We start from the raw sequence: 110,124 nt of genomic DNA on the forward strand, positions 1-110,124 counted from the left end.
TCGCGGGCAACGGGATGGAGGGCGAGCGGTACCGGGACCGGATGCGGGCCGACCCCGATCTGCACTGGAAGGCGATGCTGCGCCACCACCGCCCCCGCAAGCCGGTCATCGCCGCCGTCGAGGGCTACTGCGTGGCCGGCGGCACGGAGATCCTGCAAGGCACGGACATCCGGGTGGCGGGGGAGTCGGCGACCTTCGGCCTCTTCGAGGTGCGGCGCGGGCTCTTCCCCATCGGGGGATCGACCGTGCGGCTCCCGCGCCAGATCCCCCGTACGCACGCCCTGGAAATGCTGCTCACCGGGCGGCCCTACTCGGCGGCCGAGGCCGCCGCCATCGGCCTCGTCGGACATGTCGTGCCGGACGGCGCCGCACTGGAGAAGGCTCTCGTCATCGCCGAGCAGATCAACGCGTGCGGGCCGCTCGCCGTGGAGGCGGTCAAGGCCTCCGTGTACGAGGCCGCTTCGCTCTCCGAGGCGGACGGTCTCGCGGCCGAGCTGAAGCGGGGGTGGCCCGTGTTCGACACCGCCGATGCGAAGGAGGGCTCCAGAGCCTTCGCGGAGAAGCGGTCCCCGGAGTTCCGGCGAGCCTAGGCCGGCCGAATGCCACCTGCGGGCCGGTGGGGGCTGGTCGCGCAGTTCCCCGCGCCCCTTCGGGGCGCCCTTGCTGCGAAGGAGGGCTCCAGAGCCTTTGCGGGGAAGCGGTCCCCGGAGTTCCGGCGAGCCTAGGCCGGCGGAATGCCACCTGCGGGCCGGTGGGGGCTGGTCGCGCAGTTCCCCGCGCCCCTTCGGGGCGCCCTTGCACGGGGCGGTCCTCCGCCCCATCGTCGAGAATCGGAGTTGGTCATGACATCCGCCCCCGTGCCCGAAGTGCTGCGTGCGCCTCTCGTCGTCGAATTTCCCTTCACCCGGTCCCTCGGACCCGTGCAGAGCGCGTTTCTGACCGGGCTGCGGGAGCGCACCGTGCTCGGCGTGAAGACCGGGGACGGGCGCACGCTCGTGCCGCCCGTCGAGTACGACCCCGCGACCGCCGAAGAGATACGTGACCTCGTCGAGGTCGCCGACACAGGGACCGTCACCACCTGGGCCTGGAACCACGAGCCCCGCCGCGCCCAGCCCCTGGCCACCCCCTTCGCCTGGGTCCTGGTGAAGCTGGACGGCGCCGACACGGCCCTGCTCCACGCCCTCGACGCGCCGGGGCCCGACGCCGTACGCACCGGCATGCGCGTCCGCGTCCGCTGGGCCGCCGAACGTGTCGGCGCCATCACGGACATCGCCTGCTTCGAGCCGTACGACGGGGATGACGCCCCCCAGCAGAGCGCGCCCCACAGCGGGGAGTTCACCGACCCCGTCACCGGGATCGTCGCGGCCGCGCGGCTCGACTACACCTACTCGCCGGGCCGCGCCCAGAGCGCCTACATCAACGCCCTCTCCGAACAACGGACCGTCGGCGAACGCTGCCCCGTCTGCCGCAAGGTGTACGTCCCGCCCCGGGGCGCCTGCCCCACCTGCGGCATCGCCACGGCCGAGCGGGTCGAGGTCGGGCCGCGCGGCACCGTCACGACGTACTGCGTCGTCAACATCAAGGCGAAGAACCTCGACATCGAAGTCCCCTACGTCTACGCGCACATAGCCCTCGACGGCGCCGACCTCGCGCTGCACGCCCGCATCGCCGGGATCCCCTACGACGAGGTGCGGATGGGGCTGCGCGTCGAACCGGTGTGGACCGAGGGCGGCCGCTTCCCCGACCACTACCGGCCGACGGGCGAGCCCGACGCCGACTACGACACGTACAAGGAGCTGATCTAGATGGCGCCCGGTAAACCGTCCGTGATGCGCCCGGCCCGCGGCGTCGCCGTCGTCGCCTTCGGGCAGACCGACCATCTGCGCACCACCGACGAGATCTCCGAAGTCGAGATGCTCATGCCGGTACTGCACCACGTCCTCGCCGCCACCGGCCTGCGGACCAGCGACATCGGGTTCACCTGCTCCGGCTCCTGCGACTACCTCGCGGGCCGCGCCTTCTCCTTCACGATGGCGCTCGACGGAGTGGGCGCCTGGCCGCCGATATCCGAGTCGCACGTCGAGATGGACGGCGCCTGGGCGCTGTACGAGGCGTGGGTGAAGCTCCAGACCGGCGAGGCGGACACCGCGCTCGTCTACTCCTACGGCAAGTCCTCGCCAGGCTCCGTCCGCGACGTGCTGACCCGGCAGCTCGACCCGTACTACCTCGCCCCGCTGTGGCCCGACTCCGTGGCGCTCGCCGCGCTCCAGGCGCAGGCACTCATCGACGCGGGCGAGACCGACGAGCCCGCGCTGGCCGGCGTCGCCCGGCGCAGCCGCGCCGACGCCGCCGCCAACTCCCACGCGCAGCTCAGCGGTTCGGTCGCGCAGGGCGAGTACGTCGTACGCCCGCTGCGTACCGGAGACTGTCCGCCGGTCGGCGACGGGGCCGCGGCCGTGATCCTCGCGGTGGGGGAGCGGGCCCGCGATCTGTGCGAGCGGCCCGCCTGGATCCGGGGCATCGACCACCGTGTCGAGGCGCACGGCCTCGGGGTGCGCGACCTCACTGACTCACCGTCCACCCGCCTCGCCGCCGAGCGCGCCGGCGTCTTCGAACGTCCCGTGGACACCGCTGAACTGCACGTGCCCTTCACCTCCCAGGAAGTCGTGCTGCGCAAGGCCCTGCGAATCGGCGACGACGTCACCGTCAACCCCTCCGGGGGCGCGCTCGCCGCCAACCCCATGATGGCCGCGGGGCTCATCCGGATCGGCGAGGCGGCCGCCCGCATCCACCGGGGCGCGTCGCACCGCGCCGTCGCACACGCCACCTCGGGGCCCTGCCTCCAGCAGAACCTGGTCGCCCTCCTGGAAGGAGACGCCCGATGAGTAGCCAGGTGAGCGGTCGGACGGGCAAGGAACCCGTGGCCGTCGTCGGGATCGGGCAGACCAAGCACGTGGCCACCCGACGTGACGTGTCGATCGCGGGCCTGGTCCGCGAGGCCGCCCAACGCGCTCTCGCGGACGCCGAGTTGTCGTGGGCGGACATCGACGCCGTCGTCATCGGCAAGGCCCCGGACTTCTTCGAGGGCGTCATGATGCCCGAGCTGTACCTCGCCGACGCGCTCGGAGCCGTCGGGAAACCCATGCTCCGCGTGCACACGGCGGGCTCGGTCGGCGGCTCCACGGCCCTGGTCGCCGCCAACCTCGTCGCGGGCCGCGTCCACGGCACCGTCCTGACCCTCGCCTTCGAAAAGCAGTCGGAATCCAACGCGATGTGGGGCCTGTCGCTGCCCATCCCCTTCCAGCAGCCACTGCTCGCGGGGGCGGGCGGCTTCTTCGCCCCGCACGTGCGCGCGTACATGCGGCGCACCGGCGCGCCCGAGACGGTCGGCTCCCTCGTCGCGTACAAAGACCGGCGCAACGCCCTGAAAAACCCCTACGCGCACCTCCACGAGCACGACATCACCCTGGAGAAGGTGCAGGCCTCGCCGATGCTCTGGGACCCGATCCGCTACTCCGAGACCTGCCCCTCCTCCGACGGGGCGTGCGCGATGGTCCTCACCGACCGTGCGGGAGCGGCCCGTTCACCGCGGCCGCCCGCCTGGATGCACGGCGGCGCGATGCGCAGTGAGCCGACGCTCTTCGCGGGCAAGGACTTCGTCTCCCCGCAGGCGGGCAAGGACTGCGCCGCCGACGTCTACCGGCAGGCGGGCATCGCGGAGCCCCGCCGGGAGATCGACGCCGTCGAGATGTACGTGCCGTTCTCCTGGTACGAGCCGATGTGGCTGGAGAACCTCGGCTTCGCGGCGGAGGGCGAGGGCTGGAAGCTCACCGAGTCCGGTGTGACGGAACTCGACGGCGACCTGCCCGTCAACATGTCCGGCGGCGTCCTGTCGACCAACCCCATCGGCGCCTCCGGGATGATCCGCTTCGCGGAGGCGGCACTTCAGGTGCGGGGACAGGCGGGGGAGCACCAGGTGGAGGGGGCGCGCAGAGCGCTCGGGCACGCCTACGGAGGAGGCGCGCAGTTCTTCGCCATGTGGCTCGTCGGCGCCGAACCACCCGCCACCTGACGCCACCCGGCACCTCACCCGGCAGCCGACGGATCGTGGCCGGACTCCGCGGCCTGTCCGGCGCCCCGAGCGAAAGCTAGGCTGGCGCCGGACGACGCATCGGGAGGAGCACGGACGTGGCCGAAAGCACCACTCAGCAGCATCCGCTCGCGGGCTGGGACAAGCCGGAGCTGGACCTCAGTACCGCCGACTGGCGATCCAGCAGCGAAGGGCGCGGGGACGTGGAGATCGCCTTCGTCGAAGGCTTCGTGGCGATGCGCAACGGCGGCCGGCCGGAAAGCCCATCCTTGATCTTCACACCCGCGGAGTGGGGTGCTTTCGTCCACGGCGCGCGCGAGGGCGAGTTCGACCTGACCTAGGGCCTGTCCGGCGGATCAGGCCGTACTTGGGTGGCGGTGACCTTTCTGTGCAGATCGGCGTGCCAGGCCCCGCGGCCCGCGGCATGATCCGCCGGACAGGCCCTAGCGCCGCAGGATCCCCGGGAAGGGGCCGGTCCCGGCGCCGGGACCGGCCCCTTCCCGGTGCCGGGGCGACTCAGCCCTCGCGGGGCTTGAGGAACTCCTCGATCAGCACGGGATACTGCTCGCCGCCGTGTCCCGCGGCGATCGACCGGTCCGCCATCGCCTTGAACAGCTTGGGAAGTTCGGCGTTGACGCCCACCGCCTCGCTCTCCTCGATGAGGTGCTCCATCGACCGCGCGTCGCTCTCCAGGGCCGAAATCTCGGCCGGGTAGGACCCCTTGTCGATCTGCTCGGCGTACCCGGGCAGCCACTCGGCGACGCCGGCCGCCATCTGCCGTGCGAACGGCGCGTACGTCGCGGCGTCGACACCGGCCGTCCTGAGCAGCGCGGTGCCCTGGAGCCAGGCGTTGAGGACACTCCACATCATGGCGAGGCCGGCCACGTCGTACAGGGCCGCGAGCCCGTGGTCCGCGCCGAGGTAGGACAGGGTGCCGAGCGCTTCGAGCGTCGCCCTGTGCGCCTCGAAGTCCGACTCCGGTCCGCTGTGCAGGATCAGTGCGTCGGCGGTCCCTATCACCGGGGGGACGGCCATGATGGCGCCGTCCAGGTAGCGGGCGCCGCGCTGCGCGGCCCATCGGGCGGCTTCCCGCGCCTGGCCCGAGTCACCCGACGTGAGGTTGATCAATGTCGTGCCGTCGAGGTCGATGTCGTTCGCATCGAGCAGTTCGCGCAGGGCCGGATAGTCGGTGAGGCAGATGACCGTCAGGGGGCTCGCCTTGAGCGCGTCGCCGACCGTCGGCGCGAGCCGCGCCCCCTCGGCGACCAGCGGGTCGGCCTTGGCGGTCGTGCGGTTCCATACGGTGGTGGAGTGCCCGGCCTTGAGGAAGGCACGGGCGAGCGCCTGGCCCATCAGGCCGAGTCCGATGACGGTCACATGTGTGTCGGTTGCGTTGTTCATGGCAACATCGTCAACGTTGATACCGGTGTGAAGGTCAAGCGGGGGAATCGATGTTGATCGGGGAACTGGGTCGCCGGACGGGCGTCAACACCCATCAGTTGCGCTACTACGAGGCCCAGGGGTTGCTGGAGGCGGGCCGCGGCGCGAACGGCTACCGCGAGTACGACGAGGGTGCCGTGCTGCGGGTGAGGCAGATCCGGCACCTGCTCGGCGCGGGGCTGTCCTCCGAGGACATCGCCTACGTGCTGCCGTGCGCGGTCGGAGAGACCCCCGAGCTGCCCGGGTGTCCCGAGCTGCTGGCCGCGATGCGGGCACGGCTGCGGCGACTGGACGAGCAGATGGAGCAGCTCGCCAGCTCCCGCGCCGCTCTCGCCACGTACGTGGACACGGCCGAGCGCATGGGTGGCGAGAACTATCCGCCCCTCGACGGCAGCGCCCAGGAGCCCGTCCCCGCCTGAATGACCTGAGCGGTCAGCGCAGGACCACGCAGCCCCGGGCATCCAGGGCCCGCAGTAGCCGGTCGCTGACGTGTACGCCGTTCCAGCGCAGGTCCAGCTTCTCCAGCGCCGGCAACTCCGCCACCCAGCCGGGCAGTTCCGTGAGGCGGTTGGCGCGCAGGTCGACGCGGCGCAGGAGAGGAAGACCGCGCAGGGCCTCCGGGACGGCCGTGAACGCGTTCTCGCGCAGCTCCAGTTCACGCAACGCCGTCAAGTCGCCTATGGAGGCGGGCAGTTCCCGCAGGCGGTTGCCGCGCAGCCACAGCTCGCGCAGCGCGGTGAGGGCGCCGATCGTCTCCGGCAGCCGGGTCAACGCGTTGTGCTGGGCGCGCAGTTCCACCAGTCCCGCCAGGCCGCCCAGCGTTTCGGGAAGTGCGGTCAGACGGTTCTCGCCGACGTTCAGATACGCGAGCCGGGTGAGGCGGCCGAGGGACGCGGGCAGCTCGGTGAGCGCGTTGTCGTGCAGATAGAGGCAGCGGCTGAGCGATGACAGGTCGCCGAGCCCGGCCGGGACCGTACGCAGCTTGTTGTGCCCGAGGTCGAGGGTGTGCAGCGCCTTGAGCGTGCCGATACGGGCGGGCAGCCGCGTGAGCGCGTTGTCGGCCAGGATCAGGACCTCCAGACGCTCCCGCCGCCAGACCTCGTCCGGTACGTCGCTCAGGCCCGCGCGCCAGTAGTCCAGCACGGATACGTCCGTCATGTGGGGGACTCCGCTGTCGAGGGGGCGCCATTATGCCGGGGTCGCCCCGCGTGGCAATTCCCGGGTCGCCCCGGGGCAGCCCGGCGCCCACCCCCGTGCCCCCGCGAGGCTCGCGCCCCCGGGCCGGAACGCCCGGCGGGCCACGTACCATGGGTGCATGTCCTTCCTCCGCCGCCGCAGCTCCGCCACCCCCGCGGGCCCGGACTTCGATGTCCTGGCCATGGATCCCGGTGACTGGCCCGGCAATCTCGGCGCGGGCCTGCTGCCCGCCCCCGACGGCAGCTGCCAGGGCGTGTTCCTGCGCTACGACCTCTTCGGCGGCCGCGGCCCCGCGATGATCATCGGCAACCTCCCGGAGGGCGCCCCCGCGCGGGACACCGCCGAGGGCGAGGTCCCCTTCGAGGTGGCCCAGCTGCTCATCGCCCTGGAGAACGAGGAGGACGTCACGGTCGTCTCCGCGGAGGACATGCCCGTGATGCAGGGCGACAACCTCCTCATCGTGCGCCGCCTGAAGCTGTCGGAGAGCCGCATCTCGTGCGTGCAGTTCGACCGCAGCGACAACGTCCTGGTGACCATCGCCGCCTGGGACCGGCCGATCACCGACGATCTGTACGCGCTTTTGAAGCCACTGCCCGCGGAACTCTTCCAGCAGGTCTGACCGCCCCCGCCGACCCCGCGCGCCCGGCCACCCCGCACCTCCGTACAAGCACCGCCCCGTTCCGGCCGAGGAACGGGGCAGCGCCATGTCCCGGCCTCACGAACCCGACCGCACCACCCGCACATCCGCGGCCCGCACATACCCGATGCGGTGCCCGTACTGGATCACGTAGTACATGTCCTTGCCGCGCACCACCGTGTGCCGCGCGGTGTCGAACGTCGGCGCGTAGAAGTACTCGCCCGGCACCTTGTCGCCGATCACATACTTCTGGCCCGCCGGGATGCGGTACGGCAGCGGGGTGACCGGCTGGACGGGTACGCCCGCCGGGTACGCCTCCTTCTCCGGGTACGCGCGCCCGTACACCGGGATCTCGCTCGCGCCCTCCTTGGGCGTCACCACGAACCCCTTCGCGTCGACCGCGGTGGGCTGCTTCCCGGGGTTCTTGAACCACGCCTTCTGACCCAGGTACCAGACGGCGGTCCAGTCGCCCTGACGGTCCGCGACCGCGTACTGCTGGCCGGTGGAGAGCCGCGCCCCGACGTCGTTGACATCGATCGTGGAGGGCTGGCCACCCGGCCGCTTGCCGATGTCCTTGATCAGCGGCGCGTCGTCCCGCGGCTCGGTGTGGACCCGCACCGCCGCCGAACCGTGCGGCACGCACTTCTCGCCCGGCTTGGCGCAGCCCGTGTACTCCGGCCGGTTCGCGGAGTACTGGGGAGCGATCGTCACCAGACCGCCGTTCGGGCCCGCCGTGCGGTGGAACGGCTTGCCGAGCAGAGTGAAGTAGTGCTGCCAGTCCCAGTACGGGCCCGGGTCGGTGTGCATCCCCGGGATCGTGGCGGGGACCGTGCCCTGGACGTTGTCGTGGCCGAGGATGTGCTGCCGGTCCAGCGGAATGCCGTACTTCTTGGCGAGGTACTTCACCAGCCGGGCCGACGTGCGGTACATCGCCTCCGTGTACCACGTGTCGGGAGCGGTCAGGAAGCCCTCGTGCTCCAGGCCGATCGACTTGGCGTTCACGTACCAGTTCCCCGCGTGCCAGGCGACGTCCTTCGCCTTCACGTGCTGGGCGATGTGGCCGTCGGTGGAGCGCAGGGTGTACTGCCACGACACATAGGTCGGGTCCTGCACCATGTTCAGGACGCCCTCCCACCGCCCCTCGGTGTCATGGACGATGATCGAGTCGATGCTCTGGCTCTTGGGCCGGTTCGACTTGTCGTGGTTGCCGTAGTCCGGATTGCCGTTGGGGTCCTTGAACTCCTCGTACGGGGCCGGGATCCACTCGCACGCCACCGTCCGCGGGCACTCCGTCTCACCCGGGGCCGCCTCGCGCAGCCCCATCCGCTTCAGCTGCGCCGCGTCGGGCCGCAGACCGGGCTCCGCGGGGAGCGCCACACGCTGGCCCGCGTCCGTGGTGCGCCGCTCGCCGTCGCGGATGACGGCGAACACATCATTGGCGTACGCCGCCGCCGTCGCCTCGTCGTCCGCCCCGGAGAAGCGGGCGATCGCGCCGTACCAGTCGGCCGGATCGGCACTCAGCGGCCTGCCGAGCTTCTTCTGCGCCGCAGCGAGCAGGGCGGCGCCGCCCTCCACATTCGCGGCGGCGTCGGTACGCAGCTCCTCGGCCGGCATGCCGGTCAGCTCGGCCGCGCGAGGCAACGTCGTCAGCCGCGCCGGAAGATCGGACTCCGCGGGCACTTCCGCCCGCGGCGGCGGCATCGGACGCGAGGTGTCGCCGCGCGGGTCCTCGTCGCCCTCGCTGTGGTGAGGGGCCGAGGCCAGGGCGGTGCGCGCGTCGGTGAGGTGCATGGGGCCGTAGCCGCCGGTGACGCTGGCCGCGCCGCCATGCGCGTCCCAGCGGGACTGGAGGTAGGAGACGCCGAGCAGCACGCTCTGAGGGACGCGGTACTCGGCGGCGGCGGACGCGAAGGCGCCCTGGAGATCGGTGGCGGACGCCTGTCGCGGAGCGCCGGACGACGGGGCCGCACCGAGGAGCGGCACCAGCAGCCCGGCCGACGCGAGGGCGCCCGCCGTCCTGATGGTGCGTCTGCGCGCCGACGAGGTACGGGCGGTGGTTCCTCGCAATGCAGCCTCCTGGGACTTCAGGGCCGATGAAGCGTGACGGGGCGTGCGGGGCCGGGCGTGCGTCAGTGGTACCGGCTCTCCGACGATCCGTCAATCATGCCCAGGACAACTGATTTCCCATGTCAGCGTCGGTCCCGGCGGGTCAGCGGCGGACTTTCGCCGGGGCAGGCCCTACCGCCTGCGACGCGTCAGTGGCATGGACCAATGAGCCGCGAGGGGATCCACCTGTTCGGAGGAGCCGGAATCAAGGCACCAGGGAAGCAGGGGAGCGGGGCAGGCGCAGGCATAGGCCGGTGTGCCATTCCCGAGGACATAGACCAGAGGCATACAAAAGTCCGCGGTGCGCCCGTGCCCTGGGCGCACCGCGGACCTCCGCCCCCGTCAGCGCGTGCCGACCGCCGCCCGCACGGCCCGGCGGGCCATCTGGCAGTCGTCGTGCAGCCGCCTCAGCAGCAGCCGCTGTTCCTCACCGGACGGCACGGCACCGGGGTGGACGGGGCCCGATGCCGCCGCCGGGGCCGACTCGTGCATCGAACGCTGCACGGCCGTTTCGTACGTACGGATCTCGCGGGTCAGTACCAGCATCAGATTCACCAGGAACGCGTCCCGCGCCGCGGGACCCGCCGACTGCGCCAGCTGACTGATCTCGCGCCGCGCCACCGGCGCGTCACCGAGCACCGCCCACAACGTCGCCAGGTCGTACCCCGGCAGATACCAGCCCGCGTGCTCCCAGTCGACCAGCACGGGCCCGGCGGGCGAGAGCAGGATGTTCGAGAGCAGGGCGTCGCCGTGGGAGAACTGCCACATGGACTCGGGCCCGTCACCCTGGTGGACGGCCGAGTGCGCGATGCCGTGCAGCAGCTTCTGTAGGTCTCCCATGTCACGGTCCGTCAGCAGCCCCAGCTCGTGGAAGCGGGAGATCCGCCGGCCGTAGTCCATCGGCCTGCCGAACATCTCCGCCGGCGGCCGCCACTGGTTCAGGCGCAGGACGGAGCCGAGCGCCGCCCGGATGTCCGCGCGCGGCGGGGCCTCGATGGGGTGCCGCTGGAGTGCCGCCACCCGCCCCGGCATCCGCTCGATCACCAGCGTGCAGTCCTCGGGATCGGCGGCGATCAGACGAGGCGCCCGCACGGGCGGGCGGTGCCGGACGAACGAGCGGTATGCCGCTATTTCGTGCCGGATCCGGTCGGCCCACAGGGGGGAGTGGTCCAGTAAGCACTTGGCGACGGCCGCACCCCGTCCCGCCGTACCGACGAGCAGGACGCTGCGCCCGCTCCGGCGGAGCACCTGCACGGGATTGAACTCCGGGCAGATGCGGTGCACCGAAGCAATAGCGGTGCGCAGTTGCGCCCCCTGGGGGCCGGACAAGTCGAGTCTCCCGCTGAGCGGTTGAGTACCGGATCCCGGCACGCGACGCGTCCGGCCGGCGCCGAGCTGTGCGGCGCCGGGCCGCAGAGGCTCCAAATAGGGGCCGCTCCCCGGGGAAGGGGGCACCTCCCGGCCCCGGGGGGCCGGGGGGCGCGGGTGGAGCGGCCGGGGCGGGGCGGACACGGAGGACGATGCTGCGTACATAGGCGATACAGATCCCTTCGTGTGCCTGTGAATTGCGTGCGCCTCCCGCCCCGATCGCGTCGGGAGCACCCTGGGGAGTGCCTGGCGGCGACCGGGTCGGGGTGGCGCACTCCTACCTGACACCCGGCCTCCCCTGGCACACCATCTGGCGCACCCTGGCGAACCCTGGCGAATAGTCGCTCAGCAACTGACAGAGGGTTACTGTCAACTCAGCCGAGAACCTGGGGGCTTGACGTGAACGGACAACCCAACACCCGCCTTTCGGATCTGTTCGGCCTGGCCGGCTGGTCCAAGGGTGAGCTGGCGAGACTGGTGAACCGGCAGGCGGCGGCGATGGGCCACCTCCAGCTGGCCACCGACACCTCGCGGGTGCGGCGGTGGATCGACATGGGGGAGATCCCGCGCGATCCGGTGCCGAGGGTGCTGGCTGTTCTGTTCACCGAGCGTCTCGGCCGTGTCGTGACCACTGAGGATCTAGGTCTGGTCCGGCACGGGCGCCCAGGGAAGCGGCGCGGCGACGGGAGTGTGGAGCACCCCGACGGCGTGCCGTGGGCGCCCGAGCGGACAGCCGCGGTCCTCACCGAATTCACGGGAATGGACCTCATGCTCAACCGACGCGGCTTGGTGGGCGCGGGCGCTGCGCTTGCCGCAGGCTCCGCACTCAGCAGCGCCATGCACGACTGGCTGCACGCCGATCCGGCCCTCGCGGCCGACGCCCCCCGTCTCATCGATCCCCTGCACGCCGACCCCGCCGGATTCGACCGCTATGAGGCCGCGCCCATCGGGTCGCAGGAGATCGAGGAGCTGGAGCGCTCGGTCGAGGTGTTCCGCGCCTGGGACGCGGCCCGCGGTGGCGGGTTGCAGCGCAAGGCCGTCGTGGGCCAGCTCAATGAGGTGGGCGGCATGCTCGCCTACCGCCACCCCGACCATCTCCAGCGCCGCCTGTGGGGCGTCGCCGCCAACCTCGCCGTCCTCGCGGGCTGGATGTCGCACGACGTCGGCCTGGAGCCCACGGCCCAAAAGTACTTCGTCATCGCGGCGCACGCGGCGCGCGAGGGCGGCGACCGCCCGCGCGCGGGGGAGGCCCTGTCGCGGGCCGCGCGCCAGATGGTGCACCTCGGCAAGCCGGACGACGCGCTGGACCTGATGAAGCTCGCCAAGTCGGGGGCCGGGGAGGAGGCGCTGCCCCGCACCCGGGCCATGCTGTACACCATCGAGGCCTGGGCGCAGGCGTCGATGGGGCACGGTCAGGCGATGCGGCGCACGCTCGGTCTCGCAGAGGACCTCTTCGTCTCCGACAAGGGGGACGTGCCGCCGCCGAGCTGGATGCAGATGTTCGACGAGGCGGACCTGCACGGCATGCAGGCCCTCGCCTACCGCACGCTCGCCGACCACGAACCGGCCGCGGCGAACATCGCGCAGCGGCATGCCAGGGCGGCCATCGAGCTGCGGGCCAAGGGGCACGACCGGTCGCAGATCTTCGACTACATCTCGCTGGCGTCGGCCTGCTTCATCGCCGACGACCCCGAGCAGGCCGACCGGTACGCGCGGCTGGCGCTGGTGTCGATGAGCGCCAACTCCTCCCACCGCACCTGGGACCGGCTGCGCGAGATGTACCGCCTGACGGCGCACTACGCCGGATACCCGAAGATCAAGGACCTGCGCGAGGAGATCAAACACGCGCTGCCGAGGGGCGCGAAGGGAGTCGGCGCGAAGGGAGTCAGGGGGGCGGGGAGGACAGCGAGGGTGTAACCACGCACTCAGCAGCGAGCGATCAACAGGCAGGCGTCGTCCTCGCGCGCGGCCTCGCCGAACTCCTCGACGAGGGTCCGCACGCCGTCCCGCGCGGTGCGCGCCTCGGTGAGCCGGGGGGCGAGGGAGAGCAGCAGGTCCGTCGCCGCGTCCCTGTCATGCCGCGGCACAAGACCGTCGGTGTGCAGCAGTAACAGGTCTCCGGGCAGCAGTTGCTCTTCGGCCTGTTCGTACGCCACTCCGCGGGCGGCGCCGAGCGGCACGCCGGACGGTGGCGTCAGCGCGCGCCCCCTCCCGCCGCGGAACAGCAGCGGTGCGGGGTGTCCGGCCTGCGCCCACGCGAGCCGGTGGGTGGCGGGGTCGTAGCGGCAGCAGATCGCGCTGCCGAGGGCGGGCTGGGCCGTGGCGTCCAGCAGGTCGTTGAGCCAGCCCATGAGGCGGCCGGGTGGGGCGCCCGCGACCGCCATGCCGCGCAGCGCGCCGAGCAGCATCGCCATGCCGGAGGTCGCGGTGACGCCGTTCCCTGTGAGGGCGCCGACGCTCAACAGGGCCTGGCCGTCGGGCAGTTCCATCGCGTCGAACCAGTCGCCTCCGATGAGTGAGCCGACCGAGGAGGGGAGGTAGTGGGCGGCGAGGTCGAGCCGGGCGGGGCCGTCGTGCGGTAGGCGCAGCGCGCCCCGCCACGGCGGCAGGACCGCCTCCTGGAGTTCGACCGCGAGCCGGTGCTCGGTCTGCTCGATCTCGCGGCGGCGCCGCAGGGATTCCTGGGTCTCGCGCAGGACGCGCTGGCTGCGCCGCAGTTCGCTGACGTCCCGCAGGACCGCCCACATGGAGGCGGTGGAGCCGTCGGCGGCGAGGACGGGCTCGCCCATCATGTGCACCTGGCGCACGTCCCCGCCGGGCCGCACGATTCGGAACTCGCCGTCGATGGGCTTTCCGTCGACCAGGCAGTCCGTGACCATCGCGGTCAGCAGGGGCTGGTCGTCGGCGTGCACGAGGGAGGGGAGTTCGTCGAGGGAGAGCGGGGGAGCGGCCGGGTCGCGGCCGAGGATGTCGTACAGCTCGCAGGACCAGCTGGCCTCGTCGGTGAGGAGGTTCCACTCGGCGCTGCCCACCCGGCTCAGGAGCGATCCGCGGCGCGGATCGGTGGGCCGCTGCGCTGCCGGCGCCGCGGGCTCTCCCTCGGCCCGCGGCGGGCCGTCCCGCAGCTGGGCGAGATGGTCGTCGAGGTCGTCGAGTTGGTGGACGGCCAGATCGCAGAGGGCTCGCTGCCAGCGCCCCGCCGGGTCCCCCTGGTCGGCCACGGCCTCGCGTCGTACGGCGTCGACGTCGCCGCGGAGCCGGCGCGTCTGCGAGATCAGCGCGTCGACCGCGCCGCGCTCCGGCGGCTGGGCGGCGGCGTGGTCCGCGAAGACATGGGACGGCATGGGTGCTCCGGTGGAGGTGCGGTGCGACCGATTTGGCGGGTGGTGGACCGCTAACGACTTTCGCACAGCGGGAGGGGGCTCGTAAGGGATTTGGCAACACCCGATGCGGTGTTGCTTTTGGCATATGCCTTTGTCCTGCCGGGGTGATCAGGCGTAGGGACCGCGCGGAATGCGACGTACGTACGACGCCCTCACGGCCTCAGATACCGGGCGACCGCGAGGACCCGGCGGTTGTGGTCGTGCGACGGGGGCAGGCCGAGCTTGTCGAAGACCGCCGCCACGTGCTTCTCCACCGTGCCGGACGAGACGAAGAGGGCTTCGGCGATCGCCGCGTTGGAGCGGCCCTGCGCCATCAGGGAGAGCACCTCGCGCTCCCGGCCGGTGAGCGGCGCCAGGTCGGCCGCGCGGTGGCTCGCGCCGGCCAGCTGTGTGACGACCTCGGGGTCGAGCGCGGTGCCGCCCGCCGCCACCCGCTCCAGCGCGTCCGTGAACTCCGCGACGTTCGCCACCCGGTCCTTCAGCAGATAGCCGACGCCCGCCGAGCCTGCCGCGAGCAGCCGAGTGGCGTACTTCGTCTCGACGTACTGCGAGAACAGCAGCACACCCGTGCCGGGGTGCGTGCCGCGGATGTCGATGGCCGCGCGCAGCCCCTCGTCCGTGTGGGTCGGCGGCATCCGGATGTCGACCACCGTGACGTCGGGGCGGTGTGCGGCCACCGCCTCGCGCAGCGCTTGCGCGTCGCCCACGGCGGCACAGATCTCGTGCCCGCGGTCGGCGAGCATCTGGGCCAGCAGCTCCCGCAGTACGGCGGCGTCCTCGGCGATCACGACACGCATGGCCCGCATGCTCTCACGCGTGCAGCGGCAGTTCGACGGTGATGGCCGTCGGCCCGCCCTCGGGGCTGCGGACGTCGATGCGGCCGTCGACCGTACGGACGCGCTGCGCCAGCCCGGTCAGCCCGCTGCCCGCGCCGAACGCGGCGCCGCCCCGCCCATCGTCGCCGACGCGCAGCCGCAGCAGCCCGTCCCGCTGGGTCACGTCGAGCGTCGCCCGGCGCGCGTGGCTGTGCTTGATGACGTTGGCCAGGAGTTCGGCGGCGCAGAAGTACGCGATGGTCTCGATCGCGGGAGTGGGCCGCACCGGCAGGTCCACCGTCAGTTCCACGGGCACCGTGCCGCGCGCGGTGAGCGTGGCGAGCGCGTCGGGCAGGCCGTCGTCGAGGGCGGGCGGGTGGATGCCGCGGGCCAGATCACGGAGTTCGGTGAGGGCCCGGGTGGCGTTCTGGTGCGCGCCCTCGACGAGCTGCCGGACGCGCCCCACGTCCAGGGGCCGCTCGTCGTCCAGGCGCTCCTTGACCATGTCGAGGCCCATCGCCACCGCGACCAGCCGGACCTGCGCCCCGTCGTGCAAATCGCGCTCGACCCGGCGCAGCAGCGCCGCCGCGTCGTCGACGGCCAGCGCCCGCTTCTCCTCCAAGTCCCTTACCCGGTCGGCGAGTCGGCCGGGACCGAGAAGCGCCCGGATCAGCCAGCGGTCGCCCGCGACGACGAGCCGGGTCACCCAGGGCGCGCACAGCAGCGTGCCGACGCCGATCACGACCGCGAGCCAGGTCCCGGCGAAGGTGACCGCTTCCAGGCCCCCGAACGGCACCGGGGTGAGCACCGGCATGCCCTGCGGAGCACCGGGGCGCAGGTGCTGCCCGAAGGCCGCCCACCGAAGCGGCGCGGTGACGTTCACCAGGCCCGTGACCCACCAGAGGACGGCGTACGCGCCGAGGACGCCGACCGGCAGCTTGGCCAGTACGTACGCCGCCGCCCGCCAGCCGGCCCCGTCCCGCAGCCGTGCGTCGAGCCGCCCCGCGACGCCCTCGCCCGGCCGGAACGGCGCCGGCGCGGGCACCCGCTCGCCCTCGCCGAGCAGCGCCGCGGCCAGCCCCCGGTGGACGCCGCCCAGCGCTCGGGCGAGGCGCAGTCCAGCGATGAGCAGCAGTACTCCGATGACCGCGAGCACCAGGGAGAGCGTCAGCCCCGCGCCGAGGGCGAGCAGGACCGCGAGGACCACCCCGCCCGCGAGCCCCAGCGGGAACCCGACGAGGCAGTAGGCCGCCTCGCGCCATGCCCGCCGGGTGAGGAAGGCGCCGATCGTTGCTCGCATGAGCATGAGGCTAGGCCGCCGAGCCCCGCCCGCGGAACGTGGTTCTCCCCCTTCTGGGCTGGGGGTTTCCCCCCAGTTCGGAACGGGGCGTGGCGGGTGTCAGTGGGCGATGCCGTCGATCAGCTCCCGGGCGCCCTGGCGCAGCAGGGCGACGGCCACGGAGGTGCCGAGCGTCGCCGGGTCGAGGGGGCCCGCCCACTCGTGCGCGTTGAGCACCGTCTTGCCGTCGGGCGTGAAGACGCAGGCGCGCAGGGACAGGTCACCGCTGCGCTCCGAACGCGCGTACCCGGCGATCGGGGAGTTGCAGTGGCCTTGCAGGACGTGCAGGAACATCCGTTCGGCGGTCGCCTCCCGCCAGGCGTCCTTGTCGCCGAGGCCCGACACCGCGTCGATGGTGGTCGTGTCGTCCTCGCGGCACTGGAGGGCGAGGATCCCCGCCCCGATCGGCGGGCACATCGTCTCCACCGACAGGATCTCGCTGGCCAGGTCGGGGCGGCCGATGCGCTCGAGGCCGGACTGGGCGAGCAGCAGCGCGTCGGCGTCGCCCGCGGCGAGCTTCTCCAGGCGGCGCCCCGCGTTGCCGCGCATCGGTACGCACTCCAACTCGGGGTGCGATGCGGCGAGTTGAGCGCGGCGGCGCACCGATGACGTACCGATGCGGGTGCCCGCCGGCAGCTCGTCCAGGGTGAGCCCGCCGGGGTGGATGAGCGCGTCCCTGATGTCGTCCCGCTTGAGGAACGCGGCGAACGTCGTCCCCGCGGGCAGCGGCCGGTCCGCGGGCACGTCCTTGACGCAGTGCACCGCCAGATCCGCCTCACCGGCGAGCAGCGCGGCGTCGACCTCCTTGGTGAAGGCCCCCTTGCCGCCCAGGCGTGCCAGATCGCCCATCCAGCGGTCCCCGGAGGTCGTCACCGGCACGACCTCGGTACGGATGCCGGGGTGGTGCGCGGCGAGTTCGGCACGGACGCGCTCCACCTGGGCCAGGGCCATGGGGGAGGAGCGGGAGACGATGCGGATCAGCTCAGGAACGGACATGCGGTCCACGATAGAGGCTGCCGAGCGGTGCCCAGGACGGCCGTCCAACTGATCAAAGGACTGTCCGCACGGGCGAGTTGCCCCCGGGTAGGCCGTCCGTGTCCGCGCCTCCGCCCCCTGCCGCCGGGCGCGGCCCGCCCCCTTCGCGTACCCCCGCCACGTCACCCTCGGCATGCGTGACCAGGGGGTGCCTCATAGCGTGAGGTGGACGAAGCCGCGGCCGAGCGCCGCACCCGCCCCCTGGGAGGCCCCATGTCCACCCCCGCCGCCCCCGAGCGCCCGGTGATCGGTCTCGCGCCGATGACGGCCACCCATCTGGCCGACGTGCTCGCGCTGGGCCGGAGGGTCTACGACACCTCCGCGAAGCCCTATACGTCCTGGTCGCTCTCGGCGATCGCGGGCCACCTCGACAGCGAGGCGTCCGCCTGTTGGGTGGCGCTCGACGGAGAGCGGCTCGCCGGGTTCGTACTCGGCTCGATGGGTTTCGACCAGCGTGCCGACTGGGGCAACCTGGAGTGGATCGCGAGCGCCCCCGAGTACCAGGGCCAGGGCATCGCGAGCCGCCTGGTGAAGGCCTGCTGCGCGACGCTCACGGAAGCGGGCGCGAGTGCCGTGGTGACCGACGTGGAGTCCCGCAACACCGCGTCGGCCGCGCTGATGCGGAGCAACGGCTTCGAGGCGAGCGTGTCGGTCACCCTGTTCGTACGCGAGACGCCCCGGTAGCGGGGCTGGAGAGGCGGCGCCGGGTAGCCGCAGGCCCCCGTGCCCGGCGCCCCCCCCCGCGCCGTCGGGCGGCACGCCGTCCAAAGCGCGCCGCCCGACCGCGGTCACTAGACCGCGTTGGCGAAGCGCTTGAACGCGGCCTTCGTCCCCGCCCCGGCGACGCCGTCGATCGCGCCCGTGTAGCCCCAGCTGTGCTTCAGCAGACGCTGCAACGCCTTGATGGTGTTCTTTCCGGGGATGCCGTCGATCGCGCCGGTGTAGCCCCAGTTCGCCTTCAGGCAGCGCTGGAACGCCTTCCAGCTGTTGGTGCCCAGCTGCCCGTCGATGGCGCCGGTGTAGCCCCAGTACGCCTTCAGCCAGCGCTGGACGTTCTTCGCCTGGGCGGCGCTCAGGCCCAGGTTGTTCACCGCGGCCGGGGTGACGGCCTCGGCGCTGACCGCGGGCTTGGCGGCCGTCTCGCTCGCCGCGAAGCTGGTGGCCGCCCCCGCCAGGCTGCCGGCGGCGATGCCGACGACGGCGGTGGCGCTGATCAGTGTCCTCGCCAGAATGTTCGAACGCATGGCTCCCCCTTGGGGTCGAGGGCGGCACCTGACGCGGCACACGCGCTCATCGCGCCGCGCGTGCCGGTCCTTCGGTCGTCGTCGATCCCGCCCACTGTCGGTTGTCGTGCGCCGAAGCGGCCCGGACCCTGCTGGACCCGACCGCCCCGGCGCACGGACAGAAGCTACTTCGCGGCGAATTCGCATTCGTCAACCCGGGAGTTGAGGTTTCGATCAACCAGCGGTTGACGGGCGTCTCCATCCGCCGCGGTAGCGCCGCGGGGTGTACAACTTCCGCGGTACTCACTGCCCGCCGGCCGCTCAGGCCGCCCGGTCCGCCTCGACCAGCAGCGCGGTCACCCGCTCGCGGGCCCGCGCCACCCGCGAGCGCACCGTGCCGACCGGGCACCCCGCGGCGGCCGCGGCGTCCGCGTACGGCAGCCCGGCGAGCTGGGTCAGCACGAACGCCTCGCGGCGCGGCGCGTCGAGCGTCCGCAGGAGGTCGAGCAGTGCCACTCCTTCCTCGAACCCGGGCAGTCCGCGCGGCTGCGCGCGCTCCGCCGCCAGCTGCCAGTCGGCTGTGTCCGCCACCCGGGGCCGGGCCGCCGCCGAGCGGAAACGGTCGGCGACGGTCCGGCGCGCGATCGCGAGCAGCCAGGTGCGGGCGCAGGAGCGGGCCGCGTATCCGCGCAGCGCGGTCAGAGCGCGCAGATACGTCTCCTGGGTCAGGTCGTCGGCGCCGTGCAGGTCGCCGCTGAGGTGGGCCACGAAACGCCAGACGTCGAGCCGGGTGGCCCGCACGAACCGCTCGAACGCCGCGGCGTCACCGTCGCGGGCGGCGAGCGCCCACTCGGTGATCAGGTCGTCCCGGGCCTGGTCGCGGCGGCGCCCAGGGTGCAAAAGGGTAGGAGTCATCGCAAAAGGTCCTTCGGTCAGGAGAGTTCGAGGAACGGCGCGCGAACGCCGAAGATCCGCCCGGCACCAGGAGGGTGCGGGCGGTTTCAGGAACTGGCCGGAAGGACCGGTGGGCCTCTGCGGGAGACGTCGTAGGGGAGCAGGGCCCCGCGCAGCCGCGGTACGGGCACGAGCGTGCCGACGTGGGGCGGCGATGGAGGGAGGGCGGCGACGAGGACCGTGAGGACGAGTCGCAGCGGTACGAAGGCGGCAGCGGCGAGCGCGCGTCCGGTACGGAACGCGGCGGCCTCGCCGCGCCACAGCCACAGGGCGCTGATCAGCGCGGCGAAGAGGTGGGCCAGGAACATGCCGGAGCCGCTGTGCCCGAACAGGGCCATCACCCAGTGGGCCGCGCCCACGTCCGGCATGGCCCCCGCGGCGGCGGGGTCGGCGGCCGGCATCGGATGGTTCATGTGGTTCATGCCGTCACCGGCCCGTACCGGTGGCGGGCCCATCCGCTGCGCTACGCCGAACAGCTCGTGCAGAGCCAGCTGCGCCCCGACGGTGGCGCCGATGACCGCCGGCGCCCCGCGCTCGCGCCCGGTCAGCCACCACGCGGCGGCCGACGTGGCGGCGAACGCGTAGCCCACCGCCCACCAGGGCAGCGAGGCGCCGGACATCAGCGCGTGACCGAAGGCCGTCGTCACGACGCACACGGCCGCGAACACGGCGGCTCGTGCGAGGCGGAACGCGGGCCCTGAGGTCATGAGGAGCATCATGCCAGGCGGCGGGAGGGCGGGGGGAGCCGAGTCCCGGACTTGCCCGAAGTGCACCCCGGCGCCCCGGATGGGCGGGCCGGGCTGTGTCACCAGGGGCTCGTCACCGCTGTGACCCGCCCTTGCCCGAGCAGGTCACAGCGGTATCTCGCACCCGGCGTCCTCAGGACCGGTCCGGCACGTCCTGACCGTCCAGGGACTCGACCGGCCCCCGAGGTCCTGGCACCAGCGCCGTTTCGGCCGCGGTCTCGCGGCGGCGGGTGAGGAGACCGGCCACGGAACCCGCGATGGGCTGCGTGTATCGGGCGGTCAGCGGGCCCACGATCACGAGGATCAGGACGTACGCCGTGGCCAGCGGTCCGAGCGAGGGTTCGATGCCGGCGGCGACCGCGAGGCCCGCGATGACGATGGAGAACTCACCCCGTGCCACCAGGGCGCCGCCCGCCCGCCAACGGCCCTTCACGGAGATGCCCGCGCGGCGGGCCGCCCAGTACCCCGTGGCGATCTTCGTCAGGGCGGTGACGACGGCGAGCGCGAGCGCCGGGAGCAGTACGGGCGGGATGCTCGCCGGATCGGTGTGCAGTCCGAAGAAGACGAAGAAGACGGCCGCGAAGAGGTCCCGCAGCGGCGCGAGCAGCGAGTGCGCGCCCTCGGCGACCTCACCGGACAGCGCGATGCCGACCAGGAAGGCGCCGACGGCGGCGGACACCTGGAGCTGCTGCGCGATCCCCGCGACGAGGATGGTCAGACCGAGCACCACCAGGAGCAGCTTCTCCGGGTCGTCGCTGGAGACGAAGCGGGAGATGAGCCGTCCGTAGCGCACCGCGAGGAAGAGGACGAGCCCGGCCGCGCCGAGCGCGATGGCGAGCGTGAGGCTGCCCGCCGCCCAGCCGACGCCCGCGAGCAGGGCGGTGATGATGGGCAGGTAGACGGCCATCGCCAGGTCTTCGAGGACGAGGATGCTGAGGATGACCGGCGTCTCGCGGTTGCCGAGCCGCCCGAGGTCCCCGAGGACCTTCGCGATGACGCCGGACGACGAGATCCACGTGACTCCGGCGAGTACGACGGCGGCGACCGGACCCCACCCCATGAGCAGCGCGGCGACCGCGCCCGGCAGGGCGTTCAGCGTGCAGTCGACGAGACCGGCCGGATACTGCGTCTTGAGGTTGCTGACGAGGTCACTGGCCGTGTATTCGAGCCCGAGCATCAACAGCAGCAGGATGACGCCGATCTCGGCGCCGATGGCGACGAACTCCTCGCTCGCGCCGAGCGGCAGGAGACCGCCCTCGCCGAACGCGAGCCCCGCGAGGAGGTAGAGCGGGATCGGCGAGAACTGGAAGCGCCCCGCGAAGCGGCCGAGCAGCCCGAGGGCCAGAATGATCGCGCCGAACTCGATGAGGAAGACAGCGGAGTGCATGTGATCACTCCCGCCCGAGTATCGTCGCGGCGGTCTCCACGCCTTCGCGGGTGCCGATCACGATGAGGGTGTCACCGCCCGCCAGGCGGAAGTCGGGGGCCGGCGAGGGAATGGCGTCGGCCCGCCGCAGGACCGCCACGATCGACACCCCCGTCTCGGTGCGCATCCGGGTCTCGCCGAGGAGCCGCCCGTTCCAGTACGAGGTGGCCGACAGCAGAACCCGCTCCGCGACCAGGCCGAGGTCCGTGGTGTGCAGCAAAGTGGGGCTGTGGTGGGAGGGCATCAACGCGTCGATCAGCGCTTCCGCCTCACCCGAACTCAGTCGCAGCGACAGCGCGCACTCGTCCGGATCGTCGGAGCGGTACGCGCTGAGCGTCCGCGCCCCGTCCCGGTGCGCGACCACCGACAGGCGCCGGTGTTCTCGGGTCGTCAGGTCGTACCGGATGCCGATGCCTGGAAGCGGCGTACGGCCGAGGCGTGATGCGGGCACAGCTTTCCCCTTGTGCGATAGGTGATCATCCCGTGGTGTCACCCTATCGGGGTTAAGTGTTGGCAAAATTATGCAAGAGCCGCCCTGGTGCCGGATCGGGTCGAACGGGGTCGGAACGGTTACGGGGTCCGGCGGGCCAGCACCGTTTCGACGGAGTCCGCCTGCTCCGGAGGCTTGTCCTCGCGGTAGCGCAGCACGCGCGCGAAACGGAGGGTGACGCCGGCCGGGTAGCGCGTGGAGCGTTGCAGGCCGTCGTAGGCGATCTCGACGACCAGCTCGGGACGTACCTCCACGACGTGGCCGTTGTCGCTGACCGCCAGCTCCTGGAGGCGCTCGGTCTGCCAGGCGAGCATCGCGTCCGTCATGCCCTTGAACGTCTTGCCGAGCATCGCGTACGTCCCGTCGGGTCGCCGCGCGCCCAGATGGAGGTTGGAGAGCTTGCCGGTGCGGCGGCCGTGGCCCCACTCGGCGGCCAGCACCACGAGGTCCAGGGTGTGCACCGGCTTGACCTTCAGCCAGGAGGCGCCCCGGCGGCCCGCGCTGTACGGGGCGTCGAGCGACTTCAGTACGACCCCCTCGTGACCGCGCCCCAGCGTCGCCTCGAAGAACTCCTGGGCCTCTCCGCGCTGCCCTTCGTCCTGGGGGGCGTCCACCACCGTGCGCCGTACCCGCATCGGCTCGGGCACCAGGGCGGCCAGTTCCGCGTGCCGCTCCGCGAACGGCAGGCCGAGCAGGTCCCGGCCCGCCACGGACAGGGCGTCGAAGAAGACGGGGGACAGGGGCAGCCCGGCCGCCGCGGCCTCGACGTCCACGCGCGACCCGACGCGCCCCGCGATGTCCTGGAAGGGCCGCGGGCGCCCGTGGCCGTCCAGGGCGATGACCTCGCCGTCCAGGATGAAGTGCTCGCCCTTCAGCTCACGTGCGGCAGCCGTCAGTTCGGGCAGCCGGTCCGTGATGTCGTCCAGGGTGCGGGTGTAGACGCGTACGTCGTCTCCGCTGCGGTGGACCTGCACCCGGATGCCGTCCAGCTTCTCCTCGACCGCGCACGCGCCGAGCTTGTCGATGCCCTCGGCGACCGACGTGGCGCCGTGCGCGAGCATCGGCAGGACGGGGCGGCCCACGGTCAGCCGGAACTCGTCCAGCGCCTCCGGTCCGCGCGCCAGCAGCGCCTGCGCCACGGGGCTCACCGCGCCGGCGAGCATGACCGAGCGGCGCACGGCGTCCGCCGGGGTCTCCGTGGCCACCGCGAGGCCCTCCACGGCGACGGCGTCCAGGGCGCCCTGCCGGACCTCGCCCGTGAGCAGTCCGACCAGGAACCGCTGCTCGTCCGCGGTGGCCGCGCCCATCAAGGCGCCCACCAAACGCTTGCGTTCCGCCTGGGAGCCTGCACCGGACACCGCGCCGATCGCCGTGAGCGCCTCGTCGACGCCGCGCACGGTGAGCGTCGGTTCGTCGGCGGGCGCTCCCGCGTCCTTGAGCGTGCTCCATCCGATGCCGAGCCGCCCCTGGGGCAGCCGCCCCGCCAGATAGGGGATGACGACCGGCACGTCCTCCGGTTCCGCCGCCCGGAACAACTCGGCGAGCAGAGCGATCTTCCGGGACCGCGCGGAGGTGGCGGCCACTTCCTTGGACACGTGTGCGAGCCGGGCGAGCAGCATGGGGCCATCCTGCAACGGGAGGGGGCGCGGCGCACGGCCGCCTGGGACTGCTGTTCCTCGAATCCACGTGTGCACTCCGCTGTGACGGGCACACGGACGGACACATGGACAGGCGAGGAGAACGACTCGACCGCATCGGCAGGCGGGTCGGATGTGCATGTGTGACTGATGCGGTGCGAGTGACGCAGGTCACATGGATCTCTTGGTGTGTTGCCGTAATGCCACCCCTCCTCACGGGGTCGTACGGGCACGGGAATCCCCCGAGCGGATCCCGAGAACTGGAAAAAACGCAGAAGTGGAGCTCGATCATGGCCGTCACCCTCCAGCAGCCCACCCGCGCCCGCCTCATCGCCCCGGACGGACGTGAGTACGGCCTGCCCGTGGTCCTGCGCTACTCGGCCGAGGACCCCCTGGCGGTCCGGATCACGTTCCCCTCCGAGGCCTCCCTCGACGGCATGGAGGTCACCTGGATCTTCGCGCGCCAGCTCCTGGAGGACGGGCTCGGTGCCCCGTCGGGCGGCGGTGACGTGCACATCTGGCCGTGCGGCCGGGCGCGGACGGTGATGGAGTTCCACTCCCACGAGGGGCTGGCCCTCGTGCAGTTCGACAAGATCGACCTGCGCCGCTTCCTCACCCGGTCGTACGCCGCGGTGCCCGCGGGCCGCGAGGAGCCGGCCCTGGACCTCGACCAGGACCTCTCACGTCTGCTCGGGGGTGTCTGACAGGGGTCCGCGCACCCCTGCCGTACCGCACACGGCCTCCCCGCGTGCCCCGCGCCCGGCGCCCCTCGCTCACTCGACGAACCTCCTCCTCTCGCTCCTGTGCCGGGCCATCGCGACCGCCCGCCGCCGCAGCGCCACGACCACGCCCGCGAGCACGACCACCGAGCCCGCCGCGACCATCAGCACCGCGGGCCAGTCGGAACCGTCCGGCTCCACCGACAGGGCGGTGGCCTGCGCGGCGGCATGCGAGGGCCCCGACGCGGTACGGGGCGCCTTCGGCGGCGGCAGCAGCGAACCCACGGGCCGCACCTTCCCGGCCGCCGCGAACCCCCAGTCGAGCAGCGACCTCGCCTCCTCGTACACGGCACGCGCGCCGCCCGTCCGAGGGTTCATCACCGTCACGACGAGGGTGCGCCCGCCGCGCTGGGCCGCGCTGATCAGCGTGGAACCCGCGTGGCTCGTGTAGCCGTTCTTGATGCCGAGCAGGCCGGGGTAGGGCGCGACGCCGTCGGCACCGGTCAGCAGCCGGTTGGTGTTGTGGATGCGGTACGACCATCCGCCCGCCGGGAAGGTGGCCACAGGCGTGGAGCAGTAGCGGGAGAAGTCCGGGTCGGCGAGCCCCGCCCTGCCGAAGACCGCCAGGTCGTACGCCGATGAGACCTGCCCCGCGGCGTCATAACCGTCGGGCGACACCACGTGGGTGTCCCGGGCGCCCAGCTCGCGGGCCTTGGCGCGCATCTGCTCAACGGTCCTGTGCAGCCCGCCGTTGAGCCCCGCGAGGACGTGCACGGCGTCGTTGCCGGAGCTGAGGAAGACCCCGCGCCACAGGTCGGCGACGCGGTAGGCGCGGCCGGGTGCCACGCCCACCAGGCTGCTCCCGTCGCCGACGTGGTCCAGCTCCTGCTCGGTGACGACGTGCCGCCTGTCCGCGTCGAGACGGGGGAGCGCCGCCAGGGCGAAGAGCGACTTGAGCGTGGAGGCGGGCGGCAGCGGCCGGTGCGCGTTCTTGGCCGCCAGCACCTCGCCCGTACGGGCGTCGGCCACCAGCCACGCGAGCGCGGTGACGTCACCGGGCAGCCCGGGCGCGGCGGGTCCCGGCCGGACCTGGACGCCCGGCCGGTCGAGGAGGACGGACGTGTACACGGGAAGTGGCCGCGGCGGCGCGGGCTCGGCCGGGACGTCGGTGGCCGAAACCGGTGTGGACAGGAGGACCAGAGCGCCGAGCGCGAGCGCCGCGGTGCTTACGGAGGAGGAGCGCGAAAGGTACCTGATGGCCATTCAGCCACCGTAGGAGCGCGGCTGCGAGTCCGCAGATCAGCTTCGCCCGGCTGGAGGTATCACCCCGTTACTTCGCTTGCGGCGCAGGTGTTCAGCCCTGGGTGGCGGCCGTCCCGGGCGCGTACGGCCACGGCGCTGCGCACCGAGTAGCCGCGCACCGGTAGCGGAGCGCGCGCCGCGGGGCGCCTCCGCCGGGCCCGCGAAGCCGGGCCGCCCGAACGGGCACGGGTGCCGAAGGGCGGACCGGCGTCGCGAGGACAAGGGCCTTCAGGAGGCCCGCGCGTCAGGCGGGGAGGTGCTTCTCCAGGGCGGCGATGACCTCGGGCGCGTCCGGCTCGACCCGCGGGCCGAAGCGGGCGACGACCTCACCCGAGCCGTTGACCAGGAACTTCTCGAAGTTCCAGCGGATATCACCCGTGTGTCCCTCGGCGTCCGCCGTGTCGACCAGGCGCGCGTACAGCGGGTGCCTGTCCGCGCCGTTGACATCCACCTTCTCCGTCATCGGGAAGGTCACGCCGTACGTCGCCGAGCAGAACTCGGCGATCTCCTCGGACGTGCCGGGCTCCTGGCCCATGAACTGGTTGCAGGGCACGCCGAGCACGCTGAAGCCGCGCGGCCCGTACTGCTCGTGCAGCCGCTCAAGGCCCGCGTACTGCGGGGTGAGCCCGCACTTGGAGGCGACGTTGACGACGAGGACGGTCTTGCCCTCGAACTGGCGCAGGTCGGCCGAGCCGCCCCGCAGGGCGCCGATTTCTTCTTCGTAGACAGACATAGTGGCCGAGCCTACGCCCGACCCCGCACCCGTGGCGACGGGCCCGGCTCCGCGCGGTGCAGGCGCCCCCGGGCGACCAGTTCGACGGTGAGGGCGACGGCCAGCGCCTGGACGGCCATCAGGGCGATCAGGACGAAGAGCTGTACGGCGCCCGCGAGCACCGGGGACGCCCCGCCCAGGAGCATGCCGACGAAGGCGCCGGGGAGGGTGACGAGCCCGACCGTGCGGGTCTGGTCGAGGCCGGGCAGGAGGGCGTCCGAGGCGGCCGGGCGGATCAGCTCCAGGCGGGCGTCGCGCTCGGCGAGGCCGAGGGCCAGGCCTGCCTCGAACTCGCCGTGCCGGGTGCGCAGTTCATCGAGGCAGCGGCGCCCGGCGAGCACCGTGGCCGTCAGCGCGCCGCCGATGAGGATGCCCGTCACGGGGATCATGGCGATGCCCCGTACGGGAAGCAGCCCGGCCAGGGTCAGACAGGCCACGACCGGCACGACAGGGCCCGCGACCGGCAGCGCCGCCCACCACCACGTGCCGTTCGGCGTGATGCGCCGCCCGGCGGTGCGCGCGGCCACCGCGAACATGAGCAGCAGGAAGGCGAAGAGCGCCGCCGTGTGGTGCACCACCCAGCCGATCGCCAGGGAGACCGCGGCCAGTTGCGCCGTCGCGCGGACCCCGGCGACCAGGATCTCGCGGGCCCTGCCGCGCGACGCGTCGGGCGCGAGCCGAAAGACGGCCGCCGTCGCCGCGGCGACGAGCAGCAGCACGAGCAGGGCCACGGCGAGCGCCGTGTCGACCGGCAGGAGGGCCTGGGCAGCGAGATCACGCACGCGATCACCCTAGGTGGCGCAGCGGCGGCCCGCGTTCTGGTGCCGCTCGGGACACCGCGCGTACGACCTGTAACGATGGGCGGGAAAGACGCGGAGACGAAGAAGGGCTGAAGTCATGGCGCAGCAGGTGCAGGGCGTGATCGCCCGCGCGAAGGGCGAGCCGGTGCGGATCGAGACGATCACCGTCCCGGATCCGGGCCCGGGGGAAGCCGTGGTGAAGGTCCAGGCGTGCGGGGTCTGCCACACCGATCTGCACTACCGCGAGGGTGCCATCAATGACGACTTCCCCTTCCTGCTCGGGCACGAGGCGGCGGGCGTGGTCGAGTCGGTCGGCGAGGGCGTCACCGAGGTCGCGCCGGGCGACTTCGTGATCCTCAACTGGCGTGCCGTGTGCGGCCAGTGCCGTGCCTGTCTGCGCGGCCGCCCCCAGTACTGCTTCAACACGCACAACGCGCGGCAGAAGATGACACTGGCCGACGGCACGGAACTGTCGCCCGCCCTCGGCATCGGCGCCTTCGCTGAGAAGACCCTCGTCGCCGCCGGGCAGTGCACGAAGGTCGATCCGGACGCCTCGCCCGCCGCGGCCGGCCTCCTGGGCTGTGGCGTGATGGCCGGCTTCGGCGCCGCCCTCAACACCGGGAACGTCAGCCGCGGTGACTCCGTCGCCGTCATCGGCTGCGGCGGGGTCGGCAACGCCGCGGTCATGGGCGCCCGCCTCGCCGGGGCCGCGAGGATCATCGCCGTGGACATCGACGACAAGAAGCTGGCGACGGCCAAGGGCCTGGGTGCCACCCACACCGTCAACTCCCGCTCCACCGACCCGGTCGAGGCCGTGCGCGAGCTGACCGGCGGCCACGGCGCCGACATCGTCATCGAGGCGGTCGGCCGACCGGAGACGTACGAACAGGCTTTCTACGCCCGTGATCTGGCGGGCACGGTCGTCCTGGTCGGGGTCCCGACTCCGGACATGAGGATCGAGCTGCCGCTCCTGGACGTCTTCGGCCGCGGCGGCGCGCTGAAGTCGAGCTGGTACGGGGACTGCCTGCCCTCGCGGGACTTCCCGATGCTCATCGACCTCTACCGTCAGGGGCGCCTCGACCTGGACGCGTTCGTCACGGAGACCATCGCTCTGGACGACGTGGAGAAGGCCTTCGAGCGGATGCGACACGGCGACGTCCTGCGTTCGGTGGTGATGTTCTGATGGCGGCCGATCCCCGGGCACAGGCGTCGGGCGCGCGCGTCGACCACCTCGTCACCTCCGGGACCTTCTCCCTCGACGGCGGCACCTGGGAGGTCGACAACAACGTATGGATCGTGGGTGACGACAGCGAGTGCGTCGTCATCGACGCCGCGCACGACGCGGACGCCATCGCGGAGGCGGTGGGGGAGCGGCGGCTCGTCGCGATCGTCTGCACTCACGCGCACGACGACCACATCGACGCGGCCCCGGCGCTGGCCGCCCGCACCGGCGCGCCGATCCTGTTGCACCCGGCCGACACCGAGCTGTGGAAGCAGAGGCATCCCGATCGCGCCCCGGACGGCGAGCTGGCCGACGGGCAGGAACTGACCGTCGCGGGCACGGTCTTGAAGGTGCTGCACACACCGGGCCACTGCCACGGCGCGGTCAGTCTGTACGCCCCGGCTCTCCGCACCGTCTTCACCGGCGACACGCTCTTCGCGGGCGGCCCCGGTGCCACGGGCCGCTCCTTCAGCGACTTCCCGACGATCGTGGAGTCCATCAGGGAGCGCCTGCTGACGCTGCCGCCCGAGACGGTGGTGCGCACCGGGCACGGGGACAGCACCACGATCGGCGCCGAGGCGCCGCAGCTGGCGGAGTGGATCGCCCGAGGGCACTGACGCGTTCGGCACCGGTACGGCCCCGCGTGGTTCGCCACGCGGGGCCGTTGTCATGCCTGGGGGCCGGCGCGCGTGCCCTGCCGTGAGGGACCGGCGCGCGGACTCGTACGCGTACTGGCCCCGCCCCACGATCTCCGATAAGTTAGGCAAGGCTTACCTAATGGAGGTTGGAAATGGGTGTCCGTCACAGCAGCACGACCGTGCCCACAGCGGCGGCACGCGCTCGATCAGTGCTCGCCACCGCATGGTCCTGCGCGGTGACCACGGAGATCGGCAGGGACGAACTCGTGGGCGCCCACAGCGTCACCGACGACGGCAGGCTGCGGCTGCGCCCGCCAGAGGACAGCGCGCTCGCCGCCGCCCTCATCTGCGCGCCGCACGGCGAGCCGTCCACGCTGGTCGAGTTCGCCGATGTCGCCCCCGTACCGCTCAGGGACCGGATCCGCGCGCGCCTGTGGCTCTCGGGATCGCTGGCCTACGACGACGAGCACCTCGTCTTCGAACCGACATGCGCGGTGCTGCACGACTCGAACGGCGAACGCGAGGGCATCGAACTCGACGAACTCGCCCTGACCATGCCCGATCCGCTCGCCGAGGCCGAGTCGCGGCTGCTCACCCACCTCGCCGACGCCCACCCGGACGCCGTCGAACAGCTCACCCGCCTCATCAGCCCGGACAGCCTCCAGGGCGTCGTGCGGGTCCGCCCGCTCGCCATCGACCGGCACGGGATCTCCCTGCGCCTCGAACGCGCCCGCAGCCAGGCCGACGTACGCCTGTCGTTCCACCAGACCGTCGAGGACGTCTCCCAGGTGACGGAGTGCATGCACGCCCTGCTGGCGAGGGCCCGCCTGTCAACGGCCCGGCGCGGGCGGCCCGTCGGCGGCTGACCGTGCCGGCCGTGTCGGTCGCGCCGACCGCATCGACCGCAGCGCGAGGAGCAGCACCCCGATGTCGTCCAGGTAGACGGGGTCGGGCAGCAGATCCGCGGGCAGGACGAGATAGGCCACCGCGCCCCAGAAGACCCACTGCCGCTCGACGGGAAGCCCGGCTCTGCGCAGGGCGCGCCGGGTGCGGACGAGGCGTATGAGCAACACGACCGCGACAGCGAGCGTCGCGGCGGCCAGCACGGCCGCGCAGACGAGGAGAACGGTCAGTTCCGTGCTCATACGCCCGTACGTTACCGACGGCGGCGCCCCCCGTCGCGGTGTCGGGGCATGATGGCGGGGTGAATGCGCAGCCGAAGTCCCACGCGCCCGTCCAGGCGCTGATCGTCATAGACATGCAGTCCGCCTTCGTCAGCGGCCACGAGGCGGTGCCCGAGGCGGGCCGCCTGCTCGACGTGGTCGGCGACCTCATGGCCCGGGCCCGCGAGAGCGGCGCGCTCGTCGTCCAGGTGCAGAACGACGGGGAGCCCGGTGCCAGTGATGAACCGGGCACCCCGGGCTGGCGCGTCCACCTGCCCGTGGACGCCGGCCGCGGCGAGGTCGTCCTGCGCAAGACGGTGGACGACGGTTTCGAGGAGACCCGCCTGGAGGAGCTGCTCCGGGAGGCCGGGGCCACGGACTTGGCCCTCTGCGGCGTCATGTCCGAGATGTGTGTGAGCGCCACCGCGCGCACTGCCCTGGACCTCGGCTTCCGTGTCGTCCTGCCGCACGACGCCCACGCGACGTACGACATTCCGGCCGCCGAGGGCATCAGCGACCTGGTGCCCGCCGCGGTCGTCTCGCGCGTCGCGGAGTGGGCCCTCGGCGACGAGGTCGAGGTCGTCGCCCGGGGCCGCGACGTCGGCTTCACGAAGCCCTGACCCGACCGGCAGGCGGTCCGGGCAGCGCGCACACCGCGGCCGGTGCCGCGAACGGCTCGCCCGCCGGGCGCAGTCCACCGCCGCGCCGGTCGACATGGAAGACGGACACCGAGTCCGACTTCTGGTTCGCGGTGAACAGCAGTCGCTCGGAGGGGGAGAGGGCCAGGTGCCGGGGGAAGTCCCCGCGCACCGGCACCGTGTCCAGGAGCCGCAGCCGGGCGCCGCCGCCCTCGATCGCGTACCGCGCGAGGCTGTTGTGGCCCCGGTTGGCGAGGAAGGCGAAGCGCCCCTCGCGCGTCACCACGAACTGCGCCGGGTAGTTGGTGCCCCCGTCCGAACCCGTCGACTGCGGTTCGCCCGGTGTGAGGCGGCCGGTGCCGGGATCGTAGGCGCAGACGACGACCGTGTCGTCCACCTCGTTGGCGAGGTAGGCGAACCGCCCCGAGGGGTGGAAGGCGAGATGGCGTGGCCCCGCGCCGGGCCGCAGGACCGCCTGGGACACCCGGCGGAGCGTGCCCGCGTCGCCGTCGAGCCGATAGGTGTAGACGGTGTCGTTGCCGAGGTCGACGGCGAGGATGTGGCGGCCGTCGGGGGACGTGACGATCTGGTGCGCGTGCGGCCCCTCCTGGCCCGGCCCCGGCGGCGGCGAGGTGTGCCTGACGACGTCCGTACGCTCGCCCAGCGCACCGGACGCGGCGATGGGGTGCACGGCCACACTGCCGGAACGGTAGTTCGCGCTGAGCAGCCAGCGGCCGCTCGGGTGCACCGAGAGGTGACAGGGGCCCGCGCCGCCGGTGCCGCGCGCCCCGAGGACCTCGTGCCTGCCGGCGGGGGAGAGCGCGACCGCGGTCACTTGGCCCTCGTCCCGCTCGCTGACGGCGTAGAGCGTGCGGCCCGAGGGGTGCAGTGCCAGGTAGGAGGGGTCGGGCACCCCGCCGAGCGTCCCGGTGCCGGTGACGCGGCCCGTGGTCTCGTCGTACGTCGCCAGACCGATGCCCGACCCGCCGCCCTCCTGGGAGGTGTACGTCCCCACGAACAACTGCCGCTCACGGCCCGGGGGGTGAGCCGCCGACGGATCGGGGTCCTTGCGCGGCGAGCCCTTGCGCGTGCTGTCCGCGCTGTCGTGGTCCGGTGGCTCCGGGGAGGCGCAGGCCGCGGCGGAGGACAGCGCGCCTGCCGCGGCCACCCCCGCCAGCGCCCCGATGAACCGCCGACGCCCCGGCCGGCTGCCCCCGGCCCCGGCCGACGCTGTTCCCCTGTTCATGGCTGCGCTCCCTGTTCATCGCCGCACCTCGTGGGCCGGTGGTGACGGATGTGCCAGCCACAGTGCCCCCTCCTGGATCGGGCCGACAAGTGACGCACCGCCGTGTGCCGCGACCGACCCCCACAGGGTGAGCCGCGGCTCCCGGGGTCCGCCGCCCGGCGGAGGCGGCCGGTCCCACAGGGCGACGCGACGGCGCCGCTCACGCGCAAGCCTCGGCGGGTACGGCGATCTCCGGCCCCGGGAGGAAACAGTGACGGCCCCCTCGAACACCCCCGACACCAGGCGCGCGTGGCGAAGCAGCGACGGCCCGTCCGTGCGAAGAACGGGCGGCCCGCCCGTGCGGAGAGCCGGTGGCCCGCCCGCTCCCCGGCGCCGCCCCTGGCCCGACTGGGCTCCCCTCGCCGCGCAGGTCTGGGGCGCTCTGTACGCCGCGGTCATCGGCGGCTGGGCCGTGACGGGCACCGCCGTGCCGCTCAGGGCACACACGTACCAACCGGTGGCCCTCCTGCTCGCCCAGGCGGCTCTCGCGGTGCTGGCGGCGGGAGTCTGCGCGGTGGCGGCGACCGGGGACCGCTCCCGAAGGGGCCGGAAGGCGGCAGGGGGGTTGCTCGCGCTCCTGATCCCCGCCTTCGGCTGGGGCGCGATCGGACTGCCGATACATTTCGTGACGCTCGCGTCGGGCTCGGGAGTGGAGAGCGCGACAGGGCTCGTCCATACGCTTCTGAACACGTGTGGCGCCGGACTCCTCTCCATGGTCGCCGTGGCACATCGCCGCAGGCTGCGCGGCCGGTGCGCCCGCTGCGGGCAGGCGCACGACGGGCCGGGCGAAGGCAGGTGGACCGCGCTGACCCACCCGCCCGCCTCCACCGCGTCGGCACGGACCCGCGTGACGGCGTACGTCCTCCTGTGCGGGCTGCTGCCCTGGGCCGTGGTCAAGACGGTCTGGCTCTTCGGCGGCGACGCCATCGGTGTGAGCGGTGCGGCCTGGCGGCACGACGTCGAGACCGAGGCGACAGGTGCCTCGCGCGCCCTGGCCTCGGTCGGCGTCGACGTGTCCGTGCTCGCGGCGCTGCTCGGCGTCTTCCTGCTGGCCGGCCTCATGTACCGCTGGGGGCAGGTGTTCCCGCGCTGGACGCCGCTGCTCGCCGGTCGGCGCGTGCCGCGGCTGCTGCCGCTGATCCCCGCCTGGCTCACCGGCGGAGCCCTCTCCGTCTACGGCACCGGACTCCTCGTATACGCCCTGCTGAGCGCGGTCGGTGTGGTGCCGGGACTCGAACCGGTCGGGGTGTTCACCACCACCGAGGGGATGGCCTGGATGGTGGCCTTCGGCGGCATGTCCTTCGGCGGCCTGGGCGCGGGCCTGCTCGTGGCGGCCCGTTCGTACGCGACGCGCAGCCGGCCGGTGTGCGCGGACGCCGACTGCCGCGAAACTGGCGGGAGTTGACCACTGAGCGGCATCGCTCCGATTAGATGTGCGAGCCGTTTGGCGTCCGCCGCGAGTCGCCATGTACGCGAGGCGGCTCCCTCAGCCCTGTGGGTGCAGCAGGCCGCGCTCGTACGCCTTGAGCAGCCGCTGCGGGACCATGTGCCGCTCGCCGTCCACGGTGACGGGCACCAGCTGCGGGGTGCTGGCCTTCCATTGGGCCCGGCGGTGGCGGGTGTTGCTGCGGGACATCTTGCGCTTGGGTACGGCCATGGGGTCCTCCTGAGGTGTGGGGGCGGGGTGGCGCACCCGACGCTATATGAAAATGGATCCCATTAGCAACTGGCGGTCGCGACCACCCCCGCCCAGACGAGATACGCGGCGTTCACGACGATCCGCGCCGCCACGCCCGGCCGCGTGTCGAGGAACCGCACAGCGGTACGGGTGTGCCGCGCCGCGTCCAGATGCGAGACCTGAAAGGAGGCGAGCAGCACGACGGCGGCCCAGCCTCCAGCGCCCCGCGTGGCGGGGAAGAACAGCAGCCCCGCGACCGCCAGTTCGGCGACGGCGCTGACGGCGACGATGATGGAGGGCGCCGGTATCCAGGCCGGGACCAGGGTGCGGAAGTACGCGGGGAGCACGACGTGGGCGACAGCCGTGCAGGACAGGAAGACGGCGAGGGCAAGGGCGGCGAAGATGTGCATGCGGCGATGGTCGCGGTGGGGCCCCAGCCGCGTATTGAACAGAACGCTTGGGGGCGCGGCGGCGCTCCCGGGCGGGGCCGGGCGACGGCGTGGCTGCCCGGCCGGGACCCGGCCGCGTGGCGGGACGCGCTCGCGTCGCGGGACTCAGCCACGTCGCGGGACCCGGCTGTGCCGCGGGACTCAGCCACGTCGCGGGGCCCGGCCGTGTGGCGGGGCCCGGTCGCGTGGCAGGACGCGCTCGCGTCGCGGGACCCGGTCGCGTCGCGGGGCCCGGTCGCGTCGGTCAGGCCGACCGCGCCGCCGGTGCTCGCTCTCGCCGGTGACCTCGCAGTCTTCGCTGAATCGCGTGCCTACGAAGTGGCCTGGCACCGGCACCCGGCCTGGAAACTCGTCCTGCCGCTGGGTGGTCATGCCGTGGTGGGGGAGTCGGTGGGGGCGGGCGTGCTGGTGCCACCGCAGTACGCGCACGTCTGCGCCACCTCGTCCGCGTTCGTCGCCGTCTTCGTCGAGGCCTGGTGTCTGCGGGCCGACCCCGCCTCCCCGACGTGGCTGGACGGGCGGGCCGTGCGGCGGCTCCTCGACGCCGCGAGCAGCGGTACGGGCGGAGGTCTGGACGCGGAGGCGCTGAGGGCGGAAGCGGCCGCGTTCGCCGGGGCGCGGCGGGCTGTCGATCCGCGCGCCCTCCACGCCGTACGGGCATCGGCGCGCGCCACCCGCATCGACGCCGTCGCCGCCGAGCTGGGCCTCTCCCCGGCCCGGCTGCGTGCCCTGGTCGCGGCGGAGATCGGCGTTCCGCTGGCCACCATGCGCCAGTGGCGTCGGCTGCGGAAAGCGTTCGGCTCGCTTGTCGGGGCGGGAGGTGCAAGAGGTACGGGAGGCGCGGTGGGCATCGCGGGGGCCGCCGCCGAAGCGGGCTTCGCGGATCAGGCGCATCTCACCCGCGCCGCCCGGCGATTCATCGGACGTACTCCCGGATCGCTGGGCGGGCGCCGCTGAGTCACCCTCAAGATCAACACGAGCCGCAGCGGAACACTAACCCTGGACTTGAGGTTGAGGGGTGACGGGCGGGGCGCCTGCCACCCCGGACCCTCACCAGTCGCCCACGACAGCGGCCGGTTTCGGTGCCGCACGCTCCCGCCGGGGCAGCAGCAGCGGGGTGGCCAGCATGAGCAGGCCCGCGATCGCGATCGCGGCGCGCGGGCCGGTGGCGGCGGCCAGCAGACCCCACAGGGCGGTCATGGCCGCCGTGGTGGTCTTGCCGGTGACCGACCAGGCGGACAGGGTGCGGACCACACGGTCCGCCGGGATCTGTTCGAGGCGGTAGGTGGCGAGCACCGGGGCGTACACACCGCAGCAGGTGATCACGCCGAACTCGACGACCATGACGAGGACGAGTCCGCTGACACCGGGGTGGACGAGGGCGAGCCCCACGGGCCAGCACACGCGCAGCACCCCCGAGGCGAGCAGGACCGTGCGCTGCCCGAACCGTGCCACGAGGGGCGGGGCGAGCCGTGAGCCGATCAGGCCGCCGATACAGGGGACGGCGAAGGCGAGGCCGTACTGCCAGGGCGCGAAGCCGAGGCTGCCGAGCATCAGCACCGCGAGCAGCGGCGTGGCCGCCATGATCAGGCCGTTCACCAGCACCGTGTTGCAGAACAGCGGACGCAGATTCGGGTCGGCCAGGATGTAGCGCCACCCGTCGAGCAGATCACTGCCCCGCAGCCGGGCGGGCGCGCGGGTGCGGACGGGGTGGGGTTCCTTTCCGCCGATCGCCCGGATGCCCACGGCCGAGAGCAGATAGCTGACCGCGTCGGCGGTCACCGTCATCACGGGGCCGAACAGGCCGATCGCCGCCCCGCCGAGAGGTGGCCCGAGCATGGTGGCCGTCCAGGCCGTCGACTCGAACCGCCCGTTCGCGACGAGCAGGTCCCGCGGCGGGACGAGCGTCTTGAGGAAAGCACCGGAGGCCGCGCCGAACGTGATGTCGGCCGCGGCGACCACCACCGACACGACGAGCAGCTGCGCGAAACCGAGCAGCCCGAGCGCGTACGCCGCGGGAACGCTCACCAGCGCCGCGAACCGCACGAGATCCATCGCGACCATCACCGGCCGCTTGCGGCGGAACTCGACCCAGGGCCCGAGCGGCACCGCCACCGCCGCGCCCACCGCGAGCCCCGACGCGGCGAGGAGAGCCACCTGCGTGGCGCCGCTGTGCAGCACCAGGATCGCGATCAGGGGAAACGCGTCGAACGCCAGCCGCGTACCGAACGTACTGACCGCGTACGCCACCCACAGCCACCCGAACCGCCGCCCGAGCGACCGCTTCCCCACCACCGCGCACCCCTCCCCGAACAGCCCCGCGTCGACCGCGCCAGCCAACCGAATGAATCCCGCCCGATCAAACGTATGACACGCGGACGCCGCGTTCCGGACCCCGGCAGGGGCCTGGCGAGGGCGAGCGACGAACGGCTCGCCGTGGAAGAGTTTCGGACATGAGCGAGTACCCGTACGAGGCGCACCCCCGGATCACCGTCCTCCGCGTCCAGCCCGGCAGCCCGCCGTTCCGCGTGGTGGAGATCGACGGCGAGGTGGTCGGCAAGGCGAAGACCATGACGGACGTCCTGGACGCGGCCGCGATGGCAGGCATCACCGTGCACGACCTCGACGATCCGGACACCGTGCGCTGGGTGGGCGGCGACAAGTTCACCTGGCGACCCCACTGACCCCGTAGGGCGGCAGGACGCGCCGGCCTCCGCGGTCCGTGGAGCGGGGGACGGCGCGGATCAGGGCCGCCCGGACACCGGGACCTCCTCCCCGGACGGGGCGGGTCCGGGCGGTGTGCCGTCGCCGAACGGCCGGCCGCCCAGCTCCTCGCGGTGATGTGGCGTCAGCCACCCGGCGAGGTCGGGTCCGAGCGGCACGATGCCGGTCGGATTGATGCCCGAGTGCACCTGGTAGTAGTGCCGCTTGATGTGGTCGAAGTCGATGGTGTCCCCGAACCCCGGGGTCTGGAACAGGTCCCGGGCGTACGCCCACAGCACCGGGTCCTCGGCCAGCTTCCGGCGGTTGCACTTGAAGTGGCCGTGGTAGACCGCGTCGAACCGCGCCAGCGTGCTGAACAGCCGGATGTCCGCCTCCGTGATCGTCTCCCCGACCAGATAGCGGCGGCTCGCCAGCCGCTCGGAGGTCGCCTCCAGGCGGCGGAACACATCGCGGCACGCCGCTTCGTACGTACGCTGGTCGGGGGCGAAACCCGCGCGGTACACGCCGTTGTTGACGTTGCGGAAGATGCCCTCCATCGTCGAGTCGATCTCGTCGCGCAGCGGCTCCGGATACAGGTCGGGTGCTCCTTCGCGGTGCAGCGCCGTCCACTGCGTGGCGAAGTCCAGGGTGATCTGCTGGAAGTCGTTCGTGACCAGCTTGCCGCTCGGCACGTCCACGAGCGCGGGCACGCTGACACCGCCCGGACAGCCGCCCTCGCGCGCCTCGTAGGCCTCGCTGAGGAAGCGGATGCCGAGGACGGGATCGCGGCCGCCGGGGTCCAGTGTGAACCGCCAGCTCCGGTCGTCCTGGATCGGGTCGGCGACGCCCAGGGACAGGGCGCCCTCCAGGCCGAGCAGCCGCCGGGAGATGAGCGCGCGGCCCGCCCAGGGGCAGGCGCGGCTCACCACCAGGCGGTAACGCCCCGCCTCGACGGGCCAGCCGTCGCAGCCGTCGGCGGTCACCCGGTCCGCGAAATGGCTCTTGGAGCGCTTGAACTCCTTCTGCCCGTACGAGGAGTTGCCCTCCTGCGGGCTTCCCGCCTGCGCGCTCATGACTGGCTGCCTTCCCGCGCCCGGGGGCGGGTCACCTTGGGGATCGCGTTGTGCGCCGCCGAGCGCGGGGGCGGCGCGAGATCGTAGATCCTCTCGATGAGCACCGCTTCATTGCCCGCGAGGCCGGCGCGGCGCAGCGCGTCATCGGCCTCCGCGATCGGCCCCGCGAGCAGGGTGGCCGCGGCGGCCGGAGGAACCTCGGAGGGGTCCGAGAGCGCGGCGCGCGCGGTGTGCAGCAGACGCAAGCAGGCCTGGGCGGCGAGCAGTTCCTCGGACGTCGTGCCGGTCATGTCGAGCGACTCCTCTGCGCTGGGTGGCGTGGGCGGCATCGAAGCGATGCCACCTCCACTGTGGCGCAAGGGTCTGACAATGGGGTCCCTACGCGGCCGGTGAGCGGCGGGTGAGCCGCAGAGTGAGGCCGTCCGGCATGAGGGTCAGACGCTCGGCGATACGCAGCCGGTAGCCGGGATCGGGATGCAGGTCGTAGCGGCGCAGCAGCAGACCGAGCACCAACGTGGCCTCGTGCAGCGCGAACTGACGCCCGATGCAGGCCCGCGCGCCCGTGCCGAACGGCTTGAAGACATGGGCGGGCCTGGCGCGTACCGCCGAAGGGGTGAACCGGTCGGGGTCGAATTCCTCGGGCCGCTCGCCCCACGCGGCCGGATCGCGGTGCAGCATCGTTGCGAGGACCAGCGCCCACGCGCCCCGCCGCATCGGGTGCACGCCCCCGAGCACGGTGTCCTCGCGGGCCTCACGGGCGAACCCCGGAGCGGTGGGCCACAGCCGCAGCGACTCGTCGAGCACCCGGCGCAGATACCGCAACTTGGCCACCTGCTCGTAGGCGGGTTCCTCCTCGGCTCCCCACACCTCATCCACCTCGGCCCGCGCGCGGGCGAGTACGTCCGGGGAGCGCGACAGGTAGTGCAGTGCGAAGGAGAGCGCCCCGGAGGTCGTCTCGTGCCCCGCGACCAGGAACGTGATGACCTGTCGGCGGATGTTCTCCGGAGACAGCCGCTCCCCGGTCTCCGGGTGGGCCACCTCCAGCATGCGGTCGAGCAGATCCCCGTGGCCGCCCGTGCCCGAGGCGGCGCGGCGCGCGGCGACCACCGCGTCGACGGTGCGGTTGAGATAGGCCATGTCGGCGTCGTTGCGCCGGTCGGCGCTCCGCAGCAGCACGGGCGCCAGCGGCGGCGGAACGACGTTGCGGCGCTGGGCGAAGGAGAGCGTGCCGACCATCGCTCTCACGAAGGGGTGCGGCGCCGAGCGCTCGAAGGAGCCGAAGTCGTGTCCGAAGCCGGTACGGGCGATCGTCTCCAGGGTCAGCTTCGTCATGTCGCCCGGCACGTCCACGGCCCGGCCCGCCGCCTCCCGCTCGTCCCACCGCGCGGTCAGCTGGCGTGCCACGTCCAGCATCAGCGGGTGGTAGCCCGCCATCGCTTCGCGGCTGAAGCCGGGGGCGAGGATGTCGTGCGCCAGCTGCCAGTTGGGCTCGTGGTTGTACGCCGTGAAGAGCCCGTCGCCCGCGACCGGACGGAGGTTGGCCACCCCGAGGCCCACATGCTTGGCGAAGCGCGCCTCGTCCGCGAGGTCGGCGGCCAGCTCGGCGCCCCACACGAAGACGAACTCCTTGCCGAACGCCTTGCGCCGGAAGATCGGCCCCAGCCTGCGCCCCACCCGCATCGAGTCCTGCAACGGCGTCCGGGCGTCGGCGCCCAGGATGTCGCCGAGGAACGGGAGGCGGCGCGGGGGGTGCGGTATCCGGTGCAGTTCGGGCCAGCCCAGCTCGGCGCTGCGGAAGCCCTTGGGCGGCGGGGCGGGTGACCGCGGCTGCCCGGCCGCGGACCTCGTCGTCTGCGCCATGTGCCCATCTCCCTTGCGCGGCAGGCCCGTTGAGGCCTGTTGGACGTGGGTTCAATAAGAGTCCCCAGTCTGAGCCCGCTATTGAATTCAAGTCAAGTAAGGTGCCCGCATGGCCGCGAACCCAACGGAGCGCACGCGCCGCAGGATGAGCACCGAGGAGCGGCGTGAGCAGCTGCTCTCGGTCGGGGCGCGACTGTTCGCACAGAAGCCGTACGACGATGTGTGGATCGAGCGGGTGGCGGAGATCGCGGGTGTCTCGCGCGGCCTCCTCTACCACTATTTCCCGACCAAACGGGATTTCTTCGCCGCCGTCGTGCAGCGCGAGAGCGAACGCATGCTGCGCCTGACGGCGGCGGTGCCGGGTCTGCCGGTGAGCGAGCAGATCAGTACCGGACTCGACGCGTTCCTCGGCTATGTGGAGAGCCACGCGCAGGGCTTCCGCGCCTTCCACCGGGCCGAGGCGGCGGGCGACCCGCTGGTCCGCGAGGTCTACGGGAGGAGCCTTGCCGCCCAGGAGCGGCAGATCCTCGCGGCCCTGGCCGCGGATCCGGACGCCGCGGACCTCATCCAGGACCCGCCCGCGCTGTGTCTCGCGGTGCGGGGCTGGCTCGCCTTCATGATCGCCGTATGCCTGGAGTGGCTGGCCGAACCGGAGCTGACGCGCGCGCAGGTGCGGGACCTGTGCGCCAAGGCGCTGCTGGGCGCGATCACACGCTGAGGCGCAGCGCGTCCCGCAGCCGGGCGGGGGTCGTGAAGAGGTGGCCGCGTACGCCGCTCGCCTCGGCGGCGGTGATGTTGTCCTCGCGGTCGTCGATGAAGAGCACCCGCTCCCGTTCGGTGCCCAGGGCCGCAAGGCACCAGCGGTAGGCGCCCGGCTCGGGCTTGGCGTGGCCGATGCGGCAGGAGAAGGCGCGCACCCGGAAGTGCCTCAGCCAGGTGTGCCGCTCTTCGTAGTGGGCGGCCAGCTCCTCGGGGATGTTGGAGAGCAGTGCGATGGGCCTGCCCGCCGCCGCCAGTTCCTCGATCAGCGCGACCATGCTCTCGTCGACGGCGCTCCAACTGGCGATGTCGGCCTCGATGAGCCGCGCGATCCGGGCGGGCCCGAAGTCGGCGCCGACGGCGTTGGCCACCTGCCGCCAGTAGGTGGGACCCGCGATGTCGCCGCGGTCGTACGGCTGTCGCAGCCCCCAATAGGCGTCCCAGAAAAGGGAGTCGGGCACGTCCGCGGTGGCGGCCAGGCGTGCCTTGCCGTCCTCGGTTTGGTGGCGGGCGATGACGCCGAACATGTCGAAGAGCAGGATGTCGGGGGCGGAGCCGAGGCCGGTGGCGGTCGCGGGGTCGGTTGGAGGGCTGGTCGCGGGGTCGGTCGTAGGGCTGGTCGTGAGGGCGGTCATAGGGCGGCTGGTCATGGGGCGGCTGGTCATGGGGCGGCTGGTCATGGGGTCATACCTTCCGTACGGTCACGCCCGCCGCGGCCAGGGCGTCGGTCTCCTCGTCGGGCGCGGCGTCGTCGGTGACCACGGCGTGCAGGGCGGCGGCGGGCGTGACGAAGGCGAGGGCGGTCCGGGAGAGTTTGGCGGCGTCCGCGACGGCGATGACGCGGCGGGCCGAGGCGATCGCGGCGCGCTTCACGGCGGCGTCGTCCAGGTCGTAGGCGGTCAGGCCGTCCGCCGCGCTCAGTCCGCAGCACCCGATGACGGCCGTGTCGAACCGCAGCGCGGCCAGCGAGGCCGTGGTCAGCTGGCCGGTGAGTGCCAGCTCGCCGGGGCGCGGCTGCCCGCCGGGCACGAGCAGCGTCAGCTGGGGCGCTCCGGAAAGAGTGTGGACGGCGTGCAGGGAGAGCGGCATCACCGTCAGTCGGCGGTGTTCGAGCGCGCGGGCGACCTCCAGGCACGTCGTGCCGCTGTCCACGACGACGGACTCCCCGTCGTCGATGAGTCCGGCGACCTCGGCGGCGATACGACGCTTGGCCTCCAGGCCCTCCTGCTCCCGCAGCGCGAAGGGAGGCTCCTCGCCCCGCAGCAGCAGACTGCGCGCACCGCCGCGGTAGCGCTCCAGGACGCCCTGGTCGGCCAGGGACTCCAGATCGCGCCGGATGGTCATTTCGGAGGCGCCGGTCAGTTCGGCCAGCTCCGCGACACCGACCCGGCCCGCCTCGCGGACGGCCTCGGTGATCTGCCGCAGCCGATCCCTGTTCGTACTGGCTCTGCTCATATGGGGCACGACGACATTTGAACATTACTGATGTTCGTAAATCAAGCTTCCGAACATCGTTAGTGTTCGTTATGTTCGACGTATGGAACGAACACTGCGGGCCGGACGGCTGGCCACCTTCGCCTACTTCACCCTGAACGGCTTCCTCATGGGCATGTGGATCGTCCACATCCCCGCCGCCGAGGACCGCGCCGGGATCAGCCACGCCGTCCTCGGCTGGCTCCTGCTGCTGCTCGGCGCGGGCGCCTTCCTCGGCATGCAGATCGTCGGCCCCCTCACCGACCGTCTCGGCGCCCGCGTCGTCGTGCCGGTCAGCGCCGCCCTGTGCAGCGCGGCCGTGGTCCTGCCGGGTCTCGCCACGAACGTCTGGGCGCTGGGGGCCGCCCTGCTGGCCCTCGGCCTCGGCAACGGCTGTCTGGACGTCAGCATGAACGCCCACGCCGTCCACGTGGAACGCGGCTACCGACGACCCGTCATGTCCGCCTTCCACGCCACGTTCTCCATCGGCGGCGTCCTCGCCGCGCTGCTCGGCGCCCGCACGCTCAGCTGGGGCTGGAGCCCCGCGGCGACCCTCGGCGCGGTGGCGCTGCTCGGCCTGGTGGCCGCCGCGCTGTGCGCTCCCGCACTGCTGCGGGGGGAGCCGGCCGCTCGTACGGAAGGCGTCTCCGCGGAAGCCGGGGCTAAGGAAGCCGGGGTCGCGGAAATCGAGGCTGGCGGCCCGGCGGCCTCCGGCACCACGGCCGCGTCCCCGCGGCGAACGCCCAGGCGTATCTGGGCACTCGCCGCGCTCGCGCTGATGCTCATGCTCTGTGAAGGCGTCGCCAACGACTGGAGCGTGCTGCACCTGCGCGACGTCCTGGACGCACCGGCCGCGACCGCCGCTCTCGCCTACGGTGCCTTCGCCACCGCCATGACGATCGGCCGCCTCCTCGCCGACCGGGTGGCCGCCCGCCTCGGCCCGGTGGCGATCCTGCGCCACGGCGCGACCGTGGCGGCGGTCGGCCTGACCGTGGCGGCGCTGTCCCCTTGGGTTCCGGCGGCCCTGGTCGGCTGGACCGTGTTCGGCGCGGGCCTGTCCGGTTGCATCCCGCAGCTCTTCAGCGCCGCGGGCCACACGGACAAGGATGCCGCCGGGGCGAATGTCTCCCGTGTCGCGGGACTCGGCTACCTCGGCATGCTCGCGGGACCCGCGGTCATCGGACCGCTGACCCACTTCATGCCGCTCAACCTCACGTTCCTGCTGCCGGTGGCGTTCTGCGTCGTCGCCGCGTGCGCGGCCGGAATCCTGCGCGACCCCGGCAGGCCCGTCGCCCAGGCGGGGAAGGCCCCTCACCGGCCGGATCCGGTAACCGTAGGCCCGGACGGTACGAAACTCACCCGTCCCGCGTCAGGTGGATCACCCCCGGACGCGTCCTGTCAGGTGTGACCGATGCAGCCCCAGCCCCCACCCCCGCCGAGACCGTCAGAACCTCCAAGGACGTCCCCGAACCCGAGCGGCTGCCCGCCAAGGAGACCTGGCGCGCTCTGTACCGCCACTTCCGCCCGCACCGCGCCGCCGTGGCCGTCGGCGCGCTGCTCACCCTGACGGGCTCGATGACCGCGCTGGCCCAGCCGCTGGCGGCCAAGTCGCTCGTGGAGCGGCTCGGCGGCGACGACTCCATCGCCGGCGTCCTGGTGCTCCTCAGCGCGCTCGTGATCCTCGGAACCGCGATCGAGGCGATCGGCTCGTACGTCCTGGAGCGCACCGCCGAGTCCGTGGTGCTCGCCGCCCGGCGCACCCTGGTCGGGCGGCTGCTGCGGCTGCGCCTCACGGAGGTGGAGCGGACCCAGCCCGGCGACCTCATGTCCCGGATCACCTCGGACACCACGCTGCTGCGGGCCGTGACGACCCAGTCCGTGGTCTCGGCGGTCTCCGGGAGCCTCACCTTCCTCGCGACCATCGCGATGATGGGACTGATGGATCCGGTCCTGCTCGGTGTCACGGTCGGGGTGATCGTGCTGATCGGCGGCGCGGCGTCCGTGGCCATGCCGAGGATCGCGCAGGCGACCCGGCGCGCCCAGGAGGCGGTGGGCACGATCTCGACCGCGCTGGAACGGGCGTTCGGCGCCTTCCGCACGGTCAAGGCCTCCGGCGCCGAGCGGCGCGAGACCGAGGTCATCCAGGAGGCCGCGCGTGAGGCGTGGCGGCACGGGGTGCGGTCGGCGAAGTGGCAGGCGGTGGCGGGGAGTTCGGTCGGCCTCGCCGTTCAGGTGTCGTTCCTGGCAGTGCTCGGGATCGGCGGCGCGCGGGTCGCGTCCGGCGCGATCTCCGTTTCGACCCTGGTGGCCTTCCTGCTCTACCTCTTCTACCTGACCGAACCGGTGTCGCGCCTGGTCGAGGCGGCCTCGCAGTACCAGGTGGGCTCGGCGGCGATCGCGCGGATCGTGCAGGCGGAGCGGCTGGAGACCGAACAGACGGAGGAGGCAGCGGGAGAGGATGGGGCTTCTGGGGGCCCGGGGCGGGAGGCCGCCGCGAGGGCGGCCGGCCCGGCGTCGGTGGTCTTCGACGACGTGACCTTCCGCTACCGCGACGAACTCCCGTACGTCCACCACGGCGTGGCCTTCGAGGTGCCGGGCCCCGGCATGACCGCCTTCGTCGGCCCGTCCGGCGCGGGCAAGACGACCGTCTTCGGCCTCATCGAGCGGTTCTACGAGGCGACCGGCGGGCGGATCCTGGTCGACGGCAAGGACGTACGGGAGTGGCCGCTGGCCGAACTCCGGGCCACCATCGGTTACGTGGAGCAGGACGCGCCCGTCCTCGCGGGCACCGTCCGCGAGAACCTGCTCTTCGCGGCGCCCGACGCCACCGACGCCGAGGTGCGCGACGTTCTCGTGCGGGCTCGCCTCGACGGCGTGATCGAGCGCCTGCCCGAGGGGTTGGACACGGTGGTCGGCCACCGCGGCTCCAAGCTGTCCGGCGGCGAGCGGCAGCGCGTGGCGATCGCCAGGGCACTGCTCAGAAAACCCCGGCTGCTCCTGCTCGACGAGGCGACCTCGCAACTGGACGCGGTCAACGAGCTGGCGCTGCGCGATGTCGTGGCGGAGGTGTCCCGCGAGGTCACGGTCCTGGTGGTGGCGCACCGCCTGTCGACGGTGACGCTGGCGGACCGGATCGTCGTGATGGACGCGGGAAAGGTACGAGCGGTCGGCACGCATGCCGAACTGGTGGCGGCGGACCCGTTGTACGGGGAACTGGCGGCGACCCAGTTCCTGGCGGCGGCGTCGTCTGCGTAGGCGTACGCGCAGGTGTGGGCGTGGGCGTGAACGGTCGTAGCCAGCGCATCGATCGCCGCTCACCGCTGCTCACCGGTCACGGCCGACTGCTGAGGCCCCGCGGCTCGCGGCCCGTGGTCTACCGTGACGGCATGACGCGTCCGAACCCCAGCGCGGTATACGACCGCTACGTCACCCGAATCGCCGACCAGACCGTGCAGTTGGTCTCTGCCCTCAACGGCGCGGACGCCGCCGCGCCCGTCCCGGGATGCCCCGGATGGACCCTCGCCCACCTGCTGCGTCACGTCGGAGGGACGCACAGCTGGGCCGAGACGATCGTGCGGACCCGGGCCACCGGGCCCGTCCCGGACGATCAGGTGAACGAGGTCACGCCCGACGCGGACGACGACATCGCGACGCTCACCGCCTGGCTCACGAAGAGCACCGCCCGGTTCGTGGACACGCTGCGTGACGCGGGACCGGACGCCAGGGTCTGGACCCCGGCCCCGGGTGGCACCCCGCTCTTCTGGGCCCGCCGCATGACGTACGAGACGGTCGTCCACCGCTTCGACGCGACCGCGGCGGTCGGTGGGGCATACACCCTGGACGCCGACGTCGCGCTCGACGGCCTCGACGAGTGGCTGGAGTTCAGCACTCTGCCGCAGGCGTACGAGTCGGAGGCCGCGCACCGCGCGCTGCTCGGCCCCGGCCGCACGCTGCACTTCCACGCCACCGACGCCGCTGGTGCGCCCGGGGGGCCGGGGCCGGGGCCGGGTCCGAGTTCGGGGGAGTGGTTCATCGACCTGACCGCGGCCCCCATCTCCGTGAGCCACACCCACAAGAAGGCGGCCACAGCGGTACGCGGCCCTCTCACGGACCTCCTGCTCCTCCTCTACCAGCGCCGCGCTCCGACCCCCGCGGACGGCATCGAGGTCCTGGGAGACAAGGACTTCCTCACCACATGGATGAGCGCGGCGGGCCACTGGCTGCGGAGGTGATTCGTTCCAGCAAACAAGCGGCCGTCCCCGGTGGAAGCACCGCCGCTATTCCCCGGGCCAACCGGCGCAGGGCACGACCTCGAAGCCCCGGGCGGGGAAGACCGCGTCCATGAAGAAGTCGTGGATCGCCGCGTCGCCATCGGCGCAGCCGTCACGCAGCACGGTGATGTCGTAGCCACGGTCTGCCGCGTCGTAGCACGTCGCAGCCACCATCGCGCTGGTCGCGACCCCGGCGATCGCCAGGCCGCTGACGCCGCGTGCCCGGAGTACGAGGTCGAGATCCGTGCCGGCGAACGCGCTGGCCCGGCGCTTCAGTACGACGACGTCCTCGTCGGCCACCGGCAGCACGATCTCCGTCCCGGCCGACCCCTCGTGGAAGGCGTCCCCGGATTCGTAGAACGCCTTGAGCGTCGCGTTCCCCTGTGGCACGTCGGCCCCGTTGTCCCGGAAGGCGAAGTGCACGAACACCACGAGGACCCCGGCCGCGCGAGCGCGCGGAATCAGTTCGGTGAGCGGTGGCACGACCTCCCTGGCGAACGGGTAGCCGCTCGTGATGCCCCGCTGGACATCGCCGACGATCAGTGCGGTGGTCATGAGAGGCTCCCGTCCCACTCCGCTGTCCCGCGCCCGGCGATCAGCGGGACGGCCATGTGGCGGCCACTCTAATGCCATGATCACCCTCGGTGGGCGGCGAGCACGGTCAGGGGGTGGGACCCGAACGGCTCAACATGACCGGCTGGTCAGCCCTTCCCCATGCCAGGCTCGTCGAGGATCAACCCCCCACCCCGAGGAGTGAACTCTTATGGGCATCAAGGACGAAATGCAGGACAAGGCCCAGAAGGCCAAGGAGCAGCTGCGGAACAAGCAGGACGAGGCGTCCCAGCGAGGCCGGACGGAGCAGGACCGGCTTCGGGAGCGTGGCGATGACACCCGCCAGAGCGGCGAGCGGTCGTTCGATGACATCCAGGACGACATGGACGACCGCCGCTAGACCTGCGGCTGTCCGGGCCTGCATCCCCGCACGGGGGTGCAGGCCCCTCGCTGTGTCAGTGTCCCGTTGCTGCCGGCACCAGCGACCTCGCCACCGGCGGCAGGCACGCACTCCTCCTCAGCCTCCCGCACGCCACGGGTGCCGAGGACTGAGCCACCAGCCGACCAACTCCGCTGCCAAGCAGGCCAACCCCGGTCAGCCTTTCGGGCCTGCCCCGCTCGTACGCCGAGCGGACCGAGGCAGGCCCGCACGCCCACCCCCGTGTACGCCGCGGCACGCCCGGGCAGGTAGCACCGGACGGCCACGGCGAAACAGCCGCGCGGAGGGTGGGGCAGGCGGCTGCGACCGGCACAGGCCGTGCGAGGCCGACAGGTCACGACAGGGGCGGGCCGCGCCGCGGCACCGGAGCGGGAGGAGTCGGAGATCATGGCACACGACACGGTCCAGGACTGGGAGTTCACCGACGACCGGGACCAGTTGGTGAGGGCGCCACACCGTCCGGCCCGGCTGGTCGCCTACGTGCCGACAGCCGCCGCACTCCACGACCACGGCATACGCCTGTCCGGCCTCTTCGGCTCCGCGCACGACGACCCCGCCGTACCGGATCCCGCCAAGTCGGGCAGCCTGCCCCTCGCGGACCTCCCCTACTTCGGAGCGGGCTCCGCGCTCGACCTGGAAGCGCTCCTCGCCGCGGAGCCCGATCTGGTCATCGCGCTCACCTACGGCGGCGGCCAGGTCTACGGCATTGATCCGGAGGCCGCCAAACATCTGGAGGAGCGGGTCCCCGTCGCCGTGCTCGACGTCGGCCGGGGCCGCAGCCTCGCCGGAATCCGGGACCGCCTCACCACCCTCGCCCACAGCCTCGGCGCCACTGAGCAGCCCGAGGCGGAAGCCGAACTCGCCGCGGCCGAGCGCAGGTTGACCGACGCGGCGGGCCAACCCGTACGGCCGCGTGTGCTCGCCCTCTCACCCGCGGGATCCGACTCCGTCCACCTGGCGAGGCCCTACGCCTGGCCCGACCTCGCCGCACTCGCCGGACTCGGCGTCGGCGTCGTGGACCCCGCACCCGGACAGGGAGCCAACTGGTCCACGACCACCTGGGCCGAGGCGGCCGCGCTGGAGCCGGACCTCGTGCTCACCGACGTACGCCGCAACGCCGCCGACCTCGGCGAAGCCCTCGGCGGCGGCATCCGTGCCCTGCCCTGGAACCCCGAACTGCCGCCCAGCGCCCAGGAACACGCCCGCTTCTTCACCGCGCTCGCCGAAGCCCTCAAGGACGTGCGGCCCGGGTGCGCCGAGCGGTAAATGGTGTGCGGCCGGTCCGCCCGGCGTGGTACTTCCACTTGCCATGGAAGATCTTGTGACGACGCGGCTCGTGCTGCACCCGATGACTGTCGAGGAGGCCCGCCGCGTGGTGGCGGGCACGCCCGGGGAAGGGGAGTTGTGGGGGCCCGGGTACCCCACCGACGGAGACGTGGAGTCGGCGACCGACTTCCTCGGCCACTGCGCGCGGACCGGCAACCCACAGCCCTTCGGGGACTACGAGATACGCGAGCGCGAGAGCGGCCGGGTGATCGGCAGCCTCGGCTTCAACCGGCCGCCGGACGCCGAGGGCACCGTGACGATCGGATACGGCCTGATCCCCGCCGCCCGCGGCAAGGGGTACGCCGTCGAGGCGCTGCGCGAACTGCTCCGACTGGCCCGCGAGCAGGGCATCAGCTGCGTGAAGGGCGACGCGGACCTCGACAACATCGCCTCGCAGCGCGTCATGGCCTCGGCCGGCATGCGGTACGTCGGAGCGGACGAACGCGTGAAGTACTACGAGAGCACCTGGTAGCCGGCCCGCCCGCAGGCGCCGCCTCGCTCACCCTTCGTCGGCGCGGCGTGCGCGCAGCGTCCGTACCTTGTGGAGGTTTCCGCAGTGCTCCATCGAGCACCAGCGGCGCCGCCCGGGGCGGGAGGTGTCGACGTAGATCAGGTAGCAGTTGTCGGACGCGCATCTTCTGATGCGGTGCGCGAACGGTCCCGTCAGCAGGTCGACGCCGTCGCGCGCGACGGTGGAGAGCAGCCCGGTCCCGTCGGCGGCTCCCGCCCAGCGGCGTTCGCCGTCCGGGCCCACGGAGGGGACGAGCGGCGGGTGCGCGGCCGCTTCGTTGATGGTGTCGAGGTCGGCCGGGGCGGGGGTCTCACCGAGGGCGCGGGCGGTCGTCACGCGGAACAGCGCGTCGCGCAGCCGCCGGGCGTCCACTACTTCGGCGTCGGTCACCTCCAGGTCGGGTGTCGGCGTCAGCCGCGACCGGCCGGCCCAGGCGGCCAGGTCACCGGGTGCGTGCAGCACCTCGTACCGGCGGAACTCGCCGGGGCCGCCGGTGGTCAGCAGCTCCAGGCAGAGCGCGCCCGGATCGAAGCGGTAGGTGGCGCCGCTGTGGGCGCGCATCAGGATGCCGGGGGACGCGGACGGTGCCATGTAACCAGGATAAGCGGTTACGGATAGCTGTTCTAGACTCCCGGCATGGATGACACCTCGCGGGCCCGGCTCGGCGCCGGAAAGTATCTGCTGGTCAGCAGCTACCGGAAGGACGGCTCGCTCGTGCCGACCCCCGTCTGGGTCGTCTCCGACGGTGACGCGCTCGGGATCTGGACGGCAGCGGACTCCTGGAAGGTGAAGCGGATCCGCCGCCGCGCGGACGTCATGGTCGGCCCCTGCGACCTGCGGGGCAACCCGACGGGCGGGCAGGTGCCCGCCACCGCCGAGATCTGCCCGCCCGAGGTCACCGCGCGCTACCGCCGTCTCATCGCCCGCAAATACGGGGTGCTCGGCTCCCTCACCCTGCTCGGCAGCAGGCTGCGACGCGGCTTGAACGGCACGGTCGGGATCCGCATCACGCTCACCGGCTGACCGCCGCGGCCCGCTCACCCCTTCAGGAAGCGCTCGGCTCCTGCCGCGGCGCGGTCGCCGACTGGAGCGCCGAGATGCACGCGCCGATGGCCTGCTGGAGTTCTTCGAGGCGCCGCAGCATGTCGTCCTCGTAGATGTCGCGGATGTCGTCGACGGTCGCGATGTCGTCGAACGTCAGCTCCTCGAACACCTTCGTGGCCTTGTGCAGGCTGCCGTAGAACTTCGCGCGCCGCTCCTGCACGCGCAGCTCGGGGTCGCTCTGGACGGTCTGCGCGACCAGATCGCGCACCGTGTCGTACGCCTCGCGCGCCCACTCGCCGGACTCCTCGCCGTCGTCCAGCTCGTCGATGAGGGACAGGTGCCGCTCGGCCTCCTCGCGCAGCTCGGCGGGCGCGTCGATCACCTGGCCTGCGGGCGTCTTGACCTGGCCCTTCTCCACGATCTGACGGACGTAGTCGACGCGGTCGCCCGCCTTGGCCTCGGCGGCCACGGCCTTCTTGAGGTCGTCGGCGCGGACGATGTCGCGGACCAGCTCGGTCCGGAGTGCCGGGTCCTCCCCCAGGCGGTCCATCAGCGCCTTCCGCGCCGCCTCCGCGGTGCCCGGGTCGGCGAGGATGGCGGCCCGCAGCGCGGTCGGGTTCTCCGCGACCTCCAAGGCCTTCGTGGGCCGGATGCCCTCGGCCTCGGCGGCCTCCGAGATCGCGTCGCCGCGTGGGGTGAGGGCGCTGGAGCGGGAGGAGTAGTACGACAGCCAGACGTCCGCGTCGGGCAGCTCCACGTCCATGCCGGGGGAGAGCGCCTCGAAGTGCGGCACGAGCCCGTCGTCGGCGGCCTTGTCCCACGCCTTGTAGTAGCGCATGACGCGGTCGGCCGAGCAGCCCGCCAGCTCCGCGAACTCCTTGGCCGAGATCTTCGGCGTCTCGCCGGCGCTCTGCCCGCCCGGGCGCACGCTGCGGGCGACCTTCAGGCCGAAGGCCCAGCCGCCGGTACGGGCGTAGGCCCCGAAGTCACGGGCGTCCTCGGCCACCAGGCGCGCCGCGTCGGCGGACGGGACGGCTGCCTCGGACGGGGCGATGGCTACGGTCACGGAAGCTCTCCTGGTGCGACAGGTGTACGGAGGTTGACGCGATACTTTATCGCTCCTATTGGGATGGTTTGCACGCGAGTTGGCGCGGGGTGACACGCGGGCGCCCGCGACGGGGCGCAAGCCTTCGTGCCGGACCGACGGCTCGCAGTAGGGTGCGTGGATGAGCATTCTGGATGACGCCCGCCCGGGCATGAACCCCGAGATCCGCCCGCAGGACGACCTCTTCGGACACGTCAACGGCCACTGGCTGGACACCGAGAAGATCCCCGAGGACCGCTCCAGCTGGGGCCCCTTCGTGCAGCTGGCCGATACGGCCGAACAGCAGGTCAAGGAGATCATCCAGGATCTGGCCGAGTCCCCGGACGGCGAGGGTGCCTCCGCCGACGAGGCCCGCAAGATCGCCGCGCTGTACGCCTCCTTCATGGACGAGGAGACCATCGCCGCCCGCGGGCTCGCCCCCGCGCAGCCGCTGATCGACGAGGTCGCGGGCCTGCGGGACGTCCGTGACCTCGCCGCGTTCCTCGGCCGCTTCGAGCGCGTCGGTGGCTCCGGCCTCTTCGGTTCGTACGTCGACTCGGACGACCGCGACTCCGACCGCTACCTCTTCAACATCCTCCAGGGCGGCCTCGGGCTGCCCGACGAGTCGTACTACCGCGACGAGAAGTTCGCCGAGATCCGCGAGAAGTACGTCGCCCACCTCACCGAACTGTTCAGGCTCGGCAAGCACGCCGCCCCCGAGGCCGCCGCGAAGACCGTGCTCGCGCTGGAGACGCGGCTCGCCGCCGGCCACTGGGAGCGCGCCGAGACCCGTGACGTACTGAAGACGTACAACCTCACGACACTCGACGAACTCCTCGCGCTGGCACCGGAATTCGACTGGCGGGGCTTCGTCAAGGGCCTCGGCGGCTCGGACGCCACCATCGCGGAGACCTGCGTCCGCCAGCCGTCCTACCTCTCCCACCTCTCCGCGGTCCTCGCCGAGGTGCCGATCGAGCAGTGGCGGGACTGGGCGCTCGCGCGCGTGCTGCGCGCCTGCGCGCCGTACCTCACGGACGACTTCGTGCGGAACAACTTCGAGTTCTACGGCCGTACGCTCAACGGCACCCCCGAGCTGCGCGCCCGCTGGAAGCGCGCCGTCGCCCTCGTGGAGGGCGCCATGGGCGAGGCCGTCGGCAAGGAGTACGTGGCGCGGCACTTCCCGCCGTCGTCCAAGGCGATGATGGACGACCTCGTCGCCAACCTCCTCGAGGCCTACCGCCAGTCGATCGCCCGGCTGGACTGGATGACCGACGAGACGAAGGCACGGGCGTACGAGAAGCTCGCCACGTTCCGCCCCAAGATCGGCTACCCGGACACCTTCCGCGACTACTCCGCGCTCCGGGTCAGCGCCGACGACCTGCTCGGCAACGCGCAGGCGGCGGCCGCGTTCGAGACGGACCGGGAGCTGGCCAAGATCGGCTCGCCGGTCGACCGCGACGAGTGGTTCATGCTGCCGCAGACGGTCAACGCGTACTACAACCCGGGCACCAACGAGATCTGCTTCCCCGCGGGCATCCTCCAGAAGCCGTTCTTCTCGCCCGACGCCGACCCGGCGGAGAACTACGGCGGCATCGGCGCGGTCATCGGCCACGAGATCGGCCACGGCTTCGACGACCAGGGCGCGCAGTACGACGGCGCGGGCAACCTCAACGACTGGTGGACCGCCGCCGACAAGACCGCGTTCGAGGCCAAGTCGAAGGCCCTCATCAAGCAGTACGACGCCTTCTCGCCCCGCAACCTCCCCGGCGAGTTCGTCAACGGTTCGCTGACGGTCGGCGAGAACATCGGCGACCTCGGCGGCCTGACCATCGGGCACACCGCCTACCTCATCTCGCTCGACGGGGCGCCGATGCCCGAGAGCGAGGAGGGCACCGGCTCGCAGCGGCTCTTCAAGAACTGGGCCTACTGCTGGCGCACCAAGCGCCGCAAGGAGCAGGAGCAGCAGTACCTCACGATCGACCCCCACTCGCCCCCGGAGTTCCGCGCCAACATCGTCCGCAACCTCGACGAGTTCCACGAGGCGTTCGGCACGACGGAGGGCGACGGCCTGTGGCTGGACCCGGCGGAGCGCGTACGAATCTGGTGAGCCCCCGCGGGGCGCCGCGGCCCTTCGGCGCGCGGCGCCCCGCGGTTCAGTCCAGTTCCGGCCCGGCCGCGGGGGCGGGACAGTGTTCCACCTCGGAGCGGTGGGACAGCACGGCGGCGATCTTCCGGTCCAGCCAGGGGCCGACGTCGATGGCCGTGGTGACCTGCTCGTCCGGGACGCTGCGCAGCGCCTTGCGCGCGCCGATCACGGCGCGCAGCGCCGCCACGGCCGAGTGCGGGTGCGTGGCCAGATAGAGGGCGCGCGGCCGCCAGGGCGGGCCGGCCTCCGGGTAGAGCTGTTCGAGCCCGGCGGCCTGTGCGGCGAGCACGGTCACCCGGTGGGTGTGCACATGGTCGGGGTGGCCGCTCAGCCCCCCGTAGGCGTCGTGGGTGACCACGATCTGCGGGCGGACGTCCCGGACGTGCGCCACCAGCCGCCGCACCGCCTCGTCGAGCGGCGCGTCGCACAACCGGGGCTCGCCCGGGGCCGATTCCGGCACGCGCGCGTCGGCGAAGCCGAGCAGGCGAGGCTCGCCCGCGCCGAGAATCCGTACCGCTTCCGCCAGTTCCGCGGCACGCCGCGTGCCGGGCGAGCACGCCCCCGGCCGCCAGGGATTCGTCGTCGGGGTGCGCGAAGACCGCGAGCAGACTGGGCACCGTCATCGAGCTGCCACCTTCCGGTGCGGGAACGGTGGTGGTTCAGCATAAGCGTTGAGGACCCCGAAAACAGAGTGACAGAGGCCCCGCCATGGGCAAGACTCCGGCCGTGCGTGATCGTGTGGAGACTCCGTCCGGGCTGCTGCTGCGTCGATGGGCCGGGCTGGATGCCCGCCCGGTGATGACTGCGTTTGCGGACCCTTTGATGCGCAGGCAGTCCGAGGAGGCGATCGACTCGCAGGACGCCGCGGAACGGTGGATCTGCGAGTGGACGGAGCGATGGGAGGCGGGGTCCGCTTTCGCCTTCGCCGTGGTCGACGGGAGGGGCGTCGTGCTCGGAAACGTCGCCGTCGGTGCCATCGACCGGCCTCATGCGACCGGCTGGGTTTCGTACTGGACGACGCCCACGGCCCGCGGGCGGGGTGTCGCCTCGCAGGCGTGCGGGGCTCTGGCGCGATGGGCGTTCGATGACGCCGAGTTGTTCCGCCTCGAACTGGGCCACCGGGTCAACAACCCCGCGTCGTGCCGGGTCGCTGCCGCCGCCGGCTTCGCGGTCGAGGGACTTCAGCGGCAGAAACTCGCCTACGACGGCGTGCGCTACGACGTCGAACTCCACGCAAGGCTGGCAAGCGACGAAGAACCGTCACTCCAGGCCGACTGGTAACGAGGGTGGTAGGGGGCGAGCCGGATCATCCAGCCGTACGCGCCTCCCGCACCGCGAGCGGGACGCCCAGGGGGCGGGCCAGGCCCACGATCCCCTCGTCGAGGCGCTGGAGATGCCGCAGTACGCGGAACGTCACCGAGCCGGTGCGCAGCACCTCGTGGCGGCCGCTGTCCAGCATCGAGGCGATGCTGGCACCCGACTCGATCTCGCCGTCGGTCTCCTCGTCGCGCACGTGCGCGGCGATCAGATCGATGTTGTGCGTGATGCGCCGCCCCGCGAGGGCCAGGCGCGCGTCGGCCGCCACGCTCTTGCTGGAGGGCACCAACTCGGCCGTCGCCGCGAGGGAACGCGCGTGGTAGGCGGAGGTCTCCAGGAGCGCCACCACATAGCGGGCGTTCTGCCGCCGCGCCCGCAACGGAGCGATCGGATGGGTCAACGGCTTCGTGGAACTGCGCAGATCGTCCAGCGCCGTGTCCAAGTCCCGCGCCAGGTCCACGAGATCCACCGCGGGCCCGCCACTGAGCTGCGCCACCGCCGCCGAGACGACGTCCCGAAGGCGCGCGAGGACGGTGCCCAGTTCCTCGTCCGTACGGTGTGACGTCCGCACCGGCAGCACCAGGACCGCCGCGATGATCCCGCAGGCCGCGCCGAGCGCCGTCTCCTCCACGCGCAGCACCAGGACATCGAGGCTGTAGGTGTTGAGCAGGGTGTAGAGCAGGCCCAGCATCGCCGTGACGAAGAACGACATCAGCGCGTACGACAGGGGCGCGGTGAAGAACATCCCGAAGACGCAGAGCAGGACCAGGGCGAACGCGATCCACGTGTGGTTGCCGACGGCTCCCGCGAGCGCCACACCGGCCACCACACCGAGTACCGTGCCGAGCAGCCGGCGGTAGCCCTTGACCAGGATCTCGCCGGTGGACGCGGTGTTGAGGAAGACGACCCAGCAGGTCAGCACGGCCCAGTACCAGCGCTGCGTGGACAGGAACTCGCCGCCGACGATGGCCAGCGCCGAGCCCACCGACACCTGCACGGCCGCCCGGGTGGTAGGGCGCCGCAGCCCGGTCGGCTCGTCATCGGCCGCCTCCGCCGCCTCACCCGCGATGGAGATCTCCTCCGCCTCGAACTCCTCGCGGGAGCGGGCGGCTTCCGGGGTGTCGTACTCCTCGTCCCGCGAACCGTCCACCGCCAGCCGCAGACCCAGGATGGCGCGCGCCGCCTCGCCGACCGCGCGGAAACAGTCCTGGATCGCGGGCGAGCCCTGGGGGAGGCCCTGCTCCTCGCGGTAGCCGAGCAGCCTGTTGCGTACGTAGGGGAGCGCCGTGCCGCGCTCGTCGGGCGCCAGGCGCATCACGAGCAGGCGCAGGGCGTGCAGATCCCTGCGCAGCGCCGTGCCCGCGTCCTGGGCGATCCGCGCGCGGGGCGGCATGGACGCGGACGCGTTCGGCAGGTGCAGCGTGAGCGTCTCCACGCGCTCGGCACCGCGCGCGTTGAGCAGCAGCACACCCAGGCGTTCGGCGGCGATCTCGGCGTCGGCGACCCTGCGTTGCAGCAGCGCCGCGGCCGACGCGTCGCGGGTGCCCTCCTCGAGGCGGCCCTGGATCATCAGCGCGGCCTCGTGCAGCCGGGCGGTGCTCCGCCGCAGATCGACGAGGACCTTGTCCACGTCCTCGGCGTCGGCGTCGAGCAGGTCGGTCTGATGGGCGATGAGCTGGGCGAGCCGGGCGCGGAACGCCTCGCGCAGCCGCGCCAGGGTGCGTTCGGGAGTCTCCGGTACGAGGGCGAACCGCGCGACGGCACTGCACGCGAAGGCGATCACCAGCGTCAGGTACAGCTCCGGCAGGGCGGAGACGGACGCGCTCACGAAGAGCGACACGAAGTAGACCTGGAAACCGATCAGGCCGAGCGCGGTGCCCCGGTCACCGAACCGCCGCGAGTACACCGCCCCGAAGATCAGCATCACGAAGAAGAGGTCACCGGCGATCACCCGGGAGTTGAGCAGCGCTCCCAGGGATATCGCGGCGAGCGCGACGGGCAGGCCGAGCGCCAGTGTGACCGCCTGGCCGCGCACCTCCTTCTCCTGGATCGCGAACGTGGCGACCATCGCCGCCATCGCGCCCGCGACCAGATGCGTCACCGAGGTGCCGACGAGGGCGAGTACGGCCAGGGCGAGGAGGATCGCCCCGACCGTGCGCAGCCCCGCCATGAGCCGCAGGAGTCCCGGGTCGGAGGCCGAGAACCGGTCCCAGACGCCCTTCGCTGTCCTTCGTGCCACTGCCATCGCGATGCCGTACTCCCCATTGCTCTCTCGGTGTCCTCCGGGCGCGTAACCCAGCATCGCACGAGCGCGTTCGAGGAGATCAAGGCTGGTCGGGGGCCTGTTGGCGGCACCGGGCGGTGACCGCGCCCCGGCGGCCGTACAGCGCCGCACAGGAAGAGTCGTCACAGGAAGAGACGTCACAGGAAGCTGACGTTCTGCGCGAGGGCGAGCCCGCCGGAGTAGTTGACCGTGTTGGTGGCCGACCGCATATAGGCACGCCACGCGTCGGAGCCGGACTCGCGTCCGCCGCCGGTCTCCTTCTCGCCGCCGAACGCCCCGCCGATCTCCGCTCCGGAGGTCCCGATGTTCACGTTGGCGATGCCGCAGTCGGAGCCCTCCGGCGACAGGAACCGTTCGGCCTCCTGCTGATCGCGCGTGAAGATGCTCGACGACAGCCCCTGGGGGACGTCGTTGTGCAGCGCGATCGCCTCGTCGAAGGTGTCGTACGTCATGACGTACAGGAGCGGTGCGAACGTCTCCTCGCGTACGACGGGGGACTGGCCGGGGACGCGTACGACGGCCGGTTCGACGTACGCGGCGTGGGGCGCCGTCCGCGCCGTGCGACGGTCGCCGCCCGCGAGGAGCCGGCCGCCTTCCTCGCGTACGCGGCCCAGCGCGTCCCGCATGCCGTACAGCGCCTCGGTGTTGATGAGCGGTCCGACCAGGGTGGCCCGGTCGAAGGGGTCGCCGATGGGCAGTTTCTGGTAGGCGTCGGTCAGCCGCCCGACGAGCGTGTCGGCGATGTCCCGGTGCGCGATGAGGCGCCGCAGCGTCGTACACCGCTGCCCCGCCGTGCCGACCGCGGCGAACACGATGCCCCGCACGGCGAGATCCAGATCGGCGGACGGCGCGACGACCGCCGCGTTGTTCCCGCCGAGTTCGAGCAGGGAGCGGCCGAAGCGGGCGGCCACGCGCGGCCCGACCGCGCGCCCCATCCGGGTCGACCCCGTGGCGCTGACGAGCGCGACCCGCGGGTCGTCCACGAGCCGTTCCCCCACAGCGCGGCCGCCGAGCAGCAGCCGGTGCACATCGTGGGGCGCGTCGCACTCCTCGGCGGCCCGGGCCAGGAGCCGGTCGCAGGCCAGCGAGGTCAGCGGGGTCAGCTCGGAGGGCTTCCAGACGACCGTGTCACCGCAGACCAGCGCGACCGCGGTGTTCCACGACCACACCGCGGCGGGGAAGTTGAACGCCGAGATGACCCCGACGACGCCGAGCGGATGCCAGGTCTCACAGAGGCGGTGCCCCGGCCGTTCGGAGGCGATGGTGCGGCCGTAGAGCTGACGGGACAGGCCCACGGCGAAGTCGCAGATGTCGATCATCTCCTGGACCTCTCCGAGCGCCTCGGAGCGGATCTTGCCCGCTTCGATGGTGATCAGGTCGGCCAGGTCCTCCTGGTGTTCGCGCAACAGCACGCCGAGCCGCCGCACCAGGTCCCCGCGCCGGGGCGGAGGGGTCGTGCGCCAGGACAGGAAGGTCTCGTGGGCGGCCGCGAGGGCCTCCTCGGTCCCATCCGCGTCCGCGGCGGCCAGGGCGAACAGATCCTCGCCGGTCACGGGGGTGCGGGCGAGCAGGCCCTCGCCGTCGGGGACGGTGACTTCGACACGGTCGAGGGCGGCGAGGGCGCGGGCGCGCAGCTCGTCGGTGGAGGGGAGGGCGATGCCGGTCATGTTGCTCCCTTGGGAGTGAGGGGGGTGGCTGGTTCGGGAGGCCTGGGGGTCATCGGGGCACGGCGTCGAGGTCCAGCTCGCGGGCGACGCGCACGAGAGAGGCGTCCCGCTGACGCTCGTACAGCGTGAAGGGGTCGAGCACCTCGCGCTCCATGGCACCGGAGAGGCGCTCGGCGTCGTACGCGCTGCCTTCCCGATCACCGTCCCTGGAGCCCGTGGAGCTGAGGTTCGACTGGAAGATCCCGGCGGCGGAGCGGGGGAGGAAGTCCTCGTACACGATCGGCTCGGCCCGCACCCAGCCCTCCCGCAGGAGCGCGCCGAGGTCCGTGGAGGGGCGGCCCTCCCGGGGGCGGCCGGGGACCGGGTGGTAGGTGAAGAAGCCGAGCCCCCGTTCGGCCAACTCCCGCTCGGTGGAGGGAAGATGCTCGGACCACACGGCGCGGGCGACCTCTTGCCGCTCCGCGGCCGGCCGGTGCGCGGCCCGTTCGTCGACGAGATCGAGCAGCCGGTCGTACAGGGCGCGGCCCTCGCGGGTCAGCGCGATACCGCGGGCCTCGACCTCGCCGAAGCGCACCCGCAGCGCGCCGCGGGTCACGGTGCCGTCCGCGGCGCGCAGGGCACGCGGCTCGGCGAGCGCCCGGAAGGACGTCTGACGCAGCAGGACGTCGGGCCCCTCCCAGCAGGGCGGCCCCTGGATGGTGTCGATCATCTCGATGCCGCGCGCGGTCATGCGCCGGTACAGCTCGTCGATGTCCAGAACGCGCGGCGTGAGGTGGTTGATGTGGGTGCTGCGTACGCCGCCGATGTCCGCGGCGACGGCGGAGACCCGCTCCAGGGCTGCGTACCAGTCCCTGTCGATGGGCTCCGCCGACAACTCGAAGGCCTGGACGGCGAGTTCGAGGAAGCGCTCAGCGTCCGCCCCGGGCAGCTCGCGCTCGGCCTCGGCGCGGTCGGCGAGGCCGAGCAGTTCCGGCCCGAACAGCTCACGACCGTCGAGGAACGCGGTCAGCCGCGAGCGCAGGTCCGCGTCGAAGAAGCGGGGGTCGCAGACGGTGAGCATGGAGGTGAAGACCCGGAAGGGGTTGCGGTCCAGCTCGTCCTTCGCGACGGGCCGGAACGCGGTCGATACGACGGGCAGCGCGTTGGCGGCGGTGTCGCGCAGGTCGTAGAAGCCGACGGGGCGCATGCCGAGGGCGCCGAAGACGCGGGCGACCTGCCGCAGCTCGCCGGGGGTGCCGACGCGGATGGCGCCGTGCCGTTCGGCCGTGACGCGACCGATGGACCCCAGGCGCTCGGCGTCGGCGCCCCGTGCGCGCAGGACGTCGTCGTTGACCTCGCGCGATACGTCCACGAGCTGTGCGTAGGCGGGGACTTCACGCCCGTACATCCGGGAGAGCCGCGCGGCGAACGCGGCACGCAGCCGCCACTGCCCGATCATCGGCACGTCGTCCTTTCGGCGGGGGGCCGCGCCCGTCCCGGCGCGGATTCAGACCACATGGGCCTCGGGGCGGCTCGCGTGCCCGGTGTGGAAGCGGTCCGCGCTGAGCGGGGCGATGTCGACGTGTGGCCGGCGCCCCAGGTACAGATCGCGGACGATCTCGCCCACGGCGGGAGCCTGGAGGAAGCCGTGCCCGGAGAACCCGGTGGCGTACAGGAAGTTGGGGACGGCGGCGGAGCGGCCGATGAGCGCGTTGTGGTCGGGCGTGACCTCGTAGAGGCCCGCCCAGCCCCCGGCCGTCTCCATGCCGGCGACGGCGGGCGCACGCCGCCGCAGGGCCGCCCGGAAGAGGTCGAGCCACTCCGGAGTCCACGTGGTGTCGAAGCCCTCCGCCTGGCGGGGGTCGGCGAGGCCGAGGAGCAGCCCGTCGTCGCTGTTGTGGAAGTACGCCGATGACGCGAAGTCGATGGTGAAGGGGATGCGCGGCGCGGCGGGCGCGAGCGGGACGGTGAAGGCCAGTTGCCGCTTCACCGGCCGCACCGGCAGCTCCACGCCCGCCATGGCGCCGACCCGCGCCGACCAGGCGCCCGCGGCGCACACGACCGTCGCGCAGGAGACCGGGCCGCGGTCGGTGCGCACGGCCGTCACGCGGTCCCCCGTGGTCTCCATGCCGACGACCGTGGTGCGCGTCGTGAACACCACCCCGGCGAGGGCCGCGGCGCGGGCATAGCCCTGGACGACGAGGGCGGGCCGCGCGTGCCCGTCGGCGGGGGAGTAGGCGGCGGCCGTCAGCCCTTCGGCGCTGACGTAGGGGCAGAGCGACCGGGCCTCGGCCGGGCCGATCATGCGGCTGGGGACGCCGAGTTCGTTCTGGGTGCGTACGCCGGTCTCGAACTCCGCCGCCTGCCCGGGGTCGGACAGCAGGAACAGATAGCCCACGGTGGCCAGTCCGATGTCGGCGCCGGGGCGGCGCGGGAAGTCCTGGAAGGCGCGCAGGCTGCGGTGCCCGAGTTCGATGTTGAGCGGATCGGAGAACTGCGCCCGCACACCGCCGATCGGCTTGCCCGAGCTGCCACCGCCGAGCGTGCCGCGCTCGATGACGACGATGTCGCGTACGCCCGCCTCGGCGAGGTGGAAGGCGATGCCTGCTCCCATCACGCCGCCGCCGACGATGACGACCTCGGCGGTGGACGGGAGCCCCGACGAGGAGGCGGACGGGACGAACGACGCTGTGGACACCGAGGACATCAAGGGGCGGCTCCTTCCCGGGCGGTGGGCCGGGTGCCCGACATGGTGCGCCTCCGTGATGACCGGCGTCCATGAGCCGCGGGCGCGGGTGACCGATTACGACCCCTCGGCGGACCGGACGAGCACCCGGCCGGGCCCGCCCGCACTCCGGCGCCCGATCCGCCGCCAGGCCGTGAACGCGGCCATGGCCACCAACAGGTAGACGAGTACGAGGAGTTCCACGTCCGGCGACGACAACTCGGCGTGCCAGCCCGCGCCGCGCTTGCCGCCCTCGTACACCACGCGGTTGACGGTCAGGAAGGCCAGATGGGCGCCGATGGAGACGCACAGCGGGGCGCGCCCGACGGCCGTGCGGGCGGTGACGAGCATCAGGCCGAACACGGTCAGGAGGATCAGATAGCCGACCGGATCCTGCCCGCCGGGCGCGAGTCCGACGGGCCCGGCCTCGCGGCCGAGAAGGCGCGCGGTCGTGGCCCCCACCACCGTGGAGAAGCCGGGCGCGACCAGGAACACGGCGGTCGTGCCGAGCGCCGCGCCCACACCGCCGAGGCGCTCGCGCAGCGACGTCCACACGTAACCGCGCAGCGTCGTCTCCTCGGGCAGCGCCTCCAGCAGCAGCGCGACCACGCCGTTCGCCACCACGAACCCGGCCAGCGTCCCCGGGTCGGGGGACGACCAGCGCAGCAGCCCGGCGGCCGTCCCCGCGCCCAGTACGAGCCCGGCGGATCCCACGATGACGCCCGCCCCGATGAGCAGCGCCCGAAGGTTCTCTCCCGCGCCGCCGAACCCCAGGTCCTTGAGTGAGCCCTTCCGGCGGTGCAGCGCGAACACCACCAGTGGTACGGCCACCGCGCTGACCAGCACGGCCGGAATGAGCCGGGCCACGAACCCGCCCGCTCCGAGGGCGTCGGCGATCACCGGCCCCAGCTCGGTGCCCACGCCCAGCGCCGAGCCCATGACGAGGCCGCCGCCCAGAGCGCGCCCCAGCGTTCCCGCGCGGGAAGGGGTGGGTGAGTCGGGGTGCAGGCCTGCCATGTGTCTCTCCTCGCTGGGCGCCCGTCGCGACGGGGTGTTTCCCCCATCGTCGGCGCCCGCGCGAGCACGGGAGTCGTAGCCGCGGATGAAATGCGGGTACATCCTTCGATGCAGGTCAGGGGCGGCCCGGCGGGGGAGACGCGGTCACATCGGGGGAGTGGCGGGCGCCGGACCCAGGGTGGTCGTACCGGGCGCGGCCCGGTGTCCGAGCCCCGTGCGGTACGCGTCCATGGCGGCCTCCACCCGTCCGGTGCGCCGCAGCAGATCGCCCAGCAGCCGGCAGAGGTCCGCCAAGTCCCCTGCCGCGCTTGACCGTTCGAGCAGTGAGAGCGCGGCGCAATAGTGCTCCTCGGCGCCCTCCGTGTCGCCCCGCTCCTCGGCGATGAGTCCGAGCAGCCGGTGCGCGCCGCCCGCGTGCACCGCGCCCCGCCCGGCCCCGAGCGCCTCCGTGCCGTGGCCCGCGTCGTCCCTGTCGTCGGCCGGGGTCAGCAAGGGCCGCAGCAGCGCTTCGGCCTCGGCGGTCCTGCCGCGCCGCCGCAGGACGTCCGCCAGTTCCACCTCGACCTGCTCGGTGAAGAGCGCGGCCCGCTTGGAGGCGAGGATGGAGCGGGCCGTGCGCAGCTCGCTCTCGGCGTGCTCCAGATCGCCGTCCTGGGCGTGGACGTAGCCGCGCATCCAATGGCAGTGCGCCAATTCGGTACGGATGTGCAGCTGCCGGTACAGCTCCTGGGCCTTGGCGAGTGAGGCGTCCGCCTCGGCGATGCGGCCTTCGGCGATGAGGGTGCGGGCCACTCCGCGGTGCATGCCCGCGACCAGCGCGGGGTCGCTCACGCGCGGGGCGAGAGCGAGCGCCAGTTCGGCGGCGTGCGCGGCCCTGGCGTGCGCGCCCATGTCCATGTAGGGCGCGATGGACGCCGTGTAGAGAAGCAGCAGCGCGTCCGGGTCGTGCAGCCCGGTGGCGCCGAGTTCGTCGAGGGTGCTCTCCAGGAGGTAACAGGCGTACCGCAGCTCGCCGGTGAGCAGATGGGCGGTGGCGCGGCCCCGGATGGCCGGAACCCGGCGGGGCAGCGGCTCGTCGGCGAGCAGTCGCTCGGCGGCGGCGAAACAGTCGCGGGCGCCGGTGAGTTCGCCCGACTCCAGCAGACAGTCGCCGAGGCCGAGCAGCGCGGCCGCCTGCTCCTCGGTGAGCGCGTGTGTGACGGATTCCTCGTGGAGTGCGCGAAAGAGCGCGGCCGCGTCCTCGGGGGCGCCGGTGGCCAGGGCACGTCGGGCGTCGGTGAGCCGCAGGCGCAACCCGGTGGCGAGTGCGGCGGGGCGGCCGGTGGCCAGTTCCTCGTAGCTGACGCCGAGCCGGTCGGCGAGGTGCCGCAGCGCGGCCTCGGAGGGCCGGACCCTCCCCGACTCCAGTGTGGAGATGTACGCGGGGGTGTAGGCGGGCTCGGCCAACTGCCGCTGCGTCAGGCCCAGTTCACCGCGCAGGCGCTGGACGCGCCGTCCGATCTCGGCCGGGTCGTCGGGCCGCACGGAGGCGGTCTTGCGCGCGTTGCCGGGTCGTACGTCGTCGGAACCGTTCTGTGCCACCACTGGCCTCTCCCTGCGTCGCACCCGGGCGTTGGCGCTCCGGTGCCCCGGAGACTCGGGGCGGTCGGTGCTGCGGGGCTCTCGGAACCGTATGAACGGGCCCGCCCCACCAGCAACTTGACGCACACCCATTGCCTGGAATCCCACGAGCCTCTACGTTGAGCCGCGCCTTAACCGCACTTAACCCGCCATTTATATCGCGGACTTCGGAAGGACACCCATGCCCCCCACACACCGAATACCCGGCCGTGCCAGACGCACCTCGCTGGGAGCCGCCCTCGCCACCGGGGTCGCCCTCACCGCGGGGCTCGCCGTGACCGCCCCGGCGGGCACCGCCACGGCCGCGGGCCCGGACCCGGCGGACCGGCGGACCCAGAGCGTCGAGTACTTCACCGGCCCCGGCGCCCACCCCCGGCAGGCCGAGGTCCCCGCCGCCGAACCGCTCTCCACCAAGGAGCGCGCGGCGATCCAGGGCGACGGGGACGTCGTCCCCATCGTGCAGGCCGGGCCGACCGGCTCCAAGCTCGACGTCGTCTTCATCGGGGACGGCTACACCGCCTCCCAGCAGGAGGACTTCCACGCCGACGTGCGCGCCAAGTGGGCGAAGGTCTCCGCCGTCGAGCCCTACACCTCGTACAAGAGCCTCTTCAACGTCTGGGCCGTCGACGCGGTGTCCCGGCAGTCCGGCGTCTCCGGTGACCCGACGAGCGGCACGGTCAAGGACACCGCCCTCGGCTCGGCGTTCTACTGCGACGGCATCGAGCGGCTGCTGTGCGTCGACACCAACAAGGTCGAGTCGTACGCGAAGAAGGCCGCGGACCCCGACCTCGTCATCGTCCTCGCCAACTCCACCAAGTACGGCGGCGCGGGCTACAACGACATCACCTCGCCGTCCGGCTACGACGGCATCGCCACCGCCTCCTCGGACAACGCCCAGTCCGACCAGGTCCTCGTCCACGAAACGGGCCACTCGCTGGGCAAGCTCGCCGACGAGTACTGGTACGACGAGTACGGCACCTACACCGGCGCCGAGCCCTGGGAGACGAACACCAGCAAGCGCACGGCCGCCCAGCTCACGGCCCAGAAGAAGAAGTGGTACCGGTGGATCGGCCGTACCTCGCCGGACGGTGGGACCGTCGGCGCGTACGAGGGCGGCGGCTACTACCCGCGCGGTCTCTACCGGCCCACCCAGAACTCGATCATGCGTACGCTCGGCCGCGAGTTCAACCTGCCCGGCCGCGAGGCGATGATCGCCGGCTTCCACCGGCACGCGTCCGTCCTCACCCCCGTGACGCCCACGGACAAGGAGGTGCGGCGCGATGCGAAGGTCACCGTGCGGGTGGCGGACGGCATCCGGCTGCGCTGGTACGTCGACGGCCGCGAGGCCCGGCAGGCCAGGGGCGACAGCACGGTGAGCCCACGCGCGCTGGGCGTCCCCGCCGACGGCCGTACACACGAACTGACGGCCCGCGCCACGGACCGCACCCCAGCGGTCCGCGACCCGAAACTGCGCCGCTTGCTGACGGCTTCGCTCACGTGGCGGGTCACACGCTGATCCGGTCCGCGCCGCGCGGGAGAGGCTCGGGCCGTGGGCCGGCCTGTGGGCCGGGCCGGGCTGTGGGTCGGGCTGGCCTGTGGGTCGGGCTGGCCTGTGGGTCGGGCTGGCCTGTGGGGCTGGTTCGGCCTGTGGGACCGGCTCGCCCCGTGGGACCGGCCCGCCCCGCGGAGCCGGGAGGCCTACATGACGGGAGGGACTCGCTCGCCCTGTGGGGCTGGTTCCGCCTGTGGGGGCTGGTTCGGCCTGTGGGAGCGACTCGCCCCGTGGGACCGGCCCGGCCCGCGGGCCCGGCTCGGCCCGTGAGAGCGGCTTGCCCCGCAGGCCTGGCCCGCCCCGCAGAGTCGGGAGGTCCACGTGACGGGAGCCGAATCACTCGCCCCGTGGGACCGGCCCGGCCTGTGGGAGCGGCCCGGCCCGCGGGCCCGGCTCGGCCCGTGAGAGCGGCTCGCTCCGCAGGACCGGCCCGCCCCGCGGGACTGGGAGGTCTACGTGACGGGAGCCGACTCGCTCCGCCCGCCCGGGACCGCGACCAGGGCCGGGGCCGCGATCGGGACCGGGACCGGGATAGGCGGCGGGGCCGGCGTGTCCGATCGCGCGCTCGACTCGCGTACGACGAGGGTCGGGGCGAGTCGGACCGACCGCTGCGGGCCCGCGGCGTCGCCGGACAGGCGCAGGCCCAGCAGGCGTGCCGCCTCCGCGGCCAGCTCGGCCACCGGCTGGCGGACCGTCGTGACGCCCGGCGCGGACAGCGCCGCCATCGGGATGTCGTCGAAACCGGTGACGGCGACCTCGCCGGGCACCGCCACCCCCAGCTGCTGGAGTCGCTGGAGCGCCCCGATCGCGATGAGGTCGTTGGCGCAGACCAGGGCGTCGGGCCGGGCGGGCCACACCTCGTCGACGGCGGCCCGCCCCCACTCCACGGAGAAGTCACCGAGGGCCACCCGCTCCGGAGCGCCGGGATCGAGCGCGATGGCCCCCGCCGCGTAGGCGGCGCGCCGCTCGGCGGCCGCCGAGGCCGTCCCCGCCGCCCCGAGGAAGCAGACGCGGCGGCGGCCGGTAGCGGCCAGATGGCCGAGGACGAGAGCCATGCCCGCCGTGTTGTCGACGGCGACGGAGTCCGCGACGCCGGGCCCGCAGCCGCGGTCCATCAGAACGAGCGGCACCCTCGCGGCCGCGGCCGCCACCGCCTCCCGGCTGCGGTCCTCGTCCGCCGGGATCACCAGAAGCGCGTCGACCTGCCGGCTCAGCAGATCCGCCACGTACTCCGCCTCGGCCGCGGGATCGTCGTCGCAGTCGGCGAGCAGCACCGCCCGCCCGTCGGCGTGCAGGGCGTGCGTCAACTCCCGTACCAGCGCGGGATAGAAGGGGTTCGTGATCTGCGGCAGGACGAGGCCCACCGTGCCCGTGCGGCGGCCGCGCAGCGCCCGGGCCGCGTGATTGGGCCGGTACCCCAGCGCGTCGGCGGCCTCGCGGACCCGGCGGGCGGTCTCGGCGCCGACGGCGCGCGTACCGGACAGGACCCGGGAGACCGTGGCGACGGAGCAGCCGGACATCCGGGCCACGTCTCTCAGCGTCACGTCGGCCACGCCGTGCCCGTCCCTTCGACCAGCCGCCAGATTTCGGCAAACGTTATCAGCGGGCGTTCGTCACAACCAGGCCCTTCGGTTTACGCCGGATTCCGGCAGTTGGCACCCTTCTGCCCCCCCACTCGGTGCCTGCGGAACCGTGTCCGTTCCGGGCGCGTTTGGCAGGGTGTGGTTTCGGCCATTGACATAATTTGTCGCTGTGCACAAAGTCTTTGGAGAACGTTTTCCCGAGCCGTCTCCCCACCGGGGCTACGGCTCAGCCGAACAAAGAGGTTCCGCGATGCCCCGAAAGATCATCCTGGACTGCGACCCGGGACATGACGACGCGATCGCCATGCTCCTGGCGCACGGCAATCCGGATGTGGAGCTGGTCGCCGTCACCACCGTGGTGGGCAACCAGACCCTGGAGAAGGTCACCCGCAACGCCCTGTCGGTGGCCCGCATCGCGAACATCACCGGCGTCCCCTTCGCCGCGGGCTGCTCCCGCCCCCTGGTGCGCACCATCGAAACGGCACCCGAGATCCACGGCGAGAGCGGCATCGACGGCCCCGTCATGCCCGAGCCGGTCCTGACCCTGGACGGCCGCCACGCCGTCGACCTGATCATCGACACGGTCATGGCGCACGAGCCCGGCGAGATCACCCTCGTCCCCACCGCCGGTCTGACCAACATCGCCATGGCCGCCCGCAAGGAACCCCGCATCGTCGAGCGCGTCCGCGAGGTCGTCCTGATGGGCGGCGGCTACCACACGGGCAACTGGAGCCCGGTCGCCGAGTTCAACATCAAGATCGACCCCGAGGCCGCGCACATCGTCTTCAACGAGAGCTGGCCCGTCACCATGGTCGGCCTCGACCTGACCCACCAGGCACTCGCCACCCCCGAGGTCGTCGAGCGCATCGCGAAGGTCGGCACCGGGCCCGCCGTCTTCGTCAACGAGCTGCTCGACTTCTTCGGCGCCATGTACCTGGAGGCCCAGGGCTTCGCCGCGCCGCCGGTGCACGACCCGTGCGCGGTCGCGTACGTCATCGACCCCGACGTCATGACGGTCCGCAAGGCCCCCGTCGACATCGAGCTGACCGGCACCCTCACCCTCGGCATGACCGTGACGGACCTCCGCGCGCCCGCCCCCGCGGACTGCCACACCCAGGTCGCCGTCGACCTCGACCACCAGCGCTTCTGGGACCTCATCGTGGACGCGCTCGAGCGGATCGGTGACGTCCCCGCATGAACGCCTCCTTCACCGAACCCCCCGCCGCCGCCCCCGGCGGCGCCCGCGGCTCCCGCCCGGTCCGCATCGGCGTCCTGGTCACCGCGCTCCTCGCGGCCTGCTTCGCCTTCCAGCTCAACGCGAGCATGCTCAGCCCCGCCCTGAAGAACATCGAGGACTCCCTCGGGGCGACCTCCGCCGAAGTCGGCCTGACCCAGACCGCCTTCTTCACCTCCGCCGCGCTCTTCTCCCTCTTCCTGCCGCGCCTCGGCGACCTCGTCGGACGCCGCAAGGTACTCGCCGGAATGCTGGCGCTCATGGTCGTCGGCTGCGTGGTCGCCGCGCTCGCCGAGAGCGTGCCCATGCTCTTCGCGGGCCGCGTCATCCAGGGCGTCTCAGGCCCCACCGTGCCGCTCTGCCTGATCATGCTGCGCAACGAAGTCCACGAGCCGAAGAAGTACGGCACCCTCCTCGGCGTCATCACCGCCGTCAACGGCGGCATCGCGGGCGTCGACTCCCTGGCGGGCGGCTACCTCGCCGACCACCACGGCTTCCAGTCCGTGTTCTGGCTGATGGCCGGTGTGGCCGCCGTCGCGGCGCTCCTGGTCGCCACGCTCACCCCCGAGTCGAAGGCCGCTCACAGCACCGACAGCCGCATGGACTGGCCCGGCGTCACTCTCCTCGTCGTCTCGGTCGGCGCCGCCCTCATCGCCCTGAACGAGGCGGGCAAGCTGGGCGCCGCGAACTGGCCGCTCGTCGTCGGCCTCCTCGTCGTCGCGGGCATCGCCTTCGCCCTGTTCTGGCGCACCGAGGACCGCAGCAGCCACCCCCTGGTCGCCACCCGTCATCTGCGCCAGCGCTCCACCTGGGCGCTGCTGCTCACCACCGTCCTCACCATGACGGGCGTCTTCGCCGTGATGAACGGCATGATCCCCGCCTTCGCCCAGGACGCCCAGGCCGGTTTCGGCATGGGAGCCGAGCAGTCCGCCTGGTGGACCCTGACCCCGTACGCCCTCGCGGGCCTCGCCATGGGCCCGATCGCCGGGCGCCTGGCCGCCACGTACGGATACGGCCGCATCCTGCGCCTCGGCCTCATCGGCTCGATCGTCACGGTGACCCTGATGCTGTTCACCCTGCACACCGACTCGCGCCCGCTGCTCCTGGCCGCGTCGATCCTCATCGGCGTCACCTACGCGGGCGTCGGCAACATCGTCCTCAACGGCCTCGGCATCGTGCTCTCCCCGAAGGAGAACCCGGGCTTCCTGCCCGGCCTGAACGCGGGCGCCTTCAACCTCGGCGCCGGCCTCAGCTTCGCCGTCCTGTACGCCGTGCAGACCGCCGCCGAACCGGCCGACAAGACCTCACCCGCCGGGTACGCGGCAGGCATGATCGCCGGGGTCGCGCTCATCGCGGCGGCCTTCGCGACGTCCTTCCTCATCCCCAAGCCGGTGGAGGCGGAGGCTACGGACTGACCGGACGCCGGTCGGCGGAGACCTGCGTCGGCAGGACGTCGGCCGCCGATGTGCCGAGCCCGGTCGGGACCATCCAGACGGGAACGGACACGCGTGCGCCCGGGGTGAGCGGCGTACGCGGGATGGTGTGGCGGGGCAGGGCCGCGGGCAGGTCGGCGTCCTTGTAGCGGCGTACGCTCACGTGCCAGTGGAGGACGGCGGCGAGGAAGTCCTTGAGTTCCTCCATGTAGGCGTCGAGGACGCCGCGTTCGCCCTCGGTGAGGTCCAGGTCGTCGCAGAGTACGGGCAGCTCATGGCGCAGCGCGTGCTGGAACTGGTCCATGCGGGCCCGCATGAGGTCGTCGACGATGTGCAGGGCGGTGGGGTAGTCGCAGGCGAAGAAGTTCTGGACCACCAGGAGCATGTTGTGCAGCTCCCCCTCGTACTGCATCTCCTTCTGGTACGAGACGACGTCGTTGACCAGGAAGGCGTAGTCGGAGACGGCGTTCTCGACCGCGCGCAGGGTGCCGCTCTCATGGACGGCGGGCGGCAGTTTCCCCGCATGGCCCAGCCGCGACAGGCTCATGATCAGATCGGCGCCGAACGTCTTGCGGCGCATCTCGATGTAGTCGACCGGGTCGGGCACGCGGTGCTGGGCCTGGTTGTGCAGCTCCCACACCCAGCTCCGCACCATGTCGGACACCGCGTCGCGGTAGACCGCACGCTGCTCGGGGCGCATGGGCGTGACCGTGCGCTCCCAGAGATCGGCCAGCGAGCGTTCGAGCGGGCCGACCGCCCCTGCCGCACCGGCCGCGGGGTCCGCGCAGTCCATGCGGGCCAGCAGCCGCTCGGTGCACAGCCGGGCGCCGGCGAGGTCGCGGGTGCGGCCGAAGACGAGGGGGTAGTAGTCGTCGCCGTAGGTGCCCCAGGTCAGCCACTCCGCGCTCAGTTCGATCTGCTCGGGGGTGCCGTCGGGGTCGAGGGCCGCCGAGCACAGGGCGAGGTCGTACCCGGTGACCATCTCCAGATCCCAGATGCTGTCGAGCAGACCCATCCGCCCGGCCCAGTCGATGGAGGCCCGGCGCGCGTGCTCGAGGTGCGGACTGGAGCGCACCGGGAAGGGCATGGCGAAGTCGGGCAGCAGGGAAGGGCCGCGATGCTGGTTGAGCACCTGCGTATGGCCGCGGAGCCGGGCCCGGGCCGAGCGCCCGAACAGCCCCTCGATGTCCAGTGCCGAGGTGCCCAGGACCCCTTCGAACATCGACCGGCGCGCCGCGGCCTCCTCGTTCATGTAGCGGCTGGAGCGCATGTGCCACTCATGGCCGCCCGACTGCCAGTCCTGTAGCCCCTTCGTGTAAGCGGTGACCCGCGCGCACTCCCCGGCCGTCAGCGCCTCCTCCAGGCACAGGGCCGGGACCTCGGTGACGGCGGTGTTCTCGAACTGCTGGAGGCGGGAGGTCAGCAGGTCGTTGACGGCCTCGGCCGCCTCCTGGGTCGTACACCCCAAGAACGTCTCCAGGACCAGGACGCCGTTGCTGAGTTCACCCTCGTCCTCCACCTCACGCTGGTAGGAGAAGAGGTCGTTGCGCAGGTGGACGGCGTCCGCGAAGGCGTCCGTCAGGACGCGCAGCGGCCGGGAGGCGGCCACGGACGGCGGGAGTTCGGCCTGTGCCGCGTACTCGACGAGCCCCGCCGACCAGGGCGCACCGCCCACCTTGCGGCGCATCTCGATGTACTCCACGGGGTTGGCGACCCGCCCCTCGTTGATGTGGACCAGCTCCCACATCGATTCATTGAGCAGGTTCCTCGTGCTGAGCGCGAACCGCTCCCGCCACTGTCGCGACATGCTCGGCACGGTCCGCGCCCACAGGTCCGCCAGACCGGCCTCCACCGGGTTGACCGGCTCCGGGAAGCCTTCCGCCAGGTCCATCGGCATGAATGCGGGCAGCCGGTCCAGATAGGCCTTTCCGCCCTCCCGGTCCGGGGTCCGCTTGAACATCTCCAGGAAGTGGTCGTCGAAGAAGAACACCCACACATACCAGTCGGTCACCAGAGCCAGCGCCTCGGCGTCACAGTCCGGATGCGTGTACGCGCACAGCAAGGCGTAGTCGTGCGCGTCGAGATCGCTCTGCTCCCAGATCCCGGACCCCTCCAGCATGCCCATCCGCCGCGCCCACGCACGCGAATGCGTTCGGGCGGACTCCAGGTGCGGATTCAGCCGGGCCGGATACGGCACGTAGAAGTCCGGCAGGACGAACGACTGTGACATTGCTGCTCTCCTCTGCTACTTGCTCATCTTGGCGCCCGTACTTGCCCCGGCCCGGCGGGTTGACTGGTGTCACACGGGCGGCCGCGCCCGGGTCGCGTCGGGGCCCGGCCGCCCGTGTGAGGTCGCTGGTGCCGCTGGTTCAGTGCCAGCGGCTGACTTCCACGTTCTCCAGAACGCCGAGGGCGTCCGGGACGAGGATCGCCGCGGAGTAGTAGGCGGTGACGAGGTAGGAGATGATCGCCTGTTCGTTGATCCCCATGAACCGCACCGACAGGCTCGGCTCGATCTCGTCCGGGATGCCGCTCTGCTGGAGCCCGATCACGCCCTGTTCGTCCTCACCCGTACGCATGCAGATGATCGACGTCGTACGGGCTTGGGTCACCGGGATCTTGTTGCACGGGAAGATCGGCACTCCGCGCCAGGTGGGGATGCGGTGGCCGCCGACGTCCACACTCTCCGGGACCAGGCCGCGCTTGTTGCACTCGCGGCCGAACGCGGCGATGGCGCGGGGGTGGGCGAGGAAGAGCTTGCTGCCCCGGCGCCGGGAGAGGAGTTCGTCCATGTCGTCGGGGCTGGGCACCCCGTGGTAGGGCTGGAGGCGCTGGCCGTAGTCGGCGTTGCTGAGCAGGCCGAACTCACGGTTGTTGATGAGTTCGTCCTCCTGGCGCTCGCGCAGCGCCTCCACGGTGAGCCGCAACTGCTGCTCGGTCTGGTTCATCGGCTTGTTGTACAGGTCCGCCACCCGGCTGTGGACCTTCAACACCGTTTGCGCGACCGAGAGTTCGTACTCGCGCGGGGCCGCCTCGTAGTCGACGTACGTGTGCGGGATCACGGCCTCGCCCACGTGCCCGGCGGCGAGGTCGATCGCCGCTTCGCCGTATTTGTTGGTCCCCTGCTGCGGAATGGCCGCCCCACCGTCGAGGTGCGCGCGCAGCGTCGGCGAGCGCTCGGCGAGGTTGTCGACGTCCGCGCGGGACAGCGTCAGGACCGTGCAGGCCGTGGCGGTCCTGAACGAACTCTCCCAGGTCCGCGCGTCGCCGGTCAGCGCCGTCTCACCGAAGTAGGCGCCGTCCGCGAGGACTCCCAGGACGGTTTCGTTTCCGTAGGGCCCGGCCCCGACCTTCTGCACTCGGCCGTGGGCCAGGAGGAAGACCGTGTCCTGCGGGTCGCCCGCGGTGGCCAGGACGGTGCCGGCCGGGTACTCGCGCTGCTCGCAGCGGTGGCCCAGCTCGCTCAGCACGGCGTCGTCCGCGTAGTCGCGCAGTGCGGGCAGTTCACCCAGCTCGGCCGGGATGACTTCGACGCGACCGCCGGTCTGGACGAAGGTGACGCGGCCGTCCCCCAGCTCGTAGGTGAGCCGCCGGTTCACCCGGTACGTACCGCCCTGGACCTGCACCCAGGGCAGCATGCGCAGCAGCCATCTGGAGCTGATCTCCTGCATCTGGGGCACGGACTTGGTGGTGGTGGCCAGATTCCGCGCGGCCGCCGTACCGAGGCTCTGCTGGCGGGGAAGGTCCCCGGCTCGCACTTCCTGGTCGGAATCGACTGACATGATGAGAATCCTCCGATGGAATTCGGGTTTACCTGCGGGATTTGCAGGTCCCACAATCCATCGGATCCACATTCCCGTCACCACTCGGGAGGATGAATATGACGCTCTTTCAGGAAGTCGGGAGCGAGCTATTTAACCCTTCGCTCCGAGGTTCGAATACGGGGGCAAGGGTGCAGGTCGTGGCGCGGGCCCGGCGGTGACGGGCATTTCCGGGGAGGAAGCTTTTTGGTAATGAAATAAATAATCCGAAGGGTTATTTATGACGAGGGGTGAGAATCGTTCTCGGTCAGGGGGATTCAGCCGCCCTGGACGTCCGCGACCCTCACCGACAGGCCGTAGTCCAGCTCGGCCCCGTCGACGAGCAAGGCCTCGACGGATCGGGTCGCGGGGTCGATGTCGGCCTCCATGCCGTCCCCGACGTACCGGGGATAGCCGGAGGAGCCGGTCTCGCCGGTGGCCGTCACGATCGCGGAACGCAGGGCGCCTCGGGTGTCACTGGTGCCCCCGCCGTCCGCGGCGAACTCGGGGACCAGCAGGATCTCGAAACTCTGCGGTTCGGTCTTCATATGAGTGACGCTAGACAGGACCGGCCCCCGCCGCATGTTCTCGCCGCCCGGGTCGCCCGCCCGGACCGCCGCGCCGGGGGCACGCGGTCACCAGCGCAGCGCCGTGAAGTCCACGGGGCGGGGCCTGAGAGTAGCCGTGCGAGCGGTCAACGCCCGCATCCGCTCCGCCATTTCGGCGGCGGGCAGCCGCCTGCGGTCGCCGTGGCCGGGCAGCAGCCACTCGAAGCGGAGCCGTTCGGCCGTGCGGGCCAACGAGGCCGCCAGTTCCTCGATGGAGTACCAGGTGACACTGTCGGCCACCTCGATGTCGCCCGTCGTACGGGACCAGTAGAAACTGTCCCCGCTGAAGCAGTACCGCTCGTCGGCGACGTACAGCACGCTGCCCCGGGTGTGGCCCGGCAGCGGATGGGCGAGGACGCCGTCGGCGATCTCGGTGGGCCCGGTGCCGCGCAGGACGCGGTCGGCGTCGGGCGCCGCGTCCAGGTCGCCCTCGTGGATCCACAGCCGGGCGCGGAGGCGATCGGCGTACCGACGGCCGTGCGCGGCGTGGTCCCGATGGGTGAGCAGCACATCGGTGACCGGCCCGATCTCCTCGTACTGGACGGCCAGCGCCTCGCTCCAGCGCGGGGTGTCGACCATCATCAGGCTCCCCGAAGGGCGGCGCAGGAGGTACGCGTTGGCTCCCGCGGTGCGCTGGGAGTTGTGCCCGCAGAACAGCACGGCGTCGTCGAGGGCCAGGGGATAGGGGTCGTGCACCGCCTCCAGCCGCCCGGAGGCGGGCCGGATGGAGCGGGTGTGGCAGGCGAACGCGGCGGCGAAGACAAGGCGTTCCTCCGCCGCGTCGCGCGGCTGGCGCACGATCTCGGAGCGGCCGTCGACCTCACGGATCAGATCGGGCGCGAGCTGCCGGGCGACGTCGCAGTTCGTGCAGCGGTCGTCCACGGACCAACCGGAGGTCAGGGGCCGGCCGGCTAAGGCGTCGTTCGTCACCGGCGTCCGCCCCGCCTTGTCGTACGGCGCCAGCCGAACGGACCGGGCAGGTCCATCGACGTGGTGCGCCGGCCCGTGCTGCTGTGGGTGCGGCGGGGCCCGGTGCGCCCGCCCGTGGTGAGGGACCAGGAGCGCTTGTTGATGTTCAGACGCACCCCGGGAAGTATTCGGAAACTCTTGCGGAACGTGAGCGGCATGGACTCCTCCTAGCATCCCCTCGTAGGTACCCCGCCGGGGTCGGCCCTCACGTGCGGAAGGACCTGTGAAAGTCGTCACAAGCCCCGAACTCATGATCGGGTCCGGGTGCCCTTCACGCACCGACTTCGCGTAAGGTCGCGGGTCGGCCGCAATCGGCCGACCCGAACCACGCAGTCCACCGAACAAGGAGCCGCAGGTCATGCCGGCCAATGACGCTACCCAGGCGCCGATCTACCACACCCTCGTCCAGGAGCACGGCGACGTCCTCGCCACCGCTCGCAAGGCCGCGGAGGAGACCCAGCAGACCGCCCAGGACGTGCTCGACTTCAGCACGCCGCCCCGGGTGAGCACACCCGCGGAGCCCGCTTCCTAGGCCGCCTCGCGCGGAGCGCGGCCGATCGGCCAGGATGGCGCGATGGACTACCAGTTCTGGAAAGACCTGCACGACCGCGGCGGCATCCCGGCGGTCAAGAGCGCCCTGGCGGACCTCCCCGAGGACCTGCCCCCGCAGGAGGCGGACGCCGCGGCCGAGCTGGCCCTCAAGGTCATCGAGGAGGACATCGCCCGCATCAACGCCCGGGCCGACGAGGCCGAGGCGAGGGCCCGGGCCCTGGCCGAACAGACCGCCGAGGTGCACCGCCGGCTCACCGAACACGCCGCCCGCGACGCGGACGAGGTCCCGTAGGAGTGGCATGTGCTCCGGGTGGGCCGGTTCACCGACGGCGGTGCAGCTCCTGGTAGCGCGCCAGGGCGGCGATCGCCGTGGCCGTCCCGAATACCTGGTTCACATCGCTGACGACCACACCGGTGCCCGGCGCGTCGGTGCGCCACAGCGCCTCGGGCCCCGGCTCGAGATCCCCCGGCCGCGGAATGCGCAAGATCGGTTCGCCGGCCCACGCCCCGTCGGGGCGCTGCGTGTCGAGCAGGTGGCCGACCGCGTCGTGGACCGCCTCGTCGCGCTCCCCGCGCCCGCACAGCATGAGGGAGCGCAGGGCCAGCGCGGTGGCGAACGCGGACGGCCCGATGCCGGGATCGTCGGCCCACGCGCGGCCGCGGCCGGCCCGGTCCCGGAGCGCGTCGCCGACGCCGCGCAGCAGGGCGGGGGGCGCCGCCCGCGCCGCGACGAGCGCCCGCAGGGCCATGGCGGTCGGATAGGCGATCCCGGTCCACCAGTAGCCGGACCAGCACCCGTCGTCGTTCCGCGTCTCCCGCACATAGGAGGCGGCACGGGCCAGCGCGTCCTGGTCGGGATACCGGTGCGAGGCGAGGGCGAGCAGACCGGCCGCGGTGACACAGATGTGGGGCTGGGCCCATCCGGGCACGGCCTCGGGCGGTGCCGCGATGAAACGGTGGATGCCGTCATCGCGGTCGTATGTGCGCAGACCGCCGCCCGCGTCCTGGTGCCGAGCGAGGAACCGCGTGCCGCGCAGCACCGCGGACGGCCGCCAGGGCGCGGCCGACGACAGCGCGACCAGCACCCACGCGGTGCTGTCGGCGTCCGTCGGCACGCGCCGGTTGTATCCCCATCCGCCGTTGCCGCGCTGCCGGGCCACGAGCCGCCGCGCGGCCCGCCCGGCCAGCGGCTCCGCGGCGCGGACCTCGCTGAGGGCGTCGCAGACGTAGCCGCTCACCCAGTCGGACGAGGCGCCGGCCAGCGTACGGAAGTCGCGCCAGAGGCCGTCCCCGCCGCTCCGGGAGGCCAGGTGGGCGAGCGCGCGTGCCAACGCCGCATCGACCGCCTCGGTCAGTGGCGGGGCGGTGGTCACGGGCCCTCCAGCCAGGCCCGGACGCTGTGCCGGACGAAGACGTCGAGCCCGGCGGCCCGGCAGCGGGGGAGGGCATCGAGAGCCTTCAGCTGGTCGACGACCTCGCGCGTCGCGAGCCGGACATGGTCACCGTCGAGGAGGGCCTCCGCGCACGCACGGTCATCGGACTCCGGCATCGAACGGGCCGCGAGCAGCACTCCGTTGAGCGCGCTGTCCTGCATGTCCACCACCAGATCGGTGAGATCGTCCACGAGGCCGAAGATCCGGCCCAGCCGTTCCGCGGCCTCCTCGGCCGGCCGCGCCTGCGCCTCGTCCAGATCGAGCGTGACCAGGCGGGCGATCACACGGAAGGGCGCGGCCGAGGTGGCCGCCGCGACGGCACGGGCCTGGGGTGAGCCCGCCGCGCCCCGGACCGAACGGATTTCCTCCCGATGGGCGGCGACGATCTCGGCGGCCAGCGCCGAGCGCCGCTGAGGGCTCGCGGGCAGTCGCGACAGTCGCGTGAAGAAGCCCTCGACCACCGCGGTGAGTACGCGCACCTCGTCCGCCGAGTCCGCCGCCGCCCGCGCCAGGTCCGTGCCCACCGGGTCACCGGCGGCCGCGCGTGCCACCACGTGCTCGGGCAGCAGCTCGCCGATCCGGGACGCCACGTCGGGGAACCCGTCGTGGGCGAGATCGAACAGGGACACCCCGAGGTTGAACAGGGCGCTCGCCTCCTCGGTCTCCGGTAGCGGACCGTCCTCGTGTACGAGACTCCGCAGCACGCGCGCCAGCCCGTGGCCGAACGCCAGGGCGTGGGGGAGGCGCCGCCGCACCCCGCGGTTGGCCGGACCCCAGCATGTCTCTGCGTCGAGCAGCCGCCGGTCACCGTCCGCCAGGCAGGGCTCGAGCACATCCCGTCGCAGAGCCGCGCCGAGCGTGCCCTGCGCGGCCATATGGGAGCGGTGCGCGTCGGTGGCGGGCCACATACCCGCCTGCTCCAACGACCGGACCAGGCTCCGGCGGCCGCGCAGCCACAGCTCGTCGAGGAGAAGGGCGACCGGCCAGTCGCTGACATGTGCCTCACGAGGTGGAGGCTTCACCGAACCCCGCATGTCACCCGGCCCCTCACGCGTGGGGACGGATCAGCGGGCGCCGGCCCATCAGGAAGAGCAGCTTCCGTTCCAGGTCGCGTGCCGATTCAATGGGGAACATGTTGTCGGTGACGGCATCGATCGCCGCACCGACGTGATGGTCCCGCCCCATCACGTGGTACGTGGAGCCACTCCCCAACTGGTCCTGGAGTGCCTCCCTGTCGGCCACGGGGTAGTCGATGTCGGGCAGTTGGTCCCGCAGGCGCCCCAGTTCCTTCGGCAGGTCGACGGCGGGCCGGTTCACCCTGACCAGCTCGGCCATCTTCTCGATGAGGTTCTCCATCGAGACGACGGGGAAGTAGTAGGCGGGCATGAACTTGATCATGCGGATCGGAGCCATGTCGACGTCGTGGATCTTGATGGTCGCGCCGGGACCGCCCAGTTGGTCGACGAACTGGCCCGCGCTCTCGATCGGGAAGCTCAGCCCTTCGAGGTGGGGCAGCAGAACTTTCAGTTCCTCGAGCTGACCGGCCGGGACCAGGGGCTGATGGGCCATCCGGGGAAGCCCGTCGAGCTGCTCCTGGTAGGCGGGCCGAGGCCGTGGATCGAGCCCGGCGAGTCGATGGTTGTGCGGCAAGGGGATCTACCACCCTCCGGAGTCCGGGACTCCATGGTCGACCGATGAGACGAAGACGCCGCCGTCCTCCCAGTTCCAGCAGGGCGTATCGGTATCGACGCACCATGTCTCGGTGGGGTCGTCCCACGCGGCGTAGGTGCACTCGTACCTGCGGTCTCCCTGGCAGTCGTCGATCCAGGTCATGTCGGTCGCCTCCAGCCGGTGTCCCTGCTCCGCCGCGCGGCCGGCAGAGCAGCTCCCGGCCGGCACCGGCATCCTCACCCCAGGGTTGAACGGCCCGGCCCGACGCGCAGCGAGGGGCGGGCAAACAGGTGACACCGCACGGCGGCGGGCTCCGCTCAGGTCCGCGCCATCAGCCGGACCATCGCCGTGTCGTACCGCGCCTGCAAGCCCGCGTCCGCCGACACCCGCAGCAGCGCGCCGAGGGCCCTGACCGCGCCGTCGTCGTAGCCGCACGCCTCCGCCTCCAACGCCGCGTTCTCCAGGCGCCGGATGCCCTCGGTCTCGTCGCCCATGCCCAGCAGCGCCTCGCCGATCGCGGTCAGCAACAGCACCCGGGCCGCCGCCGATGCCTCCGAGGGGCCGACGAGGTCGAGCGCCGCGATGGCCGTCTCGTGGGCCGCCTGCCACTCCCTGGCGTCCAGCCGGTGGCGGGCGAGGTGGCACAGGGCCAGGCGTTCGGTGTGCCGGTCGCCGACGCTGTGCGCCAGCTCCGCCGCGAGCGCACACCCCTCGGCGGCCTCGTCCGGGCTGCCCAGGGCGGCCTGGGCGAGCGACAGGTTCATCAGCGCGGTCGCCTCACCGCGCGTGTCCCCCGCCCGCGCGGCGAGCAGGGGCGCGGCCTCCAGGTGGCCGAGCGCCTCGTCGATGCGGCCCTCCTCGGTCAGCACCCATCCGAGGAGAGCCAGCACCCGCGACTCGGCGCGGGCGTCACCGTCGGCGCGCGTGGCCTCAAGTGCCGTCTTCAGCAGGGGCGTCCACCCGTCCTGCACCCGCCACACGATCTGCGGCCACATCCCGAGGATGATCCGCCAGGTCCTGTCGTGCAGCCCCGCGGAGTCGGCGGCGGTGGCGGCGAGCGTCAGGTCGTCGCGTTCGGCCGCGTACCAGGCCATGGCCTGCTCGCGGTCGGCGAACTCCCGCGCCGCCCACGGCGGTCGGAAGTCGGCGGGCAGGGTGAAGCACGACTCGTCACCGGGCTCGGCCGCGTCGGCGGCGGCCAGTGCGGTCGCCACGGTCAGATCGAGCACCCGCGGCAGGGCGTCGGCCTCGGCGTCCAGATCTCGCGCGTACAGGCGTACGAGATCGTGCAGGGTCCAGCGGTCGGGTCCGGCCCGCATGACGAGGTGGGCCGCGGTGAGCTTGTCCAGCGCGGCCTCGGCGGTGGCGGTGTCGGTGTCCGCGAGGGCCGCCGCCGCGTACAGGTCGATATGCGTCCCCGGGTGGCGCCCGAGGTGGGCGAACTGCCGTGCGGCGTCCGCGGGCAGGCGGCGCACGGTGAGCCGCAGCGCGGCGCGTACGCCCGTATCCTCCACGTCGAGCAGGCCCAACCGGCGTGACTCGTCGGACAGTTCGGCGCACATGGTGCTCAGCGACGACTCGGGCTGGTCCGCGAGCCTGGCCGCGGCCACCCGCAGCGCCAGCGGAAGCCCCCCGCACAGCTCGGCGAGGCGGCGCGCGGCCACCTCCTCGGCGAGGACGCGGTCCGTACCGAGCACCGCGGCCAGCAAGGCGGTGCTGTCCTCCGGTTCGAGTACGTCCACGGGTACGGGACGCGCGGCGTCGGAGGCGATCAGACCACGCAGCCGGTAGCGGCTTGTGACCACGGTGACGCAGCGGGCGCCGCCCGGCAGCAACTCCCTGACCTGGTCGGACGCTCGCGCGTTGTCGAGTACGACCAGTAGTTGGCGGTCGGCGGAAAGGGACCGGAAGAGCGCGGACGCGGCGCCGGCCGACTCCGGTATCCGGCGCGGCGCGACTCCGAGCGCCAGCAGGAACTCCCGCAGCACCTCCAGCAGGGCCGGCTCTCCGGTGTCGCTGAAACCGCGCAGGTCGGCATAGAGCAGCCCGCCGGGAAAGTGCTCGCGGTTGCGGTGCGCCCAGTGGGTGACGAGCGCCGTCTTGCCCACGCCCGCGGGCCCGGTGACCAGGCAGACGGGCGCCTCACCGGCGGCGGCCCGGGACAGCGCTGTGAGTTCCCCGGCCCGCCCGTGGAAACCGCGGGGCATGCGTGGCAGGAGATCGATCGCGGCCGGGGGGAGGGCGGGCCCCGGCGCGGGAGACGCGACGGGAGCCGCGGGCACCCCGGAAGGCCCCTGGGCAGAAGGAGCCGCAGGGACCGAAGCAGGGGCGGAAGACGGCGGAGCCGCAACCGCGACCGGCCCGCCGCCGGGTGGCACGTCCGCGGCAAAGGCGCCGCCTCCCGTCCCGTCCGGCTCGTCGCCCGCCCCGCGCAGCGCGGCCGCGTAGGCGTCGGCCAGCTCCCGGCCCGGGTCGACGCCCAGCTCGTCGGCGAGCACCCGCCGCGTGCGGTGGAACCAGTCGAGTGCCTCTGTGCGGCGCCCCGCCCGCTGGAGCGCCCTCATCAGCTCGGCGGACAGCGACTCGCGCAGCGGATGGGCACCGGCCTCCGCCCGCAGCACGGCGGCGGCCCTGGCGTGCTCGCCCATCCGCGTGTACGCCCCGGCCAGCGACTCCACGGAGGCCAGGCGGAGTTCCTCCAGCGCCTGGGCGGCGGCCTGGAGCGGCTGGCTCGGATACGCGCCGGTCAGCGCCGGGCCCTGCCAGAGCGACAGCGCCTCCTGATACATCGCCACCGCGTCGGCCGGCGCCCGCTGACCGCGGGCCAGCGTCACCAGCTCCTCGAAACGGTGGGCGTCCAGCAAGGACTCCGGCATCCGCAGGACGTACGCCGTGCCCTGCGTGACCAGCTCGACGCCGAACATCCCGGCCTCGGCCTCGGTGAGCAGGACCCTCAGCTGCGACACATGCCCCTGGATGACACCACGGGCGCGCGCGGGCGGTTCCTGGTCCCACAAAGCGGCCGTCAACCGGTCCACGGGGACCGGGTGATTGGGCCGCAGCAACAGCGCGGCGAGCAGACTGCGCCGCTTGGCGGGGCCGAGCGGCAGTACGCCGACCTCGGTGGCGACGGAAACCGCTCCGAGCAGCCGGAACTCCACTGATGCAACTCCTCTGGGGGAAAAGATCCACATTACCGGAGGAGCGCGACAAGCTTTGCCCCGATTTTAGGGCCTTCGGGCCGATTCATACTGGTGGCCCGGGGCACCCGCTCGTCCAGGACCGAGCCGTACGCCGACGGGGGACATGCGGACGGGGCCGTGTTCGGTCAGGATCCAACCAAGGAGGACCTCATGCTGGACAACACGCTGCCGCTGCTCACCCAAGGCTACGCGTGGCTCCCGGACCTGAGCCGTCGCACGGGACCGGGACCCGTACGCACCCGCTTGCTGGGCAAGCCCGTCATCGCGCTGCGCGGCCCGGCGGCCGTCCCGTTCTTCTACGACGAGAACCACGTGCGCCGCCGAACGGCCCTGCCCGAGCCCGTCCTGAGCACACTCTTCGGCAAGGGCGCCGTGCACACCCTCGACGGCGAGGAGCACCGGCAGCGCAAGGCGATGTTCATGGCGCAACTCAAGGACGCGGCCCGGGTCACCTCGTTGGCCCAGCGCGTCACCGACGAATGGGAGCGGGCCTGCAAGGAGTGGGCCGACCGCCCGCGGGTGACGCTGTTCGACGAAGTGAGCGTCCTGATCACCCGGGCCGTGTACGCGTGGGCCGGGGTGCCCCTCGCGGAGCATCCGGACGACGAGTCGCGGCGGACCGCCCGCGACCTGGTGGCCATGGTCGACGGATTCGCCACCGCCGGACCCCGGCACTGGCAGGCCCGCGCCGCCCGTCGGCGGCAGGAGGAGCGGCTGGCCCGACTGATCGAGGAGATCCGCTCGGCCGACAGCGACCCGGCGGCGCAGGACGGACCGCCCTCCGTCGTCGAGGCCGTCGCCGCGCACCGCGAGGCCGACGGGCGGCGGCTCGACCCCCGCACGGCCGCCGTCGAACTTCTCAACGTCCTGCGGCCGACCGTCGCCGTCACCTGGTACACCGTCTTCGGCGCGCACGCGCTGCACCGGCACCCGGAGTTGCGCCGGCGGCTGGCCGGCGAGGGGGAGGGTTACGCGCGCGCGTTCGCCCATGAGGTGCGGCGCTTCTATCCGTTCGCGCCGTTCGTCGCGGGCCTGGCCCCCGCCGACCTGGACTGGCAGGGCGAGCCCATCAAGGAGGGCACGCTGGTCCTGCTCGACCTCTACGGACAGAACCACGACCCCGGGTTGTGGGACGCGCCGTACACCTTCGACCCCGAGCGGTTCACGGGGCGCGAACCCGGCCGCGACGAACTCGTCCCCCAGGGCGGCGGCGACGCCGCCGAAGGACACCGCTGCCCGGGCGAGGACGTCACCCTGGCCGTCCTGACCGCTCTGCTCCCGCGCCTCGCCCGGCTCGACTACCACGTGCCCGAGCAGGACCTGCGTATCCCGTTGCACAGGATGCCGACCAGGCCCCGCAGCGGCTTCGTCATGACGGACGTGCGCTGAACCGCCGTGGAGTACGGGCGCGAAACCGAGAAGGGAACGGTGTGAAGCCATGGCGCCTGCCGCGCTGTTCGACGTCGATGGAACACTCACCGACACCAACCACCTGCACGTGATCACATGGTGGGAGGCGTTCCGCCAAGCCGGCCAGAACGTCGCGATGCACGACATCCACCATGCCGTCGGCCTCGGTTCGGCCGACCTCATCGCCCATCTGCTCGGCGACGACCGCGACCACGAGCAGGACGACGAGATCAGTGCCGCGCACAGCACCCTCTACGGCACGTACTTCGACCGGCTCCCCGCGCTGAACGGCGCCCGCGACCTGCTCCACGCCCTCCACGGACGCGGCTGGCGCATCGTCCTCGCCACCTCGGCGGGCGGCGCGGAACTCGGCGCGCTGCGCCGGGCCATCGACGCGGACGACGTCATCGCCGGCATCGCGAGCGCGGACGACGTGGATGCGGGCAAACCGGCCCCCGACCCCGTCCACCACGCACTGGACATCGCCGAATGCGCCCCGGACGAGGCGCTGTTCGTCGGCGACACCGTGTGGGACATGCGGGCGGCGGCCCGGGCGGGCGTACGGAGCATCGCGCTGCTCTCGGGCGGCATCCCCCGCCGGAACCTGGAGGAGGCCGGGGCCGGTGCCGTCTACGCGGACCCCGCCGAGCTGCTGGAGCGTCTGGACAGCGAGGTCCTCACCGACAAGAGGTGACAGCGCCCGCCGTGCGGCACGCCGAGGAGGAGACCGACCGGCCGCACCCCAATGCGGCCGGTCGGTCGGGCGTGGCGTCCGAGGGCCGTTCCGACGCTTCGCACCCCGCGTCGCGTGTGCCCCTCACGACCTCAGGTATGCCCCGCCTCTACCGAACGAGCGACATGACGAACAGGTAAGCGCGTCTCGTCGAGGCGGGGGAGCGGCACTGCGGCGACCCCCTGACGGCTGCGCCCCTCCCTCCCGCAGCCGCCTTGTGGCGAAGGCTGTTTGGCCCCGGATTCGAAGGGCAGGCGAATAACGTGCTTCGGACCGGAGGCGCGTTCGCGGGAGCGGTGTGCTCACTCCTGGTGGATGCCTGCCGGGGCGCCCCGTTTCTCGCGTGTCACTTGTTGGCGGCACCGTTGAGGAGCGAATTCTGATGCTTACCGACCTCACTGCATACTCCGCCCGTCGTCGTACGACGACCCGGCACCCCCACAACGACGCACCGGACACGGCGGCGCGATTCACCCGCCTCGCCGCCCTGGAGGACGGCCCCGAGCGCGAACTGCTCTGCGAGGAGATCGTCGAGGCCTGGCTGCCCATGGCCCACCGGATCGCGGGCAGGTTCCGGAACAAGGGCGAGAGCATCGAGGATCTCCAGCAGGTCGCCGCGATGGGCCTGGTCAAGGCCGTCAACCGGTACGAGCCCGGCCGCGGCGCCTTCGAGAGCTACGCCGTGCCCACCATCACGGGCGAACTGCGCCGCCACTTCCGCGACCGCATGTGGGACGTACGCGTGCCCCGCCGCGTCCAGGAACTGCGGAACAAGGTCCGCGTCGCGCGCCGCGAACTCCTCGACCAGCCGGGCAGCGGCCGCGAGCCCGGCATCCCCGAGATCGCCGCACACGCGGGCCTCACCGAGGACGAGGTCCGGGACGGCATGGAGGCCATGGAGGGCTACAGCGCCCTGTCGCTGGACGCCGAGATCTCCTCCGCCGACCCCGACGGCTTCAGCCTCGCCGACACACTCGGGGCGCCCGACCCCGCGTACGACTGCATCACCGACCGGGAGGCGGCCAAGGCGGGCCTGCGACAGCTGCCCGAGCGGGAACGGACCATCCTCTACCTGCGCTTCTTCGAGGACATGACGCAGAGCAAGATCGCGGAGGAACTCGGCATCTCGCAGATGCACGTCTCCCGTCTCATCAGCCGCAGCTGCGCCCGCGTCCGGTCCGCCGCCGACGTCGGACACGAGGCGGCCGAGCCCGCCCGCGCCGCGTGACCGGCCGGAGCCAGGCGCGCGCAGGCACGGGCAAAGGGCCTTACGGCCGGTTGACGGACGCCCGGATTGGGCGGCGCGACTCCAGGGAACGCGTGTCCCATGTCGCATGATCACACCCGAGCCCCCGTACTCGAAGCCCTCGCCGAACACCGCAGCAAGGGCCGGGTCGGCTTCACACCACCGGGCCACAAACAGGCCCGCGGCGCCGATCCGGCCGTGCGCGAACTGCTGGGCGACGCGGCCTTCCTCGGTGACGTACTGGCCTCGGGAGGACTCGACGACCGGCGCACGCGGGGACGGGTTCTCGAACGGGCCGAGCGGCTGATGGCGGACGCCGTGCACGCCGAGCACACCTTCTTCTCCACGTGCGGCAGTTCGCTCTCCGTCAAGTCGGCCATGCTGTCCATCGCCGGTCCCGGCTCGAAACTGCTCGTCGGCCGGGACGCGCACAAGTCCGTCGTCTCCGGACTGATCCTCTCCGGGATCCAGCCGGTGTGGGTCGAACCGAGGTGGGACGACAAGCGTCATCTGGCGCACGCACCGGGAGCGGAGGACTTCGAGGCCGCGTTCGCCGCGCACCCCGACGCGAAAGGCGCGCTGGTCACCAGCCCGACCCCGTACGGGGCCTGCGCCGACCTGAGCGGTATCGCCGCCGTCTGCCACAGCCGGTCACGGCCGCTCGTGGTGGACGAGGCCTGGGGCGCGCACCTGCCCTTCCATCCCGACCTGCCGTCCTGGGCGATGGACGCGGGCGCCGACATCTGCGTGACGAGCATCCACAAGATGGGCAGCGGACTGGAGCAGGGCTCCGTCTTCCACCTCCAGGGCGACCTGATCGACCCGGAGGTCCTGGAGAACTGCGCGGACCTCCTCGGCACCACCAGCCCGTCCACCCTGATCTACGCGGGGCTCGACGGATGGCGGCGCCAGATGGCGCTGCACGGCCACGAACTGATGGGCAGGGCGCTGGACCTGGCCGCCGAGGTGCGGGAGGCGATCGAGACCATCGACGGCCTGCACGTCAACGACCGCGCCGACTTCTGCGGACCCGGCCTCGCCGCCGACTTCGACCCCCTGCCGGTCGTCATCGAGGTCGACGGCCTCGGCACCAGCGGCTACCGGGCAGCGGACTGGCTGCGCCGCCACCACGCGCTGGACGCACACCTCAGCGACCACCGTCGGATCAGCGCCCAGATCACCCACGCCGACGACCACGACACGACGGGCCTGCTGCTCGCGGCCCTGCGCGACCTGGCCCACGCCGCTCCGCATCTGGAACCCGCCCCGCCGGTGGAGGTCCCCACCTCCGCCGAACTCCGGATGGAGCAGGCGATCCTGCCCCGCGACGCGTTCTTCGGGCCCACCGATGACGTGCCGGTGGCGGAGGCGGCGGGCCGCGTCGCCGCCGAGATGATGACCCCGTACCCGCCCGGCATCCCCGCGGCACTGCCCGGCGAGCGGCTCACCGAGCCCGTCCTGCGCTATCTGCGCAGCGGCGTGGCCGCGGGCATGAACCTCCCCGACGCCAAGGACAGCGAACTGAACACCGTGCGGGTCGTCGCCGAATAGCCGAATAACCGCGCGAACCACGCGGCAGCGAAGAACGGAGCACAGCACATGAGCGACCAGGACATGAGCGACCAGGACACGAACCAGCAGCACATGGACGAGCGCAATCCCCCCTCCCCGGGCCAGGACGGCCCGCCCATCCCCAGGGACCTGCCCGACCAGCAGGCCTCCGACGACAACGACGCCTGGGACGTGGACGAGAAGGCGGCCACGTCGGGCAACGCCCCCGACAGCGACGACGACGTACCCGAGACGGACGAGGGCGGAACCGGCCGGCGCGGCGATTCGCGGCCCGACGCGTCGGGCTCCGAGCCGCCCGAGATGGAGGAGCATCCCGAACCGGACGAGCCCACCGGCTGAGCGACACGTCCACGGGCCGAGGAACACGTCCGGGCCGCTCGCCGTGCCCCGCGCCCCGTCATGGGCGACGCTGGAGTGACACGCACACCGCCGGGGACCACCGGCGGCCGGAGGTGTCGATGGAGCCCGTGGAGGCGCTGGAACGGATCGCCTTTCTGCTGGAGCGCGGCCGCGCCCCGACCTACCGCGTGCGGGCCTTTCGCACCGCGGCCGCGGTGATCGGGGCGCTGGCCGACGGCGAGACCGCGCGGCGTGCCGCGGACGGGACGCTGGAGTCGCTCAAAGGGGTCGGTCCCAAGACCGCGGGCGTGGTCCGCGAGGCGCTCGCCGGAGAAGTGCCGGGATATCTGCAACGGCTCGAGGGGGAGGCGCACGACCCGCTCGCCGAGGGCGGCGCCGAGCTGCGCGCGCTGCTGCGCGGCGACTGCCACCTGCACTCCGACTGGTCCGACGGCGGCAGCCCCATCGAGGAGATGGGCCGGGCCGCCCTGGCCCTCGGGCACGAGTGGGCGGTCCTCACCGATCACTCGCCACGGCTGACCATCGCCCGTGGCCTCTCCCCGGAGCGGCTGCGCGAGCAGCTGGACGTGGTGGCCGACCTCAACACCCGCTGGGCGCCCTTCCGGCTGCTCACCGGCATCGAGTGCGACATCCTCGACGACGGCTCCCTCGACCAGGAGCCCGAACTGCTCGACCGGCTGGACCTGGTGGTCGTGTCGGTGCACTCCAAGCTCCGCATGGACGCCGCCGCGATGACGCGCCGCATGGTCGCCGCCGTCAGCAACCCCCGGGCGAACGTCCTCGGCCACTGCACCGGACGGCTCGTCACCGGGCGCGGCAGACCCGAGTCGCAGTTCGACGCGGACAAGGTGTTCGCCGCGTGCGCGGCGGCGGGCACGGCCGTGGAGATCAACAGCCGTCCCGAGCGGCTCGATCCGCCGCGCAGACTGCTGCGCCGTGCCGTGGACGCGGGGGTCCTGTTCTCCGTGGACACCGACGCGCACGCCCCCGGCCAGCTGGACTGGCAGATCATCGGGTGCGCGCGGGCCGAGGAGTGCGGTGTCCCCGCCGAGCGCGTGGTGAACACCTGGCCGGCGGAGGAACTGCTGGCCTGGACCCGCGGGAGCCGGGGCGGGACCACCACCTGACCCGGCCCACCGCCGCACGCCTAGTGGCCGCGCCTGCGAGCCGTGTCTATTGGCCGCGCGTGAGGCCCGCCAGCACCCGGTCCGGCGTGAGGGGCAGCTCGCGCAGTCGTACGCCGGTCGCGTGGCGCACCGCGTTGCCGATGGCGGCGGCCGTCCCGACGATGCCGATCTCTCCGATCCCCTTGCTGCCCATGGGGTTCAGATGAGGGTCGTCCTCGTCGATCCAGTGCGCCTCCAGCGCGGGAACGTCCGCGTGCGCCGGGACGTGATAGGCGGCGAGGTCGCTCTCCACGAAGTCACCGAAGGCCGCGTCCATGGTGCTGTTCTCCGTCAGCGCCATCCCGATGCCCATGGTCATCGCGCCGATGAACTGCGAGCGCGCCGTACGGGCGTTGAGGATGTGCCCGGCCGCGTAGACGCCCAGCAGGCGGCGTACGCGTACCTCCCCGGACACCGTGTCGACGCCGACCTCGGCGAAGTGCGCGCCGAAAGCGTGCCGCGCGTACTCGCTGTCCGCGTCCGCGGTGCCCGCCGTGTCGGCGGAGGCGCCCACCCCCTCCGGGGGCAGCTGCTGGCCCTGCTGCTCGGCAAGCCGCTTGGCGAGGCGCGAACACGCCTCGTGGACCGCCCAGCCCCATGACGACGTTCCCGAGGAACCGCCCGCGAGCGGCGCGTCCGGCAGATCGCTGCTGCCGACCACGGCCCGCACCCGGTCCACCGGGACGCCGAGCGCGTCGGCGGCGACCTGCGCGAGCACGGTGCGGGCGCCCGTACCGATGTCGGTGGCGTTGACGCGTACCACGTAACTGCCGTCCGGGTAGGCGTGCGCGCTCGCCCGGGACGGCGAGGCGAGTGCCGGATACGTCGCGGAGGCGACCCCGCTGCCCACCAGGACGGGTCCCTCGGCGCGCGAGCGGGGCCGCGGATCACGCTCGGCCCAGCCGAAGCGGCGGGCGCCCTCGCGCAGGCACTCGGCGAGATGCCGGCTGCTGAAGGGCCGGGAGCTGTCGGGTTCCGTGGGGGTGTCGTTGCGCAGCCGCAGCTCGACGGGGTCGAGGTCGAGACGCTCGGCGAGTTCGTCCATCGCCGACTCCAGCGCGTACATGCCCGGCGCCTCACCCGGCGCCCGCATCCACGAAGGGCTCGGCACGTCGAGGGGCACGACCCGGTGGGTGGTGCGGCTGTGCGGCGAGCCGTACATGACGCGCGTGGCGGCGGCCGCGGTCTCGACGAACTCCTTGACGCGGGAGGTCTGCGAGGTCACCTCATGGACCACGGAGATCAGCGTGCCGTCCCTCTCCGCGCCGAGCCGCACCCGCTGGACGGTCGGCGAACGGTGACCCACCACCGCCGCCAACTGGCGCCGCGGCAGGGCGAGTTTGACCGGCCGTCCGGTCACCCTCGCGGCCATGGAGGCGAGCACCACCTGCGGGCGAGGAGTGCCCTTGGAGCCGAAGCCGCCGCCGACGTGCTCGGAGACGACCGTGATCCGCTCCTTGGGCAGGGCGAACATGCCCGCGAGGACATCGCGCACGGTGGTGGCGCCCTGGCTGGAGTCGTACACGGTCAGCCGCCCGTCCTGCCAGCGGGCGGTCGCCGCGTGCGGCTCCATGGGGTGGTTGTGCAGCGGCGGCACGCGGTAGACGACGTCGACACGGGCGGGCGCGGAGTCCAGCGCGCCGTCGGCGTCGCCGCGTACGTGCTCCCCCGAGGTGCCGTCCGTGTCCTCGGGTACGTACGCGTCCGCGTGATCGGTGCGCAGGGTGACGTCGTGCGGCTCCTCGGTGTAGTCGACGTGGACGGCGGCGGCGCCTTCGCGGGCCGCCTCCAGGGTCTCGGCGACGACGAGAGCGACGTACCAGCCGCGGTGCGGGACGTGGGCGTCCTGGAGTACGAGGAGGTTCGCGTCGTCCGGCTCGACCAGGCGCGGTGCGTTGAGATGGCTGAGGACGTCGAGGACCCCGGGCAGGGCGCGGGCAGCCGTGTCGTCGATGGAAATGATCTCTCCGCGCGCCACGGTGGCCGGGACCGGCCAGGCGTAGGCGCACCCGTCGGGCGTGTGCTCGGCGGCGTAACGTGCGGCCCCGGTCACCTTGTCGGGGCCTTCCCTGCGCTCGGTGGGCGCCCCGAGAGCGTTGCTGGTGTCCGGCATGGAGGTTTCTCCCTGGATAGCGGAGGGGCGGGGCCGATTCAGGTACCCGTGGGCGAGGCGGCCAGCCGCCCCAGTACGTCACAGGCGAGGTTGCGGGCCAGCGGCACCTTGAAGCCGTTGTCCCGCAGCGGTTCGGCTTCGGCCAGCTCGGCGTCGACGGCCCGCCGGAACGCCTCGTCGCTCGCGGCACCGCCCAGCAGCTCCTGCTCGGCGCGCAGGGCACGCCAGGGCCGGTGCGCCAGACCGCCGAAGGCGATCCGTACGTCGCGTACGACGGACTCCTCGACGCTCAGGACCACGGCCACGGAGGCGAGCGCGAAGGCGTACGAGGCGCGGTCGCGGGCCTTGCGGTAGGCGGAGGGCAGTCCCACGGCCGTGGGCGGGAGCAGGACGCCGGTGATCAGTTCGCCGTGTGCGATCTCGGTGTCCACGTCGGGGCGCTCGCCCGGCAGCCGGTGGAACTCGGCCGCGGGTACGGTCCGCCGGCCGCCCGCGCCGTACAACTCCACCTGGGCGTCGAGCGCGGCCAGCGCGACCGCCATGTCGGAGGGGTGGGTGGCGATGCACTGCCGCGACTGGCCGAGGACCGCGTGGTCGCGGTGGACGCCGTCGCGCGCGCCGCAGCCGGTGCCGGGCTCCCGCTTGTTGCACGGCTTGCCCACGTCCTGGAAGTAGGGGCAGCGGGTGCGCTGGAGCAGGTTGCCGCCCGTCGTGGCCATGTTGCGCAGCTGGCCCGACGCGCCCGACAGCAGCGCCTGGGACAGCACGGGGTAGCGCTCGCGCACCAGCGGGTGGGCGGCCAGGTCGCTGTTGCGCACGGTCGCCCCGACGCGGAGGGACCCGTCGCGCAGCTCCTCGACCGAGTCCAGCGGCAGCGCGCTGACGTCGATGAGCGTCCGGGGGCGCTCCACGCCGAGCTTCATCAGGTCGACGAGATTGGTGCCGCCGCCCAGGTAGCGGGAGCTGGACCGGCCCGCGTGCGCGGCGGTGGCCTCGTCGACGCTGTGGGCGCGTACGTACATGAAGGACTTCACCGGATCACGTCCTCCACGGCCTCGACGATGTGCGGATAGGCGCCGCACCGGCACAGGTTTCCACTCAGCCGCTCCTGGATTTCTTCCCTGGTCAGTTCCATGGGCGAGCCCGCGCCCGCCCCCGGGTCCGTCACGTGCGAGGGGTGGCCCGCCTCGGCCTCCGCGAGGGCGCCGACGGCCGAGCAGATCTGCCCCGGGGTGCAGTAGCCGCACTGGAAGGCGTCGCGCTCCAAGAACGCCTGCTGCACGGGGTGCATCCCCTCACCGTCGGCGGAGCACAGCCCTTCGACGGTGGTGATGTCGGCCCCTTCGTGGGCGACGGCGAGCAGCAGACAGCTGTTCGCGCGGCGCCCGTCGAGAAGGACGGTGCAGGCCCCGCACTGGCCGTGGTCACAGCCCTTCTTGGCGCCGGTCAGGCCCAGCTGCTCGCGCAGGACGTCCAGCAGCGTCGAGCGGTGGTCGACGGTGAGACGGCGGGGCTCGCCGTTCACCGTCAGGGGCACTTCCGAGTGGAACACTTCGGTTCCCATGAGACTCTGCTCCCTCGTCCGACGTGGTCCGTGAGGTGACCGCCTTTCCAGCCTGGGCCAGGACACACGTTCCGGCATGCCGGACGACGCCACATAGGGTCGCGGCCATGACTGACGACTGGAAGAGGGACCGCATCGGCAGTGCGCTGAGAGGGGAGAACCCCTCGGTGCTGCGGCGTCTGGGGGCGGGGTTCGCCGCGATGGGGGACGTGCAGTTCCTGCCGGGATACTCGGTGCTCCTGACCGACGACCCCGCTGTGCGGAGCCTGTCCGACCTGCCCAGGGACAAGCGGCTCGGTTTTCTGTCCGACATGGACCGACTGGGGGAGGCGGTCGAGCGGGCCTGTCGCCGGATGGATCCCGCGTTCCGGCGCGTGAACCTGGAGATCCTCGGCAACACGGACGGCTTTCTGCACGCGCACGTCTGGCCGCGGTTCGAGTGGGAGCCCGCGGAGCTGGTCGGTATGCCGGTGTGGCTCTATCCGCGCGAGCGGTGGAGTGACCGCCGGTTCGCGCTCGGCCCGCGCCACGGTGAACTGCGGGAGGCGATCGGCCGGGAACTCGATCTGCTGGGTTCGCCGGAGTGACGGCGCGGGCCCGCCGGCCATCAGGTCGGCGGGCCCGGCGGTCGGGTGGGTCGGTCCGGTGGGCGGGTGGGGTGGGCCAGGGATCAGTGGCCGCTCAGCGTTCAGGTCCTCGGCATCATGCTGCCCTGGGTGGCCTCGAACCCCGCCTTGGCGATGGCGAGGCCCTGCTTGGTGCCCTTGATGACGTGCTTGCTGGTGGTGCCCGGGTCCGCCAGCGTCTCGCCGAGGGCCGTGCCCACGCTCTTGTCCTTCGCCGGTCCCTCGTGGACGGCGGTCGCGGCGGCCTCGGCCGGGCCTCCCATGGCGAGGGCGGCTGCGGCGAGGGTCAGGACGGCGATGGCTCGCTTCTGGTTGCTCATGCCCTCTCAAACGGCCGTGAGCGGGTGAGGATGCGTCCACCCCGGCTACACACCGCACGATTCCGCCATCAGAGCGAACGGCGTCAGCTCCTGCCCACCTCGAATTGACTGGCAGTTGTCCAAACCCGCCGCCCGTGGCAGGTGTGAGCGCCTCGGCGGCGGGCAGGCGATGGGTGCAGGGGTGACAACCTGACAGGCGTCGCTGAATGGTCAGTGGGCGGCGCCACCTGTGAGCTGAGCGGCCGCGCCTTCGTGGGACAGGGTGCGGCCGCTCACGCGTCTCACCGCCCGCGGCACGTGACATCGCGTGCCGGCAGCTTGCCGGTGTCCAGGTAGGCGTTCACCCCCTTGTCCGCGCAGGCGTTCCCGTAGTCGGCGTAGACGCCGTGCTGGTTGGCGTCGGGCACGGTGATCAGCCGGGACCGCGACCACTTCTCACGCACCTGCCGCGCTCCGGAGTAGGTGGTACGCGTGGCACCGGTGGCGTTGACCAGCAGCGCGGGCACGTCGTTGTCGACCACGGTCGGCGCCTCGACGGGGCGGTCCCAGAACTCGCAGGCCGCGATGTTGTGCGTCAGGGGACTGGCGAAGGGAGCCCCGTCGCGGGCGGCCTGGATGTCACGCCAGTAACTCTCGATCCCACGCCGGGTCGCGACGTCCCCGCAGAGGATGGCTGTCTGCGCGCTGCCCTGGTGCGACCCCGCCGCGGTCGTGAAATTCTCCAGCATCTGCGCCAGCCAGGGCCCCGGCTCCACGCGGTCCCGGTCGGCGGCGCGTGCGAGCGTGCGGGTCACGGAGGCGAGCTGAGCCCGTTGCGTGTCGAGGTCGCTGCCCAGGCCGGCGAAGTAGACGACGGGCAGGTAGTGCTCGTCCACCCGGAACCTCCCGACCCGCAACGGCTTGTCGGCGGCGGCGTCCTGGATGCGTTCCACGGTGGCCCGCACGGCGGCGGGGGTGCTTCCGAGGCCGTAGGTCTCGTCGCGGGCGGCGGCCCAGGCCGCCCAGTCGTGGAGGGCTCGCTCATTGGCAGCGGTGGCGTCCGCGAGGAGCGTCTGGCTGTACCGGGCGGGGTCGATGACTCCGTCGAGCACCATGCGGTCGGTGCGGCCGGGGAACATCTTGGTGTAGACCGCGCCGAGGTAACTGCCGTAGGAGAAGCCCAAGTAGGAGATCCGCTTCGCGCCCAGGGCGCCCCTGATGACGTCCATGTCGCGGGCGGTGTTGCGGGTGGTGACGTACGGCAGCACGTCACCGTTCGTGCGCCGGCACCGCTCGGCCAGCTCGCGCTGCCGGGCCACCGACCGGTTGAATCCGGCGCGGTCGGAGCCGGCCGAGAAGACCGCCGACCCGACGTCCCAGCCGCAGTCCAGCGGCGTGGAGCGGCCTACGAACCGCGGGTCCATGCCGATGAGGTCGTACTTGCGGGCCACCTTGCCCATGGTCTCGCCGACGAGGAGCGGCATGTCGAGGCCCGGTCCTCCCGGCCCGCCGTTGTTGAGCAGCAGCGGGCCGACGCGGTGCGCGGAGTCCGTGGCGCGCAGCCGGGACAGGGCGACGGTGATGGTCCTGCCGCCCGGGTCGGAGTAGTCGAGGGGCACGGTGGCGTCGGCGCACTGGACGCCCGCGGCGTCGAGCTTCTGTCCGGTGGTGTCGTCCGGACCGAGTGTGCAGGTGTGCCAGTCGAGGGTCTGGTCGTAGTACTTCCCGAGCGGCTTGGCCGCCGTGGCGGGCGTCCCGGCGGGTTTCGCCGTCGCGGGCAAGGCGCCCGCCCCCACGGTCAGCACCGCGGTGGCGGCGACAGCGGCCCGTAAAAATATGTTGGTTCGCATGCACCGCACGCTAGGCGTGGGCCACGTCCCGGCTCACTGCGGTCAGCCCCCCGATCCTTCCGGGGGCCAACCCCAGGGCCTACCTCGCCAGCTCCGCGCGGATGGTCTTGCCGGTCGCGCCGAGGGTCACGCTCACGGCCTCCGCCAGGTTCCGCACCATGGGCCAGCCGAATCCGCCCGTGCCCCCCACGAGGTCGGGCGTGCGCTCCTGAGGTGCTCGCGGGTCCGCGTCCGAGACCATGACGGTGATGGCGTCGGCCCGCGCCTGGAGACGCAGCGAGCACAGGGCGCCGCGGGCGTGGCGTACGACGTTCGTGATGAGCTCGGAGACGACGAGTTCGATGCTCGCGGCGGTCTGGTCGCCGACGGCCGGGGTCAGCCCGGCGATGAAGCCGCGCGTGAGGTCCCGGGCGTCGGTGACCGCTTGGGGCTCCTTGTCGAAGGTGGCCGTCTCAGGCGGCCCGTCATCGAGCCGGATCTGCTGCGTCCGCATGAGCCTCCCCTCCTTCGGTCCTCCTGTGGAATAGCTGTACGAGAGGTACCCCTGCCCGGAAACCGGCAGGTTTAATGCCCTCCGCATGGCCGGGAACAGCTGGTTGCCGAACCGTTGCAGAGAGCGTCGTCGATGTCAGTCGTCGGTGTCAGTCTGGGGGTCAGCCATCGGCGTCCCGGCACTCCACGTGGCCCCAGCCGTGCGCGTTCTTCGCGATCTTCTCCCCGGCGGCATACGGCTTCTGGCAGTGGCAGCGGCCAGGGAACTTCGCCTTGATGACGGCGCCCGACGCCCCCTTCCTCGCGCGGGCGGCGGCGGTCTTCTTGGGCGCGCGGCCCGCGGGGGAGGCGGTCACGCGGTCCGCACGCGGTTCGGGGATCTCCCGCGCCCCGTGGGCGGTGCCGGCGGGCTGCTGGCTCGTCGCGACGTCGCTGGCCGCGACATCGGCGATCGCGTTGAGGTGATCGCCGTCCACGCGGTGGGCGGCCACGTGCCGGAACGTCACGGCGCGGCCTTGCAGCAGTGCGTCGATGCGTACGACGAGGTCCTTGTTGGCGACCGGCTTCTTCGCCGCGGTCAGCCAGCCGTTGCGCTTCCAGGAGGCGATCCACTTGGTGACCGCGTTCATCGCGTACTGACTGTCCATCCGTACTTCGAGGGGCACCGCCGGATCAGTGGCCTCCAACAGCTCGGCCAGCGCGGTCAGTTCGGCCACGTTGTTCGTGGAGTGGCCGAGCGGGCCGGCCTCCCAGCGCTGCGGGTGCCCCTCGGCGTCGGCGACCACCCAGGCCCAGGCGGCGGGCCCGGGGTTCTTCTTGGCCGCTCCGTCGCAGGCGGCAATGATCAGGTCAGACATTCCTCGATGATTTCATCCGCTGCCCGGCGCCCGGACACCGCCGGGCCGAAGAGACATTATCCAAGCGCTGTTATATTAGCGCTGTGACAAATTCGGACCACGCGGCACAGGTCGACCACACGGCTCCGCTCACCTCCACGGCTCCGCTCGATCCCACGGCACAGCCCGACCCGTGGCGGCCGCTGCACGAGCTGCTGGCCGCCATGGACGCCGAGATCGAGCAGGTCTATGTCGAGCGCGGTATCGAGGGAGTCCGGCCGCGGTTCGCCTATCCGCTGATCCGGCTCGCCCACACCGGACCGCTGACCATCCGCGAGCTGGCCGAATCCCTGAACCGCTCGCACTCCGCGATCAGCCAGACGGTCGCCGCCCTGCGCAAGGAGGGCCTGGTCACCTCGGAGCCGGGGCCCGACGCCCGCACCCGGCGTATCGACCTGACCGAGCGCGGCCGGGCCCTGGTCCCGTTCCTCAAGAGCGAGTGGCGCGCCACCCACGCGGCCGTCGCCGAGCTGGACGCGGAGATCCCGTACGCGCTGACACTCGTCGTGGAGGAGCTGCGGCGGGCGCTGGACCACCGTTCGATGCGGCAGCGGATCCTCCACCACCTCGTCGAGCCGCCGGGATGAGAGTGCGCGGCTGGTTCCTCGACACCCGCCCGCTCCGCGCCGACCGGGCGTTCCGTGACCTGTGGGCGGGCTCCGCGGCTTCCCAACTCGGCGGGCAGATAGCCACTGTGGCGGTGCTGGCCCACGTCTGGGAGCTGACCGGCAGCCCTGTAGGCACCGGCGCCATCGGGCTCGCCACCGGCGTGCCCATGGTGCTCTTCGGGCTGCTCGGCGGCGCGTTGGCCGACCGCGCAGACCGCCGCGCGGTGGTGCGCGCCACCACCGCGGGTCAACTGCTGGTCGCGGCAGGGCTGTGCGCCCAGGCCCTGGCGGGCCATCAGAACGTGGTGCTGCTGCTCACGCTGGTCGCCACAGGGACGGCGTGCGGCGCACTCGGCGCCCCCGCCCGGCGTACCCTCCCCGTCCGGCTGCTGCCGTCCGACCAGGTGGCGGCCGGTCTGGCACTGTCCAACCTCTCCTTCCAGACGGCGATGCTGGCCGGTCCCGCGCTGGCCGGCCTGATCATCGCTCGCTGGGGCCTCTTCGCCGCCTACGCCGCTCAGGCCGTGGCCGTCGCGATCTCGATGCTCGCGATGATCCGCCTCCCCGCCATGAAGCCCGTGGGGCCCGGCGCGGGAGGTGGCGGCCGTCGGGCCGAGCGCGGCGGCTGGCGGGTCGTGCTGCGCCGCCCGACCCTGTGGGGCTCGATGGCCACCGACCTGTCCGCGACGCTGCTCGCCATGCCGATCGCGCTCTTCCCGCTGGTCAACGAGGTCCGGTTCGGCGGCGATCCGCAGACCCTCGGTCTGTTCCTCTCGGCCGTCGCGGTCGGAGGCGTCAGCGCCGGCCTGGTGTCCGGCGCCGTGACGCGGCGGCACCGCGGTGGGCAGGTGCAGCTGATCGCGGCCGCCACGTGGGGTCTGGCGCTGGCCGGGTTCGGGCTGGCGGGGCAGGTGTGGACGGCGCTCGCCTGCCTGGCGGTGGCCGGTGCCGCCGACACGGTGTCGGTGGTCACCCGCAGCGCCTTGATCCAGTGGGAGACGCCGGACGCGTACCGGGGCCGGGTCTCCTCGGTGGAGCACGTCATCGGGGTCGCGGGCCCCGAGGTGGGCAACTTCCGCGGTGGTCTGCTGGCGTCGGCCACCTCGGCGTCCTTCGCGCTGGTCTCCGGCGGCCTGTCAGCCGTCCTTATGATCGCGGCGGTGGCCGCGACGAACCCTTCGCTGCGCGCCTACCGCACCCCGCCCGCCACCGACAGGCCGAGGCCCTCGCGGACTGCCGACGCGGCCAAGGCGGCCGACTCGATCTCCTGAAGCGTCGAGGGGGCGGTCAGCGGGGACGGAGAGCGTCAGCCACGCGTCAGAGGCTCCGCGCACACTGGACGGCCGTACCAACCGGCCCGTCCGACACGTGGAGGAGACCGCACATGCCCTCTGTGTTAGATCAGTACGAAGCACGCGCCGAGGCAGCCAGGAAAGAGTTCGCGGAACACCCCGCCGTCCTAGAACTGGGGTCGCCGCAGACCGAATCCCGGCTGTTCCTCCAGTGGCACTACCGCTACTGCCTGCACGGCGTGCACGTCACCCGCGACATGCAGCGCGTCATCGAGAGGGCCGGCGCCCGTTCCCGGGACGCCGGCCATGACTCGGTGGGGGAGGGACTGATCAAGCACGCCCGCGGCGAGACGGGCCACGACCGGCTGATGGTCGACGACGCCCGCTCCACGGCCGCGCTGCTCGGCGCCAGGGGCGGCGTCGTCCTGGACACCGAGGACATCCTCGCGAGCGCGCCGGCGCTGCCCTCCGCCGCGCGCTACAACGCGCTCTTCGAGCGCCTCAGCGGCGGTACGGAACCGGTGTGCACCGTCGCCGCGCTCTACGAGATGGAGCAGCTCTCGGCCGGATTCGCCGTCGACCTGGTCATCAACTGCAAGCGCACCATGGGCGACGACGCCTCGCGGTTCACGTTCCTCGACGAACACGTCGTCGTGGACGTCGGCCACATCGCGCTGGACCGACGCATGCTGGAGACCGCCCTGACCGACCGGCCCCCACTCCTCGACGCGATGGTGGAGGCGGGCACCGAAGTGCTCGCCTCCTACGCCGAGTTCGTGGGCGAGTGCCTGGAACTGGCCCGCGCCGACCTCGCCGCGGACCAAGCTCGCTGATACCGGTCACTCAGCCGCGGCCGTCACCAATAGTGCCGTCGGCCACCGACAGCGTGGCCGACGGAGCCGAGGACCCACAGAGCCGCACCGATGATGACCAGTATGACTCCGATGGTCCACAGGATGGAGATACCGGCCACCAGGCCGATAACGAGCAGGATGATTCCGAGTGCGATCATTGGATCCTCCGACCCTCTGAATTATTTCAAGTATGCGCCTTAAGCGTGCTGGGCGACAGCCGCGAAGTCGGTCCCTTCCTGGGGCCCGTGCGGCAACGACGTCAGTGGTGACCGTGAGCGGTGTCGGAGGCCCCGCCGAAGAGCCGCGCGACGGCGCGGAACGGAAGCGTGACCACCGTGGCGATGGCTCCGCCGATGGAGCGGAGAACGTCTGCAATGGCCTTCAGCATGTGTGGGCCTCCAAGGAATCTTGTGGTGCGAGTCGTGCGACGGGCAATTGCCGCGTGCCGTTCTGTTCGCTGCTCCTACCGGTTGCCCTGAGAGTGACGTCGAAAACACAGAGAAATTCCGGCGACCGAGCGACGCGGAGATACTCGGGCCGCTCCGCCGCCTTGTGAGCCCATTCCGGAATCTTGTGATTACCGATCGTTCGACGGGGCACAAGGGGACAGCCAAAACGGCGATTCCCCGTACAACAGGGATTCCTCGCCCCGGACGGAAGGATCACGACGTGCTCAGGCCCCACCCCTCGTTCCTGCGCGCCCTGCTCGAAACCCACACGACGCTCGGACAGCTCCAGGCCAAGGAGGACTCCGCCGAGGTCCGTCGGCAGCTGGACGACGTCTCGTACACCCTGTGCGTCTCCACGGGCACGCGGACCCTGGACGCGGCGCTCGCCTCGGCGCGGGCCCAGCTGGCGGGAGTGACCTCGCGGGAGGACTCCGGCCTGGCCGCCTGACCGGCCGAAGGCAGACGACCGCCCCGCCTTCGCACCGGCCGGAGTATTCCGTTTCGCCCCGTGGCCCTCGGGCACACGGGGCGGCAGGCGTGGAAGGTCCACCTGGAACGCGCGGTCCCTACGCACGCGCGGTTCTCGCGCCCGGCCTCGTGCCGCCGCCCGGAGCGCCATAGAAGCACGGCTGGACGGCGTACGCCCTTGTTTGGGTCCGCCCTCACGAGGCCATGGCTGTGACACCCCCTCACCACTGGAGCCACCATGAGCGATGAGAAGCGGAACGACATCCCCGGAGCGCCGGCCCCGCAGCCCCCGTCGGTCGCCGAGCCCACCGAGCCGCACGAGCCCCTGCCCGCCAAGCCGGACCAGGAGTCCCCCGAGGCGGTGTCCCCGACGGGCAAGCCCACGGGGGCCCCCGCTTCGGCCCGCGCCCAGAGCGGCGCCTACCTCACCACGGCGCAGGGCGCCCGCCTCTACGACAGCGACCACTCGCTCAAGGCCGGTGCCCGCGGGCCGGTGCTGCTCCAGGACCACCACCTGCGCGAGAAGATCACGCACTTCGACCACGAACGCATTCCCGAGCGGGTCGTGCACGCGCGCGGAGCGGCGGCCCACGGCATCTTCAAGGGATACGGAACGGCCGCCAAGGTCACCAAGGCGGCCTTCCTGGCCAAGGACACCGAGACACCCGTCTTCGTACGCTTCTCCACGGTGCTGGGCTCCCGAGGCTCATCGGACACCGTGCGCGACACCCGGGGCTTCGCCACGAAGTTCTACACCGAGGAAGGCACCTTCGACCTCGTCGGCAACAACATCCCGGTCTTCTTCATCCAGGACGCCATCAAGTTCCCCGACATCATCCACGCGGGCAAGCCGCACCCCGACCGGGAGATCCCGCAGGCCCAGAGCGCACACGACACCTTCTGGGACTTCGTGACCCTCCACACGGAGGCGACCCACCACACCCTGTGGAACATGTCGGACCGGGGGATCCCGCGCTCCTACCGCATGATGGAGGGCTTCGGCGTCCACACCTTCCGGCTCGTCAACCACGAGGGCGCCACCACCCTCGTCAAGTTCCACTGGAAGCCGAAGCTCGGCGTGCACTCCCTGACCTGGGAGGAAGCACAGATCACCAACGGCATGGACCCCGACTTCCACCGCCGCGACCTCGCCGACGCCATCGAGGCGGGGGCCTTCCCGCAGTGGGAACTCGGCATCCAGGTCTTCCCCGACAACGCCGAGCAGACCTTCGAAGGCATCGACCTGCTGGACCCGACGAACATCGTCCCCGAGGAGCTGGCGCCCGTGCAGCCCATCGGGCTGCTCACGCTGAACGCCAACCCGACCAACTACTTCGCCGAGACCGAGCAGGTCGCCTTCCACCCCGGCCACCTCGTCCCCGGCATCGACATCACCGACGACCCGCTGCTCACCGGCCGCCTCTTCTCCTACCTGGATACGCAGATCAGCAGGCTCGGCGGCCCCAACTTCGCGCAGCTCCCCATCAACCGCACCCACGCGCCCGTCAACGACATGCTGCGTGACGGCATGCACCAGACCGCCGTCCACGCCGGGACCGCTCCGTACCGCCCCAACTCGCTCGACGGGGGCTGTCCGTTCCTCGCCGGGGCGGACAACGGCGCGTACGTCGAGGTCCCCGTCGACGTGCCGGCCGCGAAGAAGGTCCGCGAAGCCCCGGAGTCCTTCTCCGACCACTTCAGCCAGCCCCGGCAGTTCTGGCTCTCGATGACGCCCGTCGAGCGGGAGCACATCATCGCCGCCTACACCTTCGAGCTGAGCAAGTGCTACGAGCAGGCCATCAAGGAGCGGGCGCTCCAGGTCCTGGCCAACATCGACCCGCAGCTCTGCGGCCAGGTCGCCGACGGGCTCGGCCTGCCCGCCCCGGAGCCGACCGTGGCCCTCGCGGACACCGAGCCCAGCCCGGCCCTGTCCCAGCTCGGGCAGACCTGGCCGGTGGAGGGCCGGATCGTCGGCATCGTCACCGACGGGGAGACCGACCTCGACGGGATCCGCTCGGCACGCCGTGCGGTGCTGGACGCGGGCATGGTCCCGCTCGTCATCGCCCCCACCGGCGGTCTGCTGGACGCGGGCAAGGACCCCATCGCCGTACAGCGGACGTTCGCCAACGCGCGCTCGGTCGAGTTCGACGCGCTCCTGCTCGCCGGTTCCCCGGCGCCGGGGTCGGACGCGTACGGAGCCCGGGACGCCAAGGCCGGTGAGCCGACGAGCCCCGGCACCTCCGTCGACCCGCGGGTCATGCTGATGGCGGCCGAGGCCTACCGCCACGGCAAGGCGCTCGGCGGCTGGGCGGGAGCGGACGCGGCGCTTCGAGCGGCCGGGATCACCGACACGGCGCCCGGTGTGGTGGTCGCGGGCAGCGGCGTGGAGGCCCTGGAGCAGGTGGCGCAGCTCCTCGGCAGCCACCGCGTGTGGGACCGCTTCCCCGCCGCGGTCTGACGCGCTCTGAGCCGACGCACCGTCCGACACCCGGGCCCGCCCGGGGCCTTCACGGCCCCGGGCGGGCCCATGGGCTGTGTGGTCACCGTCGGCGCAGCCCGCTCAGGAACCGCTGAGCCTGGGCACGCCGCCGCGGATCGGCGGAGGCGCGACGCACCTGTTCGACGGTGCGCCGGCCCTGCGGGCTCCGGACGAACTCCTTGATCTTCGTGATCATGCCGGGCATGACTCCTCCTATGGGGCGAGGGCGAACGGATCAGTGCACCACTCCGTGTACCCACTGAGGCGCGGTGGGTGCGTGCCGAGGCCGAGCAGACGCAAGCCGATGGGGGGCACGCCGAAATCGCCGAACTCCTCTATCACTGACGTGCGTTCGAGGGGGCGAGATCGCGACGAACTTCTCCACGAGGCCGCCTGATCCACCTCGCTGACGTTTACGCCCGAACGGGTGGCTAGCATGGCGCGATGTGGCCCGGAAGATCGTCGTCCCCTTGGCGTGCCCCTCCGGGCCGCGACCGAGGCGTAACGATCGGCTCGTTGTTCTCCTGCACTCAAGGACCGAGGGACCGCTGAATGTCAGTGCCTGCTCCTCCCAGCCCGCGCCGCACAGCGAAGGCGGGGCGCCCCGCGTGGGCCGTGCCCCTCGGCGTGCTGGTGGTCACCGGCGGCGCCGGTTCCGCCGCGGCTGCCACGGCACCGGACGCCGCCCGGGGCTGGACGGCGGCCTCGATCGCGGTCGGCTGGCTGTGCCTGGCCGTCTGTCTGCTCGTCAGCTCCGCGGCCGGTCAGCGAATACGCCGGTCCGCCGCGGCGGACCGCGCCGAGGCCGACACCCTGAAGGCTCAGCTGGGCCGCCAGGGCGCCGAGTCCGCGCATTTCGTGAACGTCACGCTCCCCATCCTCGTGAAGCAGCTGCGCGACGGCGCGGGCGCGGCACAGGCCCTGGCGCACACGGCGCCTCCCTCGGACGCCCAACTACGCCAGATCGTCCAGACGTTCGCCTCCGTCGTAGAGGAATCGGTTCGGCACGCCGGTGCCCTTGAGGCCCAGCGCGGCCGGGCGCAGGAACAACTGGCGCAGGCCACCGAGGAGTTCGACCTCCTCACGAAGGTGACGCTGCCCACCGCGATCGAGCAGCTGCGCGAGGGAGCCTCCGCAGACACCGTCCTCGCGGGCCTCCAGTGGCCGCAGAACCCCCTGCTGCGCCTGCCCGCGGAGTCGTTCGTGCGGGAGCTGGCCCACAGCGAGCGGCGCGCGGCCGCCGCGCAGGCCGCCTCGGCCAAGGCGCTGAGCCGCGTCCAGGCCAAGTCCGTGAGCATGCTCGCCGACCTGCGGGACATGCAGGAGCGGCATGGCGTGGAGGTCTTCGGCGACCTGCTGCGACTGGATCACAGCACGTCCCAACTGGGGCTGATGACCGACCGTCTTGCGCTGCTGATGGGCGGCCGCTCCAGCCGCGCGTGGAACAAGCCGATCGTCATGGAGAGCATCCTGCGGGGCGCCGTCGGCCGCATCTCCGCCTACCAGCGGGTGCGGCTGCACTGCTCGACGACCGTCGCCGTCGCCGGGTTCGCGGCGGAGAGCGTCATGCACCTGCTCGCCGAACTCATGGACAACGCGGCGAACTTCTCCCCGCCCATCGACGAGGTGCACGTCTATGTGGAGGAACGCAGCGCCGGCATCGTCGTGACGATCGAGGACAGCGGCCTGCGGATGGCCGACGCGGCGATGCGCCGGGCCGAGGAGTCCGTCTCCGGACGGATGACGGACCTCGCCTCGCTCCAGGGCACCCGCCTCGGCCTCGCCGTGGTCGGCCGCCTCGCCGCCAAGTACGGCATGAGCGTCAACTTCCGCCCGTCCTCCCGGGGCGGCACGGGCGTCGTGGTCCTCCTGCCGCCGCAGCTCCTCGCCCAGCAGCGCGACCCCGCCCCGCAGCAGCCGGTACGCCGCGATGCCGCGCCGACGCCCCCGCCGATCCCGGCAGCGACCGTCCCGCAGGCACCCGCCCCGGCGGCCGAGGAGACCCCCGTTTTCCCTGTAACTCCCGAGGCACTCCCGGCTCAGGCGGCACCTGCGGCCCCCGCACGGCCCACCGCCGCGGACCCCGCCTCCCCGCCGCCGCAGGCCCCGCCCGCGGCCGCCCCCGCGGCCACGCCGAACGGCCTGCCCGTACGCGCCCCGGGCCGCACCATGGCCGAGGCGGACCGTGAGCGCCGCCAGCGCAAGGCGTCGTCCGAGGCCGCCGCCGCGCCGGACGCCGGGAACCTCCCCGGTGACGCGGGCCGGCCAGCCCGTGACGCCGGATCCCGTTTCGGCGCCTTCCACCGCGCCCGGCGCGGGGGCCACGCCCCGGGATTCCCCGCCACGCCCGACGCCCCGGACGCCCCCGGCTCCCCCGCGGACTCCGGGCCGCCACCGGCCTACTAGACCGCAGCCCCCGCACGGCGCCCGGGTCCGGCGCCCCCTCTTCCCCCCGCTCAAGATCGTGAGATTGGAGGCACGGGCCGGTGACCGGGCACGCCCGGCGCACCTCGCCCCACCCACCATGCAGACCACTGACAACAGCCTGACCTGGCTCCTACAGAGCCTTCTCCAGCGCACCCCCGGCACGCGGCACGCCCTGGTGCTCTCCCGGGACGGCCTGAAGCTGTGCTGGAGCGAGCATCTGACGCTCGACCAGGCCGACCAGCTGTCGGCGATCTGTTCCGGCATCCAGGCCCTGGCCCAGGGCGCGTCCGCGGAGTTCGGTGACGGGACCGGCGGTGTCCGGCACTCCATGACGGAGTTCCACGGCGGGCTCCTCTTCATCGTCGAGGCGGGGCAGGGAGCGCACCTGGCGGTCGTGGCGGACGAGAACGCCGACCCGGGCGTCGTGGGCCACCAGATGACGGAGCTCGTGGAGCAGATCGGGGAGCACCTGCGCGCCGAGCCGCGCGCCGAGCGCGAAGGCAGCGCCTCCTCGTGACGCCGCGCGGGCCCGTGGACGTGGGTGACCCGGACCGGCTCTATACGGTCACCGGTGGCCGCAGCCGGGCCGACGACGACTCGTTCGACCTGGTCACCCTGGTGGTGAGCGAGTGCGAGCCCACCGCGGGGATGCAGTCGGAGCACGCCCGGATCCTCGACCTGTGCCGCCACCCCACGGCCGTGGTGGAGATCGCCGCGGAGCTGAGACTGCCGATCACCGTGGTGCGGATTCTGCTGGGCGACCTGCTCGCGACGAGCCGGATCACCGCCCGCCACCCCCGCGCGGCCGACGCGGTCGCCTCGATCCCCGAATCCGCCCTTCTCAAGGAGGTGCTCCATGGGCTCCGCAACCTCTGAGCTGCCCGCCCGTACTCCTCTGTCCGACACCGCCGAGACCGGCCTGAAGATCGTGGTCGTGGGCGGATTCGGGGTAGGCAAGACCACGCTGGTCCGCTCGGTCAGCGAGATCCGCCCGCTGAACACCGAAGAGGTGATGACGCAGGCCGGGATCGGTGTCGACGAGACGTCCGAGGTCGCCGGCAAGACCACCACGACGGTGGCGTTCGACTTCGGCCGGATCAGCCTCAACGAACGCGTGGTGCTCTATCTGTTCGGCGCACCGGGCCAGGAGCGCTTCTGGTTCCTGTGGGACCGCCTCTTCGCCGGCACGCTGGGCGCGGTCGTCCTGGTCGACACCCGGCGGATGGACGACTCCTGGTACGCGATCGACCGTCTCGAACACCACAGGACACCGTTCGTGGTGGCGGTGAACAGGTTCGACGACGACACCTCCCGGCACTCCCTGGAGGAGATCCGCCAGGCCCTCGCACTGCCCGGCCATGTGCCGCTGATCGACTGTGACGCGAGGGTGAGATCGTCGGGCAAGGACGTCCTGATCACCCTCGTGGACCACCTCTACAAACTGGCCATGGCCCAGGAGATGACACCGTGACCGAGCCGACCGGATCCCCCTTCGAGCAGAGCGCCCCGCCCCCGGGGTGCCCCGCTCACGCGGGCGGCGTACGCCTGGGTGGCCTGGAGTACCAGCAGACGCCCGCGCAGCTCTACCGCAGCCTGCGCCGTGAGCACGGCGCGGTCGCGCCGGTGCTGCTCGACGGGGACGTGCCGGCGTGGCTGGTCCTCGGCTACTCCGAGGTCAGCTATGTGACCGGCCACGACGAACTGTTCGCCCGGGACTCGCGCCGCTGGAACCAGTGGGACCGCATCCCCGCCGACTGGCCGCTGATGCCGTTCGTCGGCTACCAGCCGTCGGTCCTGTTCACCGAGGGCGAGGAGCACCGGCGGCGGGCCGGCGTGATCACGGAGGCGCTGGAGGGAGTCGACCAGTTCGAACTCGCCCGGGACAGCGGCCGGATCGCCGACCGGCTGATCGCGGCGTTCGCCGGCAGCGGGCAGGCGGAACTGATGAGCGCGTACGCCCACGCACTCCCCATGCGGGCCGCGGTACAGATGTGCGGCATGCCCGAGACGGGCACCGACACGCAGCAGCTCGTGGAGGACCTGCGGATCTCCCTCGACGCGGGGGAGGGGGACGACCCCGTCGCGGCGTACACGCGTGTCGGCGAGCGGATCCAGCTCCTGGTCAAGGAGAAGCGGGAGCGGCCCGGCGCCGACGTCACCTCGCGGATGCTGCTGCATCCCGCGGGCCTCACCGACGAGGAGATCGTCCAGGATCTGATCTCCATCATCGCGGCGGCCCAGCAGCCGACGGCCAACTGGATCTGCAACACGCTGCGGCTGATGCTGACCGACGAGCGGTTCGCCCTCAACGTGTCCGGCGGGCGGCTGAGCGTCGGCGAGGCGCTCAACGAAGTGCTGTGGCTGGACACGCCCACGCAGAATTTCATCGGACGCTGGGCGGTGCGTGACACCCAGCTCGGCGGGCGGCAGATCCGGGCGGGCGACTGCCTGGTACTCGGCCTCGCCGCGGCCAACACCGACCCGCAGATCTGGCCCGACGCGCACGTCGGCCCGGAGAACTCCGCCCACCTCTCCTTCAGCCACGGCGAGCACCGCTGCCCCTACCCGGCGCCGCTGCTCGCCGATGTCATCGCCCGGACCGCGGTCGAGACGCTCCTGGAGCGCCTGCCCGACCTCGTCCTCGCGGTGGAGCCCGAGGAGCTGGCCTGGCGCCCGTCCATCTGGATGCGCGGTCTGATGTCGCTGCCGGTGCGGTTCACGCCGGTGACGCACTGAGTCCGGGCGGGGCGCCGCCCGTGCGGGTGGCGCCCCGCCCCGGGGTCAGGCGGTGACGGGGGTGAACCGCACCGGCAGCGACTGCGGCCCCCGGGTGAACACCCCCTGCTCCACCGGATCGAAGCCCTCGGCGAGCCGCATGTCGGGCATGGCGTCCAGGAGCTGACCGACACCGATCTCCACCTCGGCCTTGGCCAGCAGCGCGCCCACGCAGAAGTGGCGGCCGAGCGCGAAGGAGAGATGGTCCGCGGCGGCGGAGAACGCGGTCGTGGCGGTGAGGTCGTCCCGGAAGATGTCGAAGCGGTTCGGGTCGCGGTAGCGCCGCTCGTCGCGGTTGGCGGAGCCGATCAGGCAGGTCACGGTGGCCCCGGCGGGGACCGTGCCACCGCTGAGTTCCACATCGGCCGCCGACTGCCGCATGATCATGTGGACGGGCGGCGTGTGGCGCAGCGTCTCGGCGAACGCGCGGGCGATCAGCGTGCGGTCCTGCCGGACGGCTTCGAGCTGATCCGGGTGGGTCAGGAGGTTGGCGAAGATACTGGCGATCGCCTTGTCCGTGGTCTCACCGCCGGCGGCGAGCAGCAGGCTACAGAAGGCCTTGATGTCCTCGTCGCTCATGCGTACGCCGTCGACCTCGGCGGCGCACAGGGTGGACAGCAGATCGTCGCCGAGGTGCTCGCGGCGCTCCTGGATGATCGGGATCATGTACTCGGTGAACTCGACCCGGGTCCGCTCGCCGGCCGCCGCGACCTCCGGATCGCCCGCCAGGTTGCCGAGGAACGCGATCACCGTGGTGTACCAGCCGTGGAAGCGCGCGTGGTCGGCCTTGTCGAGGCCCAGCATGTCGGCGATCACGTTCACGGGGAAGCGGGTGGCGTAGCCCTCGACGAGGTCCACGGCGCCGGTGTGCCGGAAGGTGTCGATGAGTTCGCGGGAGTTGCGCTCGATGACGGGCAGGAACTTCTCCTGGAGATCGCTGCCGCGGAAGGCGGGCGCGACCAGAGCGCGCCGCACGGCGTGCTCCCGACCGCTGAGCTGGAGGATCGTCTTGCCGTGGACGGGCTCGATCTGCCAGTCGTAGTTGTCGGTGGTGAACTGCGAGCCCTTGTCCTTGAACACCCGCTCGACATCCTCGTACCGCGAGACGATCCAGCTCTGTGTCGCCTCGTGCCAGAAGAGCGGCGCCTTCTCCCGCATCGCCCGATAAGCCGGGTAGGGGTCCTTGGCGAACTCGGGGGAGAGGATGTCGGGGACCTGCTGCACGGCGGACATAGGGCTCCTTGGTCGGTACAGGCAACGCGCATCAGGTTATTGATCACCGTCGAACCCAGCCAGACCGCTCCTGGCCGACTGTTGAGCGCTGCACTAACGTTGGCTGAAAATCGCCCCCGAGAGTGTGGCTCGGCCCCAGCCCGCGGCCGCTGAGGCCAGCGCGGAAGGCGGATGCGAGGATGACTGGTATGGACATTCGCCGCAGGAACAACGTGACAGTCACCGGCCCCGCCGACGCACCGGCGGTGGTCCTGGCGCACGGGTTCGGATGCGACCAGAACATGTGGCGGCTCGCGGTGCCGGCGCTGGCGAAGCGGTACCGGGTCGTGCTCTTCGACTACGTCGGCTCGGGGGGCTCGGACCTGTCGGCCTGGAGCGAGGAGCGGTACTCCTCCCTGCACGGCTACGCCGAGGACGTGGTGGAGGTCTGCGAGGAGCTGGATCTGGAGCGGGCGGTGTTCGTCGGGCACTCGGTGAGCGCGATGGTCGGGGTGATGGCCGCGCGTTCGGCGCCGGAGCGGATCGGGGCGCTGGTGATGGTGACTCCCTCGCCCTGCTACATCGACGAGGACGGGTACCGCGGTGGTTTCACCGCGGAGGACATCGACGAACTGCTGGGCTCACTGGAGTCGAACTACCTGGGCTGGTCCGCCACGATGGCTCCGGTGATCATGGGCAACCCGGAGCGACCGGCGCTCGGGGAGGAGCTGACCAACAGCTTCTGCGCCACCGACCCCGAGATCGCCCGGGTCTTCGCCCGGACCACCTTCCT

General features: G+C 72.3%; 108 protein-coding genes and 1 pseudogene (2 of these 109 cut by a window edge). 50 read left to right on the forward strand and 59 right to left on the reverse strand.

Annotation, left to right across the window (positions count from 1 at the left end; translation table 11 throughout):
* The 5 genes from IG54_RS0100715 to IG54_RS0100735 all read left to right on the forward strand — a co-directional run.
* Positions 1-590, forward strand: partial view of a crotonase/enoyl-CoA hydratase family protein gene (locus IG54_RS0100715; RefSeq protein WP_030775745.1) — the 3' portion only. 211 nt of this gene lie to the left of the window's left edge; only the last 590 of its 801 coding nucleotides appear in the window; its start codon lies off the left edge, out of view; the stop codon is at positions 588-590.
* Between the two features lie 252 nt (positions 591-842).
* A complete protein-coding gene (locus tag IG54_RS0100720) occupies positions 843-1,805 on the forward strand; it encodes a Zn-ribbon domain-containing OB-fold protein (protein WP_030775748.1) in 963 nt (320 codons plus the stop codon).
* Positions 1,806-2,885, forward strand: coding sequence for a thiolase domain-containing protein (locus IG54_RS0100725; protein ID WP_420712215.1), 1,080 nt, complete (start codon positions 1,806-1,808; stop codon positions 2,883-2,885).
* The gene (locus tag IG54_RS0100730) at positions 2,882-4,072 is read left to right on the forward strand and encodes a thiolase domain-containing protein (protein ID WP_030775754.1); all 1,191 of its coding nucleotides are present in this window, start codon (positions 2,882-2,884) and stop codon (positions 4,070-4,072) included. Before IG54_RS0100725 ends, IG54_RS0100730 begins: the two co-directional genes overlap by 4 nt.
* Positions 4,073-4,188: 116 nt before the next feature.
* On the forward strand, positions 4,189-4,431 hold the full coding sequence (locus IG54_RS0100735; protein ID WP_030775762.1) for a DUF397 domain-containing protein: 243 nt from the start codon (positions 4,189-4,191) through the stop codon (positions 4,429-4,431).
* A gap of 175 nt (positions 4,432-4,606) precedes the next feature.
* Here the strand turns inward: IG54_RS0100735 and IG54_RS0100740 are convergent, their stop codons facing one another.
* Positions 4,607-5,491, reverse strand: a complete 885-nt coding sequence (locus IG54_RS0100740; RefSeq protein WP_030775765.1) for an NAD(P)-dependent oxidoreductase — start codon at positions 5,489-5,491, stop codon at positions 4,607-4,609.
* Between the two features lie 50 nt (positions 5,492-5,541).
* On the opposite strand from IG54_RS0100740, the gene IG54_RS0100745 reads away from it, so the two are divergent.
* Positions 5,542-5,949, forward strand: a complete 408-nt coding sequence (locus IG54_RS0100745) for a MerR family transcriptional regulator (protein WP_030775768.1) — start codon at positions 5,542-5,544, stop codon at positions 5,947-5,949.
* A 13-nt stretch (positions 5,950-5,962) separates the two neighbouring features.
* On the opposite strand, the gene IG54_RS0100750 is transcribed toward IG54_RS0100745, so the two are convergent.
* A complete protein-coding gene (locus IG54_RS0100750) occupies positions 5,963-6,688 on the reverse strand; it encodes a leucine-rich repeat domain-containing protein (RefSeq protein WP_030775771.1) in 726 nt (241 codons plus the stop codon).
* 157 nt (positions 6,689-6,845) lie between these two features.
* Between IG54_RS0100750 and IG54_RS0100755 the strand changes: the two genes are divergently transcribed.
* The gene (locus IG54_RS0100755) at positions 6,846-7,346 is read left to right on the forward strand and encodes a hypothetical protein (RefSeq protein WP_030775774.1); all 501 of its coding nucleotides are present in this window, start codon (positions 6,846-6,848) and stop codon (positions 7,344-7,346) included.
* A 96-nt stretch (positions 7,347-7,442) separates the two neighbouring features.
* On the opposite strand, the gene IG54_RS0100760 is transcribed toward IG54_RS0100755, so the two are convergent.
* Both IG54_RS0100760 and IG54_RS0100765 read right to left on the reverse strand, forming a co-directional pair.
* Entirely contained in the window at positions 7,443-9,431 is a 1,989-nt protein-coding gene (locus IG54_RS0100760) for an N-acetylmuramoyl-L-alanine amidase (protein WP_030775776.1), read from the reverse strand.
* Between the two features lie 381 nt (positions 9,432-9,812).
* On the reverse strand, positions 9,813-11,003 hold the full coding sequence (locus tag IG54_RS0100765) for an aminoglycoside phosphotransferase family protein (RefSeq protein ID WP_030775779.1): 1,191 nt from the start codon (positions 11,001-11,003) through the stop codon (positions 9,813-9,815).
* Between the two features lie 234 nt (positions 11,004-11,237).
* On the opposite strand from IG54_RS0100765, the gene IG54_RS0100770 reads away from it, so the two are divergent.
* Positions 11,238-12,755 carry a hypothetical protein gene (locus IG54_RS0100770; protein ID WP_030775782.1) on the forward strand — a complete coding sequence of 506 codons (1,518 nt, stop codon included), beginning with the start codon at positions 11,238-11,240 and terminating at the stop codon, positions 12,753-12,755.
* 8 nt (positions 12,756-12,763) lie between these two features.
* Here the strand turns inward: IG54_RS0100770 and IG54_RS0100775 are convergent, their stop codons facing one another.
* From IG54_RS0100775 to hemC, 4 genes are all read right to left on the reverse strand, one after another.
* Positions 12,764-14,182: a PP2C family protein-serine/threonine phosphatase gene (locus IG54_RS0100775; protein WP_030775784.1), complete on the reverse strand. Its 1,419-nt coding sequence runs from the start codon at positions 14,180-14,182 to the stop codon at positions 12,764-12,766.
* 191 nt (positions 14,183-14,373) lie between these two features.
* Positions 14,374-15,018, reverse strand: coding sequence for a response regulator transcription factor (locus tag IG54_RS0100780; RefSeq protein WP_030775786.1), 645 nt, complete (start codon positions 15,016-15,018; stop codon positions 14,374-14,376).
* A 13-nt stretch (positions 15,019-15,031) separates the two neighbouring features.
* Entirely contained in the window at positions 15,032-16,336 is a 1,305-nt protein-coding gene (locus IG54_RS0100785) for a sensor histidine kinase (protein ID WP_030775789.1), read from the reverse strand.
* A gap of 99 nt (positions 16,337-16,435) precedes the next feature.
* A complete protein-coding gene (gene hemC, locus IG54_RS0100790) occupies positions 16,436-17,371 on the reverse strand; it encodes a hydroxymethylbilane synthase (RefSeq protein ID WP_030775791.1) in 936 nt (311 codons plus the stop codon).
* Between the two features lie 252 nt (positions 17,372-17,623).
* On the opposite strand from hemC, the gene IG54_RS0100795 reads away from it, so the two are divergent.
* A complete protein-coding gene (locus IG54_RS0100795; RefSeq protein ID WP_078593591.1) occupies positions 17,624-18,094 on the forward strand; it encodes a GNAT family N-acetyltransferase in 471 nt (156 codons plus the stop codon).
* A 107-nt stretch (positions 18,095-18,201) separates the two neighbouring features.
* On the opposite strand, the gene IG54_RS0100800 is transcribed toward IG54_RS0100795, so the two are convergent.
* From IG54_RS0100800 to IG54_RS0100825, 6 genes are all read right to left on the reverse strand, one after another.
* Entirely contained in the window at positions 18,202-18,654 is a 453-nt protein-coding gene (locus tag IG54_RS0100800) for a peptidoglycan-binding protein (RefSeq protein ID WP_030775796.1), read from the reverse strand.
* 300 nt (positions 18,655-18,954) lie between these two features.
* Positions 18,955-19,548, reverse strand: coding sequence for a sigma-70 family RNA polymerase sigma factor (locus IG54_RS0100805; RefSeq protein ID WP_030775799.1), 594 nt, complete (start codon positions 19,546-19,548; stop codon positions 18,955-18,957).
* 86 nt (positions 19,549-19,634) lie between these two features.
* Positions 19,635-20,294, reverse strand: coding sequence for a hypothetical protein (locus tag IG54_RS41765; RefSeq protein WP_030775801.1), 660 nt, complete (start codon positions 20,292-20,294; stop codon positions 19,635-19,637).
* A 172-nt stretch (positions 20,295-20,466) separates the two neighbouring features.
* On the reverse strand, positions 20,467-21,720 hold the full coding sequence (locus tag IG54_RS0100815; RefSeq protein WP_030775803.1) for a cation:proton antiporter: 1,254 nt from the start codon (positions 21,718-21,720) through the stop codon (positions 20,467-20,469).
* Positions 21,721-21,724: 4 nt separating this feature from the next.
* On the reverse strand, positions 21,725-22,210 hold the full coding sequence (locus IG54_RS0100820; protein WP_030775806.1) for a cation:proton antiporter regulatory subunit: 486 nt from the start codon (positions 22,208-22,210) through the stop codon (positions 21,725-21,727).
* A 119-nt stretch (positions 22,211-22,329) separates the two neighbouring features.
* Complete coding sequence (locus IG54_RS0100825) at positions 22,330-23,868, reverse strand: ATP-dependent DNA ligase (RefSeq protein WP_030775809.1); 1,539 nt, start codon at positions 23,866-23,868, stop codon at positions 22,330-22,332.
* A 308-nt stretch (positions 23,869-24,176) separates the two neighbouring features.
* On the opposite strand from IG54_RS0100825, the gene IG54_RS0100830 reads away from it, so the two are divergent.
* Positions 24,177-24,590 carry an SsgA family sporulation/cell division regulator gene (locus tag IG54_RS0100830; protein ID WP_030775813.1) on the forward strand — a complete coding sequence of 138 codons (414 nt, stop codon included), beginning with the start codon at positions 24,177-24,179 and terminating at the stop codon, positions 24,588-24,590.
* 69 nt (positions 24,591-24,659) lie between these two features.
* On the opposite strand, the gene IG54_RS0100835 is transcribed toward IG54_RS0100830, so the two are convergent.
* The 3 genes from IG54_RS0100835 to IG54_RS0100845 form a co-directional block, all read right to left on the reverse strand.
* On the reverse strand, positions 24,660-25,868 hold the full coding sequence (locus IG54_RS0100835) for a D-alanyl-D-alanine carboxypeptidase family protein (RefSeq protein WP_030775816.1): 1,209 nt from the start codon (positions 25,866-25,868) through the stop codon (positions 24,660-24,662).
* Between the two features lie 283 nt (positions 25,869-26,151).
* A complete protein-coding gene (locus tag IG54_RS0100840; RefSeq protein ID WP_030775817.1) occupies positions 26,152-26,640 on the reverse strand; it encodes a glutathione peroxidase in 489 nt (162 codons plus the stop codon).
* A gap of 11 nt (positions 26,641-26,651) precedes the next feature.
* The gene (locus tag IG54_RS0100845) at positions 26,652-27,461 is read right to left on the reverse strand and encodes an ABC transporter permease (RefSeq protein WP_030775819.1); all 810 of its coding nucleotides are present in this window, start codon (positions 27,459-27,461) and stop codon (positions 26,652-26,654) included.
* A gap of 115 nt (positions 27,462-27,576) precedes the next feature.
* On the opposite strand from IG54_RS0100845, the gene IG54_RS0100850 reads away from it, so the two are divergent.
* The 3 genes from IG54_RS0100850 (at position 27,577) to IG54_RS0100860 (ending at position 30,205) form a co-directional block, all read left to right on the forward strand.
* A complete protein-coding gene (locus IG54_RS0100850; RefSeq protein WP_030775820.1) occupies positions 27,577-28,662 on the forward strand; it encodes an S-(hydroxymethyl)mycothiol dehydrogenase in 1,086 nt (361 codons plus the stop codon).
* Positions 28,662-29,318, forward strand: coding sequence for an MBL fold metallo-hydrolase (locus IG54_RS0100855; protein ID WP_030775823.1), 657 nt, complete (start codon positions 28,662-28,664; stop codon positions 29,316-29,318). Before IG54_RS0100850 ends, IG54_RS0100855 begins: the two co-directional genes overlap by 1 nt.
* 173 nt (positions 29,319-29,491) lie before the next feature.
* Complete coding sequence (locus tag IG54_RS0100860; RefSeq protein WP_030775826.1) at positions 29,492-30,205, forward strand: DUF2470 domain-containing protein; 714 nt, start codon at positions 29,492-29,494, stop codon at positions 30,203-30,205.
* Here IG54_RS0100860 and IG54_RS0100865 read toward each other — a convergent pair.
* The gene (locus tag IG54_RS0100865) at positions 30,170-30,484 is read right to left on the reverse strand and encodes a YkvA family protein (RefSeq protein ID WP_030775828.1); all 315 of its coding nucleotides are present in this window, start codon (positions 30,482-30,484) and stop codon (positions 30,170-30,172) included. The two genes, IG54_RS0100860 and IG54_RS0100865, sit on opposite strands and share 36 nt — an antisense overlap.
* Positions 30,485-30,597: 113 nt before the next feature.
* Here IG54_RS0100865 and IG54_RS0100870 point away from each other — a divergent pair, with 113 nt between their 5' ends.
* On the forward strand, positions 30,598-31,122 hold the full coding sequence (locus IG54_RS0100870; RefSeq protein WP_051819190.1) for an isochorismatase family protein: 525 nt from the start codon (positions 30,598-30,600) through the stop codon (positions 31,120-31,122).
* Here IG54_RS0100870 and IG54_RS0100875 read toward each other — a convergent pair.
* Positions 31,109-32,386, reverse strand: a complete 1,278-nt coding sequence (locus IG54_RS0100875; RefSeq protein WP_030775834.1) for a lactonase family protein — start codon at positions 32,384-32,386, stop codon at positions 31,109-31,111. The two genes, IG54_RS0100870 and IG54_RS0100875, sit on opposite strands and share 14 nt — an antisense overlap.
* Before the next feature lie 250 nt (positions 32,387-32,636).
* Between IG54_RS0100875 and IG54_RS0100880 the strand changes: the two genes are divergently transcribed.
* On the forward strand, positions 32,637-33,830 hold the full coding sequence (locus IG54_RS0100880) for a hypothetical protein (RefSeq protein ID WP_234335909.1): 1,194 nt from the start codon (positions 32,637-32,639) through the stop codon (positions 33,828-33,830).
* Positions 33,831-33,911: 81 nt separating this feature from the next.
* Here IG54_RS0100880 and rpmF read toward each other — a convergent pair whose 3' ends face one another.
* A complete protein-coding gene (gene rpmF / locus IG54_RS0100885; RefSeq protein WP_030775839.1) occupies positions 33,912-34,082 on the reverse strand; it encodes a 50S ribosomal protein L32 in 171 nt (56 codons plus the stop codon).
* A gap of 62 nt (positions 34,083-34,144) precedes the next feature.
* Positions 34,145-34,513 carry a hypothetical protein gene (locus IG54_RS0100890; protein WP_030775841.1) on the reverse strand — a complete coding sequence of 123 codons (369 nt, stop codon included), beginning with the start codon at positions 34,511-34,513 and terminating at the stop codon, positions 34,145-34,147.
* Positions 34,514-34,681: 168 nt separating this feature from the next.
* Between IG54_RS0100890 and IG54_RS42770 the strand changes: the two genes are divergently transcribed.
* Positions 34,682-35,509, forward strand: coding sequence for a helix-turn-helix domain-containing protein (locus tag IG54_RS42770; protein ID WP_234335911.1), 828 nt, complete (start codon positions 34,682-34,684; stop codon positions 35,507-35,509).
* 93 nt (positions 35,510-35,602) lie between these two features.
* On the opposite strand, the gene IG54_RS0100900 is transcribed toward IG54_RS42770, so the two are convergent.
* Complete coding sequence (locus IG54_RS0100900) at positions 35,603-36,847, reverse strand: MFS transporter (protein ID WP_030775846.1); 1,245 nt, start codon at positions 36,845-36,847, stop codon at positions 35,603-35,605.
* A gap of 158 nt (positions 36,848-37,005) precedes the next feature.
* Between IG54_RS0100900 and IG54_RS0100905 the strand changes: the two genes are divergently transcribed.
* A complete protein-coding gene (locus IG54_RS0100905; RefSeq protein WP_030775849.1) occupies positions 37,006-37,236 on the forward strand; it encodes a hypothetical protein in 231 nt (76 codons plus the stop codon).
* Between the two features lie 60 nt (positions 37,237-37,296).
* Here the strand turns inward: IG54_RS0100905 and IG54_RS0100910 are convergent, their stop codons facing one another.
* From IG54_RS0100910 to IG54_RS0100920, 3 genes are all read right to left on the reverse strand, one after another.
* Positions 37,297-38,328 (reverse strand): glutathione S-transferase family protein, encoded by a 1,032-nt coding sequence (locus IG54_RS0100910; protein WP_030775852.1) that lies wholly within the window; start codon positions 38,326-38,328, stop codon positions 37,297-37,299.
* Positions 38,325-38,618 (reverse strand): hypothetical protein, encoded by a 294-nt coding sequence (locus IG54_RS0100915; protein WP_063756170.1) that lies wholly within the window; start codon positions 38,616-38,618, stop codon positions 38,325-38,327. The genes IG54_RS0100910 and IG54_RS0100915 overlap by 4 nt, the downstream gene beginning before the upstream one ends.
* Positions 38,619-38,706: 88 nt before the next feature.
* Positions 38,707-40,188 (reverse strand): cytochrome P450, encoded by a 1,482-nt coding sequence (locus tag IG54_RS0100920; protein ID WP_030775855.1) that lies wholly within the window; start codon positions 40,186-40,188, stop codon positions 38,707-38,709.
* Between the two features lie 109 nt (positions 40,189-40,297).
* Here IG54_RS0100920 and IG54_RS0100925 point away from each other — a divergent pair, with 109 nt between their 5' ends.
* Positions 40,298-40,906: a TetR/AcrR family transcriptional regulator gene (locus IG54_RS0100925; protein ID WP_030775860.1), complete on the forward strand. Its 609-nt coding sequence runs from the start codon at positions 40,298-40,300 to the stop codon at positions 40,904-40,906.
* Here the strand turns inward: IG54_RS0100925 and IG54_RS0100930 are convergent.
* Both IG54_RS0100930 and IG54_RS0100935 read right to left on the reverse strand, forming a co-directional pair.
* Positions 40,896-41,627: an HAD family hydrolase gene (locus IG54_RS0100930; protein WP_234335912.1), complete on the reverse strand. Its 732-nt coding sequence runs from the start codon at positions 41,625-41,627 to the stop codon at positions 40,896-40,898. The two genes, IG54_RS0100925 and IG54_RS0100930, sit on opposite strands and share 11 nt — an antisense overlap.
* 4 nt (positions 41,628-41,631) lie before the next feature.
* Entirely contained in the window at positions 41,632-42,402 is a 771-nt protein-coding gene (locus IG54_RS0100935) for a DeoR/GlpR family DNA-binding transcription regulator (protein WP_030775865.1), read from the reverse strand.
* A gap of 82 nt (positions 42,403-42,484) precedes the next feature.
* Here IG54_RS0100935 and IG54_RS0100940 point away from each other — a divergent pair, with 82 nt between their 5' ends.
* The 3 genes from IG54_RS0100940 (at position 42,485) to IG54_RS0100950 (ending at position 46,652) form a co-directional block, all read left to right on the forward strand.
* Positions 42,485-43,828, forward strand: coding sequence for an MFS transporter (locus tag IG54_RS0100940; protein ID WP_078593565.1), 1,344 nt, complete (start codon positions 42,485-42,487; stop codon positions 43,826-43,828).
* The gene (locus IG54_RS0100945; RefSeq protein WP_078593567.1) at positions 43,825-45,675 is read left to right on the forward strand and encodes an ABC transporter ATP-binding protein; all 1,851 of its coding nucleotides are present in this window, start codon (positions 43,825-43,827) and stop codon (positions 45,673-45,675) included. The genes IG54_RS0100940 and IG54_RS0100945 overlap by 4 nt, the downstream gene beginning before the upstream one ends.
* A gap of 131 nt (positions 45,676-45,806) precedes the next feature.
* Positions 45,807-46,652, forward strand: a complete 846-nt coding sequence (locus IG54_RS0100950) for a maleylpyruvate isomerase family mycothiol-dependent enzyme (RefSeq protein ID WP_037896001.1) — start codon at positions 45,807-45,809, stop codon at positions 46,650-46,652.
* A 45-nt stretch (positions 46,653-46,697) separates the two neighbouring features.
* Here IG54_RS0100950 and IG54_RS0100955 read toward each other — a convergent pair whose 3' ends face one another.
* Positions 46,698-47,246, reverse strand: a complete 549-nt coding sequence (locus IG54_RS0100955) for a cysteine hydrolase family protein (protein WP_030775875.1) — start codon at positions 47,244-47,246, stop codon at positions 46,698-46,700.
* Positions 47,247-47,454: 208 nt separating this feature from the next.
* Here IG54_RS0100955 and IG54_RS0100960 point away from each other — a divergent pair, with 208 nt between their 5' ends.
* From IG54_RS0100960 to IG54_RS0100970, 3 genes are all read left to right on the forward strand, one after another.
* Positions 47,455-47,643 carry a hypothetical protein gene (locus tag IG54_RS0100960; protein ID WP_030775878.1) on the forward strand — a complete coding sequence of 63 codons (189 nt, stop codon included), beginning with the start codon at positions 47,455-47,457 and terminating at the stop codon, positions 47,641-47,643.
* Positions 47,644-48,069: 426 nt separating this feature from the next.
* Positions 48,070-48,948 carry an ABC transporter substrate-binding protein gene (locus tag IG54_RS0100965; RefSeq protein ID WP_030775881.1) on the forward strand — a complete coding sequence of 293 codons (879 nt, stop codon included), beginning with the start codon at positions 48,070-48,072 and terminating at the stop codon, positions 48,946-48,948.
* A gap of 43 nt (positions 48,949-48,991) precedes the next feature.
* Entirely contained in the window at positions 48,992-49,480 is a 489-nt protein-coding gene (locus IG54_RS0100970) for a GNAT family N-acetyltransferase (RefSeq protein WP_030775883.1), read from the forward strand.
* 27 nt (positions 49,481-49,507) lie between these two features.
* Here the strand turns inward: IG54_RS0100970 and IG54_RS0100975 are convergent, their stop codons facing one another.
* The gene (locus IG54_RS0100975; protein ID WP_030775886.1) at positions 49,508-50,110 is read right to left on the reverse strand and encodes a CGNR zinc finger domain-containing protein; all 603 of its coding nucleotides are present in this window, start codon (positions 50,108-50,110) and stop codon (positions 49,508-49,510) included.
* Positions 50,111-50,155: 45 nt separating this feature from the next.
* On the opposite strand from IG54_RS0100975, the gene IG54_RS0100980 reads away from it, so the two are divergent.
* Complete coding sequence (locus tag IG54_RS0100980) at positions 50,156-50,542, forward strand: PPOX class F420-dependent oxidoreductase (protein ID WP_030775889.1); 387 nt, start codon at positions 50,156-50,158, stop codon at positions 50,540-50,542.
* Between the two features lie 22 nt (positions 50,543-50,564).
* Here IG54_RS0100980 and IG54_RS0100985 read toward each other — a convergent pair whose 3' ends face one another.
* On the reverse strand, positions 50,565-51,629 hold the full coding sequence (locus IG54_RS0100985; protein ID WP_037895898.1) for a hypothetical protein: 1,065 nt from the start codon (positions 51,627-51,629) through the stop codon (positions 50,565-50,567).
* A 160-nt stretch (positions 51,630-51,789) separates the two neighbouring features.
* Here IG54_RS0100985 and IG54_RS0100990 point away from each other — a divergent pair, with 160 nt between their 5' ends.
* Positions 51,790-53,754: a M13 family metallopeptidase gene (locus IG54_RS0100990; RefSeq protein ID WP_030775893.1), complete on the forward strand. Its 1,965-nt coding sequence runs from the start codon at positions 51,790-51,792 to the stop codon at positions 53,752-53,754.
* 70 nt (positions 53,755-53,824) lie between these two features.
* Here the strand turns inward: IG54_RS0100990 and IG54_RS37525 are convergent.
* Positions 53,825-54,416, reverse strand: a pseudogene (locus IG54_RS37525) (PIG-L deacetylase family protein); the annotation flags it as partial.
* Between the two features lie 85 nt (positions 54,417-54,501).
* Here IG54_RS37525 and IG54_RS0101000 point away from each other — a divergent pair.
* Positions 54,502-55,074 (forward strand): GNAT family N-acetyltransferase, encoded by a 573-nt coding sequence (locus tag IG54_RS0101000; RefSeq protein ID WP_030775896.1) that lies wholly within the window; start codon positions 54,502-54,504, stop codon positions 55,072-55,074.
* A gap of 25 nt (positions 55,075-55,099) precedes the next feature.
* Here the strand turns inward: IG54_RS0101000 and IG54_RS0101005 are convergent, their stop codons facing one another.
* The 6 genes from IG54_RS0101005 to IG54_RS0101030 form a co-directional block, all read right to left on the reverse strand.
* Positions 55,100-57,355 (reverse strand): FUSC family protein, encoded by a 2,256-nt coding sequence (locus IG54_RS0101005; protein ID WP_030775899.1) that lies wholly within the window; start codon positions 57,353-57,355, stop codon positions 55,100-55,102.
* Between the two features lie 176 nt (positions 57,356-57,531).
* Entirely contained in the window at positions 57,532-59,061 is a 1,530-nt protein-coding gene (locus tag IG54_RS0101010; protein ID WP_030775901.1) for an aldehyde dehydrogenase family protein, read from the reverse strand.
* 49 nt (positions 59,062-59,110) lie between these two features.
* Positions 59,111-60,499 (reverse strand): VOC family protein, encoded by a 1,389-nt coding sequence (locus IG54_RS0101015; RefSeq protein ID WP_030775903.1) that lies wholly within the window; start codon positions 60,497-60,499, stop codon positions 59,111-59,113.
* A 48-nt stretch (positions 60,500-60,547) separates the two neighbouring features.
* The gene (locus IG54_RS0101020) at positions 60,548-61,747 is read right to left on the reverse strand and encodes an NAD(P)/FAD-dependent oxidoreductase (protein WP_030775906.1); all 1,200 of its coding nucleotides are present in this window, start codon (positions 61,745-61,747) and stop codon (positions 60,548-60,550) included.
* Positions 61,748-61,843: 96 nt separating this feature from the next.
* A complete protein-coding gene (locus IG54_RS0101025; RefSeq protein WP_051819172.1) occupies positions 61,844-62,782 on the reverse strand; it encodes a type II CAAX prenyl endopeptidase Rce1 family protein in 939 nt (312 codons plus the stop codon).
* A gap of 144 nt (positions 62,783-62,926) precedes the next feature.
* Entirely contained in the window at positions 62,927-64,306 is a 1,380-nt protein-coding gene (locus IG54_RS0101030; RefSeq protein ID WP_030775912.1) for a helix-turn-helix domain-containing protein, read from the reverse strand.
* A gap of 277 nt (positions 64,307-64,583) precedes the next feature.
* Here IG54_RS0101030 and IG54_RS0101035 point away from each other — a divergent pair, with 277 nt between their 5' ends.
* Positions 64,584-65,918, forward strand: coding sequence for a M64 family metallopeptidase (locus IG54_RS0101035; protein WP_030775915.1), 1,335 nt, complete (start codon positions 64,584-64,586; stop codon positions 65,916-65,918).
* Between the two features lie 488 nt (positions 65,919-66,406).
* Here the strand turns inward: IG54_RS0101035 and IG54_RS0101040 are convergent, their stop codons facing one another.
* Entirely contained in the window at positions 66,407-67,507 is a 1,101-nt protein-coding gene (locus IG54_RS0101040; RefSeq protein WP_078593569.1) for a LacI family DNA-binding transcriptional regulator, read from the reverse strand.
* A 280-nt stretch (positions 67,508-67,787) separates the two neighbouring features.
* Here IG54_RS0101040 and IG54_RS0101045 point away from each other — a divergent pair, with 280 nt between their 5' ends.
* Positions 67,788-68,735 carry a nucleoside hydrolase gene (locus IG54_RS0101045; protein WP_030775920.1) on the forward strand — a complete coding sequence of 316 codons (948 nt, stop codon included), beginning with the start codon at positions 67,788-67,790 and terminating at the stop codon, positions 68,733-68,735.
* Complete coding sequence (locus IG54_RS0101050) at positions 68,732-70,186, forward strand: MFS transporter (protein ID WP_030775923.1); 1,455 nt, start codon at positions 68,732-68,734, stop codon at positions 70,184-70,186. The genes IG54_RS0101045 and IG54_RS0101050 overlap by 4 nt, the downstream gene beginning before the upstream one ends.
* On the opposite strand, the gene IG54_RS0101055 is transcribed toward IG54_RS0101050, so the two are convergent.
* The 5 genes from IG54_RS0101055 to IG54_RS0101075 form a co-directional block, all read right to left on the reverse strand.
* A complete protein-coding gene (locus IG54_RS0101055) occupies positions 70,176-72,434 on the reverse strand; it encodes a terpene synthase family protein (protein ID WP_030775924.1) in 2,259 nt (752 codons plus the stop codon). The genes IG54_RS0101050 and IG54_RS0101055 overlap by 11 nt on opposite strands.
* A gap of 139 nt (positions 72,435-72,573) precedes the next feature.
* Positions 72,574-73,986, reverse strand: coding sequence for a family 2B encapsulin nanocompartment shell protein (locus IG54_RS0101060; protein WP_030775927.1), 1,413 nt, complete (start codon positions 73,984-73,986; stop codon positions 72,574-72,576).
* Positions 73,987-74,282: 296 nt separating this feature from the next.
* Positions 74,283-74,552: a hypothetical protein gene (locus IG54_RS0101065; RefSeq protein WP_030775930.1), complete on the reverse strand. Its 270-nt coding sequence runs from the start codon at positions 74,550-74,552 to the stop codon at positions 74,283-74,285.
* 87 nt (positions 74,553-74,639) lie between these two features.
* On the reverse strand, positions 74,640-75,494 hold the full coding sequence (locus IG54_RS0101070) for an MBL fold metallo-hydrolase (RefSeq protein ID WP_420712216.1): 855 nt from the start codon (positions 75,492-75,494) through the stop codon (positions 74,640-74,642).
* A gap of 44 nt (positions 75,495-75,538) precedes the next feature.
* Complete coding sequence (locus tag IG54_RS0101075) at positions 75,539-75,739, reverse strand: DUF4236 domain-containing protein (protein WP_030775935.1); 201 nt, start codon at positions 75,737-75,739, stop codon at positions 75,539-75,541.
* A gap of 200 nt (positions 75,740-75,939) precedes the next feature.
* On the opposite strand from IG54_RS0101075, the gene IG54_RS42415 reads away from it, so the two are divergent.
* Together IG54_RS42415 and IG54_RS0101085 are read left to right on the forward strand one after the other, a co-directional pair.
* Positions 75,940-76,113 (forward strand): hypothetical protein, encoded by a 174-nt coding sequence (locus tag IG54_RS42415; protein ID WP_199809475.1) that lies wholly within the window; start codon positions 75,940-75,942, stop codon positions 76,111-76,113.
* 42 nt (positions 76,114-76,155) lie between these two features.
* Positions 76,156-76,425, forward strand: coding sequence for a hypothetical protein (locus tag IG54_RS0101085; protein WP_030775938.1), 270 nt, complete (start codon positions 76,156-76,158; stop codon positions 76,423-76,425).
* Positions 76,426-76,453: 28 nt separating this feature from the next.
* Here IG54_RS0101085 and IG54_RS0101090 read toward each other — a convergent pair whose 3' ends face one another.
* From IG54_RS0101090 to IG54_RS0101110, 5 genes are all read right to left on the reverse strand, one after another.
* Positions 76,454-77,506: a prenyltransferase/squalene oxidase repeat-containing protein gene (locus IG54_RS0101090; RefSeq protein WP_030775941.1), complete on the reverse strand. Its 1,053-nt coding sequence runs from the start codon at positions 77,504-77,506 to the stop codon at positions 76,454-76,456.
* Positions 77,503-78,600 (reverse strand): hypothetical protein, encoded by a 1,098-nt coding sequence (locus IG54_RS0101095; RefSeq protein WP_030775944.1) that lies wholly within the window; start codon positions 78,598-78,600, stop codon positions 77,503-77,505. Before IG54_RS0101095 ends, IG54_RS0101090 begins: the two co-directional genes overlap by 4 nt.
* 13 nt (positions 78,601-78,613) lie before the next feature.
* Entirely contained in the window at positions 78,614-79,216 is a 603-nt protein-coding gene (locus IG54_RS0101100) for a hypothetical protein (protein WP_158708765.1), read from the reverse strand.
* Between the two features lie 6 nt (positions 79,217-79,222).
* Positions 79,223-79,399: a hypothetical protein gene (locus IG54_RS0101105; protein ID WP_158708766.1), complete on the reverse strand. Its 177-nt coding sequence runs from the start codon at positions 79,397-79,399 to the stop codon at positions 79,223-79,225.
* A 155-nt stretch (positions 79,400-79,554) separates the two neighbouring features.
* Positions 79,555-82,398, reverse strand: coding sequence for an AfsR/SARP family transcriptional regulator (locus IG54_RS0101110; protein WP_030775951.1), 2,844 nt, complete (start codon positions 82,396-82,398; stop codon positions 79,555-79,557).
* A 192-nt stretch (positions 82,399-82,590) separates the two neighbouring features.
* On the opposite strand from IG54_RS0101110, the gene IG54_RS0101115 reads away from it, so the two are divergent.
* From IG54_RS0101115 to IG54_RS0101140, 6 genes are all read left to right on the forward strand, one after another.
* On the forward strand, positions 82,591-83,829 hold the full coding sequence (locus tag IG54_RS0101115) for a cytochrome P450 (RefSeq protein ID WP_030775955.1): 1,239 nt from the start codon (positions 82,591-82,593) through the stop codon (positions 83,827-83,829).
* Positions 83,830-83,878: 49 nt separating this feature from the next.
* Complete coding sequence (locus tag IG54_RS0101120; protein WP_030775957.1) at positions 83,879-84,544, forward strand: HAD family hydrolase; 666 nt, start codon at positions 83,879-83,881, stop codon at positions 84,542-84,544.
* A 421-nt stretch (positions 84,545-84,965) separates the two neighbouring features.
* Positions 84,966-85,811 (forward strand): SigB/SigF/SigG family RNA polymerase sigma factor, encoded by an 846-nt coding sequence (locus tag IG54_RS0101125; protein WP_030775960.1) that lies wholly within the window; start codon positions 84,966-84,968, stop codon positions 85,809-85,811.
* Positions 85,812-85,910: 99 nt separating this feature from the next.
* Positions 85,911-87,380 (forward strand): aminotransferase class I/II-fold pyridoxal phosphate-dependent enzyme, encoded by a 1,470-nt coding sequence (locus tag IG54_RS0101130; protein WP_030775963.1) that lies wholly within the window; start codon positions 85,911-85,913, stop codon positions 87,378-87,380.
* 48 nt (positions 87,381-87,428) lie between these two features.
* A complete protein-coding gene (locus tag IG54_RS0101135; RefSeq protein WP_324615403.1) occupies positions 87,429-87,740 on the forward strand; it encodes a hypothetical protein in 312 nt (103 codons plus the stop codon).
* 119 nt (positions 87,741-87,859) lie between these two features.
* Positions 87,860-88,888, forward strand: a complete 1,029-nt coding sequence (locus IG54_RS0101140) for a PHP domain-containing protein (protein ID WP_030775969.1) — start codon at positions 87,860-87,862, stop codon at positions 88,886-88,888.
* Positions 88,889-88,934: 46 nt separating this feature from the next.
* On the opposite strand, the gene IG54_RS0101145 is transcribed toward IG54_RS0101140, so the two are convergent.
* Genes IG54_RS0101145 through IG54_RS0101155 form a run of 3 tightly spaced genes read right to left on the reverse strand, consistent with a single transcriptional unit; the run spans position 88,935 to position 92,604 of the window.
* On the reverse strand, positions 88,935-91,040 hold the full coding sequence (locus tag IG54_RS0101145) for a xanthine dehydrogenase family protein molybdopterin-binding subunit (protein ID WP_030775973.1): 2,106 nt from the start codon (positions 91,038-91,040) through the stop codon (positions 88,935-88,937).
* Positions 91,041-91,078: 38 nt separating this feature from the next.
* Positions 91,079-92,074, reverse strand: coding sequence for an FAD binding domain-containing protein (locus tag IG54_RS0101150; protein WP_030775976.1), 996 nt, complete (start codon positions 92,072-92,074; stop codon positions 91,079-91,081).
* Complete coding sequence (locus tag IG54_RS0101155) at positions 92,071-92,604, reverse strand: 2Fe-2S iron-sulfur cluster-binding protein (RefSeq protein WP_030775979.1); 534 nt, start codon at positions 92,602-92,604, stop codon at positions 92,071-92,073. The genes IG54_RS0101150 and IG54_RS0101155 overlap by 4 nt, the downstream gene beginning before the upstream one ends.
* A 107-nt stretch (positions 92,605-92,711) precedes the next feature.
* On the opposite strand from IG54_RS0101155, the gene IG54_RS0101160 reads away from it, so the two are divergent.
* A complete protein-coding gene (locus IG54_RS0101160; RefSeq protein WP_030775981.1) occupies positions 92,712-93,191 on the forward strand; it encodes an HIT family protein in 480 nt (159 codons plus the stop codon).
* Between the two features lie 101 nt (positions 93,192-93,292).
* Here IG54_RS0101160 and IG54_RS0101165 read toward each other — a convergent pair whose 3' ends face one another.
* From IG54_RS0101165 to IG54_RS0101180, 4 genes are all read right to left on the reverse strand, one after another.
* Complete coding sequence (locus IG54_RS0101165; protein ID WP_030775984.1) at positions 93,293-93,550, reverse strand: hypothetical protein; 258 nt, start codon at positions 93,548-93,550, stop codon at positions 93,293-93,295.
* 281 nt (positions 93,551-93,831) lie between these two features.
* Positions 93,832-95,379: an alpha/beta fold hydrolase gene (locus tag IG54_RS0101170; protein WP_037895905.1), complete on the reverse strand. Its 1,548-nt coding sequence runs from the start codon at positions 95,377-95,379 to the stop codon at positions 93,832-93,834.
* A gap of 79 nt (positions 95,380-95,458) precedes the next feature.
* Positions 95,459-95,872 (reverse strand): ATP-binding protein, encoded by a 414-nt coding sequence (locus tag IG54_RS0101175; protein WP_030775989.1) that lies wholly within the window; start codon positions 95,870-95,872, stop codon positions 95,459-95,461.
* A 160-nt stretch (positions 95,873-96,032) separates the two neighbouring features.
* Positions 96,033-96,728 carry a ribonuclease H family protein gene (locus IG54_RS0101180; RefSeq protein ID WP_030775992.1) on the reverse strand — a complete coding sequence of 232 codons (696 nt, stop codon included), beginning with the start codon at positions 96,726-96,728 and terminating at the stop codon, positions 96,033-96,035.
* An 83-nt stretch (positions 96,729-96,811) separates the two neighbouring features.
* Here IG54_RS0101180 and IG54_RS0101185 point away from each other — a divergent pair, with 83 nt between their 5' ends.
* The 3 genes from IG54_RS0101185 (at position 96,812) to IG54_RS0101195 (ending at position 99,500) form a co-directional block, all read left to right on the forward strand.
* Complete coding sequence (locus IG54_RS0101185) at positions 96,812-97,354, forward strand: MarR family winged helix-turn-helix transcriptional regulator (RefSeq protein ID WP_234335914.1); 543 nt, start codon at positions 96,812-96,814, stop codon at positions 97,352-97,354.
* A complete protein-coding gene (locus IG54_RS0101190) occupies positions 97,351-98,646 on the forward strand; it encodes an MFS transporter (RefSeq protein ID WP_030775998.1) in 1,296 nt (431 codons plus the stop codon). Before IG54_RS0101185 ends, IG54_RS0101190 begins: the two co-directional genes overlap by 4 nt.
* Positions 98,647-98,759: 113 nt before the next feature.
* Positions 98,760-99,500: an iron-containing redox enzyme family protein gene (locus tag IG54_RS0101195; protein ID WP_030776001.1), complete on the forward strand. Its 741-nt coding sequence runs from the start codon at positions 98,760-98,762 to the stop codon at positions 99,498-99,500.
* 23 nt (positions 99,501-99,523) lie between these two features.
* On the opposite strand, the gene IG54_RS42420 is transcribed toward IG54_RS0101195, so the two are convergent.
* Entirely contained in the window at positions 99,524-99,679 is a 156-nt protein-coding gene (locus tag IG54_RS42420) for a DUF6131 family protein (RefSeq protein ID WP_167532773.1), read from the reverse strand.
* A 101-nt stretch (positions 99,680-99,780) separates the two neighbouring features.
* The gene (locus tag IG54_RS43420) at positions 99,781-99,909 is read right to left on the reverse strand and encodes an LPFR motif small protein (protein ID WP_267883626.1); all 129 of its coding nucleotides are present in this window, start codon (positions 99,907-99,909) and stop codon (positions 99,781-99,783) included.
* Between the two features lie 281 nt (positions 99,910-100,190).
* Between IG54_RS43420 and IG54_RS0101210 the strand changes: the two genes are divergently transcribed.
* Together IG54_RS0101210 and IG54_RS0101215 are read left to right on the forward strand one after the other, a co-directional pair.
* Positions 100,191-100,418, forward strand: a complete 228-nt coding sequence (locus tag IG54_RS0101210; protein ID WP_030776004.1) for a DUF5133 domain-containing protein — start codon at positions 100,191-100,193, stop codon at positions 100,416-100,418.
* 258 nt (positions 100,419-100,676) lie between these two features.
* On the forward strand, positions 100,677-102,896 hold the full coding sequence (locus IG54_RS0101215) for a catalase (RefSeq protein WP_037895908.1): 2,220 nt from the start codon (positions 100,677-100,679) through the stop codon (positions 102,894-102,896).
* Positions 102,897-102,978: 82 nt separating this feature from the next.
* Here IG54_RS0101215 and IG54_RS42425 read toward each other — a convergent pair whose 3' ends face one another.
* Entirely contained in the window at positions 102,979-103,122 is a 144-nt protein-coding gene (locus tag IG54_RS42425) for a hypothetical protein (protein ID WP_199809476.1), read from the reverse strand.
* A gap of 347 nt (positions 103,123-103,469) precedes the next feature.
* Between IG54_RS42425 and IG54_RS0101225 the strand changes: the two genes are divergently transcribed.
* The 5 genes from IG54_RS0101225 to IG54_RS0101245 all read left to right on the forward strand — a co-directional run bounded on the left by IG54_RS0101225 (position 103,470) and on the right by IG54_RS0101245 (position 108,080).
* On the forward strand, positions 103,470-105,323 hold the full coding sequence (locus IG54_RS0101225) for a sensor histidine kinase (protein WP_051819173.1): 1,854 nt from the start codon (positions 103,470-103,472) through the stop codon (positions 105,321-105,323).
* Positions 105,324-105,441: 118 nt separating this feature from the next.
* Positions 105,442-105,861, forward strand: a complete 420-nt coding sequence (locus tag IG54_RS0101230) for a roadblock/LC7 domain-containing protein (RefSeq protein WP_030776012.1) — start codon at positions 105,442-105,444, stop codon at positions 105,859-105,861.
* Positions 105,858-106,220, forward strand: a complete 363-nt coding sequence (locus tag IG54_RS0101235; protein ID WP_037895911.1) for a DUF742 domain-containing protein — start codon at positions 105,858-105,860, stop codon at positions 106,218-106,220. Before IG54_RS0101230 ends, IG54_RS0101235 begins: the two co-directional genes overlap by 4 nt.
* Complete coding sequence (locus IG54_RS0101240; RefSeq protein WP_030776018.1) at positions 106,201-106,815, forward strand: GTP-binding protein; 615 nt, start codon at positions 106,201-106,203, stop codon at positions 106,813-106,815. Before IG54_RS0101235 ends, IG54_RS0101240 begins: the two co-directional genes overlap by 20 nt.
* A complete protein-coding gene (locus IG54_RS0101245; RefSeq protein WP_030776021.1) occupies positions 106,812-108,080 on the forward strand; it encodes a cytochrome P450 in 1,269 nt (422 codons plus the stop codon). The genes IG54_RS0101240 and IG54_RS0101245 overlap by 4 nt, the downstream gene beginning before the upstream one ends.
* Before the next feature lie 45 nt (positions 108,081-108,125).
* On the opposite strand, the gene IG54_RS0101250 is transcribed toward IG54_RS0101245, so the two are convergent.
* On the reverse strand, positions 108,126-109,352 hold the full coding sequence (locus IG54_RS0101250; protein WP_030776024.1) for a cytochrome P450: 1,227 nt from the start codon (positions 109,350-109,352) through the stop codon (positions 108,126-108,128).
* A gap of 188 nt (positions 109,353-109,540) precedes the next feature.
* Here IG54_RS0101250 and IG54_RS0101255 point away from each other — a divergent pair, with 188 nt between their 5' ends.
* Positions 109,541-110,124, forward strand: the 5' portion of a protein-coding gene (locus IG54_RS0101255; protein WP_030776026.1) for an alpha/beta fold hydrolase. Its footprint extends 229 nt past the window's final position; only the first 584 of its 813 coding nucleotides appear in the window; its start codon is at positions 109,541-109,543; its stop codon lies beyond the right edge, outside the window.

Source organism: Streptomyces sp. NRRL S-920, from assembly GCF_000717945.1.
GTDB classification, from domain to species: domain Bacteria; phylum Actinomycetota; class Actinomycetes; order Streptomycetales; family Streptomycetaceae; genus Streptomyces; species Streptomyces alboniger.

Coding starts and splice junctions, on each gene's coding strand:
- IG54_RS0100955 (WP_030775875.1), bottom strand. CDS start 47,246: ATGACCACCGCACTGATCGTCGGCGATGTCCAGCGGGGCATCACGAGC.
- IG54_RS0101175 (WP_030775989.1), bottom strand. CDS start 95,872: ATGCGGACGCAGCAGATCCGGCTCGATGACGGGCCGCCTGAGACGGCC.
- IG54_RS0101160 (WP_030775981.1), top strand. CDS start 92,712: ATGACTGACGACTGGAAGAGGGACCGCATCGGCAGTGCGCTGAGAGGG.
- IG54_RS0101095 (WP_030775944.1), bottom strand. CDS start 78,600: ATGCGGGGTTCGGTGAAGCCTCCACCTCGTGAGGCACATGTCAGCGAC.
- IG54_RS0101190 (WP_030775998.1), top strand. CDS start 97,351: ATGAGAGTGCGCGGCTGGTTCCTCGACACCCGCCCGCTCCGCGCCGAC.
- IG54_RS0101130 (WP_030775963.1), top strand. CDS start 85,911: ATGTCGCATGATCACACCCGAGCCCCCGTACTCGAAGCCCTCGCCGAA.
- IG54_RS0101075 (WP_030775935.1), bottom strand. CDS start 75,739: ATGCCGCTCACGTTCCGCAAGAGTTTCCGAATACTTCCCGGGGTGCGT.
- IG54_RS0100930 (WP_234335912.1), bottom strand. CDS start 41,627: ATGACCAGCCGCCCCATGACCAGCCGCCCCATGACCAGCCGCCCTATG.
- IG54_RS0101045 (WP_030775920.1), top strand. CDS start 67,788: ATGCCCCGAAAGATCATCCTGGACTGCGACCCGGGACATGACGACGCG.
- IG54_RS0100965 (WP_030775881.1), top strand. CDS start 48,070: ATGGCACACGACACGGTCCAGGACTGGGAGTTCACCGACGACCGGGAC.
- IG54_RS0100875 (WP_030775834.1), bottom strand. CDS start 32,386: ATGAACAGGGGAACAGCGTCGGCCGGGGCCGGGGGCAGCCGGCCGGGG.
- IG54_RS0100870 (WP_051819190.1), top strand. CDS start 30,598: ATGCAGTCCGCCTTCGTCAGCGGCCACGAGGCGGTGCCCGAGGCGGGC.
- IG54_RS0101215 (WP_037895908.1), top strand. CDS start 100,677: ATGAGCGATGAGAAGCGGAACGACATCCCCGGAGCGCCGGCCCCGCAG.
- IG54_RS0100720 (WP_030775748.1), top strand. CDS start 843: ATGACATCCGCCCCCGTGCCCGAAGTGCTGCGTGCGCCTCTCGTCGTC.
- IG54_RS0100940 (WP_078593565.1), top strand. CDS start 42,485: ATGGAACGAACACTGCGGGCCGGACGGCTGGCCACCTTCGCCTACTTC.
- IG54_RS0101015 (WP_030775903.1), bottom strand. CDS start 60,499: ATGATCGGGCAGTGGCGGCTGCGTGCCGCGTTCGCCGCGCGGCTCTCC.
- IG54_RS0101240 (WP_030776018.1), top strand. CDS start 106,201: ATGGGCTCCGCAACCTCTGAGCTGCCCGCCCGTACTCCTCTGTCCGAC.
- IG54_RS0100800 (WP_030775796.1), bottom strand. CDS start 18,654: ATGCGTTCGAACATTCTGGCGAGGACACTGATCAGCGCCACCGCCGTC.
- IG54_RS0100830 (WP_030775813.1), top strand. CDS start 24,177: ATGGCCGTCACCCTCCAGCAGCCCACCCGCGCCCGCCTCATCGCCCCG.
- IG54_RS0100860 (WP_030775826.1), top strand. CDS start 29,492: ATGGGTGTCCGTCACAGCAGCACGACCGTGCCCACAGCGGCGGCACGC.
- IG54_RS0100775 (WP_030775784.1), bottom strand. CDS start 14,182: ATGCCGTCCCATGTCTTCGCGGACCACGCCGCCGCCCAGCCGCCGGAG.
- IG54_RS0101170 (WP_037895905.1), bottom strand. CDS start 95,379: ATGCGAACCAACATATTTTTACGGGCCGCTGTCGCCGCCACCGCGGTG.
- IG54_RS41765 (WP_030775801.1), bottom strand. CDS start 20,294: ATGACCTCAGGGCCCGCGTTCCGCCTCGCACGAGCCGCCGTGTTCGCG.
- IG54_RS0100795 (WP_078593591.1), top strand. CDS start 17,624: ATGTCCACCCCCGCCGCCCCCGAGCGCCCGGTGATCGGTCTCGCGCCG.
- IG54_RS0100950 (WP_037896001.1), top strand. CDS start 45,807: ATGACGCGTCCGAACCCCAGCGCGGTATACGACCGCTACGTCACCCGA.
- IG54_RS0101060 (WP_030775927.1), bottom strand. CDS start 73,986: ATGTCAGTCGATTCCGACCAGGAAGTGCGAGCCGGGGACCTTCCCCGC.
- IG54_RS0101055 (WP_030775924.1), bottom strand. CDS start 72,434: ATGTCACAGTCGTTCGTCCTGCCGGACTTCTACGTGCCGTATCCGGCC.
- IG54_RS0101135 (WP_324615403.1), top strand. CDS start 87,429: ATGAGCGACCAGGACATGAGCGACCAGGACACGAACCAGCAGCACATG.
- IG54_RS0100935 (WP_030775865.1), bottom strand. CDS start 42,402: ATGAGCAGAGCCAGTACGAACAGGGATCGGCTGCGGCAGATCACCGAG.
- IG54_RS0100925 (WP_030775860.1), top strand. CDS start 40,298: ATGGCCGCGAACCCAACGGAGCGCACGCGCCGCAGGATGAGCACCGAG.
- IG54_RS0101025 (WP_051819172.1), bottom strand. CDS start 62,782: ATGGCAGGCCTGCACCCCGACTCACCCACCCCTTCCCGCGCGGGAACG.
- IG54_RS0100865 (WP_030775828.1), bottom strand. CDS start 30,484: ATGAGCACGGAACTGACCGTTCTCCTCGTCTGCGCGGCCGTGCTGGCC.
- IG54_RS0100920 (WP_030775855.1), bottom strand. CDS start 40,188: ATGGCGCAGACGACGAGGTCCGCGGCCGGGCAGCCGCGGTCACCCGCC.
- IG54_RS0101035 (WP_030775915.1), top strand. CDS start 64,584: ATGCCCCCCACACACCGAATACCCGGCCGTGCCAGACGCACCTCGCTG.
- IG54_RS42425 (WP_199809476.1), bottom strand. CDS start 103,122: ATGCCCGGCATGATCACGAAGATCAAGGAGTTCGTCCGGAGCCCGCAG.
- IG54_RS0101140 (WP_030775969.1), top strand. CDS start 87,860: ATGGAGCCCGTGGAGGCGCTGGAACGGATCGCCTTTCTGCTGGAGCGC.
- IG54_RS0100785 (WP_030775789.1), bottom strand. CDS start 16,336: ATGCGAGCAACGATCGGCGCCTTCCTCACCCGGCGGGCATGGCGCGAG.
- IG54_RS0100825 (WP_030775809.1), bottom strand. CDS start 23,868: ATGCTGCTCGCCCGGCTCGCACACGTGTCCAAGGAAGTGGCCGCCACC.
- IG54_RS42415 (WP_199809475.1), top strand. CDS start 75,940: ATGCCGGCCAATGACGCTACCCAGGCGCCGATCTACCACACCCTCGTC.
- IG54_RS0100750 (WP_030775771.1), bottom strand. CDS start 6,688: ATGACGGACGTATCCGTGCTGGACTACTGGCGCGCGGGCCTGAGCGAC.
- IG54_RS0101145 (WP_030775973.1), bottom strand. CDS start 91,040: ATGCCGGACACCAGCAACGCTCTCGGGGCGCCCACCGAGCGCAGGGAA.
- IG54_RS0101010 (WP_030775901.1), bottom strand. CDS start 59,061: ATGACCGGCATCGCCCTCCCCTCCACCGACGAGCTGCGCGCCCGCGCC.
- IG54_RS0101180 (WP_030775992.1), bottom strand. CDS start 96,728: ATGTCTGACCTGATCATTGCCGCCTGCGACGGAGCGGCCAAGAAGAAC.
- IG54_RS0100970 (WP_030775883.1), top strand. CDS start 48,992: ATGGAAGATCTTGTGACGACGCGGCTCGTGCTGCACCCGATGACTGTC.
- IG54_RS0100755 (WP_030775774.1), top strand. CDS start 6,846: ATGTCCTTCCTCCGCCGCCGCAGCTCCGCCACCCCCGCGGGCCCGGAC.
- IG54_RS0101225 (WP_051819173.1), top strand. CDS start 103,470: ATGTCAGTGCCTGCTCCTCCCAGCCCGCGCCGCACAGCGAAGGCGGGG.
- IG54_RS0100915 (WP_063756170.1), bottom strand. CDS start 38,618: ATGACCGGCACGACGTCCGAGGAACTGCTCGCCGCCCAGGCCTGCTTG.
- IG54_RS0101020 (WP_030775906.1), bottom strand. CDS start 61,747: ATGTCCTCGGTGTCCACAGCGTCGTTCGTCCCGTCCGCCTCCTCGTCG.
- IG54_RS0100840 (WP_030775817.1), bottom strand. CDS start 26,640: ATGTCTGTCTACGAAGAAGAAATCGGCGCCCTGCGGGGCGGCTCGGCC.
- IG54_RS0100905 (WP_030775849.1), top strand. CDS start 37,006: ATGAGCGAGTACCCGTACGAGGCGCACCCCCGGATCACCGTCCTCCGC.
- IG54_RS0101165 (WP_030775984.1), bottom strand. CDS start 93,550: ATGAGCAACCAGAAGCGAGCCATCGCCGTCCTGACCCTCGCCGCAGCC.
- IG54_RS0100835 (WP_030775816.1), bottom strand. CDS start 25,868: ATGGCCATCAGGTACCTTTCGCGCTCCTCCTCCGTAAGCACCGCGGCG.
- IG54_RS0100805 (WP_030775799.1), bottom strand. CDS start 19,548: ATGACTCCTACCCTTTTGCACCCTGGGCGCCGCCGCGACCAGGCCCGG.
- IG54_RS0101250 (WP_030776024.1), bottom strand. CDS start 109,352: ATGTCCGCCGTGCAGCAGGTCCCCGACATCCTCTCCCCCGAGTTCGCC.
- hemC (WP_030775791.1), bottom strand. CDS start 17,371: ATGTCCGTTCCTGAGCTGATCCGCATCGTCTCCCGCTCCTCCCCCATG.
- rpmF (WP_030775839.1), bottom strand. CDS start 34,082: ATGGCCGTACCCAAGCGCAAGATGTCCCGCAGCAACACCCGCCACCGC.
- IG54_RS0101005 (WP_030775899.1), bottom strand. CDS start 57,355: ATGGCAGTGGCACGAAGGACAGCGAAGGGCGTCTGGGACCGGTTCTCG.
- IG54_RS0100745 (WP_030775768.1), top strand. CDS start 5,542: ATGTTGATCGGGGAACTGGGTCGCCGGACGGGCGTCAACACCCATCAG.
- IG54_RS0101230 (WP_030776012.1), top strand. CDS start 105,442: ATGCAGACCACTGACAACAGCCTGACCTGGCTCCTACAGAGCCTTCTC.
- IG54_RS0100740 (WP_030775765.1), bottom strand. CDS start 5,491: ATGAACAACGCAACCGACACACATGTGACCGTCATCGGACTCGGCCTG.
- IG54_RS0101085 (WP_030775938.1), top strand. CDS start 76,156: ATGGACTACCAGTTCTGGAAAGACCTGCACGACCGCGGCGGCATCCCG.
- IG54_RS0100850 (WP_030775820.1), top strand. CDS start 27,577: ATGGCGCAGCAGGTGCAGGGCGTGATCGCCCGCGCGAAGGGCGAGCCG.
- IG54_RS0101155 (WP_030775979.1), bottom strand. CDS start 92,604: ATGGGAACCGAAGTGTTCCACTCGGAAGTGCCCCTGACGGTGAACGGC.
- IG54_RS0101120 (WP_030775957.1), top strand. CDS start 83,879: ATGGCGCCTGCCGCGCTGTTCGACGTCGATGGAACACTCACCGACACC.
- IG54_RS0101195 (WP_030776001.1), top strand. CDS start 98,760: ATGCCCTCTGTGTTAGATCAGTACGAAGCACGCGCCGAGGCAGCCAGG.
- IG54_RS0101105 (WP_158708766.1), bottom strand. CDS start 79,399: ATGACCTGGATCGACGACTGCCAGGGAGACCGCAGGTACGAGTGCACC.
- IG54_RS0101065 (WP_030775930.1), bottom strand. CDS start 74,552: ATGAAGACCGAACCGCAGAGTTTCGAGATCCTGCTGGTCCCCGAGTTC.
- IG54_RS42420 (WP_167532773.1), bottom strand. CDS start 99,679: ATGATCGCACTCGGAATCATCCTGCTCGTTATCGGCCTGGTGGCCGGT.
- IG54_RS0100960 (WP_030775878.1), top strand. CDS start 47,455: ATGGGCATCAAGGACGAAATGCAGGACAAGGCCCAGAAGGCCAAGGAG.
- IG54_RS0101115 (WP_030775955.1), top strand. CDS start 82,591: ATGCTGGACAACACGCTGCCGCTGCTCACCCAAGGCTACGCGTGGCTC.
- IG54_RS0100975 (WP_030775886.1), bottom strand. CDS start 50,110: ATGGCACCGTCCGCGTCCCCCGGCATCCTGATGCGCGCCCACAGCGGC.
- IG54_RS43420 (WP_267883626.1), bottom strand. CDS start 99,909: ATGCTGAAGGCCATTGCAGACGTTCTCCGCTCCATCGGCGGAGCCATC.
- IG54_RS0101050 (WP_030775923.1), top strand. CDS start 68,732: ATGAACGCCTCCTTCACCGAACCCCCCGCCGCCGCCCCCGGCGGCGCC.
- IG54_RS0100855 (WP_030775823.1), top strand. CDS start 28,662: ATGGCGGCCGATCCCCGGGCACAGGCGTCGGGCGCGCGCGTCGACCAC.
- IG54_RS0100780 (WP_030775786.1), bottom strand. CDS start 15,018: ATGCGTGTCGTGATCGCCGAGGACGCCGCCGTACTGCGGGAGCTGCTG.
- IG54_RS0101125 (WP_030775960.1), top strand. CDS start 84,966: ATGCTTACCGACCTCACTGCATACTCCGCCCGTCGTCGTACGACGACC.
- IG54_RS0101000 (WP_030775896.1), top strand. CDS start 54,502: ATGGGCAAGACTCCGGCCGTGCGTGATCGTGTGGAGACTCCGTCCGGG.
- IG54_RS0100765 (WP_030775779.1), bottom strand. CDS start 11,003: ATGTACGCAGCATCGTCCTCCGTGTCCGCCCCGCCCCGGCCGCTCCAC.
- IG54_RS0100910 (WP_030775852.1), bottom strand. CDS start 38,328: ATGAGCGCGCAGGCGGGAAGCCCGCAGGAGGGCAACTCCTCGTACGGG.
- IG54_RS0100990 (WP_030775893.1), top strand. CDS start 51,790: ATGAGCATTCTGGATGACGCCCGCCCGGGCATGAACCCCGAGATCCGC.
- IG54_RS0100890 (WP_030775841.1), bottom strand. CDS start 34,513: ATGCACATCTTCGCCGCCCTTGCCCTCGCCGTCTTCCTGTCCTGCACG.
- IG54_RS0100980 (WP_030775889.1), top strand. CDS start 50,156: ATGGATGACACCTCGCGGGCCCGGCTCGGCGCCGGAAAGTATCTGCTG.
- IG54_RS0100725 (WP_420712215.1), top strand. CDS start 1,806: ATGGCGCCCGGTAAACCGTCCGTGATGCGCCCGGCCCGCGGCGTCGCC.
- IG54_RS0100730 (WP_030775754.1), top strand. CDS start 2,882: ATGAGTAGCCAGGTGAGCGGTCGGACGGGCAAGGAACCCGTGGCCGTC.
- IG54_RS0100815 (WP_030775803.1), bottom strand. CDS start 21,720: ATGCACTCCGCTGTCTTCCTCATCGAGTTCGGCGCGATCATTCTGGCC.